Annotated in this window: 108 protein-coding genes, 3 tRNA genes, 6 pseudogenes and 1 other annotated feature (2 of these 118 only partly in view); of the genes and pseudogenes, 20 read left to right on the top strand and 97 right to left on the bottom strand. The window is 57.3% G+C overall.

Features of this window, described 5'->3' with window-relative positions; all coding sequences use genetic code 11:
* The 7 genes and pseudogenes from ACFER_RS04995 to ACFER_RS04970 all read right to left on the bottom strand — a co-directional run.
* Positions 1-224, bottom strand: the 5' portion of a protein-coding gene (locus ACFER_RS04995; protein WP_012938324.1) for a flavodoxin family protein. It extends 328 nt beyond the left edge of the window; 224 of the gene's 552 nt are visible here — the first part of the coding sequence; the start codon lies at positions 222-224; its stop codon lies beyond the left edge, outside the window.
* A 14-nt stretch (positions 225-238) separates the two neighbouring features.
* Positions 239-418 (bottom strand): hypothetical protein, encoded by a 180-nt coding sequence (locus ACFER_RS04990; protein WP_012938323.1) that lies wholly within the window; start codon positions 416-418, stop codon positions 239-241.
* 11 nt (positions 419-429) lie between these two features.
* The gene (locus ACFER_RS04985; RefSeq protein WP_012938322.1) at positions 430-1,050 is read right to left on the bottom strand and encodes a TetR/AcrR family transcriptional regulator; all 621 of its coding nucleotides are present in this window, start codon (positions 1,048-1,050) and stop codon (positions 430-432) included.
* A 196-nt stretch (positions 1,051-1,246) separates the two neighbouring features.
* Positions 1,247-1,444, bottom strand: a pseudogene (locus ACFER_RS11230) (hypothetical protein); the annotation flags it as partial.
* Entirely contained in the window at positions 1,408-1,674 is a 267-nt protein-coding gene (locus tag ACFER_RS11365; RefSeq protein WP_148213925.1) for a hypothetical protein, read from the bottom strand. The gene ACFER_RS11365 and the pseudogene ACFER_RS11230, both read right to left, overlap by 37 nt.
* A 174-nt stretch (positions 1,675-1,848) precedes the next feature.
* A complete protein-coding gene (locus ACFER_RS11040) occupies positions 1,849-2,151 on the bottom strand; it encodes an MFS transporter (RefSeq protein ID WP_071818344.1) in 303 nt (100 codons plus the stop codon).
* Positions 2,152-2,390: 239 nt separating this feature from the next.
* Positions 2,391-3,260: a LysR family transcriptional regulator gene (locus tag ACFER_RS04970; protein WP_012938321.1), complete on the bottom strand. Its 870-nt coding sequence runs from the start codon at positions 3,258-3,260 to the stop codon at positions 2,391-2,393.
* Between the two features lie 146 nt (positions 3,261-3,406).
* Between ACFER_RS04970 and ACFER_RS11910 the strand changes: the two are divergent.
* Positions 3,407-3,541: pseudogene (locus ACFER_RS11910) on the top strand (alanine:cation symporter family protein); the annotation flags it as partial.
* Positions 3,542-3,606: 65 nt separating this feature from the next.
* Positions 3,607-4,530, top strand: coding sequence for a carbon-nitrogen hydrolase family protein (locus ACFER_RS04965; RefSeq protein WP_012938320.1), 924 nt, complete (start codon positions 3,607-3,609; stop codon positions 4,528-4,530).
* Between the two features lies 1 nt (position 4,531).
* Here ACFER_RS04965 and ACFER_RS11975 read toward each other — a convergent pair whose 3' ends face one another.
* Both ACFER_RS11975 and ACFER_RS04955 read right to left on the bottom strand, forming a co-directional pair.
* Entirely contained in the window at positions 4,532-4,852 is a 321-nt protein-coding gene (locus tag ACFER_RS11975) for a PD-(D/E)XK nuclease domain-containing protein (RefSeq protein WP_083337364.1), read from the bottom strand.
* Between the two features lie 364 nt (positions 4,853-5,216).
* Entirely contained in the window at positions 5,217-5,420 is a 204-nt protein-coding gene (locus ACFER_RS04955) for a hypothetical protein (protein ID WP_012938319.1), read from the bottom strand.
* Positions 5,421-5,564: 144 nt separating this feature from the next.
* On the opposite strand from ACFER_RS04955, the pseudogene ACFER_RS11025 reads away from it, so the two are divergent.
* A pseudogene (locus ACFER_RS11025) lies at positions 5,565-5,672 on the top strand (peptide deformylase); the annotation flags it as partial.
* A 131-nt stretch (positions 5,673-5,803) separates the two neighbouring features.
* On the opposite strand, the gene ACFER_RS04950 reads toward ACFER_RS11025, so the two are convergent.
* The 4 genes from ACFER_RS04950 to ACFER_RS04935 form a co-directional block, all read right to left on the bottom strand.
* Positions 5,804-6,490 carry a putative quinol monooxygenase gene (locus tag ACFER_RS04950; protein ID WP_012938318.1) on the bottom strand — a complete coding sequence of 229 codons (687 nt, stop codon included), beginning with the start codon at positions 6,488-6,490 and terminating at the stop codon, positions 5,804-5,806.
* 161 nt (positions 6,491-6,651) lie between these two features.
* Complete coding sequence (locus ACFER_RS04945) at positions 6,652-7,833, bottom strand: MFS transporter (RefSeq protein WP_012938317.1); 1,182 nt, start codon at positions 7,831-7,833, stop codon at positions 6,652-6,654.
* 40 nt (positions 7,834-7,873) lie between these two features.
* Positions 7,874-8,230, bottom strand: a complete 357-nt coding sequence (locus ACFER_RS04940) for a cyclophilin-like fold protein (RefSeq protein WP_012938316.1) — start codon at positions 8,228-8,230, stop codon at positions 7,874-7,876.
* A 140-nt stretch (positions 8,231-8,370) separates the two neighbouring features.
* Positions 8,371-9,459, bottom strand: a complete 1,089-nt coding sequence (locus ACFER_RS04935; RefSeq protein WP_012938315.1) for an alpha/beta hydrolase — start codon at positions 9,457-9,459, stop codon at positions 8,371-8,373.
* 345 nt (positions 9,460-9,804) lie between these two features.
* On the opposite strand from ACFER_RS04935, the pseudogene ACFER_RS11970 reads away from it, so the two are divergent.
* Positions 9,805-10,104, top strand: a pseudogene (locus tag ACFER_RS11970) (IS256 family transposase); the annotation flags it as partial.
* Between the two features lie 175 nt (positions 10,105-10,279).
* Here the strand turns inward: ACFER_RS11970 and ACFER_RS11020 are convergent.
* Positions 10,280-10,540 (bottom strand): YjcQ family protein, encoded by a 261-nt coding sequence (locus ACFER_RS11020; RefSeq protein WP_012938314.1) that lies wholly within the window; start codon positions 10,538-10,540, stop codon positions 10,280-10,282.
* Between the two features lie 227 nt (positions 10,541-10,767).
* On the opposite strand from ACFER_RS11020, the gene ACFER_RS04920 reads away from it, so the two are divergent.
* Positions 10,768-11,049, top strand: coding sequence for a type II toxin-antitoxin system RelB/DinJ family antitoxin (locus ACFER_RS04920; RefSeq protein WP_012938313.1), 282 nt, complete (start codon positions 10,768-10,770; stop codon positions 11,047-11,049).
* A gap of 246 nt (positions 11,050-11,295) precedes the next feature.
* Here ACFER_RS04920 and ACFER_RS04915 read toward each other — a convergent pair whose 3' ends face one another.
* From ACFER_RS04915 to ACFER_RS04745, 35 genes are all read right to left on the bottom strand, one after another.
* Positions 11,296-12,333: a Gfo/Idh/MocA family protein gene (locus ACFER_RS04915; RefSeq protein ID WP_012938312.1), complete on the bottom strand. Its 1,038-nt coding sequence runs from the start codon at positions 12,331-12,333 to the stop codon at positions 11,296-11,298.
* 21 nt (positions 12,334-12,354) lie between these two features.
* Complete coding sequence (locus ACFER_RS04910) at positions 12,355-13,614, bottom strand: sensor histidine kinase (RefSeq protein ID WP_012938311.1); 1,260 nt, start codon at positions 13,612-13,614, stop codon at positions 12,355-12,357.
* Positions 13,615-13,626: 12 nt separating this feature from the next.
* Positions 13,627-14,307 carry a response regulator transcription factor gene (locus ACFER_RS04905; protein WP_012938310.1) on the bottom strand — a complete coding sequence of 227 codons (681 nt, stop codon included), beginning with the start codon at positions 14,305-14,307 and terminating at the stop codon, positions 13,627-13,629.
* Positions 14,308-14,339: 32 nt separating this feature from the next.
* On the bottom strand, positions 14,340-14,951 hold the full coding sequence (locus ACFER_RS04900) for a GTP pyrophosphokinase (protein ID WP_041666542.1): 612 nt from the start codon (positions 14,949-14,951) through the stop codon (positions 14,340-14,342).
* Between the two features lie 75 nt (positions 14,952-15,026).
* Positions 15,027-15,806 (bottom strand): HD domain-containing protein, encoded by a 780-nt coding sequence (locus ACFER_RS04895; protein WP_012938308.1) that lies wholly within the window; start codon positions 15,804-15,806, stop codon positions 15,027-15,029.
* A gap of 86 nt (positions 15,807-15,892) precedes the next feature.
* Complete coding sequence (eno, locus tag ACFER_RS04890) at positions 15,893-17,176, bottom strand: phosphopyruvate hydratase (protein WP_012938307.1); 1,284 nt, start codon at positions 17,174-17,176, stop codon at positions 15,893-15,895.
* Between the two features lie 127 nt (positions 17,177-17,303).
* Positions 17,304-18,833, bottom strand: coding sequence for a 2,3-bisphosphoglycerate-independent phosphoglycerate mutase (gene gpmI, locus ACFER_RS04885; RefSeq protein WP_012938306.1), 1,530 nt, complete (start codon positions 18,831-18,833; stop codon positions 17,304-17,306).
* 7 nt (positions 18,834-18,840) lie between these two features.
* The gene (gene tpiA, locus ACFER_RS11015) at positions 18,841-20,766 is read right to left on the bottom strand and encodes a triose-phosphate isomerase (protein ID WP_012938305.1); all 1,926 of its coding nucleotides are present in this window, start codon (positions 20,764-20,766) and stop codon (positions 18,841-18,843) included.
* A 22-nt stretch (positions 20,767-20,788) separates the two neighbouring features.
* Positions 20,789-21,793, bottom strand: a complete 1,005-nt coding sequence (gene gap, locus ACFER_RS04875) for a type I glyceraldehyde-3-phosphate dehydrogenase (protein WP_012938304.1) — start codon at positions 21,791-21,793, stop codon at positions 20,789-20,791.
* A gap of 21 nt (positions 21,794-21,814) precedes the next feature.
* Entirely contained in the window at positions 21,815-22,876 is a 1,062-nt protein-coding gene (locus tag ACFER_RS04870) for a sugar-binding transcriptional regulator (protein WP_012938303.1), read from the bottom strand.
* Positions 22,877-23,015: 139 nt separating this feature from the next.
* On the bottom strand, positions 23,016-23,855 hold the full coding sequence (nadC, locus tag ACFER_RS04865) for a carboxylating nicotinate-nucleotide diphosphorylase (protein ID WP_012938302.1): 840 nt from the start codon (positions 23,853-23,855) through the stop codon (positions 23,016-23,018).
* Complete coding sequence (gene nadB, locus ACFER_RS04860; RefSeq protein WP_012938301.1) at positions 23,833-25,452, bottom strand: L-aspartate oxidase; 1,620 nt, start codon at positions 25,450-25,452, stop codon at positions 23,833-23,835. The genes nadC and nadB overlap by 23 nt, the downstream gene beginning before the upstream one ends.
* 152 nt (positions 25,453-25,604) lie before the next feature.
* Complete coding sequence (gene nadA / locus ACFER_RS04855; protein ID WP_012938300.1) at positions 25,605-26,510, bottom strand: quinolinate synthase NadA; 906 nt, start codon at positions 26,508-26,510, stop codon at positions 25,605-25,607.
* Between the two features lie 230 nt (positions 26,511-26,740).
* Complete coding sequence (gene glmS, locus ACFER_RS04850; protein ID WP_012938299.1) at positions 26,741-28,570, bottom strand: glutamine--fructose-6-phosphate transaminase (isomerizing); 1,830 nt, start codon at positions 28,568-28,570, stop codon at positions 26,741-26,743.
* 342 nt (positions 28,571-28,912) lie between these two features.
* A complete protein-coding gene (glmM, locus tag ACFER_RS04845; protein ID WP_012938298.1) occupies positions 28,913-30,256 on the bottom strand; it encodes a phosphoglucosamine mutase in 1,344 nt (447 codons plus the stop codon).
* Positions 30,257-30,289: 33 nt separating this feature from the next.
* Positions 30,290-30,940 carry a bifunctional phosphoribosyl-AMP cyclohydrolase/phosphoribosyl-ATP diphosphatase HisIE gene (hisIE, locus tag ACFER_RS04840; protein ID WP_012938297.1) on the bottom strand — a complete coding sequence of 217 codons (651 nt, stop codon included), beginning with the start codon at positions 30,938-30,940 and terminating at the stop codon, positions 30,290-30,292.
* The gene (hisF, locus tag ACFER_RS04835) at positions 30,937-31,695 is read right to left on the bottom strand and encodes an imidazole glycerol phosphate synthase subunit HisF (protein WP_012938296.1); all 759 of its coding nucleotides are present in this window, start codon (positions 31,693-31,695) and stop codon (positions 30,937-30,939) included. Before hisF ends, hisIE begins: the two co-directional genes overlap by 4 nt.
* Positions 31,696-31,699: 4 nt before the next feature.
* Positions 31,700-32,428 carry a 1-(5-phosphoribosyl)-5-[(5-phosphoribosylamino)methylideneamino]imidazole-4-carboxamide isomerase gene (gene hisA / locus ACFER_RS04830; protein ID WP_012938295.1) on the bottom strand — a complete coding sequence of 243 codons (729 nt, stop codon included), beginning with the start codon at positions 32,426-32,428 and terminating at the stop codon, positions 31,700-31,702.
* Positions 32,425-33,039, bottom strand: a complete 615-nt coding sequence (hisH, locus tag ACFER_RS04825; RefSeq protein WP_012938294.1) for an imidazole glycerol phosphate synthase subunit HisH — start codon at positions 33,037-33,039, stop codon at positions 32,425-32,427. Before hisH ends, hisA begins: the two co-directional genes overlap by 4 nt.
* Before the next feature lies 1 nt (position 33,040).
* A complete protein-coding gene (gene hisB / locus ACFER_RS04820; RefSeq protein ID WP_012938293.1) occupies positions 33,041-33,628 on the bottom strand; it encodes an imidazoleglycerol-phosphate dehydratase HisB in 588 nt (195 codons plus the stop codon).
* A gap of 19 nt (positions 33,629-33,647) precedes the next feature.
* Positions 33,648-34,799, bottom strand: coding sequence for a pyridoxal phosphate-dependent aminotransferase (locus tag ACFER_RS04815; RefSeq protein WP_012938292.1), 1,152 nt, complete (start codon positions 34,797-34,799; stop codon positions 33,648-33,650).
* Positions 34,799-36,145, bottom strand: a complete 1,347-nt coding sequence (hisD, locus tag ACFER_RS04810) for a histidinol dehydrogenase (RefSeq protein ID WP_012938291.1) — start codon at positions 36,143-36,145, stop codon at positions 34,799-34,801. The genes ACFER_RS04815 and hisD overlap by 1 nt, the downstream gene beginning before the upstream one ends.
* Positions 36,142-36,792 (bottom strand): ATP phosphoribosyltransferase, encoded by a 651-nt coding sequence (gene hisG / locus ACFER_RS04805; RefSeq protein WP_012938290.1) that lies wholly within the window; start codon positions 36,790-36,792, stop codon positions 36,142-36,144. Before hisG ends, hisD begins: the two co-directional genes overlap by 4 nt.
* Before the next feature lie 13 nt (positions 36,793-36,805).
* Entirely contained in the window at positions 36,806-37,981 is a 1,176-nt protein-coding gene (gene hisZ / locus ACFER_RS04800) for an ATP phosphoribosyltransferase regulatory subunit (RefSeq protein ID WP_012938289.1), read from the bottom strand.
* Entirely contained in the window at positions 37,978-38,280 is a 303-nt protein-coding gene (locus ACFER_RS04795; RefSeq protein ID WP_012938288.1) for a YerC/YecD family TrpR-related protein, read from the bottom strand. Before ACFER_RS04795 ends, hisZ begins: the two co-directional genes overlap by 4 nt.
* A 303-nt stretch (positions 38,281-38,583) precedes the next feature.
* Positions 38,584-40,530: an oxidoreductase gene (locus ACFER_RS04790; RefSeq protein WP_012938287.1), complete on the bottom strand. Its 1,947-nt coding sequence runs from the start codon at positions 40,528-40,530 to the stop codon at positions 38,584-38,586.
* Between the two features lie 113 nt (positions 40,531-40,643).
* A complete protein-coding gene (locus tag ACFER_RS04785) occupies positions 40,644-41,507 on the bottom strand; it encodes a LysR family transcriptional regulator (RefSeq protein ID WP_012938286.1) in 864 nt (287 codons plus the stop codon).
* A gap of 223 nt (positions 41,508-41,730) precedes the next feature.
* Positions 41,731-42,162: an HD domain-containing protein gene (locus tag ACFER_RS04780; RefSeq protein ID WP_012938285.1), complete on the bottom strand. Its 432-nt coding sequence runs from the start codon at positions 42,160-42,162 to the stop codon at positions 41,731-41,733.
* An 18-nt stretch (positions 42,163-42,180) separates the two neighbouring features.
* Entirely contained in the window at positions 42,181-42,687 is a 507-nt protein-coding gene (locus ACFER_RS04775; protein WP_012938284.1) for a hypothetical protein, read from the bottom strand.
* A 380-nt stretch (positions 42,688-43,067) separates the two neighbouring features.
* The gene (locus ACFER_RS04770) at positions 43,068-43,481 is read right to left on the bottom strand and encodes an amino acid-binding protein (RefSeq protein ID WP_012938283.1); all 414 of its coding nucleotides are present in this window, start codon (positions 43,479-43,481) and stop codon (positions 43,068-43,070) included.
* An 18-nt stretch (positions 43,482-43,499) separates the two neighbouring features.
* Positions 43,500-44,540 (bottom strand): 3-deoxy-7-phosphoheptulonate synthase, encoded by a 1,041-nt coding sequence (locus ACFER_RS04765; protein ID WP_012938282.1) that lies wholly within the window; start codon positions 44,538-44,540, stop codon positions 43,500-43,502.
* A 234-nt stretch (positions 44,541-44,774) separates the two neighbouring features.
* Entirely contained in the window at positions 44,775-47,702 is a 2,928-nt protein-coding gene (locus ACFER_RS04760) for an insulinase family protein (protein ID WP_012938281.1), read from the bottom strand.
* Between the two features lie 170 nt (positions 47,703-47,872).
* Entirely contained in the window at positions 47,873-51,649 is a 3,777-nt protein-coding gene (locus tag ACFER_RS04755; RefSeq protein WP_012938280.1) for a phosphoribosylformylglycinamidine synthase, read from the bottom strand.
* Between the two features lie 11 nt (positions 51,650-51,660).
* Positions 51,661-52,842 (bottom strand): GNAT family N-acetyltransferase, encoded by a 1,182-nt coding sequence (locus tag ACFER_RS04750; protein WP_012938279.1) that lies wholly within the window; start codon positions 52,840-52,842, stop codon positions 51,661-51,663.
* Between the two features lie 12 nt (positions 52,843-52,854).
* The gene (locus tag ACFER_RS04745) at positions 52,855-53,637 is read right to left on the bottom strand and encodes a DUF2156 domain-containing protein (RefSeq protein WP_244830085.1); all 783 of its coding nucleotides are present in this window, start codon (positions 53,635-53,637) and stop codon (positions 52,855-52,857) included.
* Between ACFER_RS04745 and ACFER_RS11770 the strand changes: the two genes are divergently transcribed.
* Complete coding sequence (locus tag ACFER_RS11770; protein ID WP_227898307.1) at positions 53,566-53,739, top strand: hypothetical protein; 174 nt, start codon at positions 53,566-53,568, stop codon at positions 53,737-53,739. The genes ACFER_RS04745 and ACFER_RS11770 overlap by 72 nt on opposite strands.
* A 68-nt stretch (positions 53,740-53,807) precedes the next feature.
* Here ACFER_RS11770 and ACFER_RS04740 read toward each other — a convergent pair whose 3' ends face one another.
* The 13 genes from ACFER_RS04740 to ACFER_RS04680 form a co-directional block, all read right to left on the bottom strand.
* A complete protein-coding gene (locus ACFER_RS04740; RefSeq protein WP_012938277.1) occupies positions 53,808-54,416 on the bottom strand; it encodes a histidine phosphatase family protein in 609 nt (202 codons plus the stop codon).
* 92 nt (positions 54,417-54,508) lie between these two features.
* Positions 54,509-55,066 (bottom strand): elongation factor P, encoded by a 558-nt coding sequence (efp, locus tag ACFER_RS04735; RefSeq protein WP_012938276.1) that lies wholly within the window; start codon positions 55,064-55,066, stop codon positions 54,509-54,511.
* Between the two features lie 37 nt (positions 55,067-55,103).
* The gene (locus ACFER_RS04730) at positions 55,104-56,153 is read right to left on the bottom strand and encodes a M24 family metallopeptidase (RefSeq protein WP_012938275.1); all 1,050 of its coding nucleotides are present in this window, start codon (positions 56,151-56,153) and stop codon (positions 55,104-55,106) included.
* A gap of 112 nt (positions 56,154-56,265) precedes the next feature.
* A complete protein-coding gene (locus tag ACFER_RS04725; RefSeq protein ID WP_012938274.1) occupies positions 56,266-57,486 on the bottom strand; it encodes a peptidase U32 family protein in 1,221 nt (406 codons plus the stop codon).
* Positions 57,483-58,511 (bottom strand): endolytic transglycosylase MltG, encoded by a 1,029-nt coding sequence (gene mltG, locus ACFER_RS04720; protein ID WP_012938273.1) that lies wholly within the window; start codon positions 58,509-58,511, stop codon positions 57,483-57,485. The genes ACFER_RS04725 and mltG overlap by 4 nt, the downstream gene beginning before the upstream one ends.
* Positions 58,512-58,526: 15 nt before the next feature.
* Positions 58,527-58,841, bottom strand: coding sequence for a DUF1292 domain-containing protein (locus ACFER_RS04715; protein WP_012938272.1), 315 nt, complete (start codon positions 58,839-58,841; stop codon positions 58,527-58,529).
* Between the two features lie 2 nt (positions 58,842-58,843).
* Entirely contained in the window at positions 58,844-59,263 is a 420-nt protein-coding gene (gene ruvX, locus ACFER_RS04710) for a Holliday junction resolvase RuvX (RefSeq protein WP_012938271.1), read from the bottom strand.
* Positions 59,260-59,523, bottom strand: a complete 264-nt coding sequence (locus tag ACFER_RS04705) for an IreB family regulatory phosphoprotein (protein WP_012938270.1) — start codon at positions 59,521-59,523, stop codon at positions 59,260-59,262. Before ACFER_RS04705 ends, ruvX begins: the two co-directional genes overlap by 4 nt.
* Positions 59,524-59,835: 312 nt before the next feature.
* Entirely contained in the window at positions 59,836-60,366 is a 531-nt protein-coding gene (locus ACFER_RS04700; RefSeq protein WP_012938269.1) for a TetR/AcrR family transcriptional regulator, read from the bottom strand.
* A gap of 37 nt (positions 60,367-60,403) precedes the next feature.
* Positions 60,404-63,031, bottom strand: a complete 2,628-nt coding sequence (gene alaS, locus ACFER_RS04695) for an alanine--tRNA ligase (RefSeq protein WP_012938268.1) — start codon at positions 63,029-63,031, stop codon at positions 60,404-60,406.
* Between the two features lie 147 nt (positions 63,032-63,178).
* The gene (radA, locus tag ACFER_RS04690; RefSeq protein ID WP_012938267.1) at positions 63,179-64,552 is read right to left on the bottom strand and encodes a DNA repair protein RadA; all 1,374 of its coding nucleotides are present in this window, start codon (positions 64,550-64,552) and stop codon (positions 63,179-63,181) included.
* Positions 64,553-64,987, bottom strand: a complete 435-nt coding sequence (locus tag ACFER_RS04685; RefSeq protein ID WP_012938266.1) for a CtsR family transcriptional regulator — start codon at positions 64,985-64,987, stop codon at positions 64,553-64,555.
* Between the two features lie 182 nt (positions 64,988-65,169).
* Positions 65,170-65,451 carry a DUF1294 domain-containing protein gene (locus ACFER_RS04680; protein WP_012938265.1) on the bottom strand — a complete coding sequence of 94 codons (282 nt, stop codon included), beginning with the start codon at positions 65,449-65,451 and terminating at the stop codon, positions 65,170-65,172.
* 190 nt (positions 65,452-65,641) lie between these two features.
* Here ACFER_RS04680 and ACFER_RS11935 point away from each other — a divergent pair, with 190 nt between their 5' ends.
* Positions 65,642-66,163 (top strand): MmcQ/YjbR family DNA-binding protein, encoded by a 522-nt coding sequence (locus tag ACFER_RS11935; RefSeq protein ID WP_081443262.1) that lies wholly within the window; start codon positions 65,642-65,644, stop codon positions 66,161-66,163.
* 11 nt (positions 66,164-66,174) lie between these two features.
* Here the strand turns inward: ACFER_RS11935 and ACFER_RS04665 are convergent, their stop codons facing one another.
* The 8 genes from ACFER_RS04665 to pheS all read right to left on the bottom strand — a co-directional run bounded on the left by ACFER_RS04665 (position 66,175) and on the right by pheS (position 72,827).
* Positions 66,175-67,140 carry a GTP-binding protein gene (locus tag ACFER_RS04665; RefSeq protein ID WP_012938264.1) on the bottom strand — a complete coding sequence of 322 codons (966 nt, stop codon included), beginning with the start codon at positions 67,138-67,140 and terminating at the stop codon, positions 66,175-66,177.
* Positions 67,141-67,207: 67 nt separating this feature from the next.
* The gene (locus ACFER_RS04660; RefSeq protein WP_012938263.1) at positions 67,208-68,263 is read right to left on the bottom strand and encodes an NAD(P)-dependent alcohol dehydrogenase; all 1,056 of its coding nucleotides are present in this window, start codon (positions 68,261-68,263) and stop codon (positions 67,208-67,210) included.
* A gap of 307 nt (positions 68,264-68,570) precedes the next feature.
* Positions 68,571-68,870 carry an HIRAN domain-containing protein gene (locus ACFER_RS04655; protein WP_012938262.1) on the bottom strand — a complete coding sequence of 100 codons (300 nt, stop codon included), beginning with the start codon at positions 68,868-68,870 and terminating at the stop codon, positions 68,571-68,573.
* 112 nt (positions 68,871-68,982) lie between these two features.
* Positions 68,983-69,056 (bottom strand) — tRNA-Trp (locus ACFER_RS04650).
* 1 nt (position 69,057) lies between these two features.
* A tRNA-Gly gene (locus tag ACFER_RS04645) sits at positions 69,058-69,132 on the bottom strand.
* 2 nt (positions 69,133-69,134) lie between these two features.
* Positions 69,135-69,211, bottom strand: a tRNA-Asp gene (locus ACFER_RS04640).
* Between the two features lie 137 nt (positions 69,212-69,348).
* A complete protein-coding gene (pheT, locus tag ACFER_RS04635; RefSeq protein ID WP_012938261.1) occupies positions 69,349-71,787 on the bottom strand; it encodes a phenylalanine--tRNA ligase subunit beta in 2,439 nt (812 codons plus the stop codon).
* A 17-nt stretch (positions 71,788-71,804) separates the two neighbouring features.
* A complete protein-coding gene (pheS, locus tag ACFER_RS04630; protein ID WP_012938260.1) occupies positions 71,805-72,827 on the bottom strand; it encodes a phenylalanine--tRNA ligase subunit alpha in 1,023 nt (340 codons plus the stop codon).
* Between the two features lie 36 nt (positions 72,828-72,863).
* Positions 72,864-73,058: a binding site (T-box leader), on the bottom strand.
* A 92-nt stretch (positions 73,059-73,150) separates the two neighbouring features.
* On the opposite strand from pheS, the gene ACFER_RS04625 reads away from it, so the two are divergent.
* Positions 73,151-74,167, top strand: a complete 1,017-nt coding sequence (locus ACFER_RS04625; RefSeq protein WP_012938259.1) for a hypothetical protein — start codon at positions 73,151-73,153, stop codon at positions 74,165-74,167.
* A gap of 82 nt (positions 74,168-74,249) precedes the next feature.
* Here the strand turns inward: ACFER_RS04625 and ACFER_RS04620 are convergent, their stop codons facing one another.
* From ACFER_RS04620 to ACFER_RS04610, 3 genes are all read right to left on the bottom strand, one after another.
* Positions 74,250-75,890: an ABC transporter ATP-binding protein gene (locus tag ACFER_RS04620; protein WP_012938258.1), complete on the bottom strand. Its 1,641-nt coding sequence runs from the start codon at positions 75,888-75,890 to the stop codon at positions 74,250-74,252.
* Positions 75,880-77,640, bottom strand: coding sequence for an ABC transporter ATP-binding protein (locus ACFER_RS04615; RefSeq protein ID WP_012938257.1), 1,761 nt, complete (start codon positions 77,638-77,640; stop codon positions 75,880-75,882). The genes ACFER_RS04620 and ACFER_RS04615 overlap by 11 nt, the downstream gene beginning before the upstream one ends.
* A 268-nt stretch (positions 77,641-77,908) precedes the next feature.
* Positions 77,909-78,220 carry a hypothetical protein gene (locus tag ACFER_RS04610; protein ID WP_148213923.1) on the bottom strand — a complete coding sequence of 104 codons (312 nt, stop codon included), beginning with the start codon at positions 78,218-78,220 and terminating at the stop codon, positions 77,909-77,911.
* A gap of 204 nt (positions 78,221-78,424) precedes the next feature.
* On the opposite strand from ACFER_RS04610, the gene ACFER_RS04605 reads away from it, so the two are divergent.
* Positions 78,425-79,105, top strand: a complete 681-nt coding sequence (locus ACFER_RS04605; RefSeq protein ID WP_041666151.1) for a DUF2249 domain-containing protein — start codon at positions 78,425-78,427, stop codon at positions 79,103-79,105.
* Positions 79,106-79,137: 32 nt separating this feature from the next.
* Here the strand turns inward: ACFER_RS04605 and ACFER_RS04600 are convergent, their stop codons facing one another.
* Complete coding sequence (locus tag ACFER_RS04600) at positions 79,138-80,019, bottom strand: serine hydrolase (protein WP_012938255.1); 882 nt, start codon at positions 80,017-80,019, stop codon at positions 79,138-79,140.
* The gene (locus ACFER_RS04595; protein WP_012938254.1) at positions 80,016-80,744 is read right to left on the bottom strand and encodes an N-acetylmuramoyl-L-alanine amidase; all 729 of its coding nucleotides are present in this window, start codon (positions 80,742-80,744) and stop codon (positions 80,016-80,018) included. The genes ACFER_RS04600 and ACFER_RS04595 overlap by 4 nt, the downstream gene beginning before the upstream one ends.
* Before the next feature lie 140 nt (positions 80,745-80,884).
* On the opposite strand from ACFER_RS04595, the gene ACFER_RS04590 reads away from it, so the two are divergent.
* Entirely contained in the window at positions 80,885-81,430 is a 546-nt protein-coding gene (locus ACFER_RS04590; protein ID WP_012938253.1) for a flavodoxin family protein, read from the top strand.
* Between the two features lie 36 nt (positions 81,431-81,466).
* On the opposite strand, the gene ACFER_RS04585 is transcribed toward ACFER_RS04590, so the two are convergent.
* The 5 genes from ACFER_RS04585 to ACFER_RS10815 form a co-directional block, all read right to left on the bottom strand.
* Entirely contained in the window at positions 81,467-83,377 is a 1,911-nt protein-coding gene (locus tag ACFER_RS04585) for a heavy metal translocating P-type ATPase (protein WP_012938252.1), read from the bottom strand.
* Between the two features lie 35 nt (positions 83,378-83,412).
* Positions 83,413-83,631, bottom strand: coding sequence for a cation transporter (locus ACFER_RS04580; protein WP_012938251.1), 219 nt, complete (start codon positions 83,629-83,631; stop codon positions 83,413-83,415).
* Between the two features lie 147 nt (positions 83,632-83,778).
* On the bottom strand, positions 83,779-85,860 hold the full coding sequence (feoB, locus tag ACFER_RS04575) for a ferrous iron transport protein B (RefSeq protein WP_012938250.1): 2,082 nt from the start codon (positions 85,858-85,860) through the stop codon (positions 83,779-83,781).
* Entirely contained in the window at positions 85,853-86,089 is a 237-nt protein-coding gene (locus ACFER_RS04570; RefSeq protein WP_012938249.1) for a FeoA family protein, read from the bottom strand. The genes feoB and ACFER_RS04570 overlap by 8 nt, the downstream gene beginning before the upstream one ends.
* Before the next feature lie 295 nt (positions 86,090-86,384).
* Positions 86,385-87,146, bottom strand: a complete 762-nt coding sequence (locus ACFER_RS10815; protein WP_012938248.1) for an HI0074 family nucleotidyltransferase substrate-binding subunit — start codon at positions 87,144-87,146, stop codon at positions 86,385-86,387.
* Positions 87,147-87,486: 340 nt separating this feature from the next.
* On the opposite strand from ACFER_RS10815, the pseudogene ACFER_RS11760 reads away from it, so the two are divergent.
* Positions 87,487-87,654: pseudogene (locus ACFER_RS11760) on the top strand (transposase); the annotation flags it as partial.
* A gap of 9 nt (positions 87,655-87,663) precedes the next feature.
* On the opposite strand, the gene ACFER_RS11755 reads toward ACFER_RS11760, so the two are convergent.
* Entirely contained in the window at positions 87,664-88,134 is a 471-nt protein-coding gene (locus tag ACFER_RS11755) for a hypothetical protein (RefSeq protein WP_012938247.1), read from the bottom strand.
* Between the two features lie 162 nt (positions 88,135-88,296).
* A pseudogene (locus ACFER_RS11965) lies at positions 88,297-88,533 on the bottom strand (hypothetical protein); the annotation flags it as partial.
* Positions 88,534-89,126: 593 nt separating this feature from the next.
* Between ACFER_RS11965 and ACFER_RS04555 the strand changes: the two are divergent.
* Both ACFER_RS04555 and ACFER_RS04550 read left to right on the top strand, forming a co-directional pair.
* Positions 89,127-90,317, top strand: coding sequence for an anaerobic nitric oxide reductase flavorubredoxin (locus tag ACFER_RS04555; RefSeq protein ID WP_012938246.1), 1,191 nt, complete (start codon positions 89,127-89,129; stop codon positions 90,315-90,317).
* Positions 90,318-90,468: 151 nt separating this feature from the next.
* The gene (locus tag ACFER_RS04550; protein ID WP_012938245.1) at positions 90,469-93,330 is read left to right on the top strand and encodes an EAL domain-containing protein; all 2,862 of its coding nucleotides are present in this window, start codon (positions 90,469-90,471) and stop codon (positions 93,328-93,330) included.
* A 133-nt stretch (positions 93,331-93,463) separates the two neighbouring features.
* Here ACFER_RS04550 and ACFER_RS04545 read toward each other — a convergent pair whose 3' ends face one another.
* The 3 genes from ACFER_RS04545 to ACFER_RS04535 all read right to left on the bottom strand — a co-directional run bounded on the left by ACFER_RS04545 (position 93,464) and on the right by ACFER_RS04535 (position 96,794).
* Positions 93,464-94,114: a cupin domain-containing protein gene (locus tag ACFER_RS04545; protein ID WP_012938244.1), complete on the bottom strand. Its 651-nt coding sequence runs from the start codon at positions 94,112-94,114 to the stop codon at positions 93,464-93,466.
* 151 nt (positions 94,115-94,265) lie between these two features.
* Positions 94,266-95,618: an MATE family efflux transporter gene (locus ACFER_RS04540; RefSeq protein WP_012938243.1), complete on the bottom strand. Its 1,353-nt coding sequence runs from the start codon at positions 95,616-95,618 to the stop codon at positions 94,266-94,268.
* 96 nt (positions 95,619-95,714) lie between these two features.
* On the bottom strand, positions 95,715-96,794 hold the full coding sequence (locus ACFER_RS04535; RefSeq protein ID WP_012938242.1) for a glycerol dehydrogenase: 1,080 nt from the start codon (positions 96,792-96,794) through the stop codon (positions 95,715-95,717).
* 275 nt (positions 96,795-97,069) lie between these two features.
* Here ACFER_RS04535 and ACFER_RS04530 point away from each other — a divergent pair, with 275 nt between their 5' ends.
* From ACFER_RS04530 to ACFER_RS04500, 7 genes are all read left to right on the top strand, one after another.
* A complete protein-coding gene (locus tag ACFER_RS04530; RefSeq protein ID WP_012938241.1) occupies positions 97,070-98,065 on the top strand; it encodes a Bug family tripartite tricarboxylate transporter substrate binding protein in 996 nt (331 codons plus the stop codon).
* A gap of 65 nt (positions 98,066-98,130) precedes the next feature.
* Positions 98,131-98,589 (top strand): tripartite tricarboxylate transporter TctB family protein, encoded by a 459-nt coding sequence (locus tag ACFER_RS04525; protein WP_012938240.1) that lies wholly within the window; start codon positions 98,131-98,133, stop codon positions 98,587-98,589.
* Between the two features lie 19 nt (positions 98,590-98,608).
* Complete coding sequence (locus ACFER_RS04520; RefSeq protein WP_012938239.1) at positions 98,609-100,162, top strand: tripartite tricarboxylate transporter permease; 1,554 nt, start codon at positions 98,609-98,611, stop codon at positions 100,160-100,162.
* Between the two features lie 119 nt (positions 100,163-100,281).
* Complete coding sequence (locus ACFER_RS04515) at positions 100,282-100,557, top strand: TM1266 family iron-only hydrogenase system putative regulator (protein WP_012938238.1); 276 nt, start codon at positions 100,282-100,284, stop codon at positions 100,555-100,557.
* Positions 100,547-101,290, top strand: coding sequence for an ABC transporter permease (locus tag ACFER_RS04510; RefSeq protein WP_012938237.1), 744 nt, complete (start codon positions 100,547-100,549; stop codon positions 101,288-101,290). The genes ACFER_RS04515 and ACFER_RS04510 overlap by 11 nt, the downstream gene beginning before the upstream one ends.
* Positions 101,278-101,994 (top strand): ABC transporter ATP-binding protein, encoded by a 717-nt coding sequence (locus ACFER_RS04505; RefSeq protein ID WP_012938236.1) that lies wholly within the window; start codon positions 101,278-101,280, stop codon positions 101,992-101,994. Before ACFER_RS04510 ends, ACFER_RS04505 begins: the two co-directional genes overlap by 13 nt.
* Positions 101,995-102,125: 131 nt before the next feature.
* Positions 102,126-103,097, top strand: coding sequence for an ABC transporter substrate-binding protein (locus ACFER_RS04500; protein ID WP_012938235.1), 972 nt, complete (start codon positions 102,126-102,128; stop codon positions 103,095-103,097).
* A 47-nt stretch (positions 103,098-103,144) separates the two neighbouring features.
* Here ACFER_RS04500 and ACFER_RS04495 read toward each other — a convergent pair whose 3' ends face one another.
* The 12 genes from ACFER_RS04495 to nusB form a co-directional block, all read right to left on the bottom strand.
* Complete coding sequence (locus tag ACFER_RS04495; RefSeq protein ID WP_012938234.1) at positions 103,145-103,405, bottom strand: stage V sporulation protein S; 261 nt, start codon at positions 103,403-103,405, stop codon at positions 103,145-103,147.
* 175 nt (positions 103,406-103,580) lie between these two features.
* On the bottom strand, positions 103,581-104,138 hold the full coding sequence (locus ACFER_RS04490) for an NUDIX domain-containing protein (RefSeq protein ID WP_012938233.1): 558 nt from the start codon (positions 104,136-104,138) through the stop codon (positions 103,581-103,583).
* The gene (gene recN, locus ACFER_RS04485; protein WP_012938232.1) at positions 104,119-105,843 is read right to left on the bottom strand and encodes a DNA repair protein RecN; all 1,725 of its coding nucleotides are present in this window, start codon (positions 105,841-105,843) and stop codon (positions 104,119-104,121) included. The genes ACFER_RS04490 and recN overlap by 20 nt, the downstream gene beginning before the upstream one ends.
* A gap of 2 nt (positions 105,844-105,845) precedes the next feature.
* Positions 105,846-106,301 (bottom strand): arginine repressor, encoded by a 456-nt coding sequence (argR, locus tag ACFER_RS04480; RefSeq protein WP_012938231.1) that lies wholly within the window; start codon positions 106,299-106,301, stop codon positions 105,846-105,848.
* 14 nt (positions 106,302-106,315) lie between these two features.
* Positions 106,316-107,194 carry an NAD(+)/NADH kinase gene (locus ACFER_RS04475; RefSeq protein WP_012938230.1) on the bottom strand — a complete coding sequence of 293 codons (879 nt, stop codon included), beginning with the start codon at positions 107,192-107,194 and terminating at the stop codon, positions 106,316-106,318.
* A gap of 28 nt (positions 107,195-107,222) precedes the next feature.
* The gene (locus ACFER_RS04470; protein ID WP_012938229.1) at positions 107,223-108,026 is read right to left on the bottom strand and encodes a TlyA family RNA methyltransferase; all 804 of its coding nucleotides are present in this window, start codon (positions 108,024-108,026) and stop codon (positions 107,223-107,225) included.
* Complete coding sequence (gene dxs / locus ACFER_RS04465) at positions 108,023-109,906, bottom strand: 1-deoxy-D-xylulose-5-phosphate synthase (protein WP_012938228.1); 1,884 nt, start codon at positions 109,904-109,906, stop codon at positions 108,023-108,025. The genes ACFER_RS04470 and dxs overlap by 4 nt, the downstream gene beginning before the upstream one ends.
* 23 nt (positions 109,907-109,929) lie before the next feature.
* On the bottom strand, positions 109,930-110,805 hold the full coding sequence (locus tag ACFER_RS04460; RefSeq protein ID WP_012938227.1) for a polyprenyl synthetase family protein: 876 nt from the start codon (positions 110,803-110,805) through the stop codon (positions 109,930-109,932).
* Complete coding sequence (gene xseB / locus ACFER_RS04455) at positions 110,805-111,050, bottom strand: exodeoxyribonuclease VII small subunit (RefSeq protein WP_012938226.1); 246 nt, start codon at positions 111,048-111,050, stop codon at positions 110,805-110,807. The genes ACFER_RS04460 and xseB overlap by 1 nt, the downstream gene beginning before the upstream one ends.
* On the bottom strand, positions 111,050-112,264 hold the full coding sequence (xseA, locus tag ACFER_RS04450; protein ID WP_012938225.1) for an exodeoxyribonuclease VII large subunit: 1,215 nt from the start codon (positions 112,262-112,264) through the stop codon (positions 111,050-111,052). Before xseA ends, xseB begins: the two co-directional genes overlap by 1 nt.
* Positions 112,261-113,220, bottom strand: coding sequence for a Kae1-like domain-containing protein (locus tag ACFER_RS04445; RefSeq protein ID WP_012938224.1), 960 nt, complete (start codon positions 113,218-113,220; stop codon positions 112,261-112,263). The genes xseA and ACFER_RS04445 overlap by 4 nt, the downstream gene beginning before the upstream one ends.
* Positions 113,210-113,573 carry the 3' portion of a transcription antitermination factor NusB gene (nusB, locus tag ACFER_RS04440; protein WP_012938223.1) on the bottom strand. 56 nt of this gene lie beyond the right edge of the window, so only the last 364 of its 420 coding nucleotides appear in the window; the start codon falls outside the window, past its right edge; it ends in the stop codon at positions 113,210-113,212. The genes ACFER_RS04445 and nusB overlap by 11 nt, the downstream gene beginning before the upstream one ends.

The raw sequence follows: 113,573 nt of genomic DNA, 5'->3' as shown, positions 1-113,573 counted from the left end.
CCCCGCAACTTGTCCAAAATCTCTGCCATATCATCCTGTTGTACGCACTTGCCGCCGTTGTTGAAACAAGCCCTGCAGCCAAGGCAATCGCCAAATTTCTTATCACGCAGTTCCACTATTTCTGCCTTGTGGCCTGCCTCTTTGGCTCCGCGCACAAATTCTTCCGACAAGATTTTCGTGTTGCCATTCTTTCTCATGCTGCCATGAATGACTAAAACGTTCATGATTGCCCTCCTCTTCAGTCCATCTTCTTTCCCCACTCGCGGATGGTGTTTACCTCAGCCTTATCAGCCAGGGTCTCCAGATGATTCATTTCTTCTGCAGACAAAATCACACTGGCCGCCTTTGCTGCGTCTTCCAAAATCGCATAGCTGTGAAAATCAACCTTCTTGCCCTTTGGAAGCTGTTTTTGATGCATTGTCTATCCTCCTAGACCAACAGCTTTTTCAAGCAGGTATAACTAAGCTCATAAATTGAATGGGACACGAAACCGACTCCGGCATCCTCCATGGCCTTTCCCTGCTTCTCTGTAACCACCGCATAGGGATAAATGCCGAACATGAAGGGGAAATATACATAAAGGACCTCTTCCTTGTCCTGTTCGCTCATCTCCGGGCAGAACTTATTCAAACAGCGGGCCACGGCCCGGATGGATTCACCATAGGCCTTTTTAAATTCTACCAGATTCTCATAGCGGCTGTTTTCCTCCAGATCAAAATGATTCATGGAAAGAAGCTTCAAAAGACGTTCATGTTTTTCTAATAAATGCGACAGAGCCTGCGCTATCTCATCCCGCGTCATCTGCTCATGGTCCTGCACCAGCCCGTCCACCTCTGCACTCCAGCATTCATACTCCCGCTGCATCAGGGCAAGAAATATCTCTTCCTTGCTGTTGAAGTAATTATAGATGGCTGTACGGTTGAAGCTGGTAATCTTGCCAATCTCCTTCAGGGTAATGTCCTTGAAGCTCATGTTTTCATAAAGCTTGGCACAAGCATCGAGAATCTCTTCCCGCCGGGCCAGCAAAAATTCTTCTGAAACTTTCGGCATCGAACTCAACCTCCAAATAACTTACATCGTGTCATTATAATACATGAAAGTTGACATCACGTCAATATTTCTTCCAGGAATAATTTACATCGTGTCATTCCTTCTTCATGTGCTCAATGCCAATCGTTGTTCAACCCCTGCAGCCACCGTATTCCCCATTCCCTGTTTATGCTCTGATTTCCGTTCCGTCCTTGAAGGTCACTCGGATATCGTCTTTGCTGTAGACTGTGATGAAATCCACCAGGCTGCCCCAAAGCCTAGCATCGAACTCCTTGATGTAATTCGTGTAATAGTCCACCTGTGCGGCATAGCTGGTAACCTGGTCATCATGGTCCGTGGAAACACGGGCATAACCAGCTACTCTCCGATTCTTCCGGCTGTTAATCGGGGCCAATGACCCGAGCTGCGTATAAAGCCGTAAATCACAACAGCCCCTGCGGTAGCCAGAGCCAGCAGGATGGCAAGTCCCATGATGAAATCTGGCCAGGGAAGTGTACCGGCCATCATGCCGAGACTGCCCAAAAGCGTTGGCACGAAATTGATGAGTGATGACGCCGTGCCGATATCCTTCTCAACGATATTGAGCAGGACATCCATCGCAAACAGGCGGATGATGGCTTCCATGATCGTGAAAGGCAGGAAGCCCAGCAGGAAACAAAGCGGCCCATGCACTGAACGCATAGAGCAAAATGGCCGAAAGTGCCGAAACGGCAAATATCAGGCGCGTGATAGCCTGGTTGGACACACGGTGCGTGAGCTGCAGATACAGGATAGGACCGGCAACGGCTGCAACCGAATTTACGGCATAATAGAAGCTGTACGTCTGCGGCGTGAGGTGGAATTCATCGATGTAGACGAAGGACGAGATGGACAGGTAGCCATATAAGGAGCAGCGAGCAGGACTTTCCTACGGCCGTACTTATCGGCCAGCGGGCCAAACAAGATGATGCCCACGGTAAAGACCAGGAAGAACCCGGCCAGGGTAAGATTCACCAGGATCTCCGAAGCAGAAAACACTTCCGCCATCTTCGGCAGTGCGGGCAGATAAAGATCGATGGAAAGTGGTGCGAACATCTGCATATAAGCGATGAATGCCACCATGCCTGTCGGCTTGATATTCTTCTGTTTTACGAAATCCTTCTATTTTCAGACGCGGCAAATGCCATGAACAAAAAAGCCGGATAAGACTGCGGCAAAAACCGCTATCTTATCCGGCATACGGTACCTCCGATGAACAGGAGCTATTAAATCACATGCATTCGATTTTCGCAATCATCGTTCCGCCATATACCACTGCAGCAATCAACGAGACGATGTATGTTTTGAGATGGAAGCAGTACTCAGAAATACGACATGAGTTTTGCAATAGCTTCTGGTATCCATCTTTTACGAAAAACCAGGAATTGGCTTTGCATATGCATATCATAGCCCTTTATTTGAAAGGGAACGATACGCCCGGCATCTATTGCTTGCTTTAACGTATAGGAGGGCAGCAATGATACACCAAGATCTTTAGCCACAAAATCAATGATATTGCTCGTCGATCCGATTTCAATACGAGCGCGGATATATTGATGTCTTGCTGCTAAATCCTGTTCCAGCTGCCAACGATAATTCGTACCTTTTTCGGCCAGGATCCATGGGACTTCCGATAGTTTCTCGATGGGAACCGGGCTGCTGGTTGCAAATGGATGAGAAGGAGCGCAGAAAAACACGATTGGGACACTCGACTCATGAACGACCTGGACGTCAGCAGCATTGACCGGCCTGTCAATCAGCCAGACCATTGACAATTCGCCATTCCTTAATCGTTGCAACAGATGGAGCGTCGTATCGATTGTGACCATCAGGTTTACCTTCGGATACTCATGCATGAATTGTGCAAAACGATCCATATAAGAAGATGTGCTGATGGATTCCAAGATGCCGATGCGGTACTCTCCCGAGAGTTCCGTGTCGCGGGAAAACCGCGCATGCACATCTTGATGCAAGGCCTGGAATTGATACGCGTACGGGAGAAACATCTGCCCTGCGACAGAAAGCGATATCCGCTTTCCACGACGGATGAATAATTCAGCTCCCAGCTCTGCCTCCAAAGTCTGGATTTGAGCCGTAATGGTTGACTGCGCGTATTCGAGTCTTTCTGCTGCCCGTGTAAAACTATTCGTTTCTGCTACGTGAATGAAAGCATTAACATTTTTCAGATCCATACCGATTGACTCCTTATGGTTTTTATCGAATTATTCGATAAAGCAAATCATCATTATCCGTTTGTGTTATTATACGAATTATTATATCATAACTATAAGAAATTTCGCGAAATTATATCCTATCTATCTATCTGCATTGTGCCTCTTATGCGTCGGCCAATGTCCGCCATCCCGTGAACCAGGGATTATCCGGCATGCTGGGGGTGTTTGTCACAACGATCATCGTTTGCAGCTGCACAGCTTTCTGCATCTTGCTGTCTGGTCAACTCGGGAGCGGTCTGCCGATGTTGTAGAGCTTTACAGGAAAGAAAAAGCTGAGCAAAATAAATAATAGGAGGAATTCTTCATGCAAGACCTGAAAAAGGATTTAAGACTGGCACTCGTCCAACTGGAACCCGTACTTTTTGACAAAGCTGCCTGCCTGGGTAATACACTGAAAAAATTGGCAGAGGCTGCAGAAAACGGTGCAGAATTCATTGTATTCCCCGAATTGTCCATTCCCGGCTATCCCTTTGGTATGACTTTTGGGTTTAAGATTGGCAGCCGCAGCGAAGCTGGACGAAAAGACTGGAAACGCTATTACGATGCATCCGTCGTCGTTCCAGGCCCTGAAACAGATGCGATTGCCAAAGCAGCCCAAAAGTACCAGGTATATACCAGCATCGGGATTTCGGAACGCGACGCCGTAACCGGAACCCTGTACAATACCAATCTGATTTTCTCACCGGAAGGACGTCTTGTATCCCATCATCGGAAATTAAAGCCAACCGGTGCGGAACGACTTGTTTGGGGCGACGCACATGAAAAATATTTCCCGATGGCCGATACGCCCTGGGGATCAGCTGGCTGCATGATCTGCTGGGAAAGTTACATGCCCCTTGCCCGTGCAGCTTTATATGAACACGGCGTTACCCTTTATATTTCTGCCAATACCAACGACGTTCCCGAATGGCAACATACGATCCAGCACATTGCCTTGGAAGGCCGCTGCTTTGTCATTAACAGTGACTTGTTCTTCACCAAGCACTCTTACCCGTCTGATCTCGAAGCAAAAGAAGAACTTGCGCAGCTTCCGGAAATAGTATGCCGCGGCGGCAGCTGCGTGATTGATCCATTCGGTCATTATTTGACGGAACCTGTTTGGGATAAAGAAACCATCATTTATGCAGATCTGGATATGGATCAGGTCGCAGCCAGTCGTATGGAATTCGACCCTTGTGGACACTATGCACGTCCAGATGTTTTGAAATTTGAAGCCAGCAAAGCATAAACTATCTAAGAAAAAGCAGGTATTCCTGCTGCAATAACAAATACAAGAACGAACCAGGGCTGTTGCACGTAATGTGAATGTGATGTGCAGCGGCCCTATATTTATGTGCCAATTCAAGGATGACGCCGCATTGTCCTTCACGAGTCGGATAGATGGCCAGGTCGTACCGCCCCAGGCCGCTTTCCCGGTTCGACTTGACTTCGTACTCTGAGCCGAGCAGGGTGGTCATGCCCAGCAACAAGCCGTGATAAAAGGCTTCCCGGTTTGCTGTATCGTATACACTATATATCACTCTGTTTGATACAATTATTATGTTTTCCATTATTTTGTAATCTATCAATCATTGAAGAAGGTTATGCCACAAAGCAACACGTTTTTTAAATGTTTCAGGACTAATAGGTTTATGTGGCCCTCTCGGTGTACTCATATAACCATCCGTCTTTCTAAATCTTATTATCCCAGAGTAACAAGTTCTTGATAATAAACAAAAATCATAAGGATTATGGTGACGATTAAATCGGTCTTTAATTTCATTTTCAGAAACCTAGATGTATTAATCTATTTCGCTATTCATACTTTCAGTATATCAGAAAAAACCGGTACAGAACATACTTCCCGATGTCCCGTACCGGCTTTGCTCATACAATCTTCTGCTTTACATCAGCCACGATGGCTTTGACCGCCTGCTACAGGCGGTTGCGGATTTTGACCCACCAGCTGGTGGTGGTCTGAATTTCCGTTTCCAGCGGGTCCGTGAGGTTCTTCATCTGGGCTTCCACCAGCTTATGGACGTCATCCAGGTCGATGGACTTGATGGATGCTTCGGCTTCGCTCCTGGCAAAGGATACGACGGCATCGGCGACGGCTTTCTTGAATTTTTCACGGTTCATGGTCATTTACCTCTTAGAATCAGCTGTTCATAAAGGGGAAGGGGCCCGCTTGGCGGGTAAAGGGTCTCACTGCCGATGTGAGACCTATCCGCCGTCCATACGGACGGTCCCCCTTCCCTTTCAGGGAAGGACAACTATGGTACAGTGGAATTCCAGGACATGGAGTTCAAGAAGCAGACTCTGGAGTTCACAGGCTTTCCGGCCCAGATCATCCAGCACGAGGTGGACCATCTGGCGGGGATTTTGATTTGAAAAATGGGGGTGTGAAAAAATGATTTTCACACCCCCGTCACTAGTCTCTAGTCGATGGAAGCAAGCATGACCCCAATGACGTCTACGGTGATGCCATAGATAATTTTATTTTTCATACCGCTCCCCCATAATCACTTATTATGGATTCCCTTATCACTAAGCACGATATTGCCAGGCATATTCTCAACCATGTGAGTCATGCTGAACATAGGCATGACCTCCATCATATACGTTTGGCATGCCTCGGAAGCCTGATATTTTTCGAAAGCTTCTCTGTCACGATAGATTTCCATGGTATGGATGACGTTTGGTGCGTCGTGTTCTGCAGTAACGAACATCCCCAGAACACCGCCATCTTCGTTTACAGCCCTGCGAGCCTCCTGGGTTGTCAGCTTCTGATACTTGGCCAGCTTTTCCGGTATGACTTCATAGCGGTGCATGTAAACCACCTTGCCCACGCCCTTGTCTTTCTGCTCCAAGGCAATGCCATTCGCTTCCAATATCTGCAAATTTTTCAGAACAGGCAGTCTGGCTGCCCGATATGCCTGAAAAGCTTCACTGGTGCTGTGTATGCGATAAGCTTCATAGCTTTCATAGATTTCCAGAAGCCTCATCACATCTGGATTCTGGGCATCGACACCACCATACAGTGCATACGTACCTGCTTCGCGGGCCGACTGCGGTCCAACCGTTTCCTGGGCAATGCGTCCCATAACTGTCATACCTCCCGGCGTAGATTCCACCACTGCCCAATGCACCATGGGCATATTCCCCTCCGGGGTACGGATAGAATGGGCTGAGCAAAAGGAATTTGCCATAAATATACCTCCAAGAAATGTAAAATGCTTATATTTTTAGCTTGCGTCATACATTAAAGTACCTGCTCCCTAAAATAGAAGCAGGTACTTTTATCGCATACGGCCGAAAAGAGAATCTTTGATGGAACTGCGCACCTCGCGCTCGTCAATCAGACGGATGGTTACGAGCCGATAAGACAATCCGTCGCTTGTTGCTCATCTGCCCGGCAGTGTACGAACTTTGTGAGCGGCAGGGCAGCGGCCGCCAGCAGCAGGCCACCGCAGACGACGAAGGGCAGTCCGAGGCTGCGGATGAAAAAGCCGCTGATCATGGTTCCCGCCATGCAGCCGAGATTGGCCGCTGTCAGGAACAGGCCGTTGCTGAAATCCGGCGCATCCGATGCCACGCAGGCCAGCAGGTACTGATTGATGTTCGCATTGATGCCACCGAGGATGCCCCAGGCCCCAATCAGTGCCGCGAGAAGAGGCAGCAACTTCCCACCACCTGCAAAGAGCAGGCAGTAGAGCGCGATGGTACACAGCGGGAAAAGGCGGACGGTCACGCTGGGACACCTGGCGAGGAGATTGCCCCCCAGATAGCTTCCGCAGATGTTCAAGAGACCATAGACGAAGAGCAGCACTGCGATGAGCTCTCCCGGCAGTGCCGCGATCTGCTGCAGGTAGTCAGCGAGGTAGTTGTAGACGCCGAAGATGGAGCCATTGAGGCAAATAACCGCCACGATGGCCAGCCAGACCGGCGGACGCTTCAGAACGGAAAGCTGCGCGCCGTAGCGCATTGGCTGCGTCACCGGCAAGTCCGGCACAAAGGCCATTGTCAGCAGAAACATGAGCCCCGTCACGCCTGCAAAGAAGGCCATTGCCACTGAGAAGTCAAACGTCGCTGCCAGGACATTGCTGATGGGCACGCCGACAACCATGCCGGCTGCGACACCCATGTTGATGCGCGCCACAGCCCGCGGCGCATCCTCTGGAGCCACCGAAGCGGCGGCCACGCTGAAGGCGAGTGCACAGTAGACCGGGTGGAAAAAGGCCGGCACGACGCGCAACACTAAAAGGAGCTGGAAGTCGCTCGCAACCACGGCCAGTGCATTGCAGATCGTGAACACGCCCAGCACAAGCAGCATCACGTGCTTGCGATTGAAGCGCGAGCACAGCAGCGGCATAGTCGGCCCTGCGATGGCCACGCCAAGCGCGAACAGACTGACGAGCATCCCCGCCTGTACGATATCCACCTGGTACATCTCCGCCGCCATCGGCAGGATGCCGATGATGCCCATCTCCGTATTGAGGATGCTGAACACACCAAATGCCAGAATCAAGAGCAATAGCTGCTGTCGTTTCATATCATCTCATCCTTTCCCCCTCCAGACCGCTCTCCCCATCTCATGGTTGCAAGGTCAGGAATACATCACCTGCCCCCAGAGCAGCGTCCAGATCATTGGCTGCTTCGACGCGACCCAGGCGCGTGTAGCGGTAGGTCGTCTGAAAATCCTGATAGAACACCACGACATACTGGCCGTCAAACAGCATGACATCTCCCTTATGGATCTCGCGGACATCTTCGTCCGCCGCTGTCAGGTGCTGCGGCAGTTTGTAGTATTTCTCGTTGCCATGGAGTTCTGTAAACGTTTTGGCCAGCGGCAACTGCTGCCGCAGCTCGGCAGCAGCCTTCGTATCAGCCCACTTTAGAGCATACACTTTGCTGCCCGCCAGCAGGGATGCCGTTCCTGTCTCGTGCATCTTTGCCTCCTTCCCGGACAAGGATGTGGCTGTCACTCCGGGGCCGGCACATCCCAGCACGAGAAGTGCAATCAGAGCACAACAGCAAAAGAACAATCTGCTCATCAAACATCCTCCTCCCAGGTACGTCTTTCCAGCAATCATTCACCGAGGTACTTGTTGAAAAACGCGACGAGGCGGTCGAAGGGAATCTTGTCCATCTGGTCGTAGAGATCCGTATGCGTAGCACCCGGAACGACAATCTCCTCCTTCGGACCATCTGCCGCTGCATAGACCGCATCCGAGAAGTACTTGGAATGCGCCTTGTCCCCTGTGATAAGCAGCAGCGGGCGCGGGCTGAGTTCCTTAATGTGCTCCATCAGCGAGAAGTTGAAGAAGCCGTATGGCGTCGTCGAATCCCAGGCCAGCGTGTTGGAGTTGATGGCGCGCGGATGGTAAGCGCGGCTGACGTAATAATCGTAGAAACCCTTCACGACATCCGGTGCATCCGCCGGCAGCTTGTCGGGGAACATCGTCTTTGTCGAGATCACCTTGCCATCCTTATCGACGGCGAGCTCATGCGAGCCGGGAATGGACTTGCCTGTCTTTGCCTCCTCATCGCGCATCTCGGCCAGGTGGTGCTTGACGATCTCGCGCTGCTCCGGCGTATAGTAATCCCCTTGATAGTGGTTGCGGATGCTGTCCGACATGTCGTACATGGCCGAGGTCGCGACCGCCTTGATGCGCGTATCATTCGTCGCTGCCGTGATGGCCATGCCCGAGAGACCGCAGATGCCAATGGCACCGATCTGCTGCGGGTTGACGAACTTGAGGTTGCTGACGAAATCGACCGCCGCGCTGTAATCCTCCGTGAAAATCTCCGGCGAGCCCATATTGCGGCGCTTACCGCTGCTCTCCCCCGTGGTCGATGGATCGAAGGCGACGGCAACAAAGCCATTCTTGGCCATCTCCTGTGCGTAGAGGCCTGAGGACTGCTCCTTGACTGCGCCAAACGGGCCCGTCACGACGACAGCCTTGTACTGTTTCTTGTCATCGAAATCCTTTGGCAGGTAGAGGTGGCCCGCCACATCGAAGCCGTAGCGGTTCTGGAATGTGACCTTCTTGGCCTCAATCGTCTTGTCCACGGCGAAGACGCGCGTGTCGTTGTCCAGATCCTTGATCGTCGCATGCTTCATCTGTGAATCGTGCACGAGCGTTTTTGTCGGCACGGCTGCATAAGTCGTATGCATCGTCATCCCTCCAAAAGTGAACGTCCCCATCATCACAGCAGCCATCAGCCAAGCAGCTCTTTTCTTGCTCTTGAATATCTTCATGGAAAAACCCCTTCCTTATTGTTGCATCTTTGCAGCTCATCGCTGCATGCCCAGTTGTTTTACTTGATGCATTCATTATAAGGGAAGGGGTATATGATTACAAATACTTGGTTTTCATAACCTATGATACATTTCAGGCATGATGAGAGAACGCCTCGTCCAGGGCCGCCACGACGAGACGACCGGTGCGGGAGAAGACCTGGTCTCTGCGCCAGACCACGTAATTCGCCGAGCAAATCACGGGGTCCACCTGAAGAAAAAATTGGTCAGGCTATTTACGATACGTACAGACCACAGTCTGTAGAAGAGATTCAGACTGCCCTGAAGAAAATTTTTGCTCCCATTTTTGAAGCCGCTCTTAAAGGAGAACTGAAAAATCATCTTGGATATCCCAAGAACGGCACAAATCCTGAGAAATCCGGTAACTCCCGTAATGGCTATTCTATGAAAACCATGAGCCAACGGGATATTGCGTCCACTATTGAAGATATCTACAGCTTTTCCATCTCCCACGAGCAAATCTCTCATATTACCGACTGTATCCTGGATGAGGTCTATGAAGGATAACGAGCACTAATCGTTATATTCAGGCCGCATACGAACCCTGTACCCATTTGCCGATTCAATGTTATCAGCCGTGATAACAGCCTTCCAAAGTTTTAGTATCATTCTCTTTCATGTTTCCCTCCTTTTCAGGTATAAGAAAAGCCCGCTGCCGGAGCAGGGGGCTTCAAACTTAAACACCGGGCGTCACATCTCTAATGCCCTTCAATAACCTATAAGCCTTTTTCATCATAGTATTATCAGCCAGATATTCCATTCCGGACAACGACAAATGGGGACTAATCAAAGAGATGGCTGAACCGCATTTATCAGTTACGATTTTGATTCCACCAATATATCCGGCTTCAATCAACGACTGAAGAATATTCAAAAATAAAGCATCGCTGACGGCAAAATGGGATGCAGTAAAATTTTCATCATCGAAGTTTTTCACCTGGCTGTGGACTCGTGACTAGTGACCGTCGACTGTTTCTCCCCTCACGCCTTATTGGGAAACCGGGTCACTTTGGGCTGGATCTCGCCTACCAGATTTTGTTAGTCGTTACTGTTTTAATTTATAGTAAAATATGTTGCAAAAATAGAACAATATCATTTATTATATTGCTCTTTTCATTATTTTAACATATAATTAAATTGATAAAAAGAAAGAGGTGAGTCAGGATGACTACTGCCAACATCAATGTCCGCGTGGACGCAGAGCTGAAAAAGGAAGCGGAAGGATTATTCAATGATTTGGGACTGAATATGTCGTCTGCCATCACCATGTTTTTAAAGAGTGCGGTCAGATGTGACGGGATTCCCTTCCAAGTCCGCCGCAATGCATTCAATGCTGAAACACGTGCTGCCCTTGCCGAGTATGAAGAAATGAAAACTCATCCGGAAAAATACAAACGGTATCACAGCTTTGCTGACCTTATGAAAGATGTGGACAATGAAGCTTGACATCGTTGTACTGGAATTGTTTCTTTTTCGCACTGGTTCCCATTCTGACTTGTTCTGAAACATTACATATCGAAAAAAGCAGGCCCGCAATCACCTTGACTGCGGGTCTGTTTTTTTGCCCTCTGGGCGGCCGGGATGGGCTCCCCTGACGGGTAACCCCTACGCCATCGCAACGGGTCATTGGATTTTCATCGACCGTGCTCTTCACTCTGCACTTTGCTGCATAACTATACTGTGATGAAAGCTCTACCGAGAACTTGTTGACACATACACCTGGAAACTGTGCGCCGCCCTCTCCAGCACTTCACTGGCGGTGAGGGTCATCTGCAAATACGCCTCCGCCTCCGCTTTTTTCTTTCCGTTCACGATCCGGGCATAGTCCCCGAACTCTTCCACCATCCGGTTCTTCCGTTCCGGCGGGGCCCAGCTTTGGACGGATTCTTCCTTTTTCCCGGCACCGGTGCTGAACTGGTCCCGGTCCGGGCCCTGGACAAACTTCCACACCATCCTGTGCGGATGGATGGGTTTCCCTTCCACCTTCAGCCAGCCTTTTTCTCCCTGGATCTGGAGAAAAGAGGGGCTGTTGGAATCCTTGGCGGCGGTGAGCACGGCCTGGAACCCGGGATACTGCAGGAACAGCACCCCGGAGGTATCCACCCCATTCCATCCCCGGTTGGGGGCATAGGCCACTTTTTCCGGCCGGCCGAAGAGTCCGGCGGCGAAGGCGATGTTGTACACGTCCAGGTCGTACAGAGCCCCGCCGAAAGCCGCCGGATCAAAGGCCGGCAGCACCTCTTTCTGCAGGTACCGGTCATACCGGCTGGAATACTGGGAATAATTGCACTGGACCACCCGGATGGGGCCCAGCCGGGGAACCAGCTCCCGGACTTTCCGGAACAGGGCTCCATGCCACAGGGGCATGGCTTCCAGCAGGAAAAGCCCCTGCCTTCGGGCCAGTTCCGCCAGGTCCTGCGCCTGGGCAAAAGAGGGGCAGAAGGGCTTTTCCAGAATCACGTTTTTCCCGGCCAGGAGGGCTGCCCGGGCGTATGCATAATGGACCGGGTTCACCAGGGCGATGTACACCGTATCCACGCCTCCTTCCCGGAACAGGGATTCCAGGTCCGTGAACACCTGGAAAATCCCATACTCCCGGGCCAGGGCTTCTCCCCGCTGCCGGCTGTGTTCCCGGCACCACAGGGCCTTCACCCGGATCCCCGGCACCGCCTCCATGGACGCCAGGGCCACGGGAACAATGGCTCCGGACCCCAATACTCCCACGTCCATACCAACCGCCTCCCTGCTCCGTTAGAAAGTCACCCCGAAGGTGATCACGCCGTCCTTGTAATCCACCTGGATCTTCCCGCCCAGCAGCCGGGTGGCTTCTTCCGCCATGGAAAGGCCGATCCCGTACCCGCCCTTCTGGCTGTTGTGGCTTTCATCCCCCCGGTAGAACCGTTCAAAGAAATGGGAATAGTCCACCTGGGCACCGTTCTTGTAATCATTGGACACAAAGGCCCGGAAGCCCTGCTTCCCATGGGGTTCCAGCACTGCCCGGATGGTGCCGCCCTCATCACAGTATTTGGCCGCATTGTCCATGAAGATGGTGAAGATCTCGTAGAGATACTTGGGATCCGTCTCCCCCTGGAGATTCGGGTGGATTTCCTTCACCAGGGTTTTCTTTTCCCCTTCCACCACCGGAGCAAAAGACTGGACCGCTTCTTCGAAGGTCCGGCTGATATCCACCGTTTCCCGTTTCAGCAGCTGCTGGTTCTTTTCCCCCATTTTGGCCAGCATGATCAGCTCGTTGATCAGACGGGTCACCCGTTTCACCTGGAACAGGATGTTGTCCGTCCACTGGCTTTTGCCGCTGATCAGTTCCAGAGCTTCCGCATTGGCGGAAATAATGGCAATGGGGGTCTTCAGCTCGTGACCGGCGTTGGTGATGAACCGTTTCTGGCTGGCCACGTTTTCCACAAAGGGCCGGATGGCATAATTGCTCAGGAACATGAGGATCATCATGTACAGCAGGATGCACACCAGGCCGAACCGGAGGGAATACCGCATAAAGGCATCCACGGCTCCCACATCCCGGGTGCAGTCCATGACCACCACCAGCCGGCCGCCCCCGGACCGTTCCGTAACGCTGTAACAGTAGCTGGCCCGTTTGTTCTTGAACACGCCCTGGGCCTGGGGACTATCCGCCAGAGCCCGGGCGATTTCCAGAGCCTGGAGTTCGTTGAAGGCGGAAATGTTGGACAGGTTCAGCCGCTGGATCCGGCCGTCATGATCCAGGATCACGCTGAAATACCGGGTCTGGTGGGCAAATTCCGGGGTGTCATTGTACCATTCCGGGTCGCTGAGCCAGCTTTCCGTACTGGTCCCCGGCTGATGGGAGGGCATGATTCCATCGTTCTGGACAATGGCGGTCAGCAGGGTGTCCACTTCCGACCGCATTTTCATATAGGTAATGCCATTGATCAGCCCCAGGGCCCCGGCCAGGATGATCACCACGGCCACAAAAGCCAGCAGCAGGAATTTCCGCCGCAGACGATGGATCATATCCATAATGGACCTCTTTTAATTGGCCAGGGCCGGAGCCTGGAGCACAAAGGCCCCGTCCGGATGGCCGTCGATGGTAAGATTGCCGCCGATGGCCTTGAGCTTTTCCCGCAGGTAGGATACGTAGATCCACACGATTCCCTGATCTTCCTGCTTTTCGTCCTGCCAGATCCGGTCAAAGAGCATCCGGGTTTCGCAGGGTTTCCCCGGGTGCTGCATGAAGTACTTCATCAGCTGGGTTTCCTTGGGCGAAAGCCGGACACTGCTTTTGCTGGATAACTCCCCTTCCGCACAGTTCAATGTCACCGTACCGGCCTGGAGGGTATTCCGGTTGAAATCTTCCTGCCGCCGGGTCAGGCTCCGGAGCCGGGCCAGCAGTTCCCCCATGGCAAAAGGTTTGGTCAGGTAATCATCGGCCCCTGCGTCCAGTCCCGTGATCCGGTCGTCCACTTCGGCCTTGGCCGTGAGCATGATCACCGGGGTCCGGTCCCCTTCCTGCCGGAGTTCCGTCAGGGCGGTGATCCCGTCCTTTACCGGCATCATGATATCGAAGATCATGGCATCGTAGATATTCTGGCGTGCCTTGTCCACAGCAGCCTGTCCGTCATAGACCGGATCCACCTGGCAGCCGGAATGTTCCAGCACGGCGCACAGGGCCATGGACATGGCTTTTTCGTCTTCTGCAAGCAATACTTTCATGGATGGTTGACTCCTTTCCCTGGGTAAATGGTTCAGGTTTCCCGGATCAGTTTCCGGATGGTCTCCATGGACAGATCACAGGCGGCCAGCTCATCGGCGCACCGCTTCAGCTCCTGGCCGATCAGTTCCGGGTTCCGGATGGATTTTTTGTACTTCATTTCGTGTTCCAGGCTGGCCCAGGAATCCATGGCGATGGTCCGGAGCTGGACTTCCGCATAGAAGATTCCCGGGGTGTTCCCTTCCACATCCGGGAAGGGCTCCTCCAGCCGGAGAATCAGATGGTAGGACCGGTAGCCGTTGGGTTTCACATTGTGTACGTAGTCTTTTTCCTGGATGACCGTACAGCCGGGAATGGCCCGGATCAGCCGGAGATTCCGGTCGATGTCGCTGAGGAAGCGGCACACGATCCGCAGACCGATGGCATCCCGGATATCGTGGAGGGCCGCTTTGGCCGTAACCGGGAGCCCCTTCCGCCGGCATTTTTCTTCCATGCTGGCCGTGCTTTTCACCCGGTAGAGCAGATGCTCGTAGGCGTTTTCTCCCTGTTCCTCCTGCTCTTTCCGGTTGTAGGCCCGGATGTCCCGTACCAGCTGCTCCAGCACCTTCTCCAGCACCGGCCGCCAGTCTCCGTAGCTGCTGCCCATGGGTTGGTTCAAGTTCATTCCTCCTTTGCCGATTCTCTTATTGTCTGATTATTGTACCATAATATTATGGACTTTCTATGAAGAAATGCCGGAAACCTTCTCCAGCCGTTCTTTCACCTGATCCAGCTGCCGGGCGCTTTCCGGATTGCCGGGCTGGAAATCCAGCAGTTTCCGGAAATATCCCTGCTGCCGGACCAGTACCAGGCTGGGAGCGCAGGTGATATCGAACAGCTGGCACAGACAGCCGGTAAAGAAGTCCAGGGCCGTCTTTTTCTTCTCCGTGTGGACCAGTTTCCCGGCCAGGGCTTCTTCCATGACCCCGGGAGAGATTGCCTGGCTGCCCAGGTCTTCCAGGGATACCTGCCACACCTGTTCCGGATGATCCAGATACCCGGCATAGACCCGGAACAGGTCGATTTTGTCCGCATCCCGGAGCAAAAGGGCAAAATCCCGGGCTTTTCCGGTGACCCCGGCCGGGACGGCATAGGCATTGTGCCACAGGATGGCCAGTTCCAGGATCCTGTCCCGCTCTGGTTCCGGATCCGGCAGGAAATCCCGGATATGGCCCTGTTCGAACAGATACCAGACTCCATACCGGGCATGGTCCATGGATTTGTAATCAATGAAGGTGTGGAACCGCCGGGCCTGTTCGAATCGACCAATGTCGTGGAGCAGCCCCAGCACCCAGGCCAGCTCCTTTTCCTCCTGGGACCATCCCAGCTGCCGGGCCAGAGTCTCACAGAGGCCGCTGACGATCCGGGAATGGCGCTGTTTGCTGAGGATTCCCGGGGTATCCGGATCGAACTGGGAAACATATCGGTCAAAGGCCGCAGAAACAGATAATTTGTCAAGCATGTGTATTTCCTTTCGTAAAAAAGGTGTGCTGCACGCTCCATGCAGCACACCTTTTTGTCATCCGGCTACTGACCGTTGACAGCTTTTTATCTGATATTGTAGAACACATCCATCCCGTTGTACTGGGCAGCGGCTCCCAGATCTTCTTCGATCCGCAGCAGCTGGTTGTACTTGGCCACCCGGTCGGTCCGGCAGGGGGCCCCGGATTTGATCTGTCCGGCGTTGGTGCCCACCACCACATCGGCAATGGTGGTATCTTCCGTTTCACCGCTCCGGTGGGAAACGATGGCGGTATAACCGGCCCGTTTGGCCATTTCAATGGCGTCCAGGGTTTCGGTCAGGGTCCCGATCTGGTTCAGTTTGATCAGGATGGCGTTGGCCACGCCCATTTCAATGCCCTTCTTCAGCCGTTCCACATTGGTGACGAACAGGTCATCCCCCACCAGCTGGACTTTTTTGCCCAGAACATCGGTGAGCTGTTTCCAGCCGTCCCAGTCATCTTCGGCCAGGCCGTCTTCAATGGAAACGATGGGGTATTTTTCGCAGAGGGAAGCGTACCATTCCACCATTTCGGCAGAAGTCTTCACAACCCCTTCCCCTTTCAGGTTGTACTTGCCGTCTTCGAACAGCTCGCTGGCAGCGGTATCGATGGCCAGTCGTACCTGTTCACCGGGTTTGTAGCCGGCTTTTTCGATGGCTTCCACAATCACCTGCAGGGCTTCTTCGTTGCTTTCCAGGTTGGGGGCAAAGCCGCCTTCATCCCCTACAGCCGTAGCCAGCCCTTTGTCCTTCAGGACTTTCTTCAGAGCCTGGTAGATTTCCGCGTTGATCCGCAGGGCTTCGGCAAAGCTGTCAGCCCCTACCGGCATGATCATGAATTCCTGGATATCCACGTTGTTGTCCGCATGGGCACCGCCATTCAGGATGTTCATCATGGGAACCGGCAGTTCCTTGGCGTTGACCCCGCCCAGATACTGGTACAGAGGCAGGCCCATGGACAGCGCCGCAGCCTTGGCCACAGCCAGGGATACCCCCAGGATGGCGTTGGCCCCCAGACGGCCCTTGTTGGGGGTGCCGTCCAGACGGATCATGGCTTCATCGATTTCCACCTGACGGGTGGGATCCAATCCGATGATGGCATCAGCAATGGTGTCGTTCACATTGTCCACGGCTTTGGAAACCCCTTTGCCGCCGAAACGGGTTTTGTCCCCGTCCCGCAGTTCCACGGCTTCGTGGACACCGGTGGAGGCCCCGGAAGGAACCGCTGCACGGCCTACAGTGCCGTCATCCAGCAGCACATCCACTTCCACCGTGGGATTGCCCCGGGAATCCATAATTTCTCTTGCACACACATTTTCAATGATTGGCATTGTTTTCACCTCGTTATGGTTGAGCCTGGGGAATGGATTCCCCAGGCTGGTCACTAGTCACTAGTCTCCAGCCAATGGAAATCAATTTTGGCAAATTGATTTTGAACAAGCAAAACAGCGTAAAAGTTTACTTCCGCATCAGCAGGGAATGGCCGGTCATGGCCTCCGGTTTGGGCAGGTCCAGCAGGTCCAGCAGGGTGGGCGCAATGTCGGACAGGCCCCCGTTTTCCACCCGGGTATCCGGATCCGCTCCCACCACCAGGAAAGGCACCGGGTTGGTGGTATGGGCGGTCATGGGCGCATGGGTCACCGGATCTTCCATCTCTTCCAGGTTCCCGTGGTCCGCCGTGATGCACAGGGCACCGCCTTTTTTCAGCACCTTGTCCGCCAGGCTGCCCACACATTCGTCCACGGCTTCCAGGGCCTTCACCGCCGCCTCCAGGGAGCCGGTATGGCCCACCATGTCCGGGTTGGCAAAGTTCAGGATCACCAGATCGTACAGATCCTTGTCCAGGGCCTCCTGGAGCTTTTCCGTCACCAGATAGGCGCTCATCTCCGGCTGCAGGTCATAGGTGGCCACTTTGGGAGAAGGCACCAGGATCCGGTCTTCATCGGGGAAGGGCTGTTCCCGTCCCCCATTGAAGAAAAAGGTCACATGGGCATATTTTTCCGTTTCCGCAATGTGCAGCTGATGGAGTCCGGCTTTGGACACCACTTCTGCCAGGGTATCCCGGATCTCTTCCGGCGGGAACGCCACCGGAGCCTGGATGCCCTTTTCGTATTCCGTCATGGTGACGAAGTGGACGGGCAGCTGGTCTTCTTTCCGGGGAAATCCCTGGAATTCCGTATCCGTAAAGGCATGGGTCAGTTCCCGGGCCCGGTCCGGGCGGAAATTGAAGAAAATCAGGCTGTCGCCTTTTTCCACGGCTCCGTCCACGCCGGCCACCCGGAAGGGTACCACGAATTCGTCGGTCTGTCCGGCACCATAGGCAGCTTCAAGGCCTTCCGCCGCACTGGGAGCTTCCAGGCCTTCGCCACCGGTCATGATGTCATAGACTTTCCGGATCCGGTCCCACCGTTTGTCCCGGTCCATGGCATAATACCGGCCGGAAACTGTGGCGATCCGTCCCACCCCCAGCTGCTGACAGGCTTTTTCCACCTGGTCCAGGAAAGGGGCCGCACTTTGGGGAGGCGTATCCCGTCCATCCAGGAATGCATGGACACAGACCTTTTCCACCCCCTGCTTCCTGGCCATGGCCAAAAGGCCCAGCAGATGGTCAATATGGCTGTGGACCCCGCCGTCACTGAGCAGGCCCAGGAGATGGAGTTTCTTTCCGTTGTCCCGGGCTTCTTCCATGGCCTTCACCAGCACCGGATTGGTTTCCAGGCTGCCGTCTTTGACGGCCCGGGTGATCCGGGTCAGGCTCTGGTAGATGATCCGCCCGGACCCAATGGATAGATGCCCCACTTCCGAATTCCCCATCTGGCCATCCGGCAGACCCACTGCTTCTCCGGAACACTGGAGCTGGCTGTGGGGATACCGGTTGAAATAAAAGTCCAGATGAGGGGTCCGGGCCCGGGTCACCGCATTGGTGGGGCTGGGGGGAGCGATCCCCCAGCCGTCCAGGATCATCAGCATTACAGGTTTCTTTTTCATGACTGCCTCAGAACGTGTTGGCAATGGCGCAGAATTCCTGGGCAGACAGGCTGGCCCCGCCTACCAGTACGCCATCGATGCCGTCTTCATGGAAGGCATGGGCATTTTCGCTGGTCACACTGCCGCCGTAGAGGATCCGGACCCGCCGGGCCGCCTCTTTGCCGAATTTTTCCGCAACAGCTTTCCGGATCAGGTCCGCAGCAGCCACGGCATCCCGCACTTCAGCGCTCTTGCCGCTGCCAATGGCCCAAACCGGTTCGTAGGCAACCAGCAGATGCTGGATCTGCCCGTCGGTGAGCACATTCAGGACCGGCGTCAGCTGGCTCAGGATCTTGTCTTTGGTGGAGCCGTTTTCATGTTCGTCCGCGTCTTCTCCCACGCACAGCACCGGATCCAGGTCGTTCCGGAAAGCAGCCAGGACCTTCTTCACCACCAGGTCATTGGTTTCATGGAAGAATTTCCGCCGTTCGCTGTGGCCCACCAGCACGTACCGGGACCCGATTTCCGCAATCATGGGGCCGGATACAGCGCCGGTGTAGGAGCCTTCATCTTCATAGAAGATGTCCTGGGCCCCGTAGCCGATGCCGTCTTCATCCACCATGGCCGCTACGCTTTCCAGGGCAGTGAAAGGCGGGAACAGCACCACTTCAGCCCGGGCCATTTCCGTGCCATGGGCCACCTGGTGAGCCAGTTCCATGGCTTCCGCCACGGTCTTGTGGCATTTCCAGTTGCCGGCCACAATGGGAGTCCGCAGATCATCCAGGGCAGCCAGGCCGGGCAGCACTTTGCCTTCCAGGTATTCCAGGGAAGCACCGCCACCGGTGGATACATGGCTCATCTTATCGGCCAGGCCCATCTGCTTCACAGCGGCTGCACTGTCGCCGCCGCCCACGATGGTGATGCCGTCAGAAGCGGCCATGGCTTCTGCCACCCGCCGGGTCCCTTCCGCATAGTTGGGCATTTCGAACACACCCATGGGCCCGTTCCACACAATGGTCTTCATGCCGGCCAGGGTCTGGGCATACAGTTCTGCCGTTTTGGGGCCGATATCCAGGGCCATGTAGTCCGGGTTCAGGGCATCCAGGTCTTCTGCTTCATGGTCCGCCTCATTGGAGAAGCTGGCAGCCATGATCAGATCCACCGGCAGGAGCATTTTGGTCTTCTGGGCTGCGGCTTCCGCCAGCAGATCCTTGGCGATTCCCAGGCTTTCCTTTTCCACCAGGGATTTCCCCAGGTTGTAGCCTTTGGCCGCCAGGAAGGTGTTGGCCATGCCGCCCCCGATCAGGATCACGTCAGCCTTTTTGATCAGGCTGCGGATCACGGCGATCTTGTCCGCCACTTTAGCCCCGCCGATGATGGCGGCAAAGGGACGCTGGGGTTTGTCCACGGCATTGCCCAGGTATGCGATTTCCTTTTCCAGCAGGAAACCGGCCACGGCGGGCAGGTAGTGGGTAACGGCTTCCACGGAAGCATGGGCCCGGTGGGATACCCCGAACCCGTCGTTCACATATACATCCCCCAGAGCCGCCAGTTCCTGGGCAAAATGGGGGTCATTCTTTTCTTCTTCCGGATGGAACCGGAGGTTTTCCAGCAGCAGGATATCCCCGTTCCGCAGCTGGGCAGCTGCATCCTGGGCATCCTTGCCCACGCAGTCCGGGCAGAACTGCACCGGACGGTGGATCAGCTGGCTCAGGGCTTCCGCCACGGGCTTCAGGGTGAACTTGGGGTTCACCTTGCCTTTGGGACGGCCCAGGTGAGCCATCAGGATCACTGCGGCTCCCTGGTCCAGCAGGTAGTGGAGGGTGGGCAGAGAGGCTTCGATGCGGATGAAATCCGTGATTTCCCCTTTGTCGTTCATGGGAACGTTGTAGTCTACCCGGACCAGCACCCGTTTGCCGGTCAGCTGAATATCTTTAACGGTTTTTTTATCCATGTCTCCGTGCACTGCCTTTCTCTTACAGGCCCTTTTTGGCCACGAACAGAGCCAGTTCCACCAGACGGTTGGAATAACCCCATTCATTGTCGTACCAGGAAACCACTTTGGCCACACGGGGACCCACCATCATGGTGGACAGACCATCCACAATGGAGCTCAGGGGGCAGCCGCTGTAGTCTTTGGAAACCAGAGGCAGTTCGTTGTAGCCCAGGATCCCTTTCATGGTGGTTTCAGAAGCGACTTTCATGGCTTCATTGATTTCTTCCTTGGTGGTGTCCTTTTTCAGGGTCACAACCAGGTCGGTCAGGGATACATCCGGAGTCGGGACGCGGATGGCCATGCCTTTCAGTTTGCCTTCCAGTTCCGGCAGAACCAGGCCGATGGCTTTGGCGGCACCGGTGGTGGTGGGGATGATGGAGCAGGCACCGGCACGGGCACGGCGCAGGTCTTTGTGGGCTGCATCCAGGATCTTCTGATCGTTGGTGTAGGAATGGACGGTGGTCATCATGCCGTTTTCAATGCCGAAGTTGTCTTCCAGCACTTTGGTGAAGGGAGCCAGGCAGTTGGTGGTGCAGGATGCATTGGAGATGATGTGGTCCTTTTTGGGATCATACTTGTCTTCGTTGACACCCAGGACGATGGTGATGTCTTCCCCTTTGGCCGGGCAGGCGATCAGCACCTTTTTGGCGCCGTTGTCCAGATGGGGCTGTACGGTTTCACGGGTCTTGAATTTGCCGGTGGTTTCCAGCACTACATCCACGCCCAGTTCGCCCCAGGGGATTTCCTTGGGATCGGTGTAACGGGTGAATTTGATGGCTTTGTCCCCAACGTGCATGATATCGCCGTCAACGGATACTTCTTCATCGAAAGTTCCATGGACGGTATCATATTTCAGCAGATGGGCATAGGTATCGATGCCGGAACGGGCATTGACTGCCACAACTTCCACTTCCGGGTTCTTTACGGCGATACGCAGAGCGCAGCGTCCAATACGACCAAAACCATTGATACCGATTCTTACCATTTTTCATTCCTCCTAAAATTTTTACTGATTGTTGGGATCAGACTGCAAACAATCGATGATTTCCCGGGCGGCCGCCTCATCAGTGACCAGGATGTCGTCCTGACCGCTGCGGAGCATGGAAAGGATGGCCCTTCCCTTGGACCGGCCCCCGGCAATGCCCATGACCGTATGGATCTTTTCCAGATCGTTGACCATGAGTCCCAGGGTGTCTGTGCTGTAAACCACATGGCCCTTCAGGTCGAAATACTGCCCCAGGGCTTCCCCTACGGCACCGGCCTGTTCCAGCCGTTCCACCAGTTTGGGGTCCATCCCCCGCTTTTCCGCCATCACCCGGGCCTGCCCCATGCCATGGACCAGGATATCCGCGCTTTTGATGGTTTCCACCACCTGTTTCACCCGGGCATCCTCTTCCAGAATCTTCTGGAGCACGTCTTCACTGACGCTGTCCGGCACATACAGCTGCAGATACCGGGTCTTGAGACGGCCGGCCAGCACCGTGGCAATGGTGTTGGCCTGGAGTTCCATTTTGTCCCCCAGACCGCCCCGGGCCGGGACCACAATGGTCTCCGGTTCGTGGCCGAAGGTGTTTTCCGCCATGGCAGCCACGGTGGTCCCTCCGGTTACCGCCACAATGTGCTTCCCGTGATCCGCCAGAAGGCGCAGCAGGATACCGGCTGCCACACGCCCGATTTCCCGGGTGACCACTTTGTCCTGGTCCGCATCCCCAGGCAGCACCACCACCTTCTGGAGATGGAGCTTTTCCTGAAGCAGGGATTCCATGCTGGAAAGTTTCTGGAGCCGGTTCACATAGTCCCGGAGCTCCTGAAGGAGCACTGCCCCCTCTTCCGTGATGCTCATGCCGGTGAGGGTGAAATCCAGCAGCCCCGCTTCCTTGAGGAAATCCACATGGGAACGGAGGATCCGCTCGCTGAGCCCCAGCTTTTTGGCCAGGGTCCGGCGGCCGATGGGCTGGTCGTGGCTGATCTGCCGGAGCACCTTGTAGCGCTCGGTGATCAGGTCCACCATTTCCGGAACCAGTTTATTCTGCAGGTTGATGATTCGATCCAAGCTGATGTTGCACATTTTGTCCCTCGTGGTACTTTTTTTGTCCCACCCTGTTCGAAAAAAATATTTTACTACGTCTTCATTATAGCATAGATAAGAAAAAAAGGAAGGGGTTGTTGCACGAAACCTGCAACAACCCCTTGTCATATGACCGTATTTACTTGATCTCCCCCACATCCAGGCTGATGTCCAGGGCTTTTACACTGTGGGTCAGGGCTCCTATGCTGATCACATCCACCCCGGCGGCTGCAGCGGCTTCCAGGTTGTGTTCATCGATGCCCCCGGAGGCTTCCACCACCGCCCGGTGACTGATCATGTCCACACATTCCTTCATGGCATCCGGCGCCATGTTGTCCAGCATGATCACATCGGCACCGCCTTCCACTGCCTCTCTGGCCTGCTCCAGGCTTTCCACCTCGATTTCGATTTTCGTCATGTGGCTGGCGTAGGCTTTGGCCCGTGCCAGGGCTTCCTTCACGCCGCCGGACACGGCGATGTGGTTGTCCTTGATCAGGATGGCGTCGTAGAGCCCCAGCCGGTGGTTGTGGCCGCCACCGGTGCGGACGGCGTATTTTTCCAGCAGCCGCAGTCCCGGTGTGGTCTTCCGGGTGTCCACCACCCGGGTGCCGTAGGGTCTGGCCAGGTCCGCCAGTTTTCTGGTCCGGGTGGCGATGCCGGACAGGTGCTGGAGCAGATTCAGGGCCAGCCGTTCCCCGGTGAGCACGCTCCGGGCACTGCCGGTGATCTTGGCGATGAGGGTCCCCGGTTCCAGCGGTTCTCCGTCCCGGGCCAGGGCTTCAAAAGTCAGGCCGGGGTCCAGCACCTGGAACACCCGCCGGGCCACCTCCACCCCGCAGAGGATCCCTGTATCCTTGGCGTGGATGATGCCGCAGGTCACCGCCTCTGCCGGCAGCAGGGCCTCACTGGTCAGATCTCCGCTGCCCACATCTTCCGCCAGCCATTCCTCCAGCTGCTTATCCAACATTCTGCTGTACATGGATGGTGCCTCCTTCATTTTCTTCGATGCTGTGGTGCTTCCAGCAGTCCCTGGGTTCCGGGAAATCCAGCCGGTAATGGGCACCCCGGCTTTCTTCCCGCTGGAGCGCCGCCCGGGCAATGAGCCGGGAAACCAGCAGCTGGGCTTTCAGGTCCAGCTGGTCCGGATTTTCCGCTGCCCGTCCTTCATATTTCCGGGCCAGGCCGTCCATGGTTTCCAGGGCCTGTTCAAGGTCGTCCCGGTCCCGGGCAATGCCCAGCTGCCGGCTCATCAGTTCCTGGAGCTGCTGCCGGTCCGCCGCCTGCTCCCGGGAAGAAACCGTCCAGGGTGCCAGCTCTGCTTTCCAGCTGCCTTCCGGTTCCGCCGGCCGGTTTTCCGGAATATCCTGGCACAGGGCCCGGGCTGCCCGGCGTCCGAATACCAGCCCTTCCAGCAGGGAATTGCTGGCCAGCCGGTTGGCCCCCTGGAGCCCCGTACAGGCGGCTTCTCCGCAGGCGTACAGGCCTTTCACCGTGGTACGGCCCCAGCCATCGGTACGGATGCCTCCCATCATGTAATGGGCTGCCGGAGCAATGGGGATCCGCTCCTTCCCCATATCCACTCCGTAGTCCAGGAGGGTCCGGAAGATCATGGGGAACTTCTCTTCCACCTTTTCGATTCCCGTGGCATCCAGCCACACATGGTCACTGCCGCACTTTTTCATTTCCGTGGCAATGGCCCGGGCCACCACATCCCGGGGAGCCAGTTCCTTCATGGGATGATACCCGGGCATGAACCGTTCTCCCCGGGTGTTGTACAGGAGGGCGCCCGCACCCCGGACCGCTTCCGAAACCAGGAAGCTGGGCCGGCCGGGAATGGCCAGGGCCGTGGGATGGAACTGGACGAATTCCATATCCATCAGTTCCGCTCCCGCCCGGCAGGCCAGAGCCAGGCCGCTGCCGGTGGCCCCCTCCGGATTGGTGGTGTGGGCGAAGAGCCGTCCCACGCCTCCCGTGGCCAGTACCACCCCATTGGCCGCCAGACGGACCGTCCGCCCCTTGTGGAGTGCCATGGCGCCCTGGCAGCGGCCCTCCCGGACCAGGAGATCCGTTACATAGCAGTGTTCCAGGGTGGCGATCCGTTTTTCTTCCCCGGCAATGGCCCGGAGAGCCCGGGACACTTCCGCCCCGGTACTGTCCCCATTGGCGTGGACGATCCGGTTCCGGCTGTGGCAGCCTTCCCGTCCCAGGGCCAGGGTTCCGTCAGGATTTTTATCGAACCGGGCCCCGTGATGGAGCAGGTCCAGCACCGCATCCGGCCCTTCCGTCACCACGATCCGGGCCATGGATTCATCGGTCAGGCCGGCTCCCGCCACCAGGGTATCCTGATAATGGAGGGTGGGGTCATCATCCTGACCCAGGGCTGCGGCAATGCCCCCCTGGGCTTTGGCCGTGTTGCTGTCCTGGAGTTCATCCCGGGCCACCACCAGCACTTCCCGGCCGGCTTCCGCCAGGGACCAGGCCGTCTGGAGCCCGGCGGCCCCGGACCCGATCACCAGGATATCCGTCTGTATCACCGGCGTCTCCGCCGTATCAAAACTTGTCCAATAGGTTTCCATAAGGAATCCTCCTTTGATAAGGGTCTGCTGCTTTGGCAGCAGCCTGTCACAGGTCATAGATCATACACCAATGGAAGAAACCCGATTGACGGGTTTCCCTTCATTGCCTGCGGAGCAGGCTATCTTCGGCTATCGACCCATTGTCAACCCAGTCACTTCACTTCCAGCATCCGTTCCAGGGCCGTCCGGGCCTTTGTCCGGATCTCTTCCGGCACCACGATCCGGGGTTCCAGGGTCTCCAGGGACCGTTTCACCAGCTCCAGGGTGGTCTTCTTCATGTTGGGGCACAGGAGATTCCCTCCGGCCATGTAGAACTTCTTGTGCGGGCACTTCCATTCCAGCTGGGTCAGCACCCCGCATTCCGTGGCAATGATGAATTCCTCATCAGGGCTCTGCTGTGCATAATGGATGATTCCCATGGTGCTGCCCACGTAATCCGCCAGGGCCCGGACTTCCGGCCGGCATTCCGGGTGCATCAACACTTTGGCTCCGGGATGGGCCTTTTTGGCTTCCGTCACTTCTGCCACCGAAAGGGCATGATGGGTGGGACAGGCCCCCCGCCAGGGCAGAATGGTGTGATGGGTCTTTTCCGCCGTAAAGGTGGCCAGATTCTGATCCGGCACAAACAGGATGGGCTGGTCCGCCGGCAGGCTTTCGATCACCTTTACCGCATTGGAAGACGTGCAGCAGATTTCACTGAGGGCCTTGACGCTGGCCGGGGTGTTCACATAGGACACCACCTTGTATTCCGGATGGTCCTTCAGGAATGCCTTTACCCGGGATTCCAGGGTATCGTCGAACATCCGGCACCCGGCATCGATGGCCGGCAGCAGGGTAATCTTGTCCGGGGACAGGATATTGGCCGTTTCCGCCATGAAGCGGACCCCGCAGAACACGATCACATCCGCATCGGTCTGGGCCGCCTGCTGGGACAGGGCAAAAGAATCACCGCAGAAATCAGCAATTTCCTGGATTTCTTCCGGTTGGTATACATGGGCCAGGATCACCGCGTTCCGTTCCTTCTTCAAGCGGGTGATGGCATCAAACAAGTCTTCCATGGGTCAGGTCTCCTTTGGGAAAAAGGGAAACTCCTCCGAGTCCCCCTTTTGGTTTTGTGTACATTATACACGATTTTTCTTCCATTGTCATGTCAGCAAATGTCAATGGATAATGCAATGAACCCATTGTAGCCGATTTTGGATAAAAGTGCAAGGAGGTCGCGACTCACGACCCGTGATCTTTTCCATTAAAAAATGCTCCCCGGAGGGAGCATTTTATCCTTATGAACTTATTCCACCGTCACACTCTTGGCCAGGTTCCGGGGTTTGTCCACGTCGCATCCTCTGGCCAGGGCGGCGTAGTACGCCAGCAGCTGGAGAGGGATCACGGCCAGGATGGGAGCCAGGTCTTCGTCGGCTTTGGGGATGATGATCACGTTGTTGGCATGTTTGGCCAGTTCCGTATCCCCTTCCATGCCGATGCCGATCACAATGGCACCCCGGGTCTTCACTTCCTGGAGGTTGCTGATGGTCTTTTCATAGATGTTGGACTGGGTGGCCAGCACGATCACCGGCACCCCTTCCGTAATCAGAGCCAGGGTCCCGTGCTTCAGTTCACCGGCCGCATAGGCTTCCGCATGGATGTAGGAGATTTCCTTCAGCTTCAGAGCCCCTTCCAGAGCCACGGCATAGTCCAGGCTCCGGCCCAGGAAGAAGGCATCTTCCCGGTTGGCATAATTGGTGGCGTACACTTTGATCTGGTCCACATGGTCCAGGATGTCGTGCATCTGTTCCGGCACTTCCAGGACGCTCTGGATCAGGGCATGGAGCCGTTCGTCGCTGATCTTGCCCTTCAGATCGGAAATGTACAGGCTCAGCAGCAGCATAACGATCAGCTGGGTGGTATAAGCCTTGGTGGAAGCCACGGCGATTTCCGGACCTGCATAGGTGTAAACCACCTGATCCGCTTCCCGGGCGATGGAGGACCCCACCACGTTGGTGACGGCCATGGTCCTGGCCCCCCGGCGCTTGGCTTCCTTCAGGGCTTCCAGGGTATCACTGGTTTCCCCGGACTGGCTGATCACGATGCACAGGCAGCTTTCGTCCACAATGGGGTTCCTGTACCGGAATTCGGAAGCGATATCCACTTCCACCGGGATCCGGGCCATTTTTTCAATGTAGTACTTGCCCACAATCCCTGCATGGTAGGCCGTGCCGCAGGCCACGATGAAGATCTTTTGGATATCCTTCAGGGTTTCCGGGGTCCAGTTCAGTTCGTTGAAGACCACCTTGTCGCTGCCCTTGTCCACCCGGCCCCGGAGGGTATCCCGGACGGCTTTGGGCTGTTCGTAGATTTCCTTCAGCATGAAATGCTCAAAGCCGCCTTTTTCCGCCGCTTCCGCATCCCAGGTCACCCGGAAGACTTTCTTGTCGATTTTGTGGCCTTCCAGGTCTTTTACCACAACCTTGTCCGGTTCCACTACGGCCATTTCCCCGTCACTGAGGATGTAGGTATCCCGGGTCTTGCTGATGATGGCCGGGATATCGGAGGCAATGTAGTTTTCTCCTTTGCCCAGGCCGATGACCAGCGGGTTGTTCTTTTTGGCGCAGATCAGCTTGCCGGGATCTTTGGCGCACAGGAACACCAGGGAATAGGAACCCTCGATGGTGTGGAGCACTTTCCGGACGGTGCTTTCAAAATCCCCGTCCCACAGGTCCGCCATCAGATGGGCCACGATTTCCGTATCCGTTTCAGAACGGAAATGATGGCCTTTTTTCAGCAGAGCCTGCTTCAGAGGCATGTAGTTTTCGATGATCCCGTTGTGAACTACGGCAAACTGGCCGCTTTCGTCCGTATGGGGATGGGCGTTGATGTCACTGGGTTTCCCGTGGGTGGCCCACCGGGTGTGACCGATGCCCAGGGTCCCTACCGGTTCGTGGCCCACGATTTTCTGGCGCAGGGCATCCAGCCGGCCCACGCATTTTTCCACAGCGATCTTCCCGTCGTTGTATACGGCGATGCCGGCAGAGTCATACCCTCTGTATTCCAGTTTGCTCAGGCCTTCCATCAAAAAGGGAGTTGCCTGATGACGTCCGATATATCCTACGATTCCGCACATTGTTGTTGTGCCCTCCTGCGATTTGTAGTTACCGTCTGCCGCCGCCCCTTCTGTGTTCCTCTGTTGCCAGAGGGATTTGTAGGACAGCTTACGGTCTGCAGCTTACCGGGAGGCATCCGCTGACTGTTCGATGAACCTCCACCTCGTCGGCCAGGCCAAAGCCCGGCACCTGCGCTCGATGATTTGCAGGAATCCCTTCAGCCCGTTCCCCCTCCAAACAGGCGGCCTTCCAGTCCGGTATTCCCGGAAGGCATGTTCCTACAGATACTTTATGATACTATGTTTTTGCCCCGGGGTCAACTGGAAAGGGGGCTGTTGCATGCGCAACAGCCCCTCTTCTCTTTACGCCAGTTCCTTCCGCACCACTTCTGCAATGGCTTCGGTAATGTTGTCCAGTTCCACCTGGTTGGGGCCCTGGGCCATGATCCGGATCAGCGGTTCCGTACCGCTGGCCCGCACCAGCACCTGGCCGTCGTCCCCCAGTTCTTCCGTGTACTTCCGGACCACATCGGCAATGGCCTGGTTTTCCTGCCAGCCGTTCTTGTCCTTCACCCGCACGTTCAGCAGGGTCTGGGGATATTTCACCATCAGAGCCCCCAGCTGGGACAGTGTCTGGTTGTGGCGCACCAGGCTGCCCAGGAGCTTCACCCCGGTCATCATCCCGTCCCCGGTGCGAACCAGATCTCCGAAGATGATGTGGCCGGACTGTTCGCCACCCAGTTTGTAGTCATGCTTCAGCATTTCTTCCAGCACATACCGGTCGCCGACGGAAGTCTTCACCGTGGAACCCCCGTGTTCCTTCATGGCCTTGGCCAGGCCCACGTTGCTCATCACGGTGGTGACCAGCACATTGTCCTTCAGTTTGCCGGCCTTCATCAGGTCCAGGGCGCAGATCAGCATAATCTGGTCCCCGTCCAGCACTTCGCCGTTTTCGTCCACAGCCAGCAGACGGTCCGCATCCCCGTCGTTGGCCAGGCCGCAGTCGGCGCCCACTTCCTTCACCTTGGCCTGGAGCGCTTCCAGGTGGGTGGAGCCGCAGCCGTTGTTGATGTTGATCCCGTTGGGTTCATGGAAAATGGGAATCACATGGGCCCCCAGGGTCCGGAGAATGGCCGGGGCGATTTCACTGTTGGCCCCGTTGGCACAGTCCATGACCACCTTCAGGCCGTTCAGCTTCACATCGGCGCAGTCCACAATATGCTTTACGTACACCATCCCCATATCCGGTTCCTGGATCACCCGTCCCAGGTTGGACCCGGTCACCGTCTGGGAATAGTCCACCGGCTGGTTCACGATGGCTTCGATTTCATCCTCCACCGCATCCGGCAGTTTGTAGCCGGTCCGGGCAAAGAACTTGATCCCGTTGTCTTCAAAAGGATTGTGGGAAGCGGAAATCACCACCCCCGCATTGGCTTCCAGTTTTTCCGTCAGATAGGAAACCGCCGGCGTGGGGATCACCCCCAGCAGATGGGCATTGCCCCCGGCACTGCAGATGCCGGCCGCCATGGCGCTTTCCAGCATGGTGCCGGAAAGCCGGGTATCCCGTCCGATCAGGATCTTGGGAGTCTTCACTTCCCGTCCGAAATACTGAGCCGCCGCACGGCCCAGCTTGTAAGCCAGTTCCACATTGAGTACAGGACCATTGGCGACGCCGCGGACGCCGTCCGTTCCAAACATTCTAGCCATCAGAGCCCTCCAGGTTGTACAGGTATTTGCTGCTTATTTTTCTTCTTCCACTTTCCGGCCTGCCATTTCCACTAGCATTTCGCCGGGGGTGATGTTATGGTAAGCCAACAGCACTAAGCAATGATACCATAAATCCCCCATCTCGTAAACAACCTGGTCCGCATCGCTGTTTTTCGAAGCCAGGATGGTCCGGGTGGTGTTGGCCCCCAGTTCCGTCAGGAGCTTGTCCTGGCTGGGTGCCGGCAGCAGCTTCCGGGCCTCCTTCTGTTTTTCCTGATAGCAGACAATCTGCTTGTACAGCTCGTTGATCACCTGGGGCAGCCGGTTGTCCGCCACCGGCAGGCTTTCTCCGGAGCCACTGTTCCACAGGGGATTGAAGAAACAGGAATAGTTCCCGGTGTGGCAGGCGGCCCCCTTCTGCTCCACTTTCACCAGCAGGGCATCCCCGTCGCAGTCATAGGTGATGCTGTGCACCTTCTGGGTATGGCCGCTGGTGGCACCCTTGTTCCACAGTTCCTGGCGGCTCCGGCTCCAGAACCAGGTATATCCGGTTTCCACCGTGCGGGCCAGGCTGGTGCCGTTCATATAGGCCAGCATCAGTACCTTGTCCGTCTTCACATCCTGGACAATGGCAGGGATCAGGCCCCTGTCGTCAAACTTCAGCTTGCTGATATCGATTTTCATAACCGTACGTCCACTCCTTTGCTCCGCAAGTATTCCTTCACCTGGCGGATCGTGAAATTCCTGTAATGGAATACGGAAGCGGCCAGAGCCGCGTCAGCCTTGCCGGCGGTCAGGACTTCATAGAAATCTTCCAGGGATCCGGCACCCCCGGAGGCAATCACCGGTACGGGAACCGCTTCGGCCACCTTCCGGGTCAGGGGGATATCGAACCCATCCTTGGTGCCATCCGCATCCATACTGGTCAGCAGGATTTCCCCCGCCCCCAGGGATACGGCTTTTTTCACCCATTCCAGGGCATCCAGCCCGGTAGGGGTGTGGCCTCCGTTGATGTACACTTCCCAGGAATCCTCTCCCCGGCGTTTGGCGTCCACAGCCAGCACCACGCACTGGTTCCCGAAGGCTTCCGCCCCCCGGGTGATCAGGGTGGGATCCTTCACCGCCGCCGTGTTCAGACTGGTCTTGTCCGCCCCGGCCAGGAGCACGGCCCGCATATCTTCGATGGAAGAGATGCCGCCGCCCACAGTCAGGGGCATGAACACTTCCCGGGCCGTCCGTTCGATGGTTTCCACCATGGACTTCCGTTTTTCCAGAGAAGCGGTGATATCCAGGAACACCAGCTCATCCGCCTGTTCCTGTTCATAGAGGGAAGCCAGTTCCACCGGGTCCCCGGCATCCCGGAGGCTGACGAAATTGGTCCCCTTGACCACCCGTCCGTCCTTTACGTCCAGACAGGGAATGATCCGTTTTGCCAGCATGGCTCTACGCCTCCTTCGCAATCGCAACAGCCTGGCGAAGGTCAATGGCGCCAGTATACAGCGCCTTACCTATAATACACCCTTCAATGCCATCTGTTTCTCTTTTTTTTAAAATTTTCAAATCTTCCAGGCTGGCCACCCCGCCGCTGGCCGTTACCGCCAGTCCGGAGGCCTGGGCCACCTTTACCGTGGCTTCCACGTTCACCCCGCTGAGCATACCGTCCCGGGCAATGTCCGTGAAGATGATCCGTTCCACCCCGGCTTCCGCCATTTTCCGGGCCAGCTCTTCCGCCTGGATGTGGCCGCTGGCTTCCCAGCCTTCCACTGCCACGTCCCCGTTCTTGGCGTCGATGCCCACCACGATCCGGCCGGGATATTTTTCACAGGCTTCCTTCACCAGATCCGGATTCTTTACCGCGGCAGACCCCAGGATCACCTGGTGGACCCCCCGGTCCAGCAGCCGGGCCACGTGTTCCATGGTCCGGATGCCGCCCCCCACTTCAATGGGAATGTTCCCCTGTTTCAGGATGGCATCGATGGACAGCAGGTTCCGGCTTTCCCCGGCTACCGCTCCGTCCAGATCCACCACATGGATGCAGCTGGCCCCCTCATCGGCCCATTTCCTGGCCATGGCACCGGGATCGGTGCTGTATACGGTTTCTCTGGAAAAATCGCCCTTCACCAGGCGGACGCAGTTGCCTCCCCGCAGGTCGATGGCTGGATAGATGTTCATAGTTTCCACTCCTTGAAAGCTTTCAGCATGGCCAGACCGGCGAAAGAGGACTTTTCCGGATGGAACTGGAAGCCCTGGACGCTACCCTGGCCCACGCTGGCCGTAATCCGGGTCCCGTAATCGCAGACCGACGTAATGATGGACGGATCCTCCGGCACTGCATGGAAGCTGTGGACGAAGTATACGTACTTTCCGTCAGCATCCTGCAGCAGGGGGGAGGGATTCACCGTGGTGATCCGGTTCCACCCCATATGGGGGATCTTGTATTCCGTGACGATTTTCTTCACCTGGCCCTTGAAATACCCCAGGCCCTTTACTCCCGGTGCTTCTTCGCTGCCTTCGAACAGCAGCTGTTCTCCCAGGCAGATGCCCAGGAAAGGCTTGCCGCTGTGGAGAGCCTGCTGGACCGCTTCTTCCAGTCCCCGGCCCCGCATGGTATCCATACAGTCCCCAAAGGATCCCACCCCCGGCAGGATCACTTTGGGCGCCGCTTCGATCACCTTGGGGTCCCCGGAAACCACCGGGCTGGCCCCGATTTTCAGCAGGCCGTTGTACACGGAGTGCAGGTTGCCCCGTCCGTAATCGATGATCACAATGGTGTCTTTGTCCATATTACAGTGCCCCCTTGCTGCTCATCACCCCGTGCACCCGGGGATCCAGGGCCACCGCCTGGCTCATGGCCCGTGCCACGCCTTTGAAGATGGCTTCCAGCATATGGTGGGTGTTCTTCCCGTAAGGCACGTTGATGTGGAGGGTCAGGCCGCAGTTCATGGCCAGGGCCCGGAAGAAATCCTCGCCCATTTCCGTATCGAAGTTCCCCAGGGTCACCCGGGGAATGAGGTCTGCATTCCACACCAGGTAGGGCCGGCCGGAAAAGTCCAGGGCGATTTCCGCCAGGGCTTCATCCATGGGCAGCAGGAAGCTGCCGTACCTGTGGATGCCTTTTTTGTCCCCCAGAGCCTGGGCAATGGCCTGGCCCAGGGCGATGCCCACATCTTCCACCGTATGGTGGCAGTCCACTTCCAGGTCCCCCTGGGCCCGCACCTTCAGATCCATGAAAGAATGGACCGCCAGAAGAGTCAGCATATGATCCAGGAAGCCCACACCGGTGGAAATATCCGCCTTTCCGGTGCCGTCCAGGTCCAGTTCCACCAGGATCCGGGTTTCTTTCGTATTCCGTTCCACTTTCCCTTGCCGCATAACCAATGGCCTCCCTCGTTTACAGAATGATATCCCTGATGGCTTCAATGATCAGGGGATTTTCTGCCGCCGTGCCTACAGAAATCCGCAGGCCCCCGGGCAGCCGGGGATTCTGGGAGTAGTTCCGTACCAGCACCTTCCGGGCCAGCAGTTCCTTGAACAGAAATCCGCCGGCTGCCATGGCCTTTTCCCCGCCGGGCAGATCCGCCGCACTGGCTTTGTCCGCCAGTTTGTCCAGGACTTTCCCCGCCGGCAGGGCCAGCAGGAAGTTGGTGGCGCTGGGCAGTACCCGGAAGTCCAGGGCTTCCAGCTGTTCCCGCAGGTACCGGCGGCCGCTGACCACCGCTTCCACCCGTTCCCGGAGCACTTCCGGCTTGCTGAACAGCAGTTCCGCCGCCAGGATGGAGATCCCGTTCACCGTATAGGGCAGCAGCACCTTCTTCAGGACCTTCATCACGGCTGCACTGCCCACTCCGTAGCCGATCCGCAGATTGGCCAGGCCGTAGGCCTTGGAGAAGGTCTTCAGCACCAGCAGATTGTCCACTTCATTGACCAGGTCCAGGGTGGACAGTTCTTCCATCTTCCCTTCTTCCACGGCAAATTCCATATAGGCTTCGTCCATGATCACTGGGCACTCCACGTTCCGGATGATTTTTTCCATGGCGGCTCTGGGATTGAAGTTCCCCGTGGGATTGTTGGGATTGCAGATAATGATGAGGGCCGGCTTCTCTTCCCGGCAGAATGCGATGACTCCCTCCGGATCCACGAACCCGTCCGCCGTCAGCGGGAACAGCACCGGTTCGCTGTCCGCCAGGATGGCGTAGGTCTGGTACATGGAAAAGGACGGCGTGGCGGAAGCAATCTTTCGGCCTGCGCCCCCGAAGGCATAGCAGGCTTTTTCCAGCAGTTCGCTGGAGCCGTTCCCGATGGCCACCTGGGCCGGATCGAACCCCAGCCGGTCGGCAATGGCCTGGCACAGGTCCTCCCCGTGCATGGACGGATACCGGTTGAAGGCATGTTCCGCCAGACGGGTCCCCAGTTCCAAACGGATTTCCGGGGTCATATCCCAGTTGGTTTCATTGGCATTGACAACAATATCTGCATCAGGTACAGTTTCCACCTGATAGTCTTCAATCCGGGACAGGCTTTCCCGGGCAAGAATCTCGCTCATCACAGAGCCCCCTTCCGGATCCGGATGGCGTTGGCGTGTGCCTGGAGTCCTTCCGCTTCGGCCATGGCGATGATGTCATCAGCGGCTTCCGCCAGGGCTTCTTTGGTATAGGAGATGATGCTGGTCTTCTTCATGAAGGTTTCCACATTCAGCACGGAATAGAACCGGGCCGTACCGCCGGTGGGCAGGATGTGGTTGGGGCCGGCGTAATAGTCTCCCAGGGGTTCCGGAGAATAGGCTCCCAGGAAAATGGCACCGGCGTTCCGGATCCTGGGCACCAGGGCAAAAGGTTCCCTGGTGTTGATTTCCATGTGTTCCGGAGCGGAAATGTTGGCCATCTCCACCACCGTATCCATATCTTTGGCCAGGATGATCTTCCCCTGCACCGCCAGGGACTGGGCGGCAATTTCCTTCCGGGGCAGCTTCTGGAGCTGGACTTCCACTTCCTCCGCCACTTTGCCCGCCAGGTCTTCGTCATCGGTGATCAGGATGGCGCAGGCCAGGGGATCGTGTTCCGCCTGGCTCAGGAGATCTGCCGCCAGGTACTGGTAATCCGCGGTTTTGTCCGCCACAATGAGGATTTCACTGGGCCCTGCCAGCATATCGATATCCACGTGTCCATAGACGGCCTTTTTGGCCAGGGTCACGAAAATGTTCCCGGGGCCGGTGATCTTTTCCACTTTGGGAATGGTTTCCGTCCCAAAAGCCAGGGCGGCAATGGCCTGAGCTCCGCCCATCTTGTAGATTTCCGTAATGCCGATTTCCTTGGCCGTGGCCAGCACATAGGGATTCATCTTCCCGTCCCGGCCGGCGGGAGCCGCCATGGCGATCCGGGGCACCCCGGCCACTTTGGCGGGCACCGCATTCATGATCACACTGGAGGGATAGGCGGCGGTACCGCCGGGCACGTAGATCCCCACGCTGTCCACCGGCGTCATCTTCTGGCCCAGGAAGGACCCGTAGGCCCGGGGCGTCAGCCAGGTCTTGGGCAGCTGTTCTTCGTGGAACTTCCGCACATTGGCAATGGCCCGGCGGATGGCCCCCATGGTCTTTTCATCCACGGCCTTTTCCGCTTCCGCGAATTCCTCTTCCGTCACCCGGATGGTGGCCGGTCTCAGATCCGCTCCATCCAGTTTCTTGGTGTATTCGAACAGGGCTTCATCCCCTTTGTTCCGGATATCGTTGACGATGATGTCCACTTCTTCTGCCGCAGTAAGCGGACGGCCGAACATCTTTTCCACAGCGGCGGCCACTTTCGGGGACAGTTTCACTTCATCAAAGGATTTCTTTTCCAGCAGGCGGCTGATTTCTTCCGCCGTGCTTTTTCTTTCATCATAGACTTTCATTCCGGTTTTTCCTCCTTCAGGACTACTTTCAGATCTTCCACCAGCTTCCGGATCCGGTCGTACTGCATCTTGAAGCTGACTTTATTGGCAATGAGACGGGCGGTGGACGGGAACACCGAAGCCACTTCCTTCAGATGGTTTTCCCGCAGGGTCCGGCCGGTCTGGACAATATCCACGATCATTTCGCTGAGCCCCACAATGGGCCCCAGTTCGATGGAACCATTCAGTTTGATGATTTCCATCTGCATCCCCAGCTTGTCGAAGAAATCCGCCGCGCACTTGGGATATTTGGTAGCCACCCGCATATGGGCGTAATCGGTGATTTCCGGCAGTACCTTGGATTCCGGCACCGCCATCATCAGATGGCAGCCGCCGTAGCCCATATCCAGCAGTTCGTAGATGTCCTTCCGTTCCTCATTGAGCACATCCTTGCCGATGATGCCGATATCCGCCGCTCCGTATTCCACATAAGTGGGCAGGTCCACGGTCTTGACGATGATGAATTTTACCTTGGTTTCTTCATTGGTGATGACCAGCTTCCGGGAATCCTCCACCACATTGTCCGCAGCATAGCCCACCTTGGCCAGGAGTTCCACAGACTTGGCAAAAAGTTTTCCCTTGGGCAGGGCAATTGTTAAGTAATCCATTCCCTTTTCTCTCCTATCCTACATATGCTACGGCTTCGCACCGGTTTTCCGCACAGGCCTTGGCCGCCTCTTCCGGGGTCAGGGCGTTGGTGGCCACTTTCACGTTCTTGCCGCCATTGCGCAGTTCCAGCGCCTTCTGGATGGCTTTTTCCTGGCATCCCGGAGCCCAGGCCACGTAAATGTCCCATTTGGATTCCCTGTTGAACCGGCCGTCCCGGCGCAGGGACAGGATGATCCGGTCGATGCCCAGGGCAAATCCCGTAGCCGGTTCCGGATCCCCGAAGGCTTCCATCATATGGTCGTACCGGCCGCCGCCGCAGATGTTGAACCCGATCTGGGGAGCATAGGCCTCGAACACCATACCGGTGTAGTAGTCGAAATTCCGGATCAGAGACAGGTCGAAGGACAGGTACTGGGCCACCCCGTAGGCTTCCGCCAGTTTGTAGATGGCCTTCAGGTTCTTCAGAGCATCCAGGCTCTTCTGGTTCTTCACCCGGCCTTCCAGGTCATCCAGCAGGTCCCGGCCTCCCTGGAGATACAGCAGATCCCGGAACAGGTCCTTCAGATCCTTGGGGATGAAGCGGACGGCAGCTTCTTCCAGGCCCACCGCGTTGTGGGAGAGGATCATGGTCTTTACGAAATCCGCCTGCTTTTCCGTCAGCCCGGCTTCTTCCATGATCCCGGCCAGGAAGGCGCTGTGGCCCACGCTGATCAGGAAATCCTGGAGCCCGGCGGCTTTCAGGCTGCTCACCGCCAGGGCCAGCACTTCCGCGTCAGCCATGGGCGCTTCCGCCCCGATCATTTCGATCCCCGCCTGGGAAAATTCACACTGGCGGCCGGCCTGGGTCTGTTCGTGCCGGAACACATTGGCGATGTAGAACAGCCGTTTCACACCCTTGTCGTTCTTCAGACGGGTGGCCACCATCCGGGCCAGGGGGGTGGTCATTTCGCTGCGCAGCATCAGTGTCCGGTTGTTCCGGTCCATGAACCGCATGCTTTCATCGCTGATGCCGGCGCCGCTCAGGGCAAAGGTATCGGCATATTCAAAGGTGGGGGTGATGGCTTCATCATAGCCCCAGGAAAGGAAATTGGCGGCCACCCGGTCTTCCAGTTCCCGTTTCAGCCGGGCATCCCCCGGCAGAATATCTTTTGTCCCGTAAGGGATCCGCAGTGCAGTACTGTTGCTCATTTCTCGTTAGCTCCTTCAGTCAAGATGGGGATCAGGGTTCGGTATCCTCCTGCCCCGTAGTTCAGACAGCGATTGACCCGGGATACCGTGGTGCTGCTGGCGCCCGTATCCTTGACAATCTTGGCGTAATTTTCGCCCCGGTGAAGACGCACCGCCACTTCCAGCCGCTGGCTCAGGGCCTTCAGCTCGTTGGGGGTGCAGATGTCTTCCAGGAAAGCCAGGCTCCCGTCCAGATCCTTCAGCAGGGTAAAGGCTTTGGCCAGCTGTTTCAGTTCCCGTTCATTCAATCCGGCTACCATGATCGTAACCCCTTTCTTCAATAAATATGCTTCCGTTCCGGAGAGCTCCGGAACAAGTGCTTTACTGATTTAATACTTTACTACGATGACGCGATAAATGCAAGTAGTTTTTTTGAATTTATGAAAATTTTTTTCGCATAAAAAAAGGGGGTGTGAAAGAATTCACACCCCTGGTCACTGAACGAAGGCAGGCAAACGCGTCTGACGTTTGCCTTGGAACAGAAACGCAGCTGCCCCTGGACAAAGGAGATGTTGCAGTTCACGTGCAACATCCCCTTTCCGTCGGCTGACCGCGGACAATTTTCAAATATCCATGGCCGCCCAATGGCCCCAGTACACCGCATTGGTGATGGTGGACACTTTGGCCGCATCCCCGATGACCCTTACAAAGGGGGCACAATCCCGGAGCGCTTCCACCACATCCGTCCGGGAACGCTGTCCCAGGGCGCAGATCACCGTATCCCCGGGCACCAGCACCTGGGCTCCGGAGGGATCCGTGCACAGGATGCCTTCCCGGGTCACTTCCATTCCCTTGTATCCCGTATGGACCGTGGCGGTTTTGGCGATTTCCGCCAGCAGCAGGGGCCGGTGGCGCACATTGGCGTCAGGAGCCAGGGTGGGCCGCATTTCCACAATCTCCACCTTTTTCCCTTCCCGGCCCAGGTGGATGGCACATTCACAGCCGGCCAGACCGCCGCCGAACACCACCACATGGTCCCCCACTTTGTCTTTCTCCCTGTAATAATTGTTCACGATCACCACATTGTCCCCGTCCAGCCCTTTGATGGGCGGAACCAGGGGCCGGGATCCGGCGGCGATGATCAGGGCATCGGGCTGCTCCGCTTCCACTGTTTCCGGGGTGGCTTCCGTGTTCAGCCGGATCTCTGCCCCCGCCTTCCGGGCCAGCAGCTCACAGGTATGGGCCAGACCATACATTTCCTTTTTGAAGGGAATGGCCTGCTCGCTTTTCAGGATGCCCCCCACTTCCCCTTCTTTTTCCATCAGGACCACCCGGTGCCCCCGACGGGCGGCGGTATAGGCGGCATACAGGCCTCCGGGGCCCCCGCCCACTACCACCACCTTCTTCCGCACCGGTGCCGGCTGGACTTCCGTGCCGTCCAGTTCCCGGCCGATGAGAGGATTCACCGTGCACCGGCGGGTACCGGTGGCAGCCCGTTCCGCCATGCAGGTGAAACAGCGCAGGCAGTGGACGATTTCCTCCTCCCGGCCTTCGTCGATCTTCCGGGGCGTTTCCGGGTCCGCCAGCAGCTGCCGGGCCATATACACCACATCCGCCTTCCCGGAAGCAATGATTTCTTCCATCATGGCCGGATCCGTGAGCCCGCCAATGGTGGCCACCGGCTTGGACACATGCTTTCTGATTTCCGCCGCCAGGTACACATTCCGGCCGTGGTCCTCGAACATGGAAGGATGGGTGATCCCGAACGTCTTCTGGTAGGTGCCGGCAGAGACATGGAGCAGATCCGCATAGGGCTCGATGGCCTGGGCTATCTTCACCCCTTCGTCCAGTCCGTATCCTCCCTCGGTGAATTCCGCCCCGCTCATCCGGAATTCAATGGGGAAAAAGGGCCCTACCGCAGCCCGCACCGCCTGGAGCACTTCCACCGCAAACCGGGTCCGGTTTTCCAGGCTGCCTCCGTAGGCATCCGTCCGGTGGTTGAACAGGGGGGACAGGAACTGGTTGATCAGCCAGCCGTGGCCCCCGTGGATCATCACCATTTCAAAGCCCGCCCGTTTGGCCAGACCCGCGGCGTGGCCGTAGGCCGCCACAATATCATCGATCAGCTCCTGGGTCAGGGCCCGTACGGGTACCCCGTCAGCCCGTACCCCGTCGCTGGGCCCCCACTGGTGCAGATTGTGCTGCCGGTTCTTGTCCGTCATGTAGGTACCGGCAAACTGGCCGGAATGGGACAGTTCGATGGAAGGGATGGCACCATGCCGGCGGATGGCATCGGCCGTACAGGTGGCTGCCGCCAGGGAATTCAGGATGCTTTCATCCAGATGATAGGCATGGGATCCATCGGTGGCCGGATGGACCATCAGCTCGGAAACGGTGACCGCTCCGGCCCCACCCCTGGCTCTCAGTTCGTAAAAAGCCGTGGATTTGGGGCCGATGCACCCGTCGTTGGTAATGTCCGTGCCTCCCATGGGTGCAGAAAAGATCCGGTTCCGGAAAGTGGTCCGGCCAATGGTGATGGGACTGGACAGATGGGGAAATTTGCGCAGCATAGTTTGCCTCCTTGGATTGTTGTACCTGTATTTTTCCTTACCACCCTATCATAAAAAATCAGCTGCCGTCCAGCAAGGAAACGGCAGCAGGTATCAACATTTTATTGACGCTTTTATCCTTCACAAGCAAAAGAACCCAGGATTGCCTGGAGCAGCGGTTCCTTTTCCCTCCCCTGAGGGCAGACCAACGCCACCTGCCAGGGAGCCGCCTCCCGGAGGGGGATCTGCCGCAAAGGCGGTTCCTCTGGATGGATGGCCGCATCGATGCCCACCCCCCGGCCTTCCTGGCAGAACCGGCGGATCAGGCTGCTTTCCATGGTCTTGACGGCAAAGTGAGGGGTAAAACCAAAATCCCCGCACCGTTCCGCCAGATTGTGGTAAATAGAAAAATGTTCGTTGAGGCACAGCAGGGGCTCCTCTTTCAGGTCTTCCACCGAAAGGCTCTCCGCTCCGTACAGAGGATGCCCCGGATACAGAATGGCGCACACCGGCGCCCGGAACAGCTCCTGCCGGAAAAAGCCGTCCGGGGCTCCCGGTCCCACACAGAAGCCGCAGGACAGCGTCCCTTCCTGCAGCAGTTTCAGGATATTCTCATTGAAATCCTCCACCCACTCCAGGTGGAATTCCGGATACCGGGCAGCCGTTTCCTGGAGCCGCTCCACGGAAATCACATGGAGCACCCCGCAGGCAAGCCCCACCCGGAGCCCCTGCTGCTGCCGTTTCATTTCCTGGATCCCCAGCTGGAGGTTCAGCAGCTGAGCCGTAAAAGGACGGCTGTGTTCATAAAAATACCGGCCTTCCAGGGTGGGTTCCATGCCCCGGGGCGTACGGACAAAAAGCCGTGCCCCCAGTTCCCCCTCCAGGACCCCGATGATCCGGCTCACCCCCTGGGGTGTCAGGAACAGTCCCCTGGCGGCCTGGTGGATGCTTTTCTTTTCATAGACCTGCTGGAAACAGCGGATGGCCCGGGTATCCATGATATCCCCTCCTTCGGGGGCATTGTAGCACAGAGGGGAAGGGGTGTCAACGGATGCGGGATGGCCGGGCGACACGGCTGCGCCGGTCATCCCCTACGGTTCCGGTATCGACAGGCCGTGCATTTCGCGGGCTCCCCGGCGCCCTACGGCACCGCAATGGGTCTGTCGGGGCCGCCTTCCTGCCCTGCGGTGGCCTGTTCTCTGCCAGCCTGCGCCGTCCTCTTCACGCTTCACTCAGAATTCCATATGCCTTCCGGTACTTTTCTACCCGTTCCCTGTCCTTTTCCGTCACTTCCGGCAGCCGGGTCAGATCCATGTTGTTCCGCAGATCCGCCTTTTTCACGGCGATGGCGTAGGGATTCCCGCTCTCTTTGATCTGCCGCACATAGTCCAGATAGGGCACCTTCTTGTCATGGGTCAGCAGAGCTACCGCATCCGCCACGGTTTTCCCAAACAGCTGTTCCAGGGTTCCCCGGTCCATGGCCGTGTCTTCCAGGGTATCATGGAGCATCCCCACCAGGGCATACTCTTCTCCCAGAGGAAGTACCTGATCCGATACGAACTTCACATGGTTGATATAAGGTTTCCCTGCCCGGTCTTTCTGTCCTTCGTGGAATTTTTTTGCCACCTCATAGGCCAATACCAGTTTATCCATCTTCACCACTCCTTGTCCTTATTTGGATTTTCCATGCTCTTCCAGGAACCGTACATCCCAGTCCTGATATTTTTCCATCAGATCATGGACGTGCTGGGCCATGATGATTGCGGGCACCCCGGCATTCACATGATACATGGACCGGAACTCCTGGAAGTGGAAGGGTTCCCCCAGAAGGCCGCTGTAAAACTGATCCAACACCTGAGGTGTCAGCAATCCCAGTGCTTTGCCCGTCCCTCCCTTTTGAGGAAATTCCCAGGCCTGGCCGTTTTCATCGGCGAAAAGATATCCTTTCTGTCCGAACCGCCGGCACATGGCGGTCCCTAGCCGCTCCAACACCGGCCGATACAGCACATTCATATGGACCAGCACCTGGCAGCAGGGTTCCCTGTCGCCCCATACCCATTCACAGTGGAAATCCACCAGACGAAGCCATTGCCGCAGCGCATCCAGATCTGCAGACTCCACTCCCAGGAACACCCCACAGTGCTGAGGACCGAACTGATCCAGCAATTGATTCTCCATACCTTGTTCCTCCTATAGAAACTTGTCTTTGGATTCTTGCTTCCATCCTTTTTCTATTTTTATTATACCTCATCCCCCGTCCAAAAAAATGGACAAAAAAAAGCCGCCGGAACCTCCGGCGGCCTTTGTCAACGGTCAGCGGCTGATGGACGCCAAATGCTTCGCATTTGCCCCTGGCAGATGGTATCCTTTTGCAGAAACGGGATGACCGGGCGACACGGCTGCGCCGGTCTTGCTCATCCCCTACGGTGCCGGTATCGTCAGGCCGTGCATTTTGCGGGCCGCCCGGCCTGCGGCCCCTACGGTATTGCAATGGGTCGTTGGAATTTCGTGCACCAGGCGGGGCAACCGGCCTGCGCCTCCTACGGGTAAGAAAAACGTCAGAACCGGTCCAGCAGGGCATACCCTTTCCCCTGGAGGAAGGTTTCGGTTTCGGGTTCGTCGGTTTTCAGCACCACGATGGGGCTGGAGGTTTTCCGGTCGAAGGAGATGTAAAGATACCGGACGAACACGTTGGCGTCCTTCAGATGGGTCAGGATCTTATCCAGGGTACCGGGCTGGTCGCTGGCCATATCCACGGCCAGCACATAGTCGATCCGGCACTGGTAGCCGGCTTTCTGGAGGGCTTCCAGGGCCTTGTCCGGATTGTCCACGATCAGCCGGATGATGCCGAATTCGGCGCTGTCCGTGGCCAGCATGGTGTAGATGTTGATGTTTTCCCGGGCCAGGTCGTTGGTAATCTTCCCCAGGGCCCCTTTATGGTTGGCTGCAAAAAGCGAAATCTGTTTCAGCATGGTATGTCCTCCCTATTCTCAGTAATCCACCCGTCCGGCCAGTTCCAGGATCAGATCCCGGGTCTTGGGCCAGCCCAGGCAGGGATCGGTGATGGATTTTCCGTAGACCCCTTCGCCGATTTTCTGGCTGCCGTCTTCGATGTAGCTTTCGATCATGATCCCCTTGACCATCTTCTTCAGGTCCGGGTTCATGTGGCGGCTGTAGAGCACATCGTTGGCGATCCGGATCTGTTCCAGGTATTTCTTCCCGGAATTGGCATGGTTGGCATCGATGACCACCGCCGGGTTTTCCAGGTCCCGCTTGCCGTATTCTTCATGGAGCCGGACCAGGTCTTCATAGTGGTAGTTGGGCAGGCTCTTGCCGAATTTGTCCACATACCCCCGGAGGATGGCGTGGGCCAGAGGGTTCCCCTTGGTCCGCACTTCCCAGCCCCGGAACAGGAACTGCTGTTCATGCTGGGCGGCGGCGATGGAATTGAGCATTACGGAGATGTCCCCGGATGTGGGGTTCTTCATCCCCACCGGGATTCCCACCCCGCTGGCGATCATCCGGTGGAGCTGGTCTTCCACGGACCGGGCCCCGATGGCTGCATAGGAGATCAGATCGGACAGGTACCGGTGGTTTTCCGGGTACAGGATTTCTTCGGCGCAGGTGAAGCCGGTTTCCCGGATCACCCGGATGTGCATGTTCCGGCAGGCGATGATCCCGGCCAGCATGTCTTCCTTCCCTTCGGGATCGGGCTGGTGGGCCATGCCCTTGTAGCCCACCCCGATGGTCCGGGGTTTGTTGGTGTAGACCCGGGGAATGATGTACAGGGTATCTTTCACCTGTTCCTGGACTTCGGCCAGACGTTGGCAGTAGTCCACCACAGCGTCCTCATTGTCCGCGGAGCAGGGACCGATGATCAGCAGAAAGCGGCTGTCTTTCCCGGTGAGGATGTCCCGGATCTCAGCGTCCCGGCGCCGTTTGGTTTCATAGATGGCCGGCTCCACAGGGTGATCAACCTTCAGTTCCTGGGGAGAGGGCATTTTGCGGATGAACTCCATTTCCAGTTCCATTGTATCCCTCCGTTTGGTGTAAATTGTATTCATTATACCACAAAAACAAGATAAAGGGACTGCCCCTGTGTAAAAAACATACACAGGGACAGTCCCTTTGTCACTGGTCACATGTCACTGGTCACTGGACGAAGGAAGGCACCCGCTGCACGGGTCCCTTTGCAGCGCCAGCTGCGTTTCTGTTCAAAAGCATCTGCCTCCGGCAGATGGTCTCCTCCGTCCGTTGACCGCATTTTACGCCTTGATCACCCGTTCAAACAATCCCTTGTTCTCTTCGATCTTCCCTTCGCCGCCTACCACGCACAGGTAGCCGTCGGAGAGCACATCCCGGACCAGGGGCGCCAGGGCCCGGATGTCTTCCGGGGTGCAGTCGATGATCTGGTCCCGTTTCTTCTGGGCCAGGTCTTCCGGGGTCCCCTTCATCTGGGCGGTGATGGCCTTTTCCAGGTGCATGGCCGGGGTCAGGGGGGTGTCCACCAGGCTGATGGTGCCGATCACGTACTTGGTCATTTCCCGGTCGGAAGCCTGGAATTTTTCCAGGTACTCCGGCAGATCCCGGTAGGCCTGGAGGCTTTCCGCCAGTTTGGGATCCCGGTAGCTGGACAGGTAGAAGGTGCCGGTGGGGTCGAACCGGGTGCCGGCCCCGTAGGCTCCGCCCTGGACCCGGATTTTGGTCCACAGGTAACCGTAGCGGAGGATGGTTTCCAGCACTTTCATGGCCCCGGTATAGTGGTAGCCGTGGTCGTGGAAGTTCCCCCCGGCCAATACGTACTGGACCTTCCCGGAGGTGGTGATTCCTTCGTTCTTCCCGGGAGCTGCCAGGTCCGGCGCCGGTTTCCCCGCATAGGGGGAATGGGGCAGCTGAGCCGTAAAGGCGGCCACTTTTGCCAGGGCCTCCTCTTCCATATCCCGGTCGCAGGACAGGGACTGGAGCTGTTCATCCTGATGGAAGAAGGCGGGCAGCAGGGCTTTCAGATTGGCGGCCACTTCTTCGGCCCGCTCATCGAAATGGGCCCACAGATCCTGGAGGAACTGGTAATAGGTCAGCTGGTCATGTTCCAGGCTCCGGGCGGACTTGGAGAAGTAGCTCATGAGCCGCAGGGTGGCCACGGTCATCCCCCGGGCAAAGAAGTTGTTGTCCCAGTCGGTCTTCACTTCGCTGACGATTTCCTTCAGCCGCTTCCTGTCGTCCACATGGCTCCGGAGGGCGATGCTGCTGAGGATGGCGAACAGCTTGTCCTCGTTCTTTTCCAGCACCTTGGCGGATACCTTGAACACGTTCCGGTAGCTGTTGGTGTCGCTGTACCTGCAGTAGGGCTTCACTTCGAAGTTCAGCCCCCCCAGATACAGGTCCGCCAGTGTGGTCAGTTCCTCGTAGGAATAGTCATCGGTGTCCACCTTCCCCAGTACGTCGGTGAGCAGGTAGGCATAGCACAGCTTGTCTTCCGGCAGGCCGGTAAGGTCGAAGCACCAGTCGAAATAGGCGATTTTGTTGGTGAACTGATGGAGCACCAGCCGGGTATGCTTCCCTTCTTCCGTCACCTGGGGATGTTCGAAATCGTTCTTCCGGGCAATGTCGGACCGCTGGAGCAGGGGGATGGAGGCCAGGGCTTCCGGGGTATCGGGAGCCGCCTGCCGGGCATGGAGCTCATCGGCGATGGCCGCCACTTCTTCCAGCTGTTTCTGGTCCATATGGCTCTTCTTTTCCGCCATGGTTTCCGCAAACCGGGCAGCATCCCGGGCTTCCTTCCCGGGTTCCGGGGTCAGGGTCACCAGGCATTTGTGGGTGTTGTCCAGCAGCACGCTTTCGATGAGCTGTTCATAGTACTTCTTGTCGATGGCGCTGCGCAGGAAGTCCAGACAGTCGGTGAACCGGAGGCAGGTGGTGGGGTCTCCCCCGTACAGCCAGGTTTCCATCACGTTCAGGCCGTAGATCAGGCCTTTGGGATAGATGTTGAAATCCGCTTCCCGCATCTTGAATTCTTCGGAATTCAGTTCTGCTTCCAGAAGCCGCCGGGGAATCCCGTTCCGGGACAGGTCCTGGAGGGTCCGGTAGAGCACCTTCACGAACTGGTCTTCCTTATCCGGGTCGGAGCCGCTGACTTCCACGGAGAACACGGGCTGGAGCTGGGAGCCGTTCAGGCTGCCGGATACGTCGCTGCCGATGCCCGCCCGAAGGAGCGCCAGCCGCAGGGGCGCATTGTTCCCGTCCAGGAGCACATGGGTCAGGAGCTTCAGGGCCATGATCCGCTTCTGGTCCAGGGCGGACCCCACCACGATGTTCATGGAAAGGTAGGTCTTGTGGGCGGTGTCATCCCCTTCGGGCACCGGGTAGGAGGCTTTCACTTCCCGGGTCTGGTCGAAGGGAGCCTGGAGGGGGATCTCCACTTTCAGGGTGCCGGTCTTGGGGAACCGGCTCAGGTATTCCCGGTCCATGTAGTCCAGCCAGTCGTCGATGTTCACATCCCCGTACAGGTAGATATAAGCGTTTTCCGGGCTGTAGTATTTTTTGTGGAAGGCCACGAATCCTTCCTGGGTCAGCTGGGGAATGGCGGAAGGCAGGCCGCCGGATTCGAACCGGTAAGGGGAATCCGGGAACAGGGCCTTCATCACCTCATGTTCCTCGATGGCGTCCGGGGAGGAATAGACCCCCTTCATTTCGTTGTAGACCACGCCGTTGTACACCAGGGGCTTGTCCTCTCCCTGGCCCAGTTCGTAATGCCAGCCTTCCTGGCGCAGGGTAAAGGGATTTTCCCCGGTCAGGGGATAGAACACCGCGTCCAGGTACACGTCCGCCAGGTTCCGGAAGTCCTTGGCATTCCGGCTGGCCACCGGATACACGGTTTTGTCCGTGTAGGTCATGGCGTTCAGGAAGGTGTTCAGGGAGCCTTTCACCAGTTCCACGAAGGGTTCCTTCAGCCGGTATTTCCGGCTGCCGCAGAGGACGGAATGTTCGGTGATGTGGGCCACCCCGGTATCATCCTGGCTGGGGGTCCGGAACCCGATGGTGAACACTTTGTTGTCGTCCTGGCTGGCCAGGTAGAACAGCCGGGCGCCGCTGACCTCATGGATCATTTCATAGGCCGTGGCTTCGATATCCGGCAGAGGGGTGATTTTTTGTACGGCAAAACCATGGAGTTTTGCCCCAACAGAAAGTTCCATGCAGAATCTTCTCCTTTAATGAATGATGCATTTTTCATGCAAACGAAATTGGCAAAAATTGCTTTCCAAAAGGGCATGACCTATGACCTATGACGCATACGAATGACATAGGACCAAAGTCATACACAAAAGGGGTTGCCGCACATGCAGCAACCCCTTCCCTGTTTTGCTTACTTGAAGTACTGCACGCCGCCCAGGAACAGAGGCTGCAGTTTGTTCCCCGGGATGTTCTTCATGAGACCCTCGGTGAACCGTTCGGTGTGGCCCATCTTGCCCAGCACACGCCCGTCGGGGCTGGTGATGCTTTCGATGGCATACAGGGAGCCGTTGGGGTTGTAGGGGCTTTCCATGGTGGGATCCCCTGCCTGGTTCACATACTGGGTGGCCACCTGGCCGTTGGCGAAGAGTTTCTTGATCTCTTCTTCCGTGGCCACGAACCGGCCTTCCCCGTGGGATACGGCTACCGTGTGGATGTCACCGGGTTCGGTGAGTGCCAGCCACGGAGATTTGTTGGAAACCACTTTCGTTTCCACCATCCGGGAAATGTGCCGGCCGATGGTGTTGAAGGTCAGGGTGGGAGAGGTTTCCGTCAGCGGACGGATGTCTCCATAGGGCACCAGACCCAGTTTGATCAGGGCCTGGAAACCGTTGCAGATCCCCAGGGCCAGGCCGTCCCGGTTGTACAAGAGATCCAGCACCGCTTCCTTCAGGGCCGGGTTCCGGAACATGGTGGCGATGAACTTGCCGGATCCTTCCGGTTCGTCACTGGCGGAGAACCCGCCGGGAATGGCCAGGATCTGGGCTTCTTTGATCCGTTTGGCCATTTCTTCCACGCTTTCCTTGATGGCTTCCGGAGTCAGGTTCCGGATCACACAGATATCGGCTTTGGCACCGGCTGCTTCAAAGGCGGCAGCGGTGTCGTATTCGCAGTTCAGGCCCGGGAATACGGGAATGAACACCCGAGGCTGGGCCACGTTGTAGGGCGCGGTCAGGGGCAGGTCATTCCGGTAATAGGGCATCCGGCAGATTTCCTTGCCGGAATCCTTCACCACAGAGGGGAATACCCCTTCCAGGGTGCGGGTATAGGCGGCTTTGATTTCGTCCAGGGTGATGGCGGTGTCGTTGACGGTGACTTTGCCGTCGTCGGTCAGGGAGCCCAGCACCAGGAAATCATTGCCGGCGAAGACTTTGTCCGGATCGGCCCCCGGTGCCATTTCCACCAGGAACCCGCCGGGCTGCAGGGTGAACAGGCATTCCTCATGGAGGAAGGGTTTCACGAACCCGAAGCCCAGACCGTTGCCCAGGCACATGGAGGAGATGGCGGCTGCCACGCCCCCTTCCTTCACCACGCCGGCGGTGAGAATCCGTTTGCCCAGGATGGCTTTGTGGACGCTGTCCAGGAGGGTCCGCAGGGCGGGGTAATCCACCACTTCGTGTTCATCGCAGGGTACCGGGATGAACACCACTGTGTTGCCGGCCTGTTTGAATTCGTTGGAGATGGTATCCCGGCCGTCCATAACCCCTACGGCGAAGCAGATCAGGGAAGGCGGAACTTCCAGGTCCATGAAGGTGCCGCTCATGGAATCCTTGCCGCCGATGGCCGGCAGTTCCAGTTCGCAGCAGGCTTTATAGGCACCCAGGAGAGCGGCGAAAGGCCGGCCCCAGGTATGTTCCGTATGGAGTTTGGGGAAGTATTCCTGCATGGAAAGACGCAGTTTCTTCGGGTCGGCCCCCATGGCCGCAGCCCGGCACACGGCTTCCACCACGGCGTACATGGCCCCGTGGTACGGGCTCCAGCAGCACACGTTGGGATCATAGCCGCTGGCCATGATGGAGGTGGCGTTGGTCTTGCCGTGGAGTACCGGCAGACGGGCCGCCATGCCTTCGGTGCGGGTCAGCTGGTTCCGGCCGCCGTAGGGCATCAGTACGCTGCCCCGGCCGATGGAGCCGTCGAACCGTTCGCCCAGGCCCTCTTCACTGCACACATTGAGCCGGTCCAGGTTGGCCAGCCAGGCTTCTTTGATATCCTTTTTGCCTTCCACTTCTTCCGGGGTGCTGTTGAAGGGAGAGGTTTCTTCCACTCCGTCCACCACCACATTGGATTTCTGGGGAATGCCGTTGGTATCCAGGAAAGCCCGGGACAGGTCCACGATTTTTTCCCCTCTCCAGTACATCACCAGACGGGGATCTTCCGCCACTTCCGCCACCACCGTGGCTTCCAGGTTTTCCTTGGCGGCAGCGGCCATGAATTTGTCCAGGTCGCTGGCGGCGATGCACACGGCCATCCGTTCCTGGGATTCACTGATGGCCAGTTCCGTGCCGTCCAGGCCTTCGTATTTCTTGGGCACCTTGTCCAGGTTGATTACCAGGCCCGGTGCCAGTTCGCCGATGGCCACGGATACCCCGCCGGCCCCGAAGTCGTTGCACCGTTTGATCAGCCGGGTCACTTCCGGATCCCGGAACAGCCGCTGGATCTTCCGTTCGTTGGGGGCATTCCCCTTCTGGACTTCTGCACCGCATTCGCTGAGGGATTTGGTGGTGTGTTCCTTGGAGGCACCGGTGGCGCCGCCCATGCCGTCACGGCCGGTACGGCCGCCCAGCAGCACGATCAGGTCGCCCGCAGCCGGACGTTCCCGGACCACGGCGTCCCGGGGAGCAGCCCCGATGACGGCCCCCACTTCCATTCTCTTGGCCACGAATTTGGGATGGTAGTATTCTTCCACGGAACCGGTGGCCAGACCGATCTGGTTGCCGTAGGAGCTGTAGCCGGCTGCAGCGCCCAGGGTGATCTTCCGCTGGGGCAGCTTGCCTTTCAGGGTCTGTTCATAAGGGGTACGGGGATCGCCGGACCCGGTGACCCGCATGGCCTGGTACACATAGCTCCGGCCGCTGAGGGGATCCCGGATGGCCCCGCCCAGGCAGGTGGCGGCACCGCCGAAGGGTTCGATTTCGGTGGGATGGTTGTGGGTTTCGTTCTTGAACATCACCAGCCAGTCTTCTTTTTTGCCGTCCACGTCAATGGGGGCCACGATGCTGCAGGCGTTGATTTCTTCGGAAGCATCCAGGTCGGGGATCTTCCCTTCCTTTTTCAGCTTCTTGGTGGCCAGGCATGCCATGTCCATCAGGGTGATGGGGCGTTTGGTGTCGGCACCGTAGACAAAATCCCGGTCTTTCTTGTACAGGTCATAGGCTTCCGCCACCGGCTGGGTGTATACGCCGTCGGTGATGGAAACGTTTTCCAGTTTGGTTTCAAAGGTGGTGTGCCGGCAGTGGTCGGACCAGTAGGTATCCAGCACCTTGATTTCGGTAATGGAGGGATCCCGGTTTTCTTTCTGGAAGTATTCCTGGATAAAGGCCAGGTCTTCCAGGCTCATGGCCAGTTCCTGCTGGTTCAGGAAGTCTTCCAGGCCTTTTCTGTCCAGGCTCCGGAAGCCGTCCAGCACGGCTACGGGTTTGGGCACATCCCAGGTCATATCCAGGGTTTCCGGCTTTTCAATGGCCGCTTCCTGGGCTTCCACCGGGTTGATGCAGTATTTCTTGATTTTTTCAAAGTCGGCGTCGGACAGGTCACCTTCCAGCAGGAACACTTTGGCGGCTGCCACAATGGGCCGCTGTCCCTGGGTGATGGCCTGGATGCACTGGGCGGCAAAATCTTCTCTCTGGTCGTACTGGCCCGGGAGCAGTTCCACGGCAAAGCTGCGGATGCCGGCAGGGATTTCCACTTCTTCATCCCGGACCACATCCACCGGTGCTTCGCTGAGCACCAGGCTTCTGGCTTCCTGGTATTCTTCGTCACTGAGGCCCTCCAGATCGTACCGGTTCAGGATCCGGACGCTTTTCAGATTCTTCAGCCCCAGGGTCTGCTGGAGATCGGAACACAGACCTGCTGCTTCCACAGCATATTCTTTCTTCTTCTCCACAAATACTCTTCTAATCTTGTCGCTCATGACAGCCTCCCTTAAAAATACTCATTGATAAAATTATTCTCCCGCGGGAACAATTTGTCAAGGATTTCCAGCGCATTTTTACTGTCCACATAGATCATGCCGGCCTGCTGCAGCTGTGCCGGTCCCATAAGTCCGAAAAACAGCTGGGTGAAGGTCCCTGCATCCAGCAGCACTTCCGGATCGTCCAGGGTGTTCAGCAGCCTGATGCCTTCCCGGGTGAATTCCAGTTTCACCAGCATGGTGTTGAGGGCGATCTGTTCGTCCTTCAGGGCCAGGACCAGGGTCTTCCCCAAAAGGTCCTCCGGCACGGCCAGAGCCTTCAGACAGGCCGCCGCGTTGATCACCCGGCCCATCATGAAAGGAGCTTCTTTCGGGGCCAGGGCCTGGTCCGGCAGCTGGGTCCAGGTCAGATCATCTTCCGGTGCCAGCCAGTCCAGGGTCTTGTGGATCCCCGCCAGCCCCTTGAAATACTGGAGCAGCCGGATCTTCGCCGGAGGATCCACCGCTGCCAGTTCCTGGACGGTCACTTTGTCACCCTCTCTATTATACAACGCATAGGCTTTCGGCGCACCGTCATTCCGGAGAATCACCGTCTCAAAATTTTCCTGGGCGGCTGTGATGAGGAGATTGTCCCACACCCGCTGATCCCGTACCGCATATCCGTGGTACCGTTCCATGCTTCTGGCGTAGACCGGAGCCACCAGGTCCCGGGCTTTGGCGGTATCCACCCGTTCCGGCTCATAACCGTCCAGGGTACGGCCTGCCAGGTCCAGTCCGGCCAGGGGCAGGGTGTAATGCTTCCGGAGATGGGTCCAGGCATAACCGTAGGGCTGGTAGATGCCGGCGTAAATGGGCATGAGGATCACAAAGGGCACCTTCATGGCCCGGAGCATGGTGAAGGCCGTATCCATCAGCTGGCCCATCACATGGTGTCCCCGGGCCACCGGGTCCGTGGCCACCCCCACGATATAGGGGACCTTCCAGTCCCGGCCCCGGACCCGGAGCACGTAGGGATTCAGATGGAGCATGGTCCGGAGCTTCCCGTCCTGGAACCCGCCCAGGATCCGGTTCTGCTTCAGGGCATATTCCCGGAAATACCATTCATAAAAAGGGGTTCCCTTCTTTTCAAAACAGTAGTCCCACAGGTCCGCCGCCTGGGACAGGGCGCTTTCCTGGAGCAAACGAAAATCCATGGTTTTCCTCCTTTACCGGATCACCGTATTGTATTTCTTCACCATGAACGCGGGCTTGTAGGATTCCTTGGCTTCCCGGAGCCCTTCCTTGCCCATGTCCTCTTCCCGGTTGATGTAGGTCACATCCGGCCATTCGTGGGCGATGTATTCCTTGTTGATGGCGGTGTACAGGCCCCGGATATCCGGATCCGCCTTTTCCACATGGATCACTGCGGTGTTCTTCCCGGCCCGTTCCCCGAAGGTAAAGGCCTTCACCTGGCCGTCCAGACGGATCAGCCCGCCCCGGAGCTGGAGTTTTTCCAGGTTGTTCAGCCCTTCTTTGATGGCATCGTATTCGGCCACGATGGAGGGGTCGGTAAGCTCCCGTTTTTCCACCCATTCCTTCCCGTAGGCGATGCATTCGTCCTTGTTGGCCGGGGTGATGGGTTCGTAGACGAACTCGGGATTGTCCTTGATGAACTGGTTGTAATGGTTCTTTTTGCCGTGGAGCTTCCGGCCGCTGAGGCTGGCCAGGCTGGACCGCTGGTACACATAGTCCCAGTTGTCCCGGTCCGTGGTGAACTTGTTCACCTGGGGCAGGTATTTCTGGAACCGTTCGATGGTGTGCTCGTAGATGCCGTGCATTTCGAAGGGTTCCCCCTTGAAATACTGTTTCAGGGCGCAGAGCACCTTGGGCAGGTCTTCGTTGACCCCCCCGAAAGGCGGCAGCACAAAGGTGGTGCCGTGTACGGTGACCTTGATGATGAGACAGCCGTGGCTGATGCCCCAGTAGCTGTCATACTGGTTCCGCCAGATGAAAATGGAGCCGAAGCAGCATTCCGAGGCGTGGTAATCTTCTTCTGTAAAATAATCATCAAAGATCGGCTTGTCGTCGATGCTGATGTGCTTGAATTCTAAAATAAAAATCGCTCCCTCATTTGAAAGATATATATGTATCTATTATTATAACAGATGAGTCAAGGGTCTCACAGCATCCCCATATCGTTCAGCTTGTCCACCCGGAACCCGTATTCCTCCGTCCGGACCACCTGGACGAAGGCGGTGTTGGCCAGGCTCATCCGCCACATGTTGTCGATGGAAAAGCCCAGGATCCGGCACACCAGGAGCCGGATCAGACCTCCGTGGCTGACGCACAGGATGGTGCCGTCCGGGTCCATGCCCTCCGCCAGGCCCGTAAAGGTTTCCCAGGCCCGTTCCTGGGAGGCGGCCAGATCTTCTTCCGCCTCCAGGTCCACCTGGCCCGGCTTCAGGAAAATGTCCCGGAGGGTGTCCGGATCCTTTTCCTGGATTTCTTTCAGATGATGGCCGTCCCATTTCCCGAAGGAAATTTCCCGGAGCCCCGGGAGCACGGTGGGTTCCAGTCCCCGGGCCTCCGCCAGAGGAGCCGCCGTTTCCCGGGTGCGGATCAGATCGGAGGTATAGATGGCGTCCAGGGGCACCCGGGATGCCCGGGTCACCAGGGCCGCCGCCTGTTTCCGGCCTGTATCATCCAGGGGATTGTTGCTCCAGCCCTGGAGGATGCCCTGCCGGTTGGCCAGGGTCTCCCCATGGCGCACCAGATAGATTGTTTTCATAAAAATATCCTTTATCCAGATCCGGTCCGCCCTGGAGAGCAGCCGGAATACAAAACGGGGCTGTCCTGCGACAGCCCCCCATTTGTTGTTTGTTATGCTCTTGCGATATAGTCCCCGGTACGGGTATCGATTTGCAGCACGTCCCCTTCGTTGATGAACAGAGGAACCTTCACCACATAACCGGTATCCATCTTGGCGTTCTTGCTGCCGCCGGTAGCGGTATCCCCTTTGATCCCCGGTTCGGTTTCCACTACGGTCAGTTCCACCGTGTTGGGCAGTTCCACGCCCAGGATCCGTTCCTTGAAGCTGATGATCTTCACGTCCATGTTTTCCTTCAGGAAGTTGATGGCGTTGCCCAGCTGATCCTTGTTCAGTTCGATCTGATCATAGGTTTCGTTGTCCATAAACACATAGGTGCCATCGGCTTCATACAGATACTGCATGTCTTTTCTTTCCACAATGGCTTTGGGCAGACGTTCAGCTGCGTTGAAAGTCCGTTCAACTACAGCGCCGGTGCACAGGTTGCGCATTTTGGCCCGTACGAAAGCAGCGCCTTTGCCCGGTTTTACATGCTGGAATTCGACGACCTGCCAGGCATCGCCGTCAATTTCAACCGTTACGCCAGTTTTAAAATCGTTCGTAGAAATCATGAAAACAACCTCCAAAAAATAAATTAGTATGGGTAAATCAGAGTTCTTTCAGTTCCTTGGGGACGGAAGTGAGCCGTTCGCAGCCCGTTTCCGTCACCAGCACCGTGTCTTCGATCCGGACCCCGCCCTTGTCCGGCAGGTAGATGCCCGGTTCGATGGTCACCACAGCCCCGGCCGGCAGAGGCTGGCCGTTGGCCCGGTTCAGCACCGGTTTTTCGTGGATGTCCAGGCCCACGCCGTGGCCCAGACCATGGCCGAAGTTGGGCCCGTAGCCCTTGGACCCGATAAAGTCCCGGACGGCCCCGTCCACCTGGATGCCGGTAAGCCCGGCCTTCAGGGTCTTTTCGCCCAGCAGGTTGGCCTGGAGGACGATGTCATAGATTTCCTTCTGCCAGGGAGCGGCCTTCCCCACCACCACCGTCCGGGTGATGTCGGAGCAGTAGCCCCCATAGGTGGCGCCAAAATCGAAGGTGATGAAGTCGCCTTCTTCCACCACCTTGTCGGAGGCCACCCCGTGAGGCAGGGCGCTCCGTTTGCCGGAGGCACAGATGGTTTCAAAAGAAGGCTTGGTGGACCCCAGCTTCCGCATGTTGTATTCCAGTTCCGCCGCCAGTTCGCTTTCCTTTCGGCCGGCCCGGATATGGGGCAGCAGCTGGAGGAAGGCTTCGTCGGAAATGGCCACCGCCCGGCGGATGAGCTGCATCTCTTCCGGAGTCTTCACCGCCCGCAGGCCCACCAGGTTCACATTCTTCCAGGCGGCATGGGGCAGGACCGCTGCCAGGGCACACTGTTCCGTATAGGAAAAATAATCCCCATCCAGGGCCAGGTTGTCCGACTGAGGCAGTTTGGCCGCTTCCGGCCAGAACCCGTGGAGATGCTCCACCAGTTCGCACTCCGGTGCCTGCTGGCGCACCTGCAGGGTATAACGGGAATCAGTGATGATCACCGCCCGCCGGGCATCCACATACAGCAGGCTTTCCCCGCCGGTGAACCCGGTGAAATACCGGATGGAGGAATCTCCCTTGATGAAGATCCCGTCCACTTTTTCCTGTTCCAGAAAAGCCCGAAGTCTTTCCAGTGCCTTCATCCTATCGTCTCCTTGTGACTGCCGAACAGAATCGGTTCGACTAATCTATTTTACTCTTAAACCCCGAAAAAAAGCAAGGGTTTCCGTGTACTTTGTTACAAATTGTTTTGTTTCAGCCCTTCAGCCGCCGGATCAGGGAAAAGGGCGTCATCCGGGGATCCCCCTTGGCGGTGAACAGCATCTGGGCATGGGGTGCGGCGGTGATGGGGTTCCCTTCCCCGTCTTCCATGGCTTCCAGGGTCCAGGGAAACACCTGGCCGGCAGGGTTCAGCACTTCCAGCACTTCCCCGGCCTTCACATGGTTCCGCTGTTCCACCTGCACCCGGCCGGAAGGGGCATCGAAGCTCCGGACCAGGCCCACGAAATCCGCGGTCTGTTCATAGGAACTGGTGGTGTACACCTGGTCTTCCGGACCGGTCTTCCGGAGGGCGAACCCGGTGGTGTAGGGCCGGTGGGACACTTTGTCCAGTTCCGCCCGGAGGCTCTGGGGCACGGTGAAATGCTCCGGATCTTGCCAGCAAAGGTCGATGGCCTTCCGGTAGGCGCTGACCACGGAAGCCACATAATGGACGCTTTTCATCCGGCCTTCGATCTTCAGGCTGCTGACTCCGGCTTCCATCAGCTGGGGCAGACAGTCCATCAGGCACAAGTCCCGGGAATTCATGATGTAGGTGCCCCGTTCGTCTTCCGCCACCGGGAACACTTCTCCGGGCCGGTTCTTTTCCGTCAGGCCGAATTCCCACCGGCACACCTGGGCACAGGCTCCCCGGTTGCTGTCCCTCCCGGTGAAGTAGTTGCTCAAAAGGCACCGGCCGGAATAGGAAATGCACATGGCCCCGTGGACGAACACTTCCACTTCCGCGCGGATCTTTTCCCGGATCTCCCGGATTTCCGCAAGGGACAGTTCCCGGGCCAGCACCACCCGGCTGGCACCCAGCTGTTCCCAGGCCCGGGCGGTGGCCCAGTTGGTCACATTGGCCTGGGTGCTCACATGGAGATCCAGACGGGGCGCCACTTCCCGGGCGGTGTTCCACACCCCCAGGTCGGACACCAGCAGGGCGTCCACCCCGGCTGCATCCAGGTTCCGGAGATACTCCGGCAGAGGCGGCAGATCGCTGTTGTGGGGGAAGATGTTCACGGTCACATAGACCTTTTTCCCCATTTCATGGGCAAAAGCCGCCATTTCCCGGATCTCCTCCAGGGAAAAATTGGCGGCAAAAGCCCGGAGCCCGAAAGCCTTCCCGCCCAGGTACACGGCATCAGCTCCGTACAGAAGGGCCATCCGGCCCTTTTCCAGGCTCCCGGCGGGAGCCAGCAGTTCAGGTTTGTTCACTGTGCTTCTCCTATGACTTCTCCAGGATTCAGTTTCTGGATCATGGCCACATGTTCTTCGTAGGTTTTGGTAAAGTGATGGTACCCTTCCTTATCCGCCACAAAGTACAGATAATCGGTCATCACCGGGTGGATCACCGCCCGGATGGCATCCATGCTGGGATTCCCCACCGGTCCCGGAGGCAGCCCCTTGTTCAGATAGGTGTTGTAGGGAGATGCCAGTTCCAGGTCGTCGTAGGTGACTTCCTTCTTCTGGGCCCCCAGGATGTACTGGATGGTGGTATCGGACTGGATGGGCATCCCCATCTGCATCCGTTTTTCAAACACCCCGGCAATAAGCGGCATCTCTTCCTTGTGGGTGGCTTCCCGTTCCACCATGGAAGCCAGGTTCACAATGTCCCGGAGGGACAGATAGCTTTTCCGGATGTCCGTCCGCAGGTCCGGGGTCAGCTTCTTGTCGAATTCCTTCACCATCATGGCCACCATGTCGCTGGCCTTGGCGTTTTCCGGAAAATCATAGGTGGCCGGGCAGAGGAACCCTTCCGCCTTGTAGACCACATCCGGGTTGCTGGTCTGCATATAGGGATAGGGAGCATAGTTCCGACAGGCATCCTTGAATTCCTGGGCGGTGGTCAGGTGTTCCCGCTCCAGTTTCAGGGCCACTTCGTTGACGGTGGCCCCTTCGGGCACCGCAAACCGGTTGGAATGAACCTTCCCCTTGGACAGGATGTTGATGATCTCCCCGTCGCTCATGCCGGCGGTGATCTCATAGGTGCCGGCCTGGAGATGGTTTTCCAGTCCCTTGAGACGGGCGGCCATCCGGAAGGAATCCGGGGTCTGGATCAGTTTCTTGTTGTAGAGCAGGGTGGCGATGTCCCCGGTGGTCATCCCATGGGTCACCGTGAACCGGACTTTCTGGCCCGTGGCCAGGCTGGTGTTGGTGTTGTAATAATCCAGGTACCAGTACCCCCCTCCCAGGAGGGCCAGGATCAGGAGGATCCCGATGGGCAGTAATTTTTTCCGCATGATGGACCGTCCTGTTTACTGGGCGTCCATTTCGTCCATGATTTCCTCATAGGCTTTCCGGACCGCTTCAAATTCTTCGTCGGTAGGGTCCAGGTACACCGGATCCCCGTTTTCGTCGAAATCCACCCGGGCAATGATCACATTGTCCTCATCGTCCGGATCCGTATCGTCATTTTCCGGGATCTGGGTCAGCAGGGCAAAGTTCTTGCTGTCCATGGGGATCACCATTTCTTCCAGGTAATAGGTTTCGTTGCCTTTTTCGTCGGTGATCACCACCACCGCTTCCTGGTCTTCCGTTTCCAGCAGGGTTTCGTCGTCTTTCTTGGCCATTGTCAATTCCTCCTCGGGCTGTCCAGATAATTTTGCAGGATGACCACCGCGGCCATCATGTCGATGATTTTCTTCCGTTTCTTCCTCTGGAGATCCGCCTCGATCAGGACTTTTTCGGCCGCTACCGTAGAGAGCCGTTCATCCCACAGGACAACCGGGATGGACGGGAAGCGTTCCTCCAGGATCGTTTTGAATTCTTCACTGGCCCTGGCTCTGTCGCCGATGGACCCGTTCATGTTTTTGGGGTAGCCCAGGACGAACTGCCCCACCTCTTCCTGTTCCACCAGTTCGCCAAGACGCTTCAGATCGTTTTCCAGGCCCTTCCGGCGGATGGTCTCCACCCCCCGGGCGATGAAGCCGGTTTCGTCGCTGACGGACACCCCGATGGTCCGGGTACCCAGATCCAAGCCCATGATCCTCATCTGCGTTCCGTTCCCTCCAGGTACGCCTGGAGCAGGGCTTCGATCAGTTCATACCGTTCGAACCGGCGGATCTTCAGCCGCGCGTCCTTGTAGCTGGTCACATAGGCCGGATCCCCGCTCAGGAGATAGCCCGCCAGCTGGTCGATGGGGTTGTACCCTTTTTCCGTCAGGGCTTCCGCCACCTCCCGGATGGTCTCCGAAACACTTTTGCTCTCCGGAACCGGTTTGAACATGGTGGTTTCCTGTGTAGTACGAGACATGGTATCCCTCCTTTATGCTGCAGGAGAGCCGCAAAGCGGCTCAATCTGAAATCGGGAGTCTGAAATCAGGAGCCCCTGGATAAATTTGCAGGCAAATTCCAGGAATGTGTAAATCGGTTCCGTAGGGGCGGCAGGCCCGGCCGCCCGCATGGCACATGGATTGTCCGTGCCTTGAGCGGGGCGCCGGGCCTGCGCCCCCTACGGTTTTACACAATCGGCGGAATCTGACTTTCAAGGCAGATCCTTTCCAGAGGCTTCCGACTTCTGACTTCCGACTGGAGGCTGCTGCAGACGCAGCAGCCTCCCACTTTCTTAATAAAAATACTGACTGATGATCAGGGGAATGGATTCCTGGAACAGCACCAGCATCACTTCGATGGGGACTTCCATCCCTTCCAGGATCCAGCGCATGGTCATTTCCTCACTGCCATAGATCACCATTTCCGTGGCGAACTGGATGTGGGGGTTCTTCAGATCCGCTCCCGCCTTTTTCAGCATCAGATGGTAGGCATCCCGGACGAACCGCCGGTTGGTCTGACGGATGTCTTCCACATCACAGCTGGTGTACAGGTTCTGGAGGAACTTCAGGTTGGCCTTGTACAGCAGGAACTTCTTGTACAGGGCTTCGGACCAGCACCGGCTTTTCAGGATATCCCGGCCGTGCCGGGCCAGGATATGCAGGTACACCCAGTGGGCCAGTTCCTTCTTGCTTTTGCAGTACCGGTCAAAATCTTCCTGTTTCAGCCCCGCATCCCGGACAATCTCGTCCACTGTGATATCGTGGAGGTGTTTTTTCTCCAGCAGATGGTACAGGGCTTTTCCCAGTTTTTCCTTTGGATCCATTTCCACACCTTCTTGTCAAGCAATCCTGCTGTTGTTTTTACTGGATCTGGCTTTCCACCAGTTCCAGGGCCCTGGCCAGTCCTTCCTGGACTTTGGAGGCATCCTTGCCCCCGGCCTGGGCCATATCCGGCCGTCCGCCGCCGTTGCCGCCCATGGTCTGGGCCACAGCCTTGGCGATCTTCCCGGCGTGGATGCCTTTCTTCACGGCTTCCTTGGAGGCCATGACCAGGATGTTCACCTTGTCGGCGCTCATGGGAGCCGCCAGGACCACCACCCCGCCGGTCTTGTCCCGGAGGGTGTCCCCCATCTTCCGCAGGGCATCCACATCCTGTACCTTCACTTCCTGGGCCAGGAAAGCCACGCCCTTCACGTCTTTGGCATCCGCCGTCACGCTGGCAGCCTGGGCGGCCACCAGTTTCTTTTCCATTTCATCTGCCCGGTGTTTTTCTGCCCGCAGGTCTTCCTGCAGGGCGCTGATCCGGGTCACCAGGTTGTTGGGACGGCCCTTCACCGCAGTGGCAGCTTCTCCGATCAGGTTTTCCAGTTCCCGGGTATAGGCCAGAGCCCCCCGTCCGGTCACGGCCTCGATCCGCCGCACCCCGGCGCCCACGCTGGATTCGGACAGGATTTTGAACAGGCCGATGTGGCTGGTGTTGGACACATGGACACCGCCGCACAGTTCCATGCTGTATCCCGGCACGTTCACCACCCGGACGATCTTGCCATATTTTTCCCCGAACAGAGCCATGGCGCCCATTTCCCGGGCTTTTTCCAGTTCCTGCTGGGAGATTTCCACATCCACTGCATCCAGGATCTTTTCGTTGACGATGTCTTCCACCTGGGCCAGTTCTTCCTCCGTCAAAGGAGAGAAGTGGGAGAAGTCGAACCGGAGACGGTCCGGTCCCACATAGCTGCCGGCCTGGTTCACATGGCTGCCCAGCACCTGTTTCAGGGCCGCATGGAGCAGATGGGTGGCCGTATGATTCCGGGCAATGTCCGCCCGGCGTTTCAGGTTCACTTCGAATTCCACTTCATCCCCTACGCTCAGGGTGCCCTGTTCCAGGGTTCCCAGCTGGATGGTGTAGCCGTCCGGCAGTTTTTTGGTGTCGGTCACGTTGAAGATGCCCTTGTCGGATACCAGCCGGCCGGTATCCCCCAGCTGACCGCCCCCTTCTGCATGGAAGGCGGTGTTGGTGAGGATCACGGCCAGTTCATCCCCGCTCTTGGCGTTCTGGATGGGCTGGGTGTCATGGGCCGGGAAAATGGCCGCCACTTTCCCGTTTTTGCTGGCTTCGTCCACAGTCAGGGTCCCCAGCTTCAGATGACGGGTTTCGTAGAGCACCGGTTTGCCCTCTTTGTCGTTCCGGGCGGAACGGGCTCTTTCCCGCTGGGCTTCCATGGCCTTTTCAAAGCCTTCCTTATCCATGGTGAAACCCTGTTCTTCCAGGATTTCTTCCGTCAGTTCCCAGGGGAACCCGAAGGTGTCGTACAGCTGGAAGGCGTCTTCCCCGTTCAGGACGGTGCTGCCGGCTTTCCGCATGGCGTCGATCTTCTGGTTCAGCAGATCGGTGCCCTGTTCCAGGGTTTGAAGGAAGGAGTTTTCTTCCATGGCGATGACTTTTTCAATGTAGCTTTTCTTTTCCCGCAGGTCCGTGTAATGGTCCCCGTACATGTCGATGACCAGGTCCGCAGCCCCCACCAGGAATTCCTTCCGGATGCCCAGGAGGCGTCCGTGACGGATGGCCCGGCGCAGTACCCGGCGCAGGATATAGCCCCGGCCTTCGTTGGAAGGCAGGATCCCGTCCCCGATCATGAAGGTGACGGAACGGGCATGGTCGGCGATGACCTTCAGGGACACATCGTCCTTGGGATCCGCGTTGTAGGTCTTCCCGGAAACCCTGCAGGCGTATTCGATGATGGGGAAGATCAGGTCCGTTTCAAAGTTACTGGGTTTGTTCTGGAGCACGGAAGCCACCCGTTCCAGGCCCAGGCCGGTATCGATGTTCTTGTGCTGGAGCGGGGTGTAGCTGCCGTCCGGTTCTTTGTTGTACTGGGTGAACACCAGGTTCCACAGTTCCAGGAACCGTCCGCAGTCGCAGCCGGGCCCGCAGTCCGGGCTGCCGCAGCCCCGTTCTTCGCCCAGATCGATGTGGATTTCGGAATCCGGGCCGCAGGGACCGCCGCTGGTGATTTCCCACCAGTTGTCTTCCAGTTTCACGATCCGTTCCGCCGGAACCCCGCACACATCATGCCACAGGTCATAGGCTTCCTGGTCCTTGGGGTATACAGTGATCCACAGTTTGTCCGCCGGCAGTTCCAGCACCTTGGTGAGAAATTCCCAGGCCCAGGGGATCACTTCCTTCTTGAAGTAGTCCCCGAAGGAGAAGTTCCCCAGCATTTCGAAATAGGTATGGTGCCGGGCCGTGCGTCCCACGTTTTCAATGTCCCCGGTACGGACACATTTCTGGCAGGTGGTGATCCGGGTCGCAGGGGGTTTCACCTTGCCGGTAAAGTACGGCTTGAACGGAGCCATGCCTGCGCCGATCAGAAGAAGCGTAGGGTCATCGTGGGGAATCAGGGAAGCACTGGGCAGTACCAGGTGTCCCCGTTCCTTAAAGAAATCAAGATACTTTTGTCGAATCTCGTTGCCACTTAAATATTTCATTACCAACTCTCCCAAATTCGCTCCAGCAAAAAGGAAAATCCCATCAGCCAGAATAATATAATCTATTTCGTATCCCATAAATTATATAAAAAGTATAGAGGGCTGTCAAATAAATACAGGGGGTGTTGCACAAAACGTGCAGCACCCCTATTCCCTGTACATCCCCGCAATGGCTTCTTCCACGGTCCTGGCCTGGATCACGGTGACCCCTTTGGGCTCCTTGCCCTGGGGGAAGCTCCCTTTGGGGACGATGAACCGTTTGAATCCCAGCTGGGCGGCTTCTTTGATCCGCCGGTCCGTAAGGCCCACCCGGCGCAGTTCCCCGGTAAGGCCCACTTCGCCCATGGCCAGCACCCCCATGGGCACCGGCCGGTTCCGGTAGCTGGATACCAGGGCCCCCAGGATGGCCAGGTCCGCAGCCGGCTCCTTCACTTTCATGCCGCCAACGGCGCACACATAGGCATCCTGATCCCCGAAATTCATGCCGCAGCGCTTTTCCAGCACCGCCAGCAGCATGTTCACCCGGTTGAAATCCACCCCCACCACCGTCCGCCGGGGCAGACCGAATGGGGTATGGGACACCAGAGCCTGGATTTCCGTCAGGATGGGCCGGTTCCCTTCCATGGCCGCGGTGATCACCGAACCGGACACCGCTTCTTCCCTGGCTTCCAGGAACAGCCCGGAGGGATTGGCCACCTCCCGGAGCCCTTCCTCTTCCATGGAAAAGATCCCGCATTCGCTGGTGGAGCCGAACCGGTTCTTCAGGGCCCGAAGCACCCGGTAGGTGTAGGACCGGTCCCCTTCGAACTGGAGCACCACGTCCACCATGTGTTCCAGCAGCCGGGGGCCGGCAATATTCCCTTCCTTGGTCACATGGCCGATAATGATGATGGCGATCCCCGTTTCCTTGGCAAAGGTCAAAAGCTTGGCGGTGCATTCCCGCACCTGGCCCACAGAGCCGGCGGCGCTTTCCAGTTCCTGGTTGTACATGGTCTGGATGGAATCGATGACCAGGAGCCGGGGCTTCACCTGCCGGGCCTGGACCAGGATGGTGCCCAGTTCCGTGGCCGTCATGATCTGCAGGGCGTCCGTGGCCTGTCCCAGCCGCTCTGCCCGCATGGCTGTCTGGGCTTCGCTTTCTTCCCCGGAAACATACAGCACCCGGGCACCCCGGGCCGCCGCCTTCATGGAAACATCCAGGGTGATGGTGCTTTTCCCGATGCCCGGGGCCCCGCCCAGAAGGATCAGGGAACCGGGGACGATGCCCCCTCCCAGCACCCGGTCGAATTCATGGATCCCGGTGGTCATCCGCTGGACCTTCACCCGGTCCACCTGTTTCAGGGTCTTGGGGGTGGGGGCCTCCGTCACCGCAAGATAAGACGGCCGCTGCCGGCTGGGAGCCGGCGCCGCCGTTTCTTCCACCAGGGTATCCCACCGGCCGCATTCCGGGCACTTGCCCAGCCATTTGGGAGTGGAATACCCGCAGTTCTGACATACATAATGGGTCTGTGTTTTGGCCACTTACTCCTCCTCCTGGAGCAGCTGGAACGCCGTCCGCACAATCTGTTCCTTGTTTTCTTCGCTTACATGGTCCCCCAGTACATGGAGGAAATAATCCAGCAGCCGGGCTTCCCGGCCGGTGATCAGTTTGTGGGAAGCCAGGGCCTGGACCAGCTGGCCGGACGATTTCACCTCTTTGCCGGAAGGCAGCAGCGGATGGGCCTGGGTCTGCCGGGGCAGCCGGATGATCCGGATGAAGCCCCCGTTCCCCCGTTTGGATTCCACTTCGTAGCCCCGTTCCGGGGTGAAACGGGTGGTCAGGGTATAGGTGATCTGGCTGGGAGCGCAGGACAGTTTTTCCGCCAGCTGGCTCCGCTTCACATCCACCCGGTCCTGTTCATTGGCGAACAGCTCGCTGATGATGAATTGCTCTATGGCATCGGCAATATTGCGCATGATGATTACCTCCTATGGGAAAGACAGGTTCTCCCATGCTCTATTATATTTGACATTTTGACGTTTGGCAAGAGGGAAATGCGGAGGGCTGCTGCCAACGGTCAAAGGAAGATGGTTCTGAAAGAAAACGCAGCTGGGCTGCGTTCCCCTTCAAAAGATTTGCCTGCAAATTTCTCCTTTGGCTACTGACTGGCGATGAGAAAATTCACCCCCAGAAAAATCTGCAGCCCCAGGATCACCGGCACCCCGATGGTGAATTTCAGATGCTTCGTCTTGTGCCGGAACAGGAACATGGCCAACAGGGCTCCCAGGCTGCCCCCCACCGCCGCCAAAAGAAGCAGCCGGATTTCCGGCACCCGCCAGGCTCCCCGCCTGGCACAGAATTTGTCATAGCCGTAAGCGGCAAACGTAATGAGATTGATCAGCAAAAGCCCCCCAGTGAAAGGGGTAAAATGGATTGGCATGAGTTCCTCCTTTGGGGTTCATCGTGAGTCGTTCATCCGGCCAGAGACTAGAAGACTGGGCCCCGAAGCGGCCCACTGATCCTCACCGGCGAGGCCCCGGTCTTCCCGTCCCTCTGTCTTTGGTCCACTCCGCAGCCGGCCAGGAGAACAAGCAAAAAGGCCAGGACCAGCAGGGCGGCCAAGCTCCAATATTTTCTCATGGCAGGCCTCCTTTTTTCTTTCTATTGTACCATACAGGGGAAGCCCGACGACCCGCCATTGTGTTCCGTCCCGTAGGGGGCGCAGGCCCGGCGCCCTGCTGCGAGACATTGCCGACCACTGCTGCCGGGATGTCCTTTTTGCTTCTCCCCAGGCCAACCGGCTCACCCGGCAGATCCTGGACCAGTTCCAGGTCAGGCCGGATTTTCCCTGGGAACATTCTGCCCGTTACCAGTCCTACGGAATTTTCCGCCATGCTTCCAACCGGAAATGGTTCGCCCTCATCATGAATGTGAAGCGTACGGTCCTCCACAAGGATGGCACCCCTGACCTGCTCGACGTGATGAATCTGAAGATCCGGCCCCAGGAGGCGGAACAGCTCCACCACATTCCCGGCATCTATCCTGCCTATCACATGAACCACCGGCTGTGGATTTCTGTGGTGCTGGATAATTCTTTGGCGGACGAAGCCATCCTGGCTCTCATAAAGGCCAGCTATCTTCTTACGGAATGAACCGCCAACTGTTATAGCCCGGACCTTGCAGCTCCCTCCGCCCCTTCAAACCAGCTCCGGGCCGCTTCTTCCTTCAGCCGGGTTCCGATCAGGGTCACCCGGGCCTCTGCCTGGGGGGGAAAACCAGTAATCAGCCACCGGTCCTGGACCAGATCGAACCGGACCCATTCGTTCCCGCAGGGCAGATACCCTTTGGCCCGGGGAATCCGGCCGAAACAGCTTTTGGTCACCAGGTCCAGGAACCGCATCAGGTACAGGGGATGGGGCACGGCCACCCGGGTCAGGGTCACAGTGGTCAGGGCCTCTTCTCCGTGATGATGGTCATGGTCATGATGGTGGTGTTCCTGGCAGGGTTCATGATCCTCTTGCGCCAGGACTAGTCCTCCCCGCTTTTCCAGCAGGCTCCGGAACCAGTCTGCGGACCGTTTTTTGTAATCCCCGGTGATGATCTCCGCCTCCGGAGCCAGTTCCTGGAGTTCCTGGCGGTAAACCGCCGTCTCTTCCGGGGACAGCTGTTCCGATTTGGACAGAACCAGTACGGATCCATGACGGATCTGGTCCAGGCGCAGCTCACTGAAATCATCCTTTTCCCGGAAAAATGTCCCGGCATCCACCAGGGTCAGGGGCGGCAGCAGTTCCAGGGCGTCGTACTGCAGCCCCTCGATGGCCCCCATCAGGGCACTGAGCCGGGCTGCTCCCGTAGGCTCCACAATGAGCACTTCCGGATCCAGGGCGGAGAGGATGGTCATCAGGTTGGTGAGAAAATCCGCCTTGCCGGTGCAGCACACGCAGTTTTCCGTCATTTCGTACACATTCAGGCTCCGGTCCCCATCCCGCAGGACCTTGGCATCCAGGTCCGTTTCCCCGATTTCATTTTCAAAAATGGCAAAATCCACCTGGGGAAGCGTATCCGTCAGATGACGGATGAAGGTGGTTTTTCCGGCTCCCAGGAAGCCGGAGACAATGAGTATTTTCATGGCAATCCTCCCTGCAGGAAAAAGAAGGGGGCTGCTGCCCATCAAGCAGCGCCCCCCTGTTCCATTTTTACCAGATGACCACCGGTTTGATCAGATCGGCAGGTTTGTCCCGCATCATGAACAGTGCTTCTTCCACATGTTCCTTCCCCTGGAAGATATGGGTGACTTCCTTGTGGAGATCCAGACGCCCGCTGGTGGCCAGGCTGGAAAGTTTTTCCATGCGCAGCCGGCCCCCCGGCATAAGCCCTCCGGCAATGGTCTTGTTGGCCATCCCGGCGCCCCATTCCACCCGGGGGATCTTCACATAATCCCCGGAACCCAGGTAATTCACGTTGCCGATCCGTCCCCCGGGTTTCAGACATTTGATGGCTTCGCTGAAGGTATCCACCGTGCCCCCGGCAATGCACACCCGGTCCACCCCGGCGCCGCCGGTCATATCCAGCACCTGCTGGAAGATGGGGCCTTCCTTGTAGCTGATGAATTCATCGGCTCCGTATTCCCTGGCCACCTGACGGCACACCGGCCGGGTCCCCACGGCAATGATCCGGCTGGCTCCCCGTAGGGCACAGGCCCGGACGGACATCAGGCCCACAGGACCGATGCCGATGACCAGCACCGTATCTCCGAACTGGACATCCGCCAGTTCCACCGCATGGAAGCCGGTGGGAACCATGTCGGACATAATGCAGGCATCCACCGGGTCCATCCCCTCCGGCAGATGGGCCAGGTTCCCATCCGCATCGTTCACATGGAAGAAATCCGCAAACACCCCGTCTTTATAGTTGGAGAACTTCCAGCCGCCCAGCATCCCGCCGGAATGCTGCTGCCATCCGGCCTGGGCCGCTTCGGAACTCCAGTCCGGAGTAATGGCGGGCACCAGCACCCGGTCACCGGGTTTGAAATCCTTCACCAGGCTGCCCACTTCCACCACTTCAGCGCAGCATTCGTGGCCCAGGATCATATTGTGCCGGTCCCCGATGGCCCCGGCCCACAGGGTATGGACGTCGGACGAACAGATGGCTACAGCAATGGGACGGCAGATGGCATCCAGGGGGCCGCATACCGGCCGCTCCTTTTCGATCCATCCCGATTCCCCGATTTTCAGCATGGCATATCCTCTCATTGAAGCACCTCCTGATTGTTTCAGATTTCTGACAATTAAACATTTTTAACATTTTCTGATTCTATTATCACAAATTTTCTTCATTTCGTCAAGGAGGCCCGGGGAACATTGACTCTTATCCCCCTTTTCCCTACAATAAAAGTATCTGTTGTATAAAGGAGCCTTACCTATGAAACCCCGCACACAAACCCTGGACTTTTTCTTTACCCACGGAGATCTGCCCCCGGCAGATGGTCTCCTTTGGCGTGAGACGTGAGACGCCTGGCGCGAGACGGAAAAGCGCTCCCGCCGTCCCGCTCTTCCTTCTTCACTTTTCCTTCTTCACCTGTGCTACCACGCCCCGTCCGGTGACCAGCACTACCTTGGCATGGGCTTTTTTGCCGATTTTGTCATAGATCCGTCCTGCACTGCAGGTGTCCCCCAGCACGGTGTGGGGGCTGTTGGCCACATAGCCCACTTTGCCGATGCCCGGCAGTTCCACCCGGATGGCTTCCTTATCATATTCGTTGTCCGGTTCCTTCCTCAGCACCAGTTCCATTTTCCGCCAGAATACCTCGTAGCCCATATAATGGTTGCAGCCGGTAATGGTAATGAAGATCTTTTTCATGATTGTCCCACCTTTCTTTTTCTTACTTCCATTATAGAAGAGTTGGTGGGTAAAAAGGGGGACAGAATATACGAAAAAGGACTTCCCTTTCAGGAAGTCCTTTCAAATTCACTGGCAGGAGTACTAGGATTCGAACCCAGATCGACGGTTTTGGAGACCGTTGCTCTACCATTGAACTATACTCCTATGGAGCGGAAAACGAGATTCGAACTCGCGACCCCCACCTTGGCAAGGTGATGCTCTACCACTGAGCTACTTCCGCATTGGCGACCCAGGACGGACTCGAACCGACGATCTCCGCCGTGACAGGGCGGCATTCTAACCAACTGAACTACTGGGCCGTTGTCGCTTTGCTTTCCAGCGCCGCTGACTTGTTTAGTATACGATAGATAGGGATTTTTGTCAACAGTTTTTTTGAAAAAAGTGGTCAACGGTCAGCTGACCGTTGACCGAGGGTGTGTTTTTTTCACACCCCTTTTTACTCTCTCAATTCCCCTTCGAACCGTTCCTGGACTTTCTTCACCACCTGGTTGATGATGTCGTTGATTTCCTTGTCCTGGAGGGTCCGGGTAATATCCTGGAAGGTCAGGCTGAAGGCCACGCTCTTGCACCCGGCTTTCACCTGCTTGCCGCTGTACACGTCGAACAGCCGCACATCCTTCAGCAGCGGGCCGGCCTGGGTGCGGATTTCCGCCATCAGGTCAACGGCGCTGACGGTCTGGGGCACCACCACGGCAATATCCCGGCTGGTGCTGGGGAACTGGGGAATATGGGTGAACTGGGGAATCCGTTCCGCCCCCTCCACGAAGCTGCTCAGATCCAGTTCCAGCACGAAGGTTTCCCCGCTGAGGCCGAACCGGTCCTGCACCTGGGGATGGAGGGCCCCCATGAAGCCCACGGCCTTCCCGTCATGGAGCACGGTGCAGCTCTTGCCGGGATGGAGGAACTTCTCTTCCGGTTTGGCGTAAGTCACGCCGCTGGCCTGGAGCACTTCCAGCACCAGTTCCAGGTCCCCTTTCAGGTCGAAGAAGTCCACCGCGTCCTTGCTTTCGGTCCAGTTCAGTTCATTCCGTTTGCCGGACAGCACCACACACAGACGGGTCTTTTCCGCAGGCTGTTCTGTCAGGGGCAGAGCCTTGGGCAGGAACACCCGGCCCACTTCGAACAGGGCCACCCGGTCGTTCTGCCGGGCCAGGTTGTAGGCGGCGGTATTCAGCAGGCTGGGCACCAGGGTGGTGCGCATGGTGCGGAAATCGTCGCTGATGGGGTTGATGATCTGGATGGCCTGCCGGCGGCTGTCGTCGGCACCCAGTCCCAGTTTGTCAAAGTCCCCGGCGTTGATGAAGGTGTAGGTCATCACTTCGTCCAGACCCGCATCCGCCAGGCAGTTCCGTACCTTGTCCTTCACGTCCTCGATGGGAGCCTGGCCGCCCCGGGCCATATCCAGCTGGGGCAGGGTGGACGGGATCTTGTCGTAGCCGTACATCCGGGCCACTTCTTCAGACAGGTCCGCATCGCAGGTGCAGTCGTTCCGCCAGGTGGGCACGGTGACCAGCCAGCTTCCGTCGGCCTGGGGTTCCACATCGAACCGGAGCCCTTCCAGGATGGAGCGCATCTCTGCATCGGTGATTTCTTCCGTGCCGATCCGCCGGCGCAGGGCTTCCGGCAGGGCCTTGATCTTCACCGGTTCCTGGGGTACCGGGTAGTCTTCCACCACACCGGCCACGGCCTTGCAGGCGCCCATTTCTTCCAGCAGGTGCACAGCCCGGTTCAGGGCATCGTGGTCCCGGATGGTGTCCACCCCCCGTTCGAACCGCTGGGAAGCTTCACTGCGCAGGCCCAGGTCCTTGGAGGTGTGCCGGATGCTGGGGCCGTAGAAGGTGGCGGATTCCAGCATCACGTTCACGGTCTTGCCGGTGACTTCCGTAGCCAGGCCGCCCATGACGCCCCCCAGACCAATGGCTTTTTCCGGGTCGGCGATGACGATCATGTTGGGATTCAGGTCCCGTTTCTGGCCGTCCAGGGTCACCAGGGTCTCCCCTTCCTGGGCCCGGCGGACGATCCAGGTGTGGTCCGCCACCGTGTCATAGTCGTAGGCATGCATGGGCTGGCCCAGTTCCATCATCACATAGTTGGTCACGTCCACCACATTGTTGATGGGACGGATGTTCACGGCTCGGAGCAGTTTCTGCATCCATTCAGGAGATTCCGTCACCTGGATATCCTTCACCATCCGCATGGCGAACCGGGTGCACAGGTCTTTGCACTGGATTTCCACCTTGGCGCAGTCGGCTGCGCTGCCGGCCGCTTCGTCCCGGGTGGCCAGTTTGGGCAGACGCAGGCTTTGTCCCAGCACCGCGGCAGTTTCCCGGGCCAGGCCCAGCATGTTGAAGCAGTCGCTGCGGTTGGCGGTCAGGTCGATATCCAGCACCACATCATCCAGCCCCAGCAGTTCCTTCACGTCCACCCCGATGGGAGTGTTTTCCGGCAGGATGAAGATCCCGTCCCGCTGTTCCGGCAGCAGCAGTTTGGCATCGATGCCCAGTTCCCCGGCGCTGCACAGCATGCCGTTGGAATCCAGGCCCCGCATCTTGGCGGCCTTCAGGGTCATGCCGCCGGGCAGATGGGAGCCCACCACGGCCACCGGTACCATATCCCCCTGATGCACGTTCTGGGCCCCGGTGAGGATCTGGACCAGTTCCCCCTGCCCCAGGTCCATCTGGCAGATCCACAGATGGTCAGAATTGGGATGCCGTTCGATCTGGGCCACCTTCCCGGTGATGACCCCTTCCAGGCCTTCGCCCAGATGGATTACCTGTTCCACTTCCAGGCCCACCCGGGTCAGTTTGTCCGCCAGCACTTCCGGCGTTACGGGAATATCCACATATTGTTTCAACCAATTAATAGAAGCTAACATTGTCCTTTGCCTCCCACTCAGAATTGACGGATGAACCGCAGGTCATTTTCGAAGAACAGACGGAGATCGTCGATGCCGTACCGCAGCATGGCAATCCGTTCCACGCCCATCCCGAAGGCAAAGCCCTTCATTTTGTCCGGATCGTAGCCGCTCATCCGCAGCACGTTGGGATGCACCATCCCGGCCCCCAGGATTTCCAGCCAGCCGGAGTTCTTGCACACCCGGCAGCCCTTGCCCCCGCACATGACGCAGCTGATATCCACTTCGCAGGAGGGTTCCGTGAAGGGGAAGAAGCTGGGCCGCAGCCGGATCTTCACGCTGTCCCCGAACATCTCCTTGCAGAACAGTTCCAGGGTCCCTTTCAGGTCCGCCAGGGAAATATCCTTGTCCACCACCAGGCCTTCCACCTGATGGAACATGGGAGAATGGGTGGCATCGTAGTCGTTCCGGTACACGGTGCCCGGGCAGATCATCCGGATGGGGGTGTTGGGTTCCCGGCTCTGCATGGTACGGGCCTGTACCCCGGAAGTCTGGGTCCGGAGCAGGATGTCATCGGTGATGTAGAAGGTATCCTGCATATCCCGGGCCGGATGGTCCTTGGGCAGGTTCAGGGCTTCAAAGTTGAAATAGTCCGTTTCGATTTCCGGGCCTTCCACCACTTCGAACCCCATGCGCATGAACACTTTCTTGATGTCCCGCAGGGTCTGGGTCACCGGATGGAGATGGCCCAGGGCCGGTTTCCGTCCCGGCAGGGTGAAATCCAGGGTTTCACTGGCCAGTTTTTCTTCCATCTGATGGGCTTCCAGCAGCTTCATCTGTTCGTTGATCCGCTGTTCCATCTTGGCCCGGACTTCGTTGACCATTTTGCCGATCTTCGGCCGTTCTTCCGCCGCCACGTCTCCCAGGCTCCGGAGAATGGAGGTCAGGGCCCCCTTCTTGCCCAGGTACTGGACCCGGATGTTCTTCAGATCTTCCACACTTTTGACTTGACTGAGATCCTTCTGGATCTTCTCCCGCAGTTCCTGCAGTTTATCGCTCATGTTCACGCCTCCTAAAAAAATAGAACCTCCGTCCCCACAAGGGGCGAAGGTTCGCGGTACCACCCTATTTTTTCACTCATCTGGCCGATAACGGGGCCGGCGCCGGACCTACTCCGTTCAGTCCGGTTGCTCCCAGGTGAACTTCCCCGTTTCTTTCCGTATGGGGCTCCCACCTGCTCCCCACTCTCTGTGACCTCCGGAAATGAGTACTCTCCTGTTCATGGCAAGGTATGGAATTGAATGGAACTATTATAGCACAGTTGAAGGAAGGGGGCAAGGGCTGTATAATAGAATACAAACTGCAATGAATCGGAGGAAGAATCATGGAAGAACTGGAATCCATCCTGAAATCCATCCGGGAGAACCTGACCGGGAACTCCCAGAAAGACATCAAATATCTGCAGGGCTGCATGGAGCTGTACCGGGACCATCCCCTGCACCGGGAAATCATCCGGGCCTGCACCCAGCTGCTGTACAAGCTGATGCCGGAAGAGAGCCGGCAACATTTTGCGGATATGTTCAGCCACGCCTTTGAAAAATTCCGGGCCGATCTGGCGGAAGCCCAGAAACTCACCGGCGCCGGGGATTATGACAAGGCACGGGCCATCCTCACCCCCCATATCCGGGAGGCGGAGCATTCCGCCCTGTTCCAGCCGGATTCGGAAGTGGAATTCCGTTCCTTTGCGGAGCCTATGGAAATGGTGCTGTACCAGCAGTTTTACCAGCCCAGAAAGGCCGTCCAGCAGGCTCCTTTCCCCTTCCATCTGCTCTACCTGCTGCTGGGCGAACTGGAACTGGCCCAGGGCCAGACCAAAGCGGCCCGGAAAGCCCTGGAAAAGGGACTCCGCTGGGATCCCACCAGTGCCCCGGTGCGGTTCTGCTATCTGTCTGTGCTCCGGGAAGAAAAGGACTGGGACGGTTTCGGACGGGTGAACCGGGATGCCTTCCGGCAGGCTTTCCGCCCTGCCGACCTGGCCCGGTGCTACCGGAACGAAGGGGAACGGCTGCTCCACAAGGGCAACTGGCAGGGTGCCCGGTACGCCTTCCTGCTGAGCCTGAACTACGGGGAGGAAGGGGCCGTAAAGGGCCAGCTGGAAACCATCGCCCAGAAGCTGGGAGATGAACTGGCGCCGGCCACCCGGGAAGAACTCACCGCCTTCACCCAGAAGGAAGACATCCCCCTGGGCCCCAATCCGGAAGTGCTCCGGCTGGCCGCCGGCGGAGCCCAGGCCTGCCACAAGGCGGGCAGAGAACAGGAAGCGGACTATTACCTGGATGTGATCCGTCCCTTCCTGTCGGAAAAGGATATGGAAGAACTGAAGAAGAAGTTGGGATATTGAAAAAAAGGGGCTGTGAAAAAATGATTTCTCATTTTTTCACAGCCCCTTTGCCGGTCACTGGTCACTGGCCGTTGACAACCAATCACCCCATCCTCACGATCCTCTGCCCTGCCATCATCCGGGAGAACCGGTGGGAGATGCTGAGCACCGTGCGGCCCCGGGCGGCCCGTTCCAGGGCTTCCAGCACCCGGGCTTCCGTCTGGCTGTCCAGGTTGGCGGTGATTTCGTCCAGAAGGAGCAGCCGGGGTTCCCTGGCCACCGCCCGGGCAATGTTCAGCAGCTGGAGTTCTCCCTGGGAGAACAGTTCGTCCCCCATGGGGGTTTCCTTCCCCTGGGGCATCCGGTCCACGGTTTCCTTCAGTCCCACCAGGGCCAGGGCCCGGTCCACCTGTTCCGGAGTCACCGAACCGTCCCCCAGGGTCACCTGGTCCGCCACCGTTCCGGGAACAATGGAAAACTCCTGTTCCACACAGCCGTACAGACTGCGTTTCTCCCCTTCCGGGATGGTCCCGGCCCGGTGTCCCAAAAGAGCCACATTTCCCTGCCAGGGACTGTACATCCCCAGCAGCAGCTTGAACAGGGTGCTTTTCCCGCAGCCGCTGGGCCCCATGAGGATGGCCTGTTCCCCGGGTTCCAGGCTGCAGGAAAAGTCCCGGAGGATGGGCCGGGCCGGATCGTACCCGAAAGTCACATGGGAAAAAGCCACCGCCTTTTGCCGCAGTTCTTCCGGCAGGGGACTGGCGGAAACCGGTTCCCGTTCCGGTTCATCCAGGAATTCCCCGATGTGCTGGATCCCGGCCATGGCGCTCTGGATGCTCTGGATTTCCATGCCGATGCTTTCCAGGGGACCGAAGATCTTCCCCACATAAGCGATCACCGCCACGGCAGACCCAACGGAAAGACCGAACAGATCCGCCCAGGCAGGCCCCTGGGAGGCTCCCACCATGATCACCGCCACCACTGCCGCCTGGGTCACCAGGATGATGGGAGAATAGATCCCGTCGAACACATTGGCCCGGTTGATGGCCCGGAAGCTGTCGGTGATCAGGGAATCGTACCGGTCTTCCATATACGGTTCCTTCCCCAGGGTGTGGATGGTCCGGATGTTTCGGATGGTCTCCGGCACATGGCTGTTCACCCGTCCGATGGCCCGCCGGTTTTCCCGCTGGGCCGCCAGGGTCCCCCGCTGGAAATGCCGGGTGAGCATAAACAGCAGGGGCAGCACCAGGCACAGGATGGCGAACAGGCCCCGGCTCCGGCTCCACAGGATCCCCAAAATCCCCAGCAGTTTGCAGGCGTCCGCCAGCATCCCCACGATTCCGTCAGAATACAGAGCATCGATGGTGTCCCCGTCGTTGACGAACACTGAAGCGGTCTGACCGCTGGGATGGCCGGTAAAGTACCGGGCCGGCAGCCGGTCCAGCTTGGCGCACAGGGTGGACCGGAGCCCGTGGGTCACCTTCTGGCCGAACAGGGTGATGGCCCCGTTCTGGGCTGTTTCACAGCAGTCCGACAGGACGATGAGCCCGATGTAGAGAGCCCACAGCTGCCAGGGGATCCCTCGGCCTTCCGTCAGGCTGTCCACCGCTTTTTCCAGTACCAGGGGCGGCAGCAGGGAGGTGGTCACCGAAAGGACCACCAGGACGGCCACCAGGGCCCAGGTCCGGGGATGGGCCTGGAGGGTGCCTTTGACACTTTTCCATACAGGATTCTCATTGTTCATCCAGATCCACTCCTTCCTGCTGGAGCTGCACCAGTCGGGCATAGCCGGGCTCTTCCTGCAGCAGCTGGTCATGGGTACCGAACTTTCCCCGGCCCTTTTCCAGGAACAATACCCCGGTAAATTCCGGAAAATGGGTGAGCCGATGGGAAATCAGCAGGATCACCCGGTCCGGAAAGGTCTTTCTCATGGCATCCAGGATCTTCGTCTCCCCCTTCCGGTCCACCGCCGCAAAGGGATCGTCCAGCACCAGGATGGACCGGGCATGGGCCAGGGTCCGGGCCAGGGCAATCCGGGCCTGCTGACCCCCGGAAAGCCGGGTGCCGCCGCTGCCCACCGGGGTATCCGCTCCCTGGGGCATGGCGGCCACTTCCCCTGCCAGGTTGGTCATGGCCAGGAATTTTTCCACCTCCACCGGGTCTCCCATCCGGATGTTTTCTCCGATGGAGGTGGTCAGCAGTTCCGGATCGTGGCCCAGATAGGAAATCAGGCTCCGGCGCTGCAGCCCGTCCAGGGCGGAAAAATCCCGTCCATTGCACCGGATGGAGCCGGTCCAGGGCACCTCATCCAGGAACACCTTCCCCAAAAGGCTCTTCCCGCAGGCCACCGGGCCCGTAATGCCGATGATATCCCCGGGACGGGCGGTAAAGGAAATCCCTTCCAGGCCATTCTCCTGGCCCGGATAATGGCAGGACAGATCCCGGATTTCCAGGGTCACCGGTTCCACCGGACCCAGGAGCTGTTCCTCCTGTTCCGGTGCCGCCTGCCGGAGCAGGGGTTTGATCCGCTGCCAGGAAACCTGGGCCTTCTGGACCGCATTGAACAACTTGGCCGCATGGCTGGTCTTCACCGCCAGTTTGGTGAAGCAGGCCAGGAAGGTGGTGAAGCTGGCGATGTTCCACACTTCCCAGCCGGTGCCCTGGACGTTTTTCGCCCCGAACCAGAAGATCATCCCGGTGCCGGCCATGGCAATGGCGTCATACAAAGGCCCCAGGGCCCCTTCGAAGATATTGGCCCGGGCACTGGCCTTTTCGTAGGCGGTGAGCTGGGTTTCGTAAGCGGCATCCCGACGGCTTTCCTGGCCGTAGATCCGGTAGGTCAGGGCGTGGCTCACCCGGTCCAGGGTCAGGGTGTTCAGCCGGGCTTCCGTGGCCTTGTAAACCCCATTGGCCCGGGCCACCTGTTTCTTCAGCCGGTTGGCGATCCAGTAGGCCGCCGGAGTGAACAGACAGGCCAGCAGGGTCAGCCGCCAGTCATAGGCCAGCAGCAGGGACAGGTACACCACCATCACCACCCCGGTATCGAACACCTCCGTGGTGAATTTCCGCATCCCTTCCGCACAGGCGTCCACGTCCCCCATGGCCTTGGTCATCAGGTTCCCCAGGTTTTCCTGCTGGAGGGCATGGGCGTCCAGCCGCACCAGGCTGTGGTAGAGGGTATGGCGCATGGTCCGGCTCACCCGGTTGGCAAAGAGCCGCACACTGTACCGCTTCCCCGCCCGGGCCAGCTGGACCAGGAAGATCACTCCCACATAGAGCGCCGCCAGACGGGCCATGTCCCCGGCAGTGGCTTCCCCCTGGTAAATGTCGTAGAGGCACTGGGCCAGCTGGCCTTCGAAATAGGGCCCGGCTCCCATGCCCAGGTTGTAGAGGATGCCGGTGACCGTTACCACCAGCAGCACGGCCTTTTCCTGTCCGAAATAGGAAGGGATCCGGTCCGGCCGCCCCACCTCCCGGATTCTGCCTTCAAACATAAAAAACCGCCCCCCGTGCTGTATTGTCTATCCATAGTATACAGTACAGGAGAGCGAAAAAAGTTAAACTTTTTGAAAATAGAGGGAGAAAGAAGGCAGACCGACGAACCTGCAGGTCCATCGTTCATCGTTCATCGTTGGTCGTTAAGGAAATCAATTTTGCAAATTGATTTTGAAATAAAAAAGAAAGACCGTAGGGGCGCAGGCCCGGCGCCCCGCACAACACATGGTCAACGGCTGATTTGGCGGGCGGCCGGGCCTGCCGCCCCTACAGAAACGATTTATATAACGGTTTCCGTTGTTCAAAGCCAGCTTTGCTGGCTTCCTTCGCCATCCGGGTCAGTCGCATCCCCAGGTCACAGGACTTTTTCAGGTCCTGGGGAAAGACTTCCTCCCTCTGCCGCTTCTTGTCCGCTCCATCAAAAAGGTTCTGCCGGTAACGGGAATAATCATTGTATTGATAGGTATTGCAGCAGTACTGGACTTCGTTGTATCCATAAACCAGGTCCATGGTTTTCCCCCAGGTTCCCAACAGCTCCGGATAATGGAATTTTTCCATATCCTCTTCTTTGCAGTTCATGGCATAGATCAACTTCCCAAATCTTTTTGAGACCCGGCTGGATGCTGTCCCGGACTGTGGACTTTGGGAGAATCTTTCGTCCGTTGTATTGCCAACATACTTGTTTTCCCTGCCATGCTATATTGATTCCAGAAAGACGAAAGAGCCAACCAAAACACCTATGGTGACTGCAGATAACAGAACAAACGAAAGGGGCAAACGGATATGAAAAATATGGAATGGAAAGAGAAAGTTGGCGGCTTCAAAAAAATCGATGTGCGGGGCATTGCGGGCAATTTCCTGGAAGGGCTGAAAAACCAGGCGGCGAAGCTTCCTGTGGGAGAAGGGCTGGAAGTGATCCAATCCTTTGAACCCATTCCCCTCTATGAAGTGATGGAAATGCTGGGCTACGTGCATGATACGGAGAAAAAAGCGGATCACGAATACCACGCGTATTTCTACCGGGCCCAGGCAAAAGGAAACGGAGACGACGCACCGGAACGGCCGGCGGTGATCACCAATTACCCGCTGATCGATGAAAAGCTGGGAGAACTGGCGGTGGAATTCTGGGATATGACCTGGAAAAGCGAAAAACGGTATCTGGCGTACAACATCCGGCTCCTGCTTTCCCTGGCCAATGCGGTGGGTGCCGGACGGATGCGGCAGGCCATGCGGGAATTGCTGAAAGCCTATGCCAATGGCCTGGATTCCAGAGCCCTGGACGATGTGTTCGAACAACTGGCCTGGAACATGGGCATCGGCTTCTTCAGTTCTGAAATCGCCCCGTCCCCCCTGTTCCATGCCTACAAGCTGATCAAGCAGATGGAAAAGCAGGGAAAAGACAGAGCCGAAATCAACCGGATGCTGAAGGAACGTTTCTCAGACAACAAAGGGATGTGCAAATAAAAACGGGGGGTGTGAAAAATTCACACTCCCCGTTATTCCACAAACGCCTGATAGATCTTCTCCGACAATCCGGCCATGGTTTCGTAAGGGGTATAGTTCCGGGTGAAGATCACCAGCACATAGGAGCCTTTGGGGGTATAGACGATGCCCCCGTCGTGGCGCACATCGCTGACTTCTCCGGTTTTGTGAGCCACCACCGTTCCCTGGGGCAGGTCTCCGGGGATGCTGTCGTTGTCGGTCTGCCGTTTGTAAATCTCCAGCATTTCCCGGTCCTGGGCCGGTCCCACACAGTTTCCCCGGTACAGCCGCTTGAACAGCAGGGCCACATCCCGGGTACTGGTCATGTTTTCCCGTCCTTCCTCCATGGCTTTCGTATCCATCATCTTCCGGCGCAGGACGCTGTGGCTGTACCCGTGGCTCTGCAGGTACGAATTGATCCGGTCCATGCCCAGCCGGTCGATGAGCAGGTTGGCGGCGGTATTGTCGCTTTCAGTGATCATCAGGTCCAGGGCTTCCTGGAGGGGGACTTTCGTGCCATAAGGCCGTCCCTGGAGGACCCCTGCCCCGCCCACCACATTTTCCGGGGTGAGGGTGAAGGTTTCCTTCCGGCTCAGGCTGCCGTTCCGGAGATCCTCATAGGCCCTGGCCAGGATGAAGACCTTGATCATGCTGGCAGAAGGCAGGGTGCTGCTGCCCCGATAGAGGCTCTGATTGGTGCCCAGATCCGTGAAATAAACCTGGGCGGGCCCGGCCCCCTGGATGATCTTCCCGATTTTCTGCATCCGGGGGCTCAGGGCGGCTCTGGCAGATGGGGCAGCCGGAGCAGTAGCCCACGCCGTCCGGGGCAGCACCCCTCCGGGCAGCAGCAGAAGGCCTGCCAGCAGCAGGCCAATTCCCTTGTTCCATGGTTTCAAAAGAACTTCACTCCTTCTCCGGCAAGCTGTTCCTTCAGCCCCGCCATAAAACGGGGTCCCGGATCCGTCTTGCCATGATAATAGCCCGGTACATTCTCTTTCCACAAAGACGTATGCCGGGCCTGGTCCTGCTGATAATGGCCCAGCACCCACTGGATGGTGGGATATTTCCCCCGAAGATACCGGATCAAATTCACATTGGCTTCCAGCTGGGCCCGGGTCAGGTCTTCCCGGCCGTCCACTCCGCCCACGTTCTCGATGCCGATGGCGCACCAGTTCAGTCCGATGGCATGGCGGTTCAGCGCCGTTTCCGGGGTCAGCTGCCAGATGGTCCCGTCCCGGTCCACCAGAAAATGAGAAGCCACATTCAGAGTCCCGTTCCGGAGATGGGGATTCTCTTCGTTGTAAAAGTACCGGTACACCCCGTCCCGGGAATCAGATGCGGTCCAGTGGACCACCACCGCCTGGGGCACAATGGTTTCCATCTCCCGGCCATAGTGGATCCGGGCATATTCCCGGATCAGCCGGCGCCGCCGGTCCGTAAAAGCAATGGGCCTGGATTCCATGGCCGGTTTTTCAGGAGACTGTTTTTCCTGTACCGCCGTTCCCTGCCCGGGAGAAACGACTTGGCGGCCCGTTCCCTGGGCACAGCCCCAGGTCCCGCTGCCCAGAGCCAGGATACAGGCCAGCAAAAGGATCTGCCCGGTTCTCTTTTTCCTGTTCATGGTGCTCCCTCCTCACCCATTAAGGATAACACAAGGGAAATAAGGGTGCAAATCCCCCCATTCAAAAAGAGTTCCGGTATTGTTATAATGGATAGTACAATTGATGAGAAAACACGATACAAAGGAGCATTGCCACTGTCATGACGAAAATAATGGTATTGAACGGTTCTTTCCGTCCCCATGGGTTCACCGATTCCCTGATCCGTTCCTTCAAGGCCGGGGCGGAATCCCGGGGCCATGAAGTCACCGTGTTCCCCCTGCGGGCCATGGACATCCACCCCTGTGTGGGCTGTCTCCACGGGGGCAGGGATACGGCCAGGCCCTGCACCCAGTCCGATGACATGGACCGGATCTATGACACCTACCGGGAATCAGACGTGATTGTCTTTGCCACTCTCCTGTTTTTCTGGACCTACAGCGGTCTGCTGAAAAATGCCATGGACCGTCTCTGGGCTCTGGCAGAAGGCAGGGACGACCAGCTGCATGGGAACGGCAAAAGCGGGGCTCTCCTGGTGGCCGTTGGCGGCAGCCATCCCCAGCCCATCCTGGACCATTTTGATTACCTGATGAAACGGCTGGAATGGACCAATCTGGGAAAAGTGGTGCTGACCCATACGGACGACATGGATATGGACCATATCCCCACCAACCAGCAAGCATTCCAACTGGGAGCGGGGGTGGAATAGAGGATTGGGGGCTGTTGCGTGTGCAACAGCCCCCATTTATTTTCTCCCCCCAAACAGACACCGCATGGAATTCAGCACGCAGAGGATCAGGACTCCGGTATCGGCGAAGATGGCGAACCACATGTTGATGAAGCCCAGGGCCCCCAACACCAGGCTGATGCCTTTGATGCCGATGGCGAAAACGATGTTCTGGTACACGATGCCCACGCATTTCCGGGCGATCCGGATGGCTTTGCTGATTTTCAGGGGATCATCGTCCATCAGCACCACATCCGCCGCTTCAATGGCCGCATCGCTGCCCAGGGCCCCCATGGCAATCCCCACATCCGCCAGGGACAGCACCGGGGCGTCGTTGATCCCGTCCCCCACAAAGGCCACTTTCTCCTTGGGCTCTTTCCGGCGGATCAGCTCTTCCACCTGTTCCACCTTTCCCTGGGGCAGCAGCTCGCTGTGGACTTCATCGATGCCCAGCTCTTTGGCCACCGCTTCTGCCGTCCGTTTCTCATCCCCGGTGAGCATGATCACCTTCTTTACCCCGTTGGCTTTCAGGGTCCGGACGGCTTCCACGGCATGGTCCTTGATCCGGTCGGCGATCAGGATGTGTCCATGGTATGCCCCGTCGATGGCCACATGGACCAGGGTCCCCACCATATGGCAGTTCACATAGGGAATGTGGAGCATTTCCATGAGTTTGGCGTTCCCGGCGGCCACGGTATGGCCGTCCACCCGGGCCACCACCCCTTTGCCCCCGTATTCCTGGATATCCGTCACCCGGCTCCGGTCGATGGGTTTGCCGTAGGCCTGCTGGAGGCTTTTGCTGATGGGATGGCTGGAGGCACATTCCGCCAGGGCCGCCATTTCCAGCACTTTTTTTTCTTCCAGTTTGTTGTGATGGACGGCGGAAACTTCAAACACCCCCTGGGTCAGGGTCCCGGTCTTGTCCATCACCACATAGGCCGTATGGGCCAGGGTTTCCATATAGTTGGATCCCTTGATCAGGATCCCCCGCCGGCTGGCGCCCCCGATCCCCGCAAAGAAGCTGAGAGGAATGGACAGCACCAGGGCGCAGGGACAGCTGACCACCAAAAACAGCAGGCTCCGGTACAGCCACATGTGCCACAGAGGCGCCATGCCCAGGGCCATCCGCACCAGAGGAGGCAGCAGGAACAGGGCCAGTGCCGCGCTGCATACCGCCGGGGTATAGACCCGGGCGAATTTGGTGATGAACACTTCAGATTTTGCTTTCCGGGAGCTGGCGTCTTCCACCAGATCCAGTATCCTGGATACGGTGGATTCCCCGAACTCTTTGGTGGTCTCTATGGTCAGCACCCCGCTGAGGTTGATGCAGCCGCTGATCACTTCATCCCCGGGGGCCGCTTCCCGGGGCAGGCTTTCCCCGGTGAGAGCCGCCGTATCCAGACTGGACCGGCCTTCCACCACCCGGCCGTCAATGGGGACTTTTTCCCCGGGCTGGACGATGATCCGGGTGCCGATGGCCACATCATCCGGATCCACCCGGACCAGTTTCCCGTCCCGCTCCACATTGGCATAATCCGGCCGGATATCCATCAGTTCGCTGATGTTCCGGCGGCTTTTGTCCACGGCATAGTCTTCGAACAGTTCCCCCACCTGGTAGAACAGCATGACGGCCACCGCTTCCGCATAGTCCCCGTTCTGGTAGATGCCCAGACCGAAGGCCCCCAGGCTGGCCACCGCCATCAGGAAGTTCTCATCCAGCACCTGACCCTTCCGGATATTTTTCGCCGCCTTCAGCAGGATGTCCCAGGCCACGGTCAGATAGGCCGCCAGATAGGGCAACAGGTGGAGAAAGCGGTATTCCAGGGTCACCCCTTCCCCGCTCCAGGCATCCGGCAGAAAGGCCCCGGCCACCGTCAGCACAAAGGCGGCGGCGATCCGGCCGATCATAATTTTATTTTCCTGTTCCATGGTCCCATCCCCTCCGGTATCCATTCAGCCATTCTTTAACAGTAAATCTTGAAATCGTCATCCAGTTTGGCCACAGCCGCCTGGCAGCGGCCCATGACTTCCGCCGGATCCGCCCCCTCTGCAAAGGTCACCTTCAGCTTCAGCAACATGAAGTTCAGCACCGCATCCTGGACTCCCGGAGTGGCCTTCACCGCTTCTTCCATCTTGGCCGCACAGTTGGCACAGTCCACTTCCACTTTATAACTCTTTTTCATGATTCTTCCTCCTTGCTCTCGCCTAACGATTAAATAATCGTTTAATTGTTTTTCTGACTTATTTATACCACAAACCGAAAAAATAAGCAAGAGAAAGGGGAATTTTTCTTCTTTCTCTTGCTTATAATTCAATAACTGTTTATTTGTTTACAAAATGCTCAGCAGATGGTAGGCCACAAAGGTAACGATCCAGGCCGTTGCCAGCTGGAAGAAGGCTTCAAAAGCCGTCCATTTCCAGCTGCCGCTTTCCTTGTGGATGGTAGCCAGGGCCGCCGCACAGGGCACGTACAGCAGGCAGAAGATCATCAGGCAGACTGCGTTGATGCTGGTAAAGCCGATGGATTCCAGGTCGGCGGCAAATTCCGCCATGCCGGCCCCGCTGCTGGCGTTGGTGATGCCAAAGAGTACGGCACAGCTGGATACCACCACTTCCTTGGCGGAAATCCCGGCCAGAAGAGCCAGACAGATCTGCCAGAAGCCCAGGCCGATGGGCCGGAACACCGGCACCAGCACATGGCCCATAATGGCGCCGAAGCTTTCTCCTGCATCGGTGGTGTAGCCGCTGGGGCCGAAGTTCAGCAGGAACCAGATCAGGATGGTGGCCACGAAAATGGTGGTCCCGGCCTTTTCCAGGTAACTCTTCACCTTTTCCCACATGTAAATGCCCACAGTATGCATATCCGGCAGCTTGTATTCCGGCAGCTCGATGAGCAGGAAGTCTTCCGTCTGGCGGTGCTGGGCCTTTTCAATGCCATGGAGCACCAGAGCCACCAGGATGGCCACCAAAAGGCCGATCAGGTACATGGAATAGGCCACTACCATGGCATGGCTGCCGAAGAACATCTCTGCAAACAGGATATAGATGGTGAGCCGGGCGTTGCAGCTCATAAAAGGCGTCACCAGCATCACCTTGTACCGGTCCCGCTTGTGTTCCAGGGCACGGGATGCCATCACAGCCGGCACCGTGCACCCAAAGCCCAGGAGCATGGGGATGAAGGCCTTCCCCGACAGCCCCAGACGGCTCATCACGTCTTCCATTACATAGGCCACCCGGGCCATATACCCGGAATCTTCCAGGAAACCCAGGGTCAAAAACAGGATCAGGATATTGGGCAGGAAGGTGACAATGGTCCCCACGCCCCCCAGGACCCCGTCGATGATCAGGGATTTCAGGGCATCGCTGACGGACCAGGCGGTGAGCAGCCCTTCCAGTCCGTCTCCGAACCAGCCGATGAAGTCTTCCATATACCCCTTCAGCCAGTCCCCTACGGTAAAGGTCAGGAAGAACACCACCGCCATGATCAGCAGGAACACGGGGATCCCCCAGAACCGGTCCGTCAGCACCTTGTCCAGCCGGTCCGTCAGCTTGTCGCTTTCTTCCTTGTGGAGCAGCACTTCGTGGATGATTTCTTCAATGAAATCATATTTTTCCCGGATGATCCGGGTTTCGTAGTTCTGGTCCAGGATATCCGGCCGGTCCACCGGGTGTTTTTTCAGCACTTCCTGGTCCTGTTCCAGCAGCTTGATGGCATGCCACCGAGGATTGATGATGTCCGGATATTTATCTTCCAGTTCCGCAATCAATTGGTCGATCCGGTCTTCGATGGGGTCGGAATAGACCATGGCGTACATTTTGTGGTCCAGCCGATGGGCCCCTACTGCCTTGTGGTCGTGGATCAGAGGGTCCGTGTGTTTGGCGTCCCGGTGATGGATGGCCGCATGGAGCAGCACATCCAGCCCCCGGCGCTTCCGGGCGGAAACGGGGATCACCGGGATCCCCAGCATTTCCGGCAGCCGGTGCAGGTCGATTTCCATCCCCCGTTTTTCCACGATATCCATCATGTTCAGGGCCATGACCACCGGCTTTCCCAGTTCCAGCAGCTGGAGGGTCAGGTACAGGCTCCGTTCCAGGGCGGAGGCATCCACCACGTTGATGATTACGTCCACTTCATCGCTGAGGATGAAGTCCCGGGACACGATTTCTTCCATGGTATAGGAAGTGAGGCTGTAGGTGCCGGGCAGGTCCACCAGATGAATGTTCATGTTGTGGCGCCGGATGGCCCCTTCCACCTTCTCCACCGTTACTCCGGGCCAGTTGGCCACCTTCAGGTTGGCGCCGGTAAAGGCGTTGAACAGGGTGGTCTTCCCGCAGTTGGGGTTGCCGATGAAGCCGATGGTGAGATTTTTTGCATCGTGGAGATGCTTTTCAGGCTGCTGCATGTCAGTCATGGTCCACCTCCACTTTGTCCACCGTAATATTCCGGGTCATATTGAAGCCCAAAGCAAACCGGGTGCCCCGGAGCAGGATCACCATAATGCCCTTTCCCTTCCGGTTCAGCACATGAATCCGGGTCCCCAGGGTCATCCCCAGGGCCTGGAGCCGCCGTTCGATCTGGAACGGCAGTTCGATTTTGGCAACGACTGCAGATTCCCCGATCCGCAAATCTTTTAAAAGCATAAATCCAAATTCCCCCTGTAAGTAAATTCAAGCGTGAAGAAAAGCTGCCGCCGGGGCGACAGCCTGTGGTTCTTACGTGAGACTAACCGCATTTGTAATTATAATCAATTCAGGAGGGATTGTCCACTGAATGAAGGAAGCCAAATGCCCCGGCCTTGATTTGCCCCTGCAATTGTTATCGGGTTTCCGGCGGGGACGGTGTTCTGGCGGGGCGCCGGGCCTGCGCCCCCTACGGACCCGCAATGGATCCCGGTTTTGGACGGATTTAAGGTATAACAGCCGGGCCTGCAATCCCTTACAACTCTTTCCCTTCCATCTCCTGGTCCAACGCTTCCAGCAATCCGATATACTCGTTTTTGATCAGCCCATAGATTTCCTTTGCGGTGGATTCGTTGTAGGTGTGGGCTGTCAGGTTCCGTTTCTGCTGCATGTCCAGCCATTTTTCCGCATCCCGGATCAGATGCATTTTCCAGGCTTCCCGGATAGCGCTCCGGGGGCTGGCCACCTCCACCCCTTCGAAATCCAGGATGGTTTTCAGGAGTTTCCAGCCCAGTTCGAAGGTAAATTCAAACCGCTGTATGGTTGCATCCAGATAAATACCATCTGCATCAGGCTCTTTTTGCAAGGCAATTTTCAGTCTGCCCAATGCTTTATGGTATTCTTCCCATTTTAAGGTGATTTGTTCTTTGGCCATAATCGGACTCCCCTCCTGGTTCGTTTTCCAAAGCACGATTCCTTCTCTGTCAATGGATTCCTGCAGTTTTTTGTTGGATTGGTTCGTATAGTCGATTAAATCAAACGTATAGGGCAACTGGCTTTCGTCCAATGCCGCCTGCATAGGGGTACGGATGTCCTCTTTGCTGGCAATCGCCAGATCCACATCCGATGTTTCTTTGTAATCTCCCCTGGCACGGGATCCAAAAAGCTTTACCCATAAGAGTTCATTTTGAAAACGAGAAAAAATCCGGTACAAAATTTTCCATTGTTCCAGGGTCATTCCATGAAGTCTGGAATCATGAGCCTCTCTATTCTTTTTTGCTCCAAGTGGTTTCTGCATATTTTTCCCCTCTTTTAGGCTCTCGCTCCTCTGCCAAAGCATCATGGGCCCATTATATCATACTTTTCAGTTTTTTTCCTGCTGGGGGGTGTCCTTGGATACGTTGTATGCGGGGATACAGGCCCCACCGGCGGCCGGGACGGCCCCCCCGGCGTGAGCGGGCGAACCGGGCGGCACGGCTTTGCCGGCCTTGGTTCGCCCCTACGGCTGTTATCGAGTTTCCGGCGGAGATGATGTTCTGGCGGGGCGCCGGGCCTGCGCCCCCTACGGACCCGCGAGGAAATCCTTAAAATGCCTATGGAAGACCTTGCGAGGGTTAGATCCTAACGCCTATCAGAGCCTTTTATCCATCCCTGGAATTGGACCTGTTATGGCCGCTGGTATCCTGGCAGAAATTGGCCATATTGAAGCTTTCAACTCTCAAGAAGCATTGGCAAAGTACGCCGGGCTTATCTGGCGTGAAAACCAGTCAGGTAACTTTAAAAGTGATGATACTCCTCTGGCCAAACGATGTTCGTCACTGTTCGATGGGGCCGATTTCGATTTCGTCGATTTTTCCCTTTTCGATTTCAAAGATCAGACCCACCCCGGGCAGACCCTCCGCCCTGTAGATGGATTTATCCCCACGGACCATGTCCGGCTTTCCGTAGGTCCCCTCCAGGAGGGAAGCGTCCATTCCCACGTGGATCCCTTCCGGAGTTGCCCAGCCGTTGTTGGCAGACACTTCTACCTGATAGACAACGCCTTCCGCCAGATGGAGGGAGACCCCATCCCCATATTCGTATTCCACCACCGATCCCGACGGATGGGAAGCAGAATGTTCCCGTTCCGTTTCTGTAGGGGCACCGTATATCTGCCGTACATAGGAGCCCTCACTGCCAATTCCGATGCCGCCCAAGTACAGGGATTTCTGCGGTACCGATGCCAATGCGGCCGAAGCAGCCAGCGTCAAAAGTGTTGTGAGACCCACAATTGTCCATTTTTTCATCAGGTCCATCCTCCTTATTTTTAAGAATTATTATTGATTTTAATTTTATCATAATCATGCGGGAAGTTACAACCTGTTTTTTATCACATTTCTGTCCTATGTACACTTTTACCCATTGCTGTGAAAAAAAACACGATAAAATTAACGGACGGAGAAACATGATTATCCCTGAACAGCAAGGGCAGCGAAAATGCACGGAATCCGGAAATTACTGCCTTTCTCCGCTATGTGGACGGCAAGGCAGATGACGCTGAATATGATGGCCACGTACATGCCGGGCTTCAGCGTATCCGTGTAGATGACGGATTCGGTGTAGTCATTATCGATGTCATGATTATGGGACTGGTAAGCTGCATCGCCACTGCCGCCGGCACGGTTCTGTGTCGCCGATACCAGATGGCATATGTGGCAACAAGTTCTCGGTGAAGCCTTTATCCAGGACGTGGGGGCGCTTTATTGCATTTCTTGAAGAATGTACCGGAACAGACACCGGACTTTAAGGAGTATATGAGATTTGTCTTTTTTGACTTTTTGACTTTTCTATGATTAAACTAAACTAATCTAATCTAGTCTAGTCTAAATCTAACCTAAACTAATTTATTTATATTAATCTATTTATATTAATCTATTTATACTAATCTATGCTGTCATCTGGCGGACACCCTGATTGCCAGTTGGCAGGCCATTGGACGGCCCATTGGTATACCATGCCCGACCGGCGGCCGGGACGGTCCCCCGGCGTGAGCGGGCGAACCAGGCGGCACGGCTTTGCCGGCCTTGGTTCGCCCCTACGGCTGTTATCGAGTTTCCGGCGGAGATGGTGTTCTGGCGGGGCGCCGGGCCTGCGCCCCCTATGGACCCGCAATGGATCTTGTCAGCTCAGTCCGTCCCACTCTTCACTCACTGTTGTCACAACAACGGTCATTTTTTCTTCTTCCCGGTATACTAAAGACAAGAAAACAAAATCTGTTCCGGTAAAGGAGATGTTCCTCTTGGGAAAGAAGATTACGGATAAAGTGACTTGGGTAGGCAAAATCGACTGGGAACTGACGGAGTTCCATGGGCATGAATATTCCACGGAAAAAGGATCTTCCTACAATTCTTATCTGATCCGGGACCAGAAGACCGTACTTATGGATACGGTCTGGAAACCCTTTGACGAAGAATTCGTGGCCAGCCTGAAACGGGAAATCGACCTGAAAGACATCGATTACATCGTCATGAACCACAACGAAAACGACCACAGCGGGGCCCTGCCGACTCTCATGCGGGAAATCCCGCATACCCCTATCTACTGCACGAAAAAAGGGGAAGCCATTCTCCGGGGGCTGTACCATCAGGACTGGAACTACGTTACCGTCAAGACCGGCGACACCCTGGATCTGGGCAGCAGCCAGCTGGTATTCATCGAAGCTCCCATGCTCCACTGGCCGGATACCATGTTCACCTACATGACCGGAGAAAACATCCTGTTCAGCAATGACGGGTTCGGTCAGCATTATGCCAGCGAAACCCTGTTCAATGACGCCGTGGACCAGGCTGAACTGTACCGGGAAGCCATGAAATACTACGCCAACATCCTGAACCTGTACAGTCCCATGGTCACCCGGAAGATTGCAGAAATCCTCAAGATGGATGTGCCGGTGTCCATGATCTGCCCCAGCCACGGGGTCATCTGGCGGGAGGATCCCCTGCAGATCGTACGGGTCTACCAGGCATGGGCCCAGAATTACCAGGAAAACCAGGTGACCCTGATTTATGACACCATGTGGAATTCCACCCGCCGGATGGCCGAATGCATTGCCGAAGGGATCCACCAGGCGGATCCTACGGTCACGGTAAAGATCTACAATTCGGCGGTGGACGACAAGAATGACATCGTCACTGAAGTCTTCAAATCCAAAGCCATCCTGGTAGGGTCCCCCACCATCAATTACGGGTATCTGTTCTCCATTGGCGGGATCATGGAAATGATCCGGGGGCTGAAATTCAAGAACAAGAAGGCGGCCGCTTTCGAAAGCTACGGCTGGAGCGGGGAGTCGGTCAAGCAGATCACGGAACTGCTCCAGGGTGCCGGGTTCCAGGTGGTCAACAACGGCCTGCGCTGTCAGTGGGCTCCGGACCAGGAGAGCCAGGAACTGTGCCGGAACTATGGCCGGGAATTTGCGGAAGCGGTGAAATAAGAAAAGCGAGGAGGCTGTTGCATGCATATTTTTCACGTGCAACATCCCCCTTTTCCCATTGCTCTTTGGTCAAAATTGTGAGATAATTTTATTGAATCTTATTGACAATGCGTGGCAACCAATCTATTTTTAATCTGCAAGGAGACTGACCATGGAATCTGCGAATTGTACGTCGTTCAAGGGATCGTTCCCGGATTGCTTCGAGAATCTACCCTGCTGTTTTTATGTGGTACAGTCGCAGGAGCCTTTTCCGCTGCTTTATGCCAACAGAGAAACCCTGCGGCTGTTCGACTGCCGGGACCTGGAGGAGCTTCGCCGGCACATCAACAATGATGGTCTCAATATACTCGCTCCGGAAGACCGGGAACGGGGCTTCCAGGAAATCATGCGCGAACTGGCCGAAAAGAACGGCCGGTTTTCCCATATCCAGGGCCACTTGTTCACCCGGAAAAACCGGATCCGCTATGCGGATGTTTCTGGCCGGACGGTAAATACGGAAACCTGGGGCCAGGTGTTTTTCTGCACGCTCCAGGAAATCGACATCCCCACCGGCCAGCCGGTGGACCGGGACATCCGGGACTATGTGACTGAGCACCTGGAGGAGGCCCTGGAGAACCACTGGATCCAGGTGTACTACCAGCCGGTGATCCGCACCCTGACAGGCGAACTGTGCGGTCTGGAAGCCCTGGCCCGGTGGGTGGATCCTCAGGTAGGGTTCCTGTCCCCGGCCTCCTTCATCCCTGTGCTGGAACAGGCCCGGCTGATCCACCGGCTGGACGCCTATGTGCTGGAGGAAGTGTGCCGGATGCTGCGGGAACGGCTGGACAAAAATCTGTGCATTACCCCGGTTTCCTTCAACCTGTCCAGATACGATTTTGACAGCATGGATGTGTTCAGTGTGGTGGAAAACACCCGGAAAAAGTACAGCCTGCCCCGTGATTTTCTCCATGTGGAAATCACGGAAAGCACCCTGGCCCAGAACGCCCAGGTGGTCCATCAGGCACTGGACCAGCTGCGGGAAAAGGGATATGAAATCTGGCTGGACGACTTTGGCAGCGGCTATTCTTCCCTGAATGTGCTGAAGGATTACCAGGTGGATCTGATCAAGCTGGACATGGGCTTTCTCCGGAACTTTACAGCAAAATCCCGGAGCATCATTGCTTCCGTCATTAACATGGCCAAGGATCTGGGAGTCAAGACCCTGGTGGAAGGGGTGGAAACAAAGGAACAGGCGGACTTCCTGGCAGCCATGGGCTGCGGCCGGATGCAGGGCTACTTTTTTGGCAAACCCCAGCCCCTGGCCGGTGTCCTGGCCCATCTGGAAGCAGCGGGCCGCACCGTGGAACCCCGGAAATGGTTCCGTTTCTACGATATGGCCAGCATGGTCATCCGCCAGACCGACCGTTCCACAGCGCTCTTCGATATGGACGAAAAAGGTACTCTTCGTTTTCTTTTCTGGAACAAAGTTTATGAGGAAGAGGCGGAAAAACTGGGATACACCATCCAGGATATCGAAACCAATATGAATCAGCCGGAAAAGAAGGAAAGCATCCGCACCCTGCGGACCTTCATCCAGGTTGCCCGAAAGAAACACAGTGCGAAAACCTTTTTCTATGTTGACAAAGGGGACTATATCGCCGTCCGGGTCCAGGTGGTCTGTGAAATGAACCAGCATCTGCTGGTCCAGGTGGAATTCCAGAACATTTCCCAGAACAGTTCCAGTTCCCGGCAGAATAAGCTGGACGCCAATCTCCGGTATCTGTACGGCCTGTTCGAAGAAGTCTTCCTGGTGGATCTTGACGGAGACTCCATGGAACAGATGTATGCCAACAACAGCAATGAATCCCCCTTCTCCAAAAAAGTCCAGGGTATGCGGGCGGTGCTCCGCACATTTACCCGGGAACAGGTTTATGAAGAAGACCAGTCCGGCTATCTGGCCTACCTTGACCAGGATACGGTGGTCCAGCGGATCAGAAAAAGTCCCACAGGCTATATTTCCCATTTCTTCCGTGCCAAAGACAGCCAGGGCAATTACACCTGGAGGGAAACCATGGCCACCCTGTTCTACAAGGGGCCCCATCCCATGCTGCTTACGACAGCCCGGACCATTGACAGCCCGGTAACCGTAGCCGCCGTTTCTCCGGGAGACAAGAATACCCTGCCCGCTCTTCTGTGGGACAGTTTCCGGAAAAACACCCATTCCAATTATTTCTGGAAGGATAAGGAACGGCGTTTCCTGGGGGCCAGCAAAGCCTTTCTCCGGCATTACGGCTTTGCCTCGGAACAGGAAATCATCGGCAAGACCGATGAGGACATGAACTGGCATCTGGACAACGGACCGTACCGGCAGGATGAACTGGATGTGCTCCACAAGGGCAAAGTGGTGGAAAATATCCCTGGAGAATGCATCGTAAAAGGGGCCCTGCATCATATTGCCTGCTACAAATGGCCCATCTACCGGGACGGACAGATTGTGGGGCTTATGGGGACGTTTTTTGATGCGGACCAGGTGTATCATGAGCTCCGGAAGACCCTCCCCTCCCCCTTTGAAGATCCTGTTTCCGGTCTCCAGAACCGCCAGGGATTCCTGAACGATATGATGGAAACCCAGGAGCAGATGGAAGCCAGTGGTGATTCCTTCTGCCTGATCCTGCTGGAAAGCCGGTTCGACGAATACCTGAAGAAATCCTACGAAGCGCCTCTGCTGCGGAAACTGATCCATGAAGAAGGACGGATCATCCGGGAGGAAGCGGGCACGAATTCTTCCATTTCCCGGCTTTTCAATTCCATGTTCGCCATCCTGCGCCGGGAGAAAGATCCGAAAGAATCGGAAGCCCTGGCCCGGAAAATCCAGGCACGGCTCCAGGATATCCATCAGGTGGAGGGAAACCCGGTTACGGTAACCTTCCGCTGGAGCATCGTCCATTCCGCCGAACCCCGGCTGGGAACCGATCCAAAAAGAAAAATCCGGAAATTCTACCGCCTGGCCATAAAACGGTTGAGAGAACAGTGAAAGGGGGTGTGAAAAAATGCTTTTTCACACCCCGTCACTAGTCACTAGTCTCTAGTCACTAGCCGATGGAAGCCAGCTGACGCAAGCGAAATAAAGGCGCTGTGGATGATTTTTTCACAGCGCCTTTTTTATATCATTCCAGCGTCAGCAGCAGGCCCATTTTAAAGGGTTTCTCTGCTTTGACCCAGTGGAGTCCGTTTTTGGCGAAGCGGAACTGTTCTCCGGCTTTCAGGGTGTGGGCCTGGCCTTCGTAGCCGATGATCCCTTCCCCGTCCAGGGCGAATATCAGGGCATCCCCCGGTGCGGCGTGTTCGCTGAGGCCGGTGCCGGCGTCAAAAGCCATCACCACGAATTTCATCTTGTCGTTGTGGACCACGTCCATGTTCACGATACGGCCTTCCTGATAAGGCACCAGGTCCGCCAGTCTGAATGCTTCCCCTGCTTTTACTGCGTTGTTCATGATATCCTCCTTCTGGATTTCCACTTCCGTATATACGGTATCTTCTTCTGCCGCCATGCCCACAGGTACGTCCGTAGGTGTGAGCAGGCTCTCGCCTGCTTCCAGTACCGTTCCTTTCAGGCTGCCTGTAAGGGCCAGCCGTCCGGTGTGGACTGTGAGCAGCTTGTGATAGGGATAGATTTCGGCACTGATGTCCGTCCCCTCTCCCAGGGAAAAGATCCACAGGGGATTCTTCCCTGCTCCGATCTGCTGGGAAACGGTACAGCCAGCCACCGGAGCATTGGTTTCCGCCATCCGGAACACCCGTCCAGGATCCAGTTTCATACTGCCACCTGCTTTCTTTCCTTTTGTTGTCTGTATTGTAGCATGGAAGAAAGGGAAAGTACGTTGGAAGAACAACGGAATAAGGAAGTCAAACGCGGCTGCTAACCCACCACCAGCCTGGCGGGGCGGCCGGGCCTGCCGCCCCCGCTTTTTATTTCTCCGGCAGCTTCTGGAAGAACTTCCGGATCAGGACGGCGGCCAGGAGGAAGCCGCACAGGTCGGATACGCTCTGGCTCCACACCAGCCCGGTCAGCCCGAAGGCCCGGGGCAGCACCAGCAGGGTGGGAATCAGGAACAGGCCGCTGCGTCCGGCGGCCACCAGCATGGCGCCCCCGGTTTTCCGGGTGGTCTGGAGGCACATGTTGGTCAGGATGGTCAGGGGCACCAGGAAGAAGGTCATGGCCTGGGCCCGGAGCGCCTGTGCCCCGGTGGAAATCACCAGGGGATCGTTCCGGAATTCTCCCAGGATGGGCACGGCCCACACAATGGCCACGGCGGCGGCCAGCAGGGCAAACAGGGTCCCCGCCTTCACCGCAAACCAGAACCCTTCCCGGAGCCGCCCGTATTTCCGGGCTCCGTAGCTGAACCCGCACACGGGCTGGAATCCCTGGCCAAAGCCGATGATCACGGAAGCGGCGAAGAAGCTGAGCCGGGTGACGATGGACATGGCGGCAATGGCCGCATCCCCAAAGCCTCCGGCGGCCACGTTCAGGAAAATGGTGGAAAGGCTCTGGGTCCCCTGGCGGATCAGGGAAGGGGCTCCCCCGGCCACGATTTCCTTCAGGATGGGCCAGGAGGGATGCATGTTCCGGAACCGGATGGGAATGTTGGCTCCCTGCCGGGTCATGCAGAACAGGATACAGAAACTGACAAACTGGCTGAGGATGGTGGCATAGGCGGCCCCGGCCACTCCCAGACGGAACTGGAAAATAAAGAGCGGATCCAGGAACACATTCAGGAATCCCCCGATGGTGATGCCCACCATGGCAAAGGCGGCACTGCCCTGGAACCGGAGATGGTTGTTCATCACCAGGCTGGACATCATCACGGGAGCTCCCACCAGGATCACGCTCATGTACTGGACCGCATAGGGCAGGATGGTGGGAGTGGACCCGATCAGGGTGGCCAGCTGGGGAGCGAACAGATTCCCCAGCACGGCGATCAGCAGCCCGCAAAGGAAGGTGTAGAGAAAACTGGTGGAGGCCATGGTTTCCGCCTCCGGCCGTTTTTTGGCTCCCAGCAGCCGGGAAATGCTGTTGCCGGACCCGATGCCAAAGAAAAAAGCAATGGCATGGATGATGGCCATGGTGGCGAAGGTAACCCCCACCGCGGCGGTGGATGCTGTATCGATCTTGCTGACGAAATAGGTATCCGCCATATTGTAAAAGCTGGTGCACAGCATGCTGATGATGGAGGGCAGGGCCAGGGAAGCAATCAGGGGCTTTACCGGGGCTTCCAGCATCTTTTTGTATTTTTTTGCTTCTTTGCTTTCTGTGTCTGACATAACAGGTACCGCCGATCTGTCCGGTTAGGGACGTTTTCTGCTATTATACCATAAACAGGGGTGCTGCCGGGCAGCACCCCTGTTGTCAATCATCCCCTATTTCCCCAGCGCATCGGCCTGGACGATGGCCGCATACAGCTGATCTTCGGTTACGTCGGCCACCATGTTGTGAATGCTTTCGCCGGGCACACAGGCGGCTTTGGCAATCTGGCGGATCTGTTCATCGGTGGTGATGCCCAGTTCTTCCAGGGTGGTGGGCAGGCCCACTTCTTTGCAGAAGCCCTGGACATCCCGGAATTCATCCTCTTCCACCCCTTCCAGCACCAGCTGGACCAGGGTGCCGAAGGCTACACAGTTCCCATGGGGAGCGCTGTGGCCGCCCAGAGAGGTGATCCCGTTGTAGAAGGAATGGGCGCAGGCCAGGCCTCCATTATCGGCCCCCACCCCGGACAGATACACATTGGTTTCGATGATGGCATCCAGGGCGGGCGTCACCACCTGTTTTTCCACGGACATCTTGGCCTGGGCCCCGTAGTTCCGCAGGTTTTCGTAGCACAGTTCGCACAGGGCCATGGCGGACCGGGTGATGCCGCCGTTTTCCAGGCTGGGAGCATCGGTCCGGTAACAGGCCCGGGCTTCAAAATACGTCCCCAGGGCATCCCCCATGCCGGCCACCAGGAATTTCACCGGGGCATGGGCGATGATCCAGCTGTCCACCAGCACCCCGTCCGGGTTGTTGGGATAGAACAGATAGCTGTTGAAGGAACCATCATCGTTGTAGATCACGGAAAGGCCGGTGCAGGGAGCGTCGGTAGCCACCACCGTGGGAATGATCACCACCCGTTTCCCTTCATGATAAGCAGTGGCCTTGGCGGTATCGATGGCGGAGCCGCCGCCGACCCCCACCACCACATCGATGTTTTCCGCCCGGACCATTTTCCGGAATTTCTCGATTTCCCCCACACTGGAAATCCCTCCGAACACTTCGTAATGCCGATGGGTATCGCTGGTGCCGAAGCTTTCCTCCAATTTGTCATGGCAGGTCCGGTGGCCGCTCCGGCTGCAGATGAACAGCCAGTTCTTCCCCAGATCCCTGAAATATTCATAGAATTCCTTCAGAGCTCCGTTGCCCTGTACATATTTCAGCGGTGCACGCATGAGACGCAGTCTTGCCATAGCCGTTTCCTCCTTTGTTACGGGGAACCGTCCCCAAAAGCGGAGATTTTCCCGTCTTTCCAAGATAGATTTTTGTTTTTTCATTATACCATAGAGTCTAAGTCTTTAACAATAATTATTGATTTTAGGCATGATAAACAAAATGGCTTTCTGTGATTTTTATGCCTTGCGTGTTTTTTCCAAAAATTCAGTAGGCGGGCGTTCCGAAATATGCTACAATAGTTTTACAGAGTTTTTACATTTTTACTGATTCATTACAAAGGAGGACGATTTGTATGAAACTCAAAAAGTGGCTGGCTGCGTCCGCCATCTGTGCCCTGGCTCTGGCAGTAGGTGCCTGCGGCGGCAAGAAAACCCAGAAGGCGGCCGATGACTGGAAACCCACCAAGGACATCAAGGTCATCGTAGCCTACAAGGCAGGATCCGGTACGGATACCGGAGCCCGGGTACTGTGCAAGGATGCGGAAAAATTCGTGGGAAAGACTCTGGTCATTGAAAACAAACCGGGTGCGGACGGAAAGATCGGCTGGACGGAACTGTCCAAGGCCAAACCAGACGGCTACACCATCGGCTTCATCAACCTGCCCACCTACACCACCCTGGCTCTGGCCAAGAATGCTTCCTTTGATGACAAGAGCATCGTTCCCATCTGCAACCATCTGAAGGAAACCGGGGTTGTGGTGGTCCGGAAGGACAGCAAATTCAACAGCCTGAAGGATCTGGTGGAATATGCCAAAGCCCATCCCGGCGAACTGAAAGCCTCCACCAACGGGGTCCAGGCTTCCAACCATACGGCAGCCCAGCTGCTGGCCACCACGGCCAAATTCAAATACAATGCAGTTCCCTACGGCGGCACGGCTGACCAGCTGCTGGCTCTCCGTCAGGGCGAAGTGGACTTCTCCTGTGCCAAACTGGGGGATGTGGAACCTCTGATCCGGGGCAACAACGCTGCCCTGAAACTGCTGGGTGTATACTCTGAAAAACGTCTGGACAGCTACAAGGATGTCCCCACCCTGGGTGAACTGGGTTACTACAACAAATGGTACGGTTCCGCCCGTGCTCTGGTAGCCCCCAAAGGCACTCCGGAAAACATCATCAAATTCTATGAAAAAGCCTTCAAACTGACCATGACCGACGAACAGACCATCCGCGACCACAAGAACGCCGGTCTGGAACTCCACTACATGGACAGCAAGGAACTGGGCAAACTGATCCAGGATCAGATGACCTTCTGCAAAGATGTAGTCTCCAAACTGTACCAGGATGCCTGATCGAAACAGTGTATGAAACCGGGGGCTGCCGTCCGTGCAGCCCCTCTTTATGAGGGGAAACCATTATGAAAAAATCGGAACTCAGTGTTGTGATCTTTATGCTGGGATTCTGCGCCTTCTTCTTTTATGAGACACTGCAGCTGCCTCCTGCGGCACAGAGCTATCCCAAATTCGTCATTGGCCTGCTGGCTGTCCTGACCCTGATGCAGCTGGTGAAAATGGCCTGCAGCTGCCACGGCCATTTTACGGTCATCAACGACCTGCCGGAAGTCTGGACCCATTTCCTGCCCCGGCAGTTCTTCACCTTCCTGGCGGCTTCCATTCTTTTCTTTGTGCTGATGGTGCTGATCGGATTCTATCCTGCTGCCATCCTTTATCTTGTTTTTATGATGCACTTTTTCCACATCGAAAAGAAATACATGGCCATCACCGTTGTGGTGCTCATGGTCCTGATCTATATCGTCTTCAGCGAATTCCTGGCTGTGCCTCTGCCCGCCGGCCTGCTGCTGGACGAACTGCTGTAGGAAGCGGAGGGATGAACAGATGGAAAATCAATATGCATTGATGGCCATGGGATTCGTCAACGCGCTTTCTCCCATGAATATCGTTATCATGATTGCCAGTGTGACCATGGGGATCGTCATCGGCTGCATGCCGGGGCTGTCCGCTGCCATGGGGGTGGCCCTGCTGCTGCCCCTGACCTTCGGGATGGAACCTTCCGCCGGTCTGATCATGCTGGGAGGCATTTACTGCGGTGCCATTTTCGGCGGATCCATTTCCGCCATCCTGATCCACACCCCCGGGACACCGGCTTCGGCGGCCACCGCCATAGACGGCTACGCCATGACCCTGAAAGGGAAAGCCGGGAAAGCCCTGGCCACAGCCTGCATCGCCTCTTTCTGGGGCGGTCTCCTGAGCTGCATTTCCCTGTATTTCTTCGCACCCATGCTGGCCAAACTGGCCATGGAATTCGGGAGCCCTGAATACTTCTGGCTGAGCCTGTTCGGGCTCACCATCATCGCCGGGATCAATACGGATTCCATGATCCTGGGGCTTATGTCCGGGGCCTTCGGGCTGGTGCTGTCTACCATCGGCATGGATCCCATGCAGGGTGTGGAACGGTTCATGTTCGGCCAGGATTCCCTGTACAACGGCATCAACATCACCTGCGCCCTGATCGGGCTGTTCTCCATGAGCCAGGCCTTCATCCTGGCGGAAAAGGCCATTGTCCAACGGGCCAAAGCCGCCAAATTCAAGGACCGGATCATGCTGAGCCTCCAGGAAATGAAACAGATCACCCCTACGGTGATCCGCAGCTGGATCATCGGGAACATCATCGGGATCCTGCCCGGTGCCGGTGCTTCCATCGCCTGCTTCCTGGGCTACAACGAAGCCAAACGGTTCTCCAAACATCCGGAAGAATTCGGCAAGGGCTCCATTGAAGGGATTGCCGGATCGGAAGCCGCCAACAACGCGGTGACCGGCGGTTCCCTGATTCCCACCCTGACCTTGGGGATTCCCGGGGAAAGCGTTACCGCCGTGCTCATGGGCGGACTGATCATCCACGGTCTCCAGCCGGGACCGGAACTCTTTACAAAGTATGCTCCCATGACGTATACTTTCTTTGGCGGGTTTGTGGTGATCCAGTTCTTCATGCTGCTGATCGGCCTTCTGGGCTGCCGGCTGTTCGCCAAGATCGCCCGGGTGTCCGACGCCATCCTGATTCCCAGCATCTTCGTGCTGTGTGTGGTGGGTTCTTTCGCCATCAACAACAGTGCCTTTGACGTAAAGGTCATGTTCGTGTTCGGGATCATCGGTTACCTGATGCGGAAATGCAACATGAACACCGCGGCGGTGGTCCTGGCCCTGATCCTGGGGCCTCTGGGCGAAAAAGGCCTGCGGCGGAGCCTGAGCCTGTCCGGCGGGGATACCAGTATCCTGCTGTCCACCAACATCTGCAAGATCCTGCTGGCCCTGTGCCTGCTGTCCCTGCTCTCTCCCTTTGTGATGAAGTTCTTCAAGAAGGAAAAGAAAGCGGACGAAGCGGTGCTGGCAGAAGAAGAAAAAGAAATCGACGAAGCCAACAAGAAAAACTGAATCTGACAAAAAAGCCTTCTCACATCAAAAGACCCCTTGCGATGGAAGAGGGACAGAGTAAAGGGGGTGCTGCGCTGCAGCATCCCCTGTCAATTGTCATTGGTCAAAGGAGGTCTTTTATGGAAGAAACACGTGTGGCGATTTTAGGCATTATTGTGGAAGACCCGGATGCAGTGGAGGACTTGAACGCCATCCTCCATGATTTCGGGCCTTATGTAATCGGACGGATGGGCATCCCCTATCACGCCCGGAACATCCACATCATCAGCGTGGTGGTGGATGCCCCTCAGGATATCATCAGCAACCTGTCCGGCCGGATCGGGAAGCTGCCGGGGGTATCCTCCAAGACGGCCTATGCCAAAGTCTCCGCCGCCCACGAAGCCCATGAAGGCTAAATTCCGGTTCCTGTTCCCCTTTGTGCTGGTGTTCCTGCTGTGGGAATGGGCCGCAGCGGAGGGGATCTGGAGCAGCTACATCCTGCCCTCCCCGGGCCGGGTGGGGGAAACTCTCTGTCACATGATCCAAAACGGGGAACTGGTCCGGCATATCCTGATCAGTCTTCGACGGATTGTGACGGGCTTTTTCTGGGCGTTCCTTTCCAGCTGCCTCCTAAGCAGCCTGAACCTGCTGTTTCCCCGGATCCGGGACTGTTATGCCGGACTCCTGGAAGTGTTCCGCCATGTGCCGCCTCTTTCCCTGATTCCCCTGCTGATTCTCTGGTTCGGCATCGGAGAACTGCCCAAGACCATCATCATTGTGCTGGCCTCCTTCTTCCCCATGTACCTGAACATGGACGACGGTTTCCGCCGGTGTGACCGGAAGCTGCTGGAAGTGGGCCGGATGCTGTGCTTTTCTCCCTGGCAGAGCCTGTGGAAGATCCGCCTGCCGTCTGCCCTGCCGGGGATCCTTACCGGGCTCCGGGTGGGCATGGGCTACAGTCTCCGGGCCATCATCGGTGCGGAAATGATTGCTGCGGACAGCGGCCTGGGCTATCTGATCCTGGATGCCCAGGCCATGAGCCGCAGTGACAAGGTGTTCATCGGCATCCTGACCATCGGAGCCCTGGGGCTGGTGCTGGACGGGATCTTTGCCCTGGTGGAAAGGAAGGTACTCTATTGGATGCGCTGAAACTGGACGGCATTACCAAAACCTATGGCACCCGGACCGTGCTCCGGGACCTGTCCCTGACCCTCCATCCCCGGGAATGCACTGTGATCCTGGGAAAAAGCGGCTGCGGCAAGACCACCCTGCTCCGGCTGCTGGCCGGCCTGGAAGCCCCGGATGGCGGCACTGTAGAAAAACCCGCTGGCCTGAAACTGGGGATGATGTTCCAGGAAGCCCGGCTGTTTCCCTGGCTCACCTGCCGGGAAAACATCACCCTGGGGCTGCCGGCGGGCACGGATCCCCGGGAAACGGACCACTGGCTGCAGCTTGTCCAGCTGACGGAAGCGGCGGACCAGTATCCTTCCCAGCTGTCCGGAGGCATGCAGCAGCGGGCTTCCCTGGCCCGGACCCTGGCCATGCACAGTGATCTGATCCTGATGGACGAACCCTTTGCCGCCCTGGATTATTTCACCCGTTCCCAGCTCCAGCAGGAACTCCGCTCCATGGTGGAACAGCTCTCCATGGGGGTGGTGCTGGTGACCCACAATGTGGACGAGGCCCTGATCCTGGGGGACCGACTGCTGATTTTGAAAGACGGCCGAATCACCCAGGAACAGCACCTGGCCCCGGGAAAACGGGACCTGCTCTCTCCAGGGCTCATCGCAGCCAAGCGGCAGGTGCTGAATGGGCTGCTGCAGCCCGGTCAGCTGTCAGCGGTCAACGGCTGAAGGAAGGAACTTGCAGCAGGTTCCTTTAAAAAGAAACGCCGCTGATGCGGCTAACCCACCACCAGCCTGACGGCTGGTCCCCCGCCCTTGTAAAGGGCGGATCTACCCTCGGTATGAAAGGATCTGTTACCATGTCATTGAAGAAAAAACTCTCTGTTGTACTGGCCTGCTGCCTGGTGGCGGCAGGGGCCCTGGCTGCCGGATGCGGCAGTGACAAATCCGCCCAGAAAGCGGCTCCCAAAATGGATAAGGTGAGCATCACCTATGTCCAGGCTCCCCTGAACATCCCCTCTATTGTAGAAAAAGCCAACCAGAGCTTTGAAAAGAAATTCAAGGAAAAGAACGTTGCCGCCTCCTACTCCACCATCACTTCCGGTGCGGACCAGACGGCAGCCCTGGCCAGCGGGGACATCCAGTTCCTGAACTGCGTGGGCGGTTCTTCCGTCCTGCTCAGCGCCGCCAACGGCAACGACATCAAGATCATCAGCCTGTACTCCCAGGCGCCCAAAGCCTTCAAACTGTTCTCCAAGGACGGCAGCATCCAGAGTGCTGCGGACCTGAAGGGCAAGACCATTGCCGGGCCCAAAGGCACCATCCTCCACGAACTGCTGGCGGCCTACCTGCAGCAGGCCGGTCTTTCCATGAAGGATGTGAAGTTCGTTTCCATGGGGCTCCCCGCCGCCGCTTCCGCCCTGGAAAACGGCAGTGCTGACTGTGCCCTGCTGGCCGGTCCTCTGGCCTACAATGTGGAAAAGAAGGGCATGCACGTGGTCACCACCGGGGAAGGCCTGGTTTCCGGCCTGACGGTCACCGCTGTCAGCGGCAAGTTCTACAAGGAACACAAAGACCTGGTGGATACCTTCCTGGCGGTCCAGAAAGAAACCCTGGACTTCATGAAGAAGAATCCGGACAAGGCCCTGGAACTCACCGCCAAAGCCACGGAACTGAAACCGGAAGCCGTAAAGGAAATGGCGCCTCTCTATGACTTCAGCATGACCATCACTCCTGAAGCCATTGCTTCCCTGAAGAAGACCCAGGATTTCCTGGTGGCCTCCGGCATGATGGAAAAGAAAGTGGATGTGGACAGTCTGTTCGTGAAATGAGCATAAAAAAAACGCCTGCCGCGTAATGCGGCAGGTGTTTTTTATGCTCAGCGCGGTTCTACCAACAGTTTGATGGCGGTCCGTTCTTCCCCATCAATGTTGATATCGATGAATGCGGGAACACAAACCAGATCCATACCGTGGGGTGCCACAAACCCGCGGGCGATGGCGATTGCCTTCACTGCCTGGTTCAGCGCACCAGCCCCAATGGCCTGGATTTCTGCTTTGCCGTTTTCTCTCAATACCCCTGCTAATGCACCTGCTACAGAATTCGGATTGGATTTTGTCGAAACCTTTAGTACATCCATGTTCGGTTCCCCCTCATCTTATTTTGTGAAATTCGGAAAATGTTCATTCCACAGTACTCCATTTGATGCTGCTGTTTCTTGAACGTTTCCAAAAATCAATTTATGGATATTATAACATACTTTAGGATTTTCTGTTACATTTATTTTTAATTTTAGGGTAACATTACAGGATTTTTTAACAGGCCTTTTTTGTCAGGAAGTACAATAGAAGCGCTGACAGGGTTTTTGCATCAAAGATGTCTTCTGACAGGACCATTTGTTTGACTTTTTCTTCCGGGATCACTTCCACCTGGAGGAATTCATCCGCATCGGGATGCATCTCCCCTTTGTGGAGGCCGGTGGCCAGGAACAGATGGATGGTTTCATTGGTGAACCCGGGGGTGGTCACAATGGAGGTCATCCGGGTCCAGTGGTCCGCCGTAAGCCCGGTTTCTTCGGACAGTTCCCGCTGGGCGCTGGGGAGGATTTCTTCCCCTTTTTCCAGTTTTCCGGCAGGAATCTCATAAATCACGGAATGGACCGGATACCGGAACTGCTTCACAAACACCATGCTGCCGTCTTCCAGCACGGGCAGGATCCCCACGGCTCCCTGATGGAGGATGTATTCCCGGGTGGATTCGTTCCCGTTGGGCAGTCCCACCTTGTCCACAAACAGATGGAGCAGACGGCCTTCAAAGGCGGTCCGGGTCGAAAGCTGTTTTTCATCCAGCCGATCATCGTGCAGGGTTTTCATGAATGTCAGACTCCTTCGTTTTTTTGAATTTGGCGGCCATGGCCAGCAGTTCTCTGGCGTTTTCCCGGGCGGAACGGGAGGTATTGGTGCCGCCGGTCATACGCATGATTTCCTGGATCCGCCCTTCTTCATCCAGTACATCCACCTGGCTGACGGTACTGCCCTTGTCGGCACTTTTGTGGATGTACAGCTGATGGTCCGCAAAGCAGGCGATCTGGGCCAGGTGGGTAATGCACAGCACCTGGCGCTGCCGGGCGATCAAAGCCATTTTTTCTGCCATTTTCTGGGCGGTGACGCCCCCCACCCCGGTATCGATTTCGTCGAAGATCATGGTGGGCACCCCGAACTTCTTCATCATGACGGTTTTCAGGGCCAGGGCGAACCGGGACAGTTCCCCGCCGGAAGCGATCCGGCCCAGGGGTTTCAGATCCATCCCCGCATTGGCGGAAAACAGGAACTGGATATTGTCCTGGCCTCTGCCATGGCATTCCGGCAGCCGGGCAAACTGGAGGTCCACCCGGCCTTCGGGCATGGCCAGATCCCGGATGTGGGGCAGCAGGGCTTCCACCAGCAATCCGGCGGCTTTTTTCCGGGCCGCGGTCAGTTTGTCCGCTTCCGTCTGCATCTCCGCCTTCAGGATGGCTTCCTGTTTCCGCAGCCGGGCCAGGGTGGATTCCAGGGACAGGAGTCCTTCGTATTCCGCCTGGGCCTTATCCCGGTAGGTCAGCACTTCTTCCAGGCTGCCCCCGTATTTCTGCTTCAGCCGGTACAGCTGGTCCAGCCGTTCCTGGGCCGCTTCCAGGGTCTCCCGGTCGTCATGATCCGCCGCCAGGATATCTCCCAGGGACTGGCGCACATCTTCCAGGGTTTCCCAGGCAGAATCCATACTTTCTGCATAGGGTTTCAATTCCGGAGCATAGTCCAGCACCCCTTCCAGGGTGGTCCGGGCCGTATTGATGGCATCCAGGGCACTGGGGACGCTGTCCTCACCCCCTTCCAGGTAATGATGGGCTTCCCCCACCGCCTGGAGGATCTTTTCCTGGTTGCTCAGCTTCCGCACCGTTTCCCGGAGCTGCTCATCTTCTCCCGGCTGGATCCGGGCCTCGTCGATTTCCTTGATTTCCCCTTCCAGCCGTTCCAGGTCTTCGGTCTGGTGGGCATCCTTCAGCAGCCATTTTTTCACCGTTTCCCGGGCCTTGTCGTAGGCCACGAATTTTTCCTGGTATTTTTCCAGCAGGGCCTGGAGCCGGGGATCCCAGTGATCCAGGATGGTCAGGGCCGCCCCGGGCGCCAGCAGGGTCTGGTTTTCATGCTGCCCGTGGATATCCACCAGCTGGCTGGCCAGACGGCTGAGCACATACACCGGCACCTGCCGTTCATTCACGAAAGCCTGGCTCTTGCCCCCGGCCGTCACCTTCCGCCGGAGGAACAGGGTGTCTTCCCCCAGATCCAGGTCCAGTTCCCGCAGGATATCATGGACCGTTTCCAGTCCCTCGATGTCGAACACCGCCTGGATCCAGTAGGCGTCCGCCCCCGGCCGCAGGTAGTCCACACTGGCCCGGCTGCCCAGCACAATGCTGAAGGCATCGATAAGGATGGATTTCCCGGCGCCGGTTTCCCCGGTGAACACATTGAACCCCGGTGTGAAATCCACCCGCAGGCGGTCGATCAGGGCAAAGTTGTGCACTTCCAAGGAATTGAGCATGGTCAGCGTCCTTTCCTGGCCGTGAGACGGCGTTTCACCGTTTCCACGTGGTCTTTGCTGTCCACGATCAGCAGCACGGTGTCATCGCCCCCTACGGTCCCCAGCAGTTCCTTCCAGCTGAGATGGTCCAGGGCATAGGCCACCGCCTGGGCCGTACCGGGCAGGGTATGGAGGACGATCAGGTTCTCGGCGGAGCTGATGGTAAGGGTGTAGCTCCGGAGGGTATCTTCCAGCCGTTCCGTGGTGAGGATCTTGCTGTTTTCCGAAGGGAAGGAATATTTGTACCGTCCGTCCTCATCGGGGACTTTGATCAGCATCATTTCCTTGATGTCCCGGGACACCGTGGCCTGGGTCACATTGAACCCTGCTTTTTTCAGCGCCTCTGCCAGATCACTCTGGGTTTCGATCTGCTGGTCTTTGATGATTTCTTTGATGGCTTCCTGTCTGGATATTTTCATGATTTCCGCACCTCCTACAGAATGGTCTGCCCTTCGTTCTTCAGCATCCTGTCCTGCCATGTGGCATAGTAGGACAGGGGATTGATGCGCACAAACCGGGCATCACAGGGACTTTTTTCAATCAGGGCCCGCTGGTTCCAGGCCAGATGGCTTACGGTCATCCCGTCCGCAGAGATCAGGATGGTTTCGTAAGGGGGCCGGGGAGTGATTTCAATGGGATGTTCCATGGGGATCACCAGAGGCCGGGCATGGAGGGCATGGGGACAGATGGGGGTGATGATGCTGGCCTTCAGACTGGGATGGACCACCGGTCCCCCGGCGGACAGGGAATACGCGGTGGAACCGGTGGCCGTGGCAATGATCAGCCCGTCCGAGGGAGCATTGGCCGTAGGTTCTCCGTTGATTTTCAGGCTCATCCGGGTCAGCCGGGACCGGTCGCTGCTTTCCAGCACCATATCATTGAGGGCATGGGCCTTGCAGGTCATCTTTTCTCCCTGCCATACGGTCAGCTGGAGCATGTTCCGCTTTTCCAGGATGTATTCCCCCCCCTTGATCTTCAGCAGGGCCGGATACAGATCCGGAGCCGCCACTTCCGTCAGGAACCCCAGCTTCCCCATGTTCACCCCCAGAAGGGGGATGTTCAGCTGGGTCACATACCGGGCCGCCCGGAGGATGGTCCCGTCGCCTCCCAGGGTCAGGGCCATGGAAAGCTGAGCCAGGCTGCCAGGGTCTTCCTGATCATAGCCAGGCACCCCGAAACTCTCCGCGATTTCCCGGGGAAACACCACCGGAATCTCTTCCGCCCGGCAGAATTCCACCAGTTTGGGCAGCAGGGCCCGTACTTTTTCTTTCGGCAGATTGGGGAACACCCCCAGCCGCAGTCTCTTTTCCATGGTTCCACCCCTCATTTTTTCTGTCTCTTTATTTTTCCAGGGTCTCGTGGGAAGCCGCCACCACCTCCCGGATCCGTTCCGGCGATACGGTGTCTTCCCCTTCTTTCCCCATATAGAACAGATATTCAATATTCCCTTCCGGTCCCCGGATGGGAGAAAAATCCAGTCCCCGGGCCACAAAACCCAGTTCCCGGGCCTGGGCGATCACCTTTTCGATCACTTCCAGGTGCACCGCCGGATCCCGGACCACGCCTTTTTTCCCCACTTTTTCCCGACCGGCCTCGAACTGTGGCTTGATCAGGGCGATGCCGAAGCCGTCGGACTTCAGGATCTTATAGGCGCTGGGCAGCACCTTGTCCAGGGAAATAAAAGCCACGTCAATGGTGAACACATCCACCGGTTCCCCCAGGGAATCGGCTTCCAAAAACCGCACATTGGTCCGTTCCATGTTCACCACCCGGGGATCCTGCCGGAGTTTCCAGGCCAGCTGCCCATAGCCCACGTCGATGGCGTAGACCCTGCTGGCTCCATGCTGGAGGGCGCAGTCCGTAAAGCCGCCGGTGGAAGCCCCCAGATCCGCCACCACCTTCCCTTCCAGGGAGATGGGGAACACCTTCAGGGATTTGTCCAGCTTGTAGCCGCCCCGGCTCACAAAGGGCATCTTTTTCCCCAGCAGGGTGATTTTGGCATCCGGCTTCACCATGGTGCCGGGCTTGTCGATCTTCTGATCGTTGACCAGCACTTCCCCGGCCATGATTACAGCCTGGGCCTTGCTCCGGGATTCAAAGAACCCCTGTTCCGTTAAAAATACATCCAACCGTTCTTTTTTCATAGTTCCTCTTTCCAGGCTTGCAAAATGGTATCCGCGGCCCCTTCCGGATCCAGTTTCAGGTCACGGAGCAGCAGTTCCCGCTTTCCATGGGGCACGTACAGATCCGGGATGCCCAGGTTCAGCACCCGGCATTCCTTCAGCCGTCCCATCCGGTTCAGGGCATCCAGCACCCCTTCTCCGAAACCTCCCGCCAGGGAGTTTTCCTCCAGGGTCACCAGCAGCTTCACGGTGTGGCTGGCGGCTTCCAGGGCTTCCCGGTCCAGGGGCTTTACGAACCGGGCGTTCACCACCCCCACGGACAGCCCCTGCTTTTCCAGCAGATCCGCGGTTTTCCGGGCGGTATCCACCATGGTCCCCACAGCCCACAGATCGATCTGGCTCCCTTCCTGGAGCCGTTTGCTCTTCCCGATGGGCAGGGTATGGATTTCCGGATCCAGGGGAACCCCCAGCCCGGAGCCCCGGGGATACCGGAGCACCGAAGGGCCGTTGTATTCCAGGGAGGTTTTCAGCATATGCCGAAGTTCGTTCTCATCCCCGGGCACCATCATCACCATATTGGGCATCAGCCGGAGATAGGACAGGTCATAGGCCCCGTGATGGGTGCTGCCGTCGTCCCCCACCAGACCGGCCCGGTCCAGGCACAGGGTAAAGGGCAGGTTCTGCATGGCCACATCATGGAGCAGCTGGTCGAAGGCCCGCTGGGCAAAGGTGGAATACAGGGCCACCAGAGGATGGTAGCCGTTGGCCGCCAGCCCGGCGCCCATGGTCACCCCGTGCTGTTCCGCAATACCCACATCGAAGAACCGGTCCGGATAATACTTGCCGAACACATCCAGTCCCGTCCCTTCGGGCATGGCGGCGGTAATGGCCACCACCTTCCGGTTTTTCTCTCCCAGTTCCACCAGGGCATCGCTGAACACTTTGGTATAGGTGGCGGGCGCCTGGGGATTGCTGAATTTCTTACCGGTGGCAATGTCGAAGGGCCCTGTGCCATGGAAGGCGTTGGGCCGTTCTTCCGCCGGTTTGTACCCCTTGCCCTTGGTGGTGAGCACATGGATGAACACCGGCTCGTCCAGCTGCTTGGCCTTTTCGAAGGTTTCCATCAGGGCGGGCAGGTCGTGGCCGTCCACGGGCCCCAGGTACTTGAACCCGAAATCCTCGAAGAGCATGCCGGGCACAAAGAAATATTTAAAGCTGTCCTTCAGCCGTCCCACCGCCCGGGCCACGGAACTGCCGATGGAGGGCAGGCTTTTCAGGAAGCCTTCCACCTCGGTCTTCACCCGGGAATAGGTGGGATCGGTCCGGAGCTCGGTGAGATAGGACGACAGGGCCCCCACGTTTTTGGAAATGGACATTTCGTTGTCGTTCAGGACCACGATCAGTTTCTTGTGGAGATCCCCGGCGTTGTTCAGCCCTTCCATGGCTTCCCCGCCGGTCAGGGCCCCGTCCCCGATGACGGCGATCACATTGTAGTCATCCCCGGCCAGATCCCGGGCACAGGCAATACCCAGGGCGGCGGAAATGGAAGTGCTGGAATGGCCGGTGCCAAAACAGTCGTATTCACTTTCCGTCCGTTTGGGAAACCCGCAGAGCCCTCCGTACTGGCGCAGGGTGGGAAACCGGTCCAGCCGTCCGGTGAGCAGCTTGTGGACATAGGACTGGTGCCCCACATCCCAGACAATCTTGTCCCGGGGCATGGAAAACACCTTATGCAGGGCGACGGTCAGTTCCACCACTCCCAGGTTGGGGGCCAGATGTCCCCCGTTCCGGCTGGTCACTTCCAGGATCTCCTCCCGGATTTCCTGACACAGTTCCGGCAGCTGGGCATCGGGGATGTTTTTCAAATCCGACGGTGCATGTATGGTTGGCAAGAGTTTCATAAGGGTCCATCCTCCCCCAAAGCTTATTTTTTCCGGTTGTACAGATACCGGGTGATTTCCACCAGAGGCTGGGCTTTTTCACCCAGAGGAGCCAGGGTCTCTTCCGCTTCCTTCAGGGTCTGGGCGGCCATTTCCCTGGCTTTTTCCAGACCGAACAGGGATACATAGGTGGATTTGTGGAGCTTTTCATCACTGTGGGCCGGTTTGCCCATGACTTTGGCATCCCCTTCCACATCCAGGATGTCATCGGTGATCTGGAAGGCCAGGCCGAACAGGTTGGCAAAATGGGTCATGATCCGCAGGGTTTCCGGATCGGCCCCGCCCAGCATGGCCCCGCCCCGGACCGCCGCCACAAACATGGCTCCGGTCTTGGCTTCGTGGAGTTTCTTCATCTGTTCCAGGGTCAGCTGCTGGTCTTCCGATGTGATGTCCAGAGCCTGGCCGCCCACCATACCGGTGGGGCCGGCACATTTGGCCACCAGACGGACCACCTCCAGGAGCACTTTGGGATCCACGCCCCGCTGTTCCAGCATCACTTCAAAGGCCTGGGTCAGGAGACCGTCCCCGGCCAGAAGAGCCATGGCATCCCCGAACACCTTGTGGTTGGTGAGCCGGCCCCGGCGGTAGTCATCGTTGTCCATAGAAGGCAGATCATCATGGATCAGGGAATAGGTGTGGATCATTTCCAGCCCGGCTGCCACGGCCACAAAATCACTGCCCTTGGCCCCCACCGCATCGGCTGCGGCCATGAGCAGGATGGGGCGCAGGCGCTTGCCCCCGGCCGCCACGGAATACATCATGGCCTTGTCCACCGGGGAGATGCTCCCCACTCCCAGCCGTACCTGCAGATATCCATTGACCAGAGCTCCCCGGCTCCGCAAATAACTTCTCAGTTCCATTATTCCTTCTCCTCCGGAAACAGGGCCAGGGCAAAATCATCCTGGCTGGTTTCCACGATTTTTTTCACATCCTGCTGGACTTTTTTCAGCTGGGCCGCACAGTTCCGGCTCAGTTCCATGCCTTCCTTGTACAGGGCCACTGTCTCATCCAGGGACAGGTCCCCGCTTTCCAGCTTTTCCACAATGGTTTCCAGCCGTTTCAGGCCATCTTCAAAGGAAACCGTTTCCGCTTTCTTTCTGGGCATTATTCTGTTCCTTCCTTGACCGTTTCCACCTGGGAGACCACTGCTCCCTGGGCAAAACGGGTCACCAGGGTATCACCAGGGTGCAGGTCCGACGGCTGCCGGACGGCCCTTCCCTGGGCATTTTCCGTAATGGTATAGCCCCGCCGGAGCACTCCGTACGGGTCCAGCGCCCCCAGCTTGGCTGCCAGGAGATCCAGCTTCTGCTGACGTTCCTCCAGCCGCCGGGTGCCCGCCTGTTCCAGGTTCCGGCACAGGGTATCCAGGGTCTGGCCGGCATTTTCCCAGAGCCGTTCCGGATGGGTGAACACCCACTCTTCCTGGAGTTTTTCCAGGGCCCGGCTGCTGTCCTGGAGACGGAGCTCCATGGTCCGTTCCAGACGCCGGACCAGCTTGGCCAGGATTTCCCGGTCCCCGCTCCGTTCCGGCACCGCCAGTTCCGCTGCCGCCGAAGGGGTGGGTGCCCGGAGGTCCGCCGCAAAGTCGCTGAGGGTAAAATCGATTTCATGGCCCACCGCAGAGATCACCGGGATCTCCGAAGCCGCAATGGCCCGGACCACCCCTTCGTCATTGAAGGCCCACAGGTCTTCCATGGACCCGCCGCCCCGGCCTACGATCAGGACATCCGCCAGCTTGTGCCGGTTCATGAACCGGATGCCCCGGATGATTTCCGGAGGGGCTTCCGTCCCCTGTACCTTTACCGGGTACAGCCGCAGCTTCACCGAGGGATCCCGGCGTCCGGCCACATTGATGATGTCCCGGACCGCCGCCCCTGCCGGAGAAGTCACAATGCCCACCACCTTGGGATAGGCAGGCAGGGGGCGCTTCCGGCCGGGATCGAAGAGCCCTTCCGCCGTGAGTTTTTCCTTCAGCTGCTCGTAGGCGATCATCAGGTTCCCGGCCCCCAGGGGCATCATCATATCCACATAGAACTGGTAGACCCCATCCCGTTCATACAGGTCGATCCGGCCCACCCCCAGCACCTGGTCCCCGTTTTTGGGCAGCTGCTTCAGGCGCCGGGCCGCACCGGCGAACATGACGGCTTTCAGCAGGGTCTTTCCGTCTTTCAAATTGAAATAACAGTGTCCGGAAGGGTACTGGCGGAAGTTGGATACTTCCCCCTGGATCTGGAGGTTGGCGAATTCCGGTTCTTTCCGGAACAGCCCCTTGACGATCCGGGTGACTTCCGACACCGTATAGATTTTTCCTGCAATCATGGTTCTTCCTGCCTTTCCCGGAGCAGGGCCGCCCAGGCATTGCCCACGGCACCGTCCACACTGTACCGGGGATCCGGGGCCCAAAGACCGATCTGCCGCTGGCCCAGGAAATCTTCCAGCTGCCGGCGGATCTCCCTGTTGGCACTGACTCCTCCGGCCAGGAGCACCTGGGACAGCTGCTCTTTTTCGCACACCCAGGAAATGGTCCGGGCCAGGGCTTTGCCGATGGCCTGTTCCACCCCCAGGGCCAGTGCCGCCGGGTCTTCTCCCTTTTCAATGGCCCGGAGGGTCTGGGTGCAGGGGCCGGAGAGGGACAGTTCCCCTTCCCTGCTCCACACCTTCAGGGGATGGGCTTCCGAAGCGGTCTCCGCCAGTTTTTCCAGCGGGGCCCCCGCCGGAAAGGGCAGGCCCAGGGCCACCCCCACCCGGTCGATGAACTGGCCTGCATGGAGGTCGATGCTGGTGCCCCGGGGTTCCAGGGAAAAATTCCCGTCCGGCTGCCGCTCACAAAGGAGCAGGTCCGTGGTCCCCCCGGAAATATGGACCAAAAGGAACCGGTCCGGGGCAGGCTTCCCCACGGACCAGAGACCGGCAAACATGTGATTGTGCTGATGGGTGAACCGGTGGACCGGCAGTCCCATCAGTTTCCCCAGGCTCCGGGCCATCCCCAGCCCCACCAGGAAGGCGGGCATATAGGATTCTTCCCGGGGACGGGGTTTGGCGCTGACCCCGATGGCTTTCACCTGCACCCCGGACAAGTCCAGGGCTTCCAGCAGGTCCGGCAGATTCCGGGTATGCTGGAACACCATCTCCGACTGGACCAGTCCCCGGTGCCCGGGCTTCACCCGGAGCAGCCGGCGCTGATCCCCCAGGAGATGGCCGTGAAGGTCCATCAGGGCCGCCGAAGTGGTATAGCAGCTGGTATCCAGTCCCAGGACCGCTTCTTCAGCGGCCATGTTTCTTCACCAGGCTCCCCAGAAGACCGTTGATGAAGGCGGGAGAATCGTCCCCCCCATAGACTTTGGCCAGTTCCACGGCCTCGTTGATGGCCACTGCCGGAGGCACCGGTTCCGGGCTGCAGAACATTTCATACCCGGCGATCCGCAGCAGGTTCCGGTCGATGCCGTTCATCCGCTTCAGGGTCCACTTGGCATCCAGACCGTTCAGTTCCCCGTCCAGGGCTTCCTGGTTTTCCCGGACCCCTTTCACCAGATCCAGGGCATAGGCCAGGTCCTTTTTCCGGGTATCCTGGATATCCTCTTCTTCCGCCATGGTCCGGACCGTTTCTTCCGGAGACTGTTCCGGAGAG

Origin of the sequence: Acidaminococcus fermentans DSM 20731 (assembly GCF_000025305.1) — a bacterium.
GTDB lineage: Bacteria > Bacillota > Negativicutes > Acidaminococcales > Acidaminococcaceae > Acidaminococcus > Acidaminococcus fermentans.
This window is presented reverse-complemented; position numbering and strand designations above follow the sequence as displayed.

Bases quoted from the DNA above. Each gene is read 5' to 3' on its own strand.
- ACFER_RS04990 (WP_012938323.1), bottom strand. From the start codon at position 418: ATGCATCAAAAACAGCTTCCAAAGGGCAAGAAGGTTGATTTTCACAGC.
- ACFER_RS04985 (WP_012938322.1), bottom strand. From the start codon at position 1,050: ATGCCGAAAGTTTCAGAAGAATTTTTGCTGGCCCGGCGGGAAGAGATT.
- ACFER_RS11365 (WP_148213925.1), bottom strand. From the start codon at position 1,674: ATGGAAGCCATCATCCGCCTGTTTGCGATGGATGTCCTGCTCAATATC.
- ACFER_RS11040 (WP_071818344.1), bottom strand. From the start codon at position 2,151: ATGGTGGCATTCATCGCTTATATGCAGATGTTCGCACCACTTTCCATC.
- ACFER_RS04970 (WP_012938321.1), bottom strand. From the start codon at position 3,260: ATGGATCTGAAAAATGTTAATGCTTTCATTCACGTAGCAGAAACGAAT.
- ACFER_RS04965 (WP_012938320.1), top strand. From the start codon at position 3,607: ATGCAAGACCTGAAAAAGGATTTAAGACTGGCACTCGTCCAACTGGAA.
- ACFER_RS11975 (WP_083337364.1), bottom strand. From the start codon at position 4,852: ATGGAAAACATAATAATTGTATCAAACAGAGTGATATATAGTGTATAC.
- ACFER_RS04955 (WP_012938319.1), bottom strand. From the start codon at position 5,420: ATGAACCGTGAAAAATTCAAGAAAGCCGTCGCCGATGCCGTCGTATCC.
- ACFER_RS04950 (WP_012938318.1), bottom strand. From the start codon at position 6,490: ATGGCAAATTCCTTTTGCTCAGCCCATTCTATCCGTACCCCGGAGGGG.
- ACFER_RS04945 (WP_012938317.1), bottom strand. From the start codon at position 7,833: ATGAAACGACAGCAGCTATTGCTCTTGATTCTGGCATTTGGTGTGTTC.
- ACFER_RS04940 (WP_012938316.1), bottom strand. From the start codon at position 8,230: ATGCACGAGACAGGAACGGCATCCCTGCTGGCGGGCAGCAAAGTGTAT.
- ACFER_RS04935 (WP_012938315.1), bottom strand. From the start codon at position 9,459: ATGCATACGACTTATGCAGCCGTGCCGACAAAAACGCTCGTGCACGAT.
- ACFER_RS04920 (WP_012938313.1), top strand. From the start codon at position 10,768: ATGACTACTGCCAACATCAATGTCCGCGTGGACGCAGAGCTGAAAAAG.
- ACFER_RS04915 (WP_012938312.1), bottom strand. From the start codon at position 12,333: ATGGACGTGGGAGTATTGGGGTCCGGAGCCATTGTTCCCGTGGCCCTG.
- ACFER_RS04910 (WP_012938311.1), bottom strand. From the start codon at position 13,614: ATGGATATGATCCATCGTCTGCGGCGGAAATTCCTGCTGCTGGCTTTT.
- ACFER_RS04905 (WP_012938310.1), bottom strand. From the start codon at position 14,307: ATGAAAGTATTGCTTGCAGAAGACGAAAAAGCCATGTCCATGGCCCTG.
- ACFER_RS04900 (WP_041666542.1), bottom strand. From the start codon at position 14,951: ATGGGCAGCAGCTACGGAGACTGGCGGCCGGTGCTGGAGAAGGTGCTG.
- ACFER_RS04895 (WP_012938308.1), bottom strand. From the start codon at position 15,806: ATGCTTGACAAATTATCTGTTTCTGCGGCCTTTGACCGATATGTTTCC.
- eno (WP_012938307.1), bottom strand. From the start codon at position 17,176: ATGCCAATCATTGAAAATGTGTGTGCAAGAGAAATTATGGATTCCCGG.
- gpmI (WP_012938306.1), bottom strand. From the start codon at position 18,833: ATGAAAAAGAAACCTGTAATGCTGATGATCCTGGACGGCTGGGGGATC.
- tpiA (WP_012938305.1), bottom strand. From the start codon at position 20,766: ATGGATAAAAAAACCGTTAAAGATATTCAGCTGACCGGCAAACGGGTG.
- gap (WP_012938304.1), bottom strand. From the start codon at position 21,793: ATGGTAAGAATCGGTATCAATGGTTTTGGTCGTATTGGACGCTGCGCT.
- ACFER_RS04870 (WP_012938303.1), bottom strand. From the start codon at position 22,876: ATGTGCAACATCAGCTTGGATCGAATCATCAACCTGCAGAATAAACTG.
- nadC (WP_012938302.1), bottom strand. From the start codon at position 23,855: ATGTACAGCAGAATGTTGGATAAGCAGCTGGAGGAATGGCTGGCGGAA.
- nadB (WP_012938301.1), bottom strand. From the start codon at position 25,452: ATGGAAACCTATTGGACAAGTTTTGATACGGCGGAGACGCCGGTGATA.
- nadA (WP_012938300.1), bottom strand. From the start codon at position 26,510: ATGGAAGACTTGTTTGATGCCATCACCCGCTTGAAGAAGGAACGGAAC.
- glmS (WP_012938299.1), bottom strand. From the start codon at position 28,570: ATGTGCGGAATCGTAGGATATATCGGACGTCATCAGGCAACTCCCTTT.
- glmM (WP_012938298.1), bottom strand. From the start codon at position 30,256: ATGGCTAGAATGTTTGGAACGGACGGCGTCCGCGGCGTCGCCAATGGT.
- hisIE (WP_012938297.1), bottom strand. From the start codon at position 30,940: ATGAAAATCGATATCAGCAAGCTGAAGTTTGACGACAGGGGCCTGATC.
- hisF (WP_012938296.1), bottom strand. From the start codon at position 31,695: ATGCTGGCAAAACGGATCATTCCCTGTCTGGACGTAAAGGACGGACGG.
- hisA (WP_012938295.1), bottom strand. From the start codon at position 32,428: ATGAACATCTATCCAGCCATCGACCTGCGGGGAGGCAACTGCGTCCGC.
- hisH (WP_012938294.1), bottom strand. From the start codon at position 33,039: ATGGACAAAGACACCATTGTGATCATCGATTACGGACGGGGCAACCTG.
- hisB (WP_012938293.1), bottom strand. From the start codon at position 33,628: ATGCGGCAAGGGAAAGTGGAACGGAATACGAAAGAAACCCGGATCCTG.
- ACFER_RS04815 (WP_012938292.1), bottom strand. From the start codon at position 34,799: ATGAGCGAGATTCTTGCCCGGGAAAGCCTGTCCCGGATTGAAGACTAT.
- hisD (WP_012938291.1), bottom strand. From the start codon at position 36,145: ATGAAAGTCTATGATGAAAGAAAAAGCACGGCGGAAGAAATCAGCCGC.
- hisG (WP_012938290.1), bottom strand. From the start codon at position 36,792: ATGGATTACTTAACAATTGCCCTGCCCAAGGGAAAACTTTTTGCCAAG.
- hisZ (WP_012938289.1), bottom strand. From the start codon at position 37,981: ATGAGCAACAGTACTGCACTGCGGATCCCTTACGGGACAAAAGATATT.
- ACFER_RS04795 (WP_012938288.1), bottom strand. From the start codon at position 38,280: ATGGTAGCCGGATTGAATGAACGGGAACTGAAACAGCTGGCCAAAGCC.
- ACFER_RS04790 (WP_012938287.1), bottom strand. From the start codon at position 40,530: ATGCTGCGCAAATTTCCCCATCTGTCCAGTCCCATCACCATTGGCCGG.
- ACFER_RS04785 (WP_012938286.1), bottom strand. From the start codon at position 41,507: ATGGATACCCGGGCCATCCGCTGTTTCCAGCAGGTCTATGAAAAGAAA.
- ACFER_RS04780 (WP_012938285.1), bottom strand. From the start codon at position 42,162: ATGGATAAACTGGTATTGGCCTATGAGGTGGCAAAAAAATTCCACGAA.
- ACFER_RS04775 (WP_012938284.1), bottom strand. From the start codon at position 42,687: ATGGAGAATCAATTGCTGGATCAGTTCGGTCCTCAGCACTGTGGGGTG.
- ACFER_RS04770 (WP_012938283.1), bottom strand. From the start codon at position 43,481: ATGCTGAAACAGATTTCGCTTTTTGCAGCCAACCATAAAGGGGCCCTG.
- ACFER_RS04765 (WP_012938282.1), bottom strand. From the start codon at position 44,540: ATGGAACTGGAAATGGAGTTCATCCGCAAAATGCCCTCTCCCCAGGAA.
- ACFER_RS04760 (WP_012938281.1), bottom strand. From the start codon at position 47,702: ATGGAACTTTCTGTTGGGGCAAAACTCCATGGTTTTGCCGTACAAAAA.
- ACFER_RS04755 (WP_012938280.1), bottom strand. From the start codon at position 51,649: ATGAGCGACAAGATTAGAAGAGTATTTGTGGAGAAGAAGAAAGAATAT.
- ACFER_RS04750 (WP_012938279.1), bottom strand. From the start codon at position 52,842: ATGGATTTTCGTTTGCTCCAGGAAAGCGCCCTGTCCCAGGCGGCGGAC.
- ACFER_RS04740 (WP_012938277.1), bottom strand. From the start codon at position 54,416: ATGAAAACAATCTATCTGGTGCGCCATGGGGAGACCCTGGCCAACCGG.
- efp (WP_012938276.1), bottom strand. From the start codon at position 55,066: ATGATTTCTACGAACGATTTTAAAACTGGCGTAACGGTTGAAATTGAC.
- ACFER_RS04730 (WP_012938275.1), bottom strand. From the start codon at position 56,153: ATGAAGGCACTGGAAAGACTTCGGGCTTTTCTGGAACAGGAAAAAGTG.
- mltG (WP_012938273.1), bottom strand. From the start codon at position 58,511: ATGCGGAAAAAATTACTGCCCATCGGGATCCTCCTGATCCTGGCCCTC.
- ACFER_RS04715 (WP_012938272.1), bottom strand. From the start codon at position 58,841: ATGGCCAAGAAAGACGACGAAACCCTGCTGGAAACGGAAGACCAGGAA.
- ruvX (WP_012938271.1), bottom strand. From the start codon at position 59,263: ATGAGGATCATGGGCTTGGATCTGGGTACCCGGACCATCGGGGTGTCC.
- ACFER_RS04705 (WP_012938270.1), bottom strand. From the start codon at position 59,523: ATGTCTCGTACTACACAGGAAACCACCATGTTCAAACCGGTTCCGGAG.
- ACFER_RS04700 (WP_012938269.1), bottom strand. From the start codon at position 60,366: ATGGATCCAAAGGAAAAACTGGGAAAAGCCCTGTACCATCTGCTGGAG.
- alaS (WP_012938268.1), bottom strand. From the start codon at position 63,031: ATGAAATATTTAAGTGGCAACGAGATTCGACAAAAGTATCTTGATTTC.
- ACFER_RS04685 (WP_012938266.1), bottom strand. From the start codon at position 64,987: ATGCGCAATATTGCCGATGCCATAGAGCAATTCATCATCAGCGAGCTG.
- ACFER_RS04680 (WP_012938265.1), bottom strand. From the start codon at position 65,451: ATGCCAATCCATTTTACCCCTTTCACTGGGGGGCTTTTGCTGATCAAT.
- ACFER_RS04665 (WP_012938264.1), bottom strand. From the start codon at position 67,140: ATGAAAATACTCATTGTCTCCGGCTTCCTGGGAGCCGGAAAAACCACC.
- ACFER_RS04660 (WP_012938263.1), bottom strand. From the start codon at position 68,263: ATGAGAGGATATGCCATGCTGAAAATCGGGGAATCGGGATGGATCGAA.
- ACFER_RS04655 (WP_012938262.1), bottom strand. From the start codon at position 68,870: ATGAAAAAGATCTTCATTACCATTACCGGCTGCAACCATTATATGGGC.
- pheT (WP_012938261.1), bottom strand. From the start codon at position 71,787: ATGTTAGCTTCTATTAATTGGTTGAAACAATATGTGGATATTCCCGTA.
- pheS (WP_012938260.1), bottom strand. From the start codon at position 72,827: ATGAGCGATAAACTGCAGGAACTGCGGGAGAAGATCCAGAAGGATCTC.
- ACFER_RS04625 (WP_012938259.1), top strand. From the start codon at position 73,151: ATGGAAGAACTGGAATCCATCCTGAAATCCATCCGGGAGAACCTGACC.
- ACFER_RS04620 (WP_012938258.1), bottom strand. From the start codon at position 75,890: ATGAACAATGAGAATCCTGTATGGAAAAGTGTCAAAGGCACCCTCCAG.
- ACFER_RS04615 (WP_012938257.1), bottom strand. From the start codon at position 77,640: ATGTTTGAAGGCAGAATCCGGGAGGTGGGGCGGCCGGACCGGATCCCT.
- ACFER_RS04610 (WP_148213923.1), bottom strand. From the start codon at position 78,220: ATGAACTGCAAAGAAGAGGATATGGAAAAATTCCATTATCCGGAGCTG.
- ACFER_RS04605 (WP_041666151.1), top strand. From the start codon at position 78,425: ATGAAAAATATGGAATGGAAAGAGAAAGTTGGCGGCTTCAAAAAAATC.
- ACFER_RS04595 (WP_012938254.1), bottom strand. From the start codon at position 80,744: ATGAACAGGAAAAAGAGAACCGGGCAGATCCTTTTGCTGGCCTGTATC.
- ACFER_RS04590 (WP_012938253.1), top strand. From the start codon at position 80,885: ATGACGAAAATAATGGTATTGAACGGTTCTTTCCGTCCCCATGGGTTC.
- ACFER_RS04585 (WP_012938252.1), bottom strand. From the start codon at position 83,377: ATGGAACAGGAAAATAAAATTATGATCGGCCGGATCGCCGCCGCCTTT.
- ACFER_RS04580 (WP_012938251.1), bottom strand. From the start codon at position 83,631: ATGAAAAAGAGTTATAAAGTGGAAGTGGACTGTGCCAACTGTGCGGCC.
- feoB (WP_012938250.1), bottom strand. From the start codon at position 85,860: ATGACTGACATGCAGCAGCCTGAAAAGCATCTCCACGATGCAAAAAAT.
- ACFER_RS04570 (WP_012938249.1), bottom strand. From the start codon at position 86,089: ATGCTTTTAAAAGATTTGCGGATCGGGGAATCTGCAGTCGTTGCCAAA.
- ACFER_RS10815 (WP_012938248.1), bottom strand. From the start codon at position 87,146: ATGCAGAAACCACTTGGAGCAAAAAAGAATAGAGAGGCTCATGATTCC.
- ACFER_RS11755 (WP_012938247.1), bottom strand. From the start codon at position 88,134: ATGAAAAAATGGACAATTGTGGGTCTCACAACACTTTTGACGCTGGCT.
- ACFER_RS04550 (WP_012938245.1), top strand. From the start codon at position 90,469: ATGGAATCTGCGAATTGTACGTCGTTCAAGGGATCGTTCCCGGATTGC.
- ACFER_RS04545 (WP_012938244.1), bottom strand. From the start codon at position 94,114: ATGAAACTGGATCCTGGACGGGTGTTCCGGATGGCGGAAACCAATGCT.
- ACFER_RS04540 (WP_012938243.1), bottom strand. From the start codon at position 95,618: ATGTCAGACACAGAAAGCAAAGAAGCAAAAAAATACAAAAAGATGCTG.
- ACFER_RS04535 (WP_012938242.1), bottom strand. From the start codon at position 96,794: ATGGCAAGACTGCGTCTCATGCGTGCACCGCTGAAATATGTACAGGGC.
- ACFER_RS04530 (WP_012938241.1), top strand. From the start codon at position 97,070: ATGAAACTCAAAAAGTGGCTGGCTGCGTCCGCCATCTGTGCCCTGGCT.
- ACFER_RS04525 (WP_012938240.1), top strand. From the start codon at position 98,131: ATGAAAAAATCGGAACTCAGTGTTGTGATCTTTATGCTGGGATTCTGC.
- ACFER_RS04520 (WP_012938239.1), top strand. From the start codon at position 98,609: ATGGAAAATCAATATGCATTGATGGCCATGGGATTCGTCAACGCGCTT.
- ACFER_RS04515 (WP_012938238.1), top strand. From the start codon at position 100,282: ATGGAAGAAACACGTGTGGCGATTTTAGGCATTATTGTGGAAGACCCG.
- ACFER_RS04510 (WP_012938237.1), top strand. From the start codon at position 100,547: ATGAAGGCTAAATTCCGGTTCCTGTTCCCCTTTGTGCTGGTGTTCCTG.
- ACFER_RS04500 (WP_012938235.1), top strand. From the start codon at position 102,126: ATGTCATTGAAGAAAAAACTCTCTGTTGTACTGGCCTGCTGCCTGGTG.
- ACFER_RS04495 (WP_012938234.1), bottom strand. From the start codon at position 103,405: ATGGATGTACTAAAGGTTTCGACAAAATCCAATCCGAATTCTGTAGCA.
- ACFER_RS04490 (WP_012938233.1), bottom strand. From the start codon at position 104,138: ATGAAAACCCTGCACGATGATCGGCTGGATGAAAAACAGCTTTCGACC.
- recN (WP_012938232.1), bottom strand. From the start codon at position 105,843: ATGCTCAATTCCTTGGAAGTGCACAACTTTGCCCTGATCGACCGCCTG.
- argR (WP_012938231.1), bottom strand. From the start codon at position 106,301: ATGAAAATATCCAGACAGGAAGCCATCAAAGAAATCATCAAAGACCAG.
- ACFER_RS04475 (WP_012938230.1), bottom strand. From the start codon at position 107,194: ATGGAAAAGAGACTGCGGCTGGGGGTGTTCCCCAATCTGCCGAAAGAA.
- ACFER_RS04470 (WP_012938229.1), bottom strand. From the start codon at position 108,026: ATGAAAAAAGAACGGTTGGATGTATTTTTAACGGAACAGGGGTTCTTT.
- dxs (WP_012938228.1), bottom strand. From the start codon at position 109,906: ATGAAACTCTTGCCAACCATACATGCACCGTCGGATTTGAAAAACATC.
- ACFER_RS04460 (WP_012938227.1), bottom strand. From the start codon at position 110,805: ATGGAACTGAGAAGTTATTTGCGGAGCCGGGGAGCTCTGGTCAATGGA.
- xseB (WP_012938226.1), bottom strand. From the start codon at position 111,050: ATGCCCAGAAAGAAAGCGGAAACGGTTTCCTTTGAAGATGGCCTGAAA.
- xseA (WP_012938225.1), bottom strand. From the start codon at position 112,264: ATGATTGCAGGAAAAATCTATACGGTGTCGGAAGTCACCCGGATCGTC.
- ACFER_RS04445 (WP_012938224.1), bottom strand. From the start codon at position 113,220: ATGGCCGCTGAAGAAGCGGTCCTGGGACTGGATACCAGCTGCTATACC.